The organism is Arthrobacter alpinus, from assembly GCF_900105965.1.
In the GTDB taxonomy this organism is placed as follows: domain Bacteria; phylum Actinomycetota; class Actinomycetes; order Actinomycetales; family Micrococcaceae; genus Specibacter; species Specibacter alpinus.
The window spans coordinates 230,687-346,029 of record NZ_FNTV01000001.1; the positions used below are offsets into that span (position 1 = coordinate 230,687).

Below are 115,343 nucleotides of genomic sequence, written 5' to 3' on the forward strand. Positions count from 1 at the left end.
ACAACCTCACCAAGATCAGAATTAGCTACATGAGCGAGTTCCTCGAATCCTACGGTGGTGCTGTCCCGCTAATCGCTCTCATCGAAGGGCAGCTCCAGCGGTACGACCCAGAACAGGGGTCCCTCGACTTGGCCATTGATGTAGGAATGATGGTGCGGTCTTGGCGGCAGGATGCAAGATTTAGAGCCGACTCAGTGGAATTGTTCTACGCTCGGTCCAAGATCAACCCCTACTCAGGAGATAATGCCATTTTGACGCCTGACGAAATCACCAAGGCAGAAGGCTTCGTTCTGCTAGACGAGAGAATTCACCCGTGGCTTCAGGGGACACGGATGTCTGTCTGGCAGATTCGCAAGCGTAAGGCTGTTCGCTGGATCAGAAAGAGGCTCCGCCGCGAACCAGTGTGGAATACCAACAACATGATGACCTTGGGCAATGAGCTGGCTTTCCCCAAGCAAAAGGACACCCCTTATCCGCTCTAGCGATAGGAGAATCGCTGCCCGTTGTAGTCTGCGTCCACACCGCACAACATTTTCGCCACTGATCCCCCACCAAGGTCTACATCCACAGCGACGATATAGCCGCGATGCTCGCCATTTTTGGATGGAGGAGCTACTTTGACATCGCCGACGAAGGACATCGCCCAATTTGAAGTCTTGAACGAGTTGCGCGCATAAATCTGCATATGGTCGCCGCAGGCTTTAGCAACTTTCTTCGCCTCTTCGGAAGTGGCAATCCGTGAAAGTGGAGGAGTCGGTCCCTTGTCACTCTTCCCGATGCCGGTCAGGGCGCAGCCACCGAGTAGGGCCACGGTGATGCCTACCACCACCCACGTTTGCGTCGTAGGCAATTTGTCACTCTTCTTTCCATGCGCACCCATGCCTTCAATTTATCCACCACCACCAAATTCGTCCCAATCCCAATCGCCACGGTCACACTATTGACTTCTTGCGCACCGCTTTGATTCGCCGCACGCCCCCTTCACCCCTCAAAAACGATGGGTTCTGAGTGATAGGTGCCCAGTGGGAAGCATGGCTCTCACAATCGCCAAAAATCGCTTTAGATAGATGAATGCTACCAATAGCCAATTGACAACCTTATTGATAGAGTTTTGCCATGTCACTCATCGGATACGCTCGCGTAAGCACCGCAGACCAGTCTCTCGACCTCCAGATCGATGCCCTCGAAGCTGCTGGCTGCACCAAAATCTTTCGCGAGAAGAAAGCGGGGTCCGGCGTTGATCGCCCCGAGCTGAAAGCCTGCATGGAATACCTTCGTGAGGGCGACACCTTGGCCGTGTACAAACTTGATCGCTTGGGTCGGTCGCTCTCGCACCTGCTGGGCGTCATCGAGGCTCTAAATGCTGGTGGCATCCAGTTCAAGTCAATCTCTGACGCGCTGGACACCACTTCCCCGAGCGGCAAGCTTATGTTCTCTGTGGTTGGATCGTTTGCACAGTTTGAGAAAGAGCTGAATCGCGAGAGGACCATGGCAGGACTCGTGTCTGCTCGCGAGCGTGGCCGTATGGGGGGACGCCCCAAGGCTGTTGATGCTGAGATCGGTGCTCAGATCGTTTCCATGCGTGAAGCGAAGCGCACGGTCGTTTCAATCGCAAAGGAGCTGGGGGTAGGGGAAGCCACCGTGTACCGGCACATGAAGACCCATCGTGAAGCTCAGGCTCTCGCAACTGCATAGCTGGCATCGGTACTAACGACTCAATCCACAAAGGGTACTCACTATCTGAGTATCCTTTCCTTTTGCCCAGTCCCATCAGGGAGATTAGGGATCGCGCAGCCATTTCGATGACGCAGGGCACATGGAAATGTTGGGGCATACGGAAAGGTTGCTTGAGCGCCGGATGCATGAGTAGACACCGGTAGAATCGCCCCATGACATCTATGGGGGATTCCAAGCCAGCGCCAGCCAAGAAGAAATCGCTGTTCCGCTTTCGGAACGTCATGTTGTTCTTTGTCGTTTTCATCGTCGCGATGACCGTTTACTCGATGGTGCGAGGGGACGACACTGAGTCAAAGGCCACAGCCGCTAAGACTTCAGCCGCCGCAGAGATTGACAGTGTGGATGCGTCCACCATCGCGATGGTGAAGGATGCTTGTACTGCCCAATTGGCTGCCGTTGCTGGCAATTCAGGCCGGGAGATCGCCAACGTCAAGCCCAAGCCCTATACCGTTACTTCCGTGGATTTCACAGGAGCTGTCAAGAAAGTTGACCTCGGATACGACAGGATGGGCTACGAGGTGAGCGTGACTTGGGTTGCAACCACCCCTGCGGGGGATGACCTCTCTCACTCTCAGGTTTGCCAATACAGGGAATTGCAAAAAGACGCGACCATGCTCAACCGCTAGAATTGCCCGATGATATCTATGGGGGACACCAAGCCGGAGCCCAAAAAGAAGGGCATCTTCCGCTACCGCAACATCATGTTGGTGCTGATCGCATTCATCGTCGTGGGGAGTATCGCCACCCCGATTCTGGAAGGCCAGCGAGAAGAGAAGGCTGAGGCAGCATCCTCCGCCGCACCCATTGAATACGGCAAGGTGGATGACATCACCGCTGCCAAAGTCAGGCAGGCGTGCGAGGACCGGATCAATGAGTTGCATACCCAAGGCCAACTCCAAGTTGACCGTATGTTCTGGTCCGGCAGCGTCAATAAAGTTGACGCATTGAAGGGCAAGATTAGTTACAATATCGACTTCACTATTGAGAATGCTGACGGCACGACGATCGACAAGACTTGCTACGTGATCAATGACTTTTCAAGCGTAGAAGTCAAGCGCAAGACCTCTTAATCCACAAAGAACTCCCACCGGCCAACGAAGGTTAGTGGGGAGTTCTTTGTGTGTAGTGGGTTGGATACCTAGTTCTTAGGCTCGCTTGCTAGCCACGGCACAAAGCGCTTCAGGATTTCATCTGCCTGCGGCAGCGCCATGAGCCGCGTGATGCCAGCAAATACCGCTAGGGCGGTACTGGCAGCACCTGTTGCGCTTTCAGCGGGGACATCGAAGAGTGCGCTATGCATGAGACAGCAGCTCTCGCAGCCTGAACGAACTGGATCAGCTCTAGCAACGTCATGCCGGCCTTGGGGTCCTGAACGAGGTGAGTGACCGTTGTCTTGGTCGTCTTCACAGGACTCCTTCAGCTAGTTTTAGCGTCACTTCGTCAATTCGATGGTCATAACGTTTGTATTGTCATACGCAACCGATAGCCTTGCCGAATCGCACGCAGAACTATTGGGGGTCACCGTGAAATCACCGACCAAAGTCGTATCCGCACTATCTCTAGTCGCGGCAATTGCGCTCGCGGGCTGTTCAAGCGGTGGTGGAGCTACTGATCATGCAGCGGGTGCGGGTGCGGGTGCAGGTGCAGGCGCTCCCACTGCGACTAAGGCTCACTGGCTTGAACAGACCTTCTCCTGCAAGATCGATGCGATCCGTAACTGGGGGCTAGCAATCGGCAATGAGAAAGGTGTCGTCCTTGGCGTGCAGCCTGTCACCCTGACTATTGGCGGAGGGCGGTACAAAACTCAGCAGGTATCCAAGACCGGCGCACTAAGAATCACCGAGGGCGCTTACAAGATTCAGAATGGTGAGCTATCAATCGCCAATGAAACTTGGACCGAGGACGGTCAAGACCAACTGCCGTCGATTGACGGTTACAAGCTCCAAGCAACTTGGGCGGGAATCCCTGCTGACCTTCCGGCATTCTCCAACGTCAACGCGGTAAATGCGGACGGTAGCTTCAGCAGCATACAGTTCGGGCTAGAAGCTACGGAGAGTGGATTCGTGCTCACGGTGGGCGAAGCTGAGAAGATTACCTGCTTGGCGCAGGGATAGGGAGCAACCGTGCAGCCATCGCTGAGCCATCGCCTTGCATCGATCACACTCGCAGCCGCAATCCTTGGAGCTGGGGGTATTGCGCTCGCAGACCCGGCATCAGCGGCCATCGCTTGCCCTCCCGGCTTCATCGCATCAGTGGCTGGTAACGGCGCCGAGTTCTGCGTCGTCTACAACGGTGCTGGAGTTGGTGGCGGCGGTGGCGGCACTGTCGGTGGCGGTTCGGATAACACTGTCGCTCAGCCCGGAGTTGTTCAGCCACCCGCTCCTCAGCAGCCAGCAGTCCAGCCGCCCGCATATGTACCACCAGCGCCAGTGGCTCTCTATGTACCTCCCGCAGTTCCAGTAGCCCCTCAGGCCCCCGCGTATGTGCCGCCTGCACCCGTAGCGCAGCACATCGCTCCCGACCAGCAGTATGTAGCGCCTGAGCCTGTCGCAGAAGCTCCTGTTGTCGAAGCTCCCGAACCCGTCACCGATGCAGCACCCGCAGCTCCTAAGCCCGAGACCAAGCCATCACTCACACCCTCAACAACCAAGGCATCTCCCACGCAAACCCCTACACCCGCCGCAGGCGCTCAGCATGAGATCAACATGATCCACGATGACGAAGTTGAGGAAGTGGCCGTAGTCGAAGGCGAGAGCTGGGGGATTGGCTGGAGCTTGGTGTGGAGTGCAGTAGGACTGCTGGTGGTGGCTGTGGCTGGTGGTGTCTTCTACTGGATCAAGAAGCGGAAGGCTGCCCTACAAGCGATGTGACACGGTAGCCGCGTCGTGGTCGCACGGTGACCGGGGCGGTTCAAGAGCTATTTTTCAGAGCGCACCCTCAGCGAGGAACGGCGTAATGCCAGCATCAACTGCGTCAGCGATCACACGGAGCCGCGCAACAGCTTGGCGATGAAAGTCCATGGCTTCGGACTGATGAGCGAAGTCATGAAAGGTGGAAAGTTTGTGGCCTCGAACGTCACGGCCATCGACGTACACGCCAAAGATTTCATCACCTGCGTACTTTCCCTCGCCATCCCAGACGGTAAGGACAGACAGTCCGCCGACGTGATCATGAGCGATGGTCGTGCCTTCGGGGTCAACTATGTCCCGCCACGTCTTAGTATCGATGGGGAGTCCCTGCTTATCTACGTAGACCGTCAAAGCCATCCTCCAGCCAATGCCGGTGCACATCCAGCAGTCGCTGCTTCGCGCTCTAAAGCTGCAACAGGGATCGCAATCTCATGGATGCACGCTGGGCAGTCAACGACCTTGTGGTTGCTGCTGGACAGATGCTGCGGGGCGTAAGCGACGACGACCTCAGCCAGTGTCGAACTGATCTGATGAATGGCCGAAGTGAAGTCTGTGTTGCTAGCTCCGGGGTGCATGCGGTTCGCTGACTCCACTTCACGAAGCACCGCTTGGGCAATCGCCCGACCTATGTTCTTCGGAACTTCACCGCCGAGAGCAGGGCGGTAACCACCCAATTTAACTACTGCCGAACGCCTTTGCTTCCCCAATTTCGTCATGATGGCACAGTACCAGAGTGAATTATTATTCGCCCGTGATGAATACTATTCGTCGCTGCCCCGGCGCCCCTTCGGACCAAGGGCTGAGCAACATTCTGAGTTCTGGATGAATCTGAACTCAGAATGTTGCGATACTGCTGGGCGTGGATACTCATTCAAATGGATGCCCATTCATGGAGGAAAGGGGAGGTAGGCAGTGCGCTTACCCGCCATATAGGGGGTAAGAGGCGTTGCGCAGAACCCGGGGGACCGCTTTGCTCTGGCATGATTGCAATTGAACAAGAAGTTCACAAAATTGGGGGCATAGTGAGGGTTTGTCGGTTTTCAATTTGGAACCATAATCGGATACAGGACGCGACTATCGAGGTGGGGCGTCATCTGGTGATTGTCGGCCCTAACGACGTTGGAAAGTCATCCATCCTTCGTTGTCTAGATCTGGCACTGGGCAGTTCTACGGGTGCTTTGTATCAGAAGCTGACCATCGCGGACTTCCGAGATACACGTCAGCCCCTGACGATTGAAGTAGTCCTTACGGGCATTTCAATGGTGGACCGAGAGCTGTTTCCGGACGAGATAAACGTTGACCCTCAAACAAGCGCGGAGACGCTGCGAGTCCGGCTTGACGTGGAAGCTGACGACCTTGGAACGCTGAGCATCCGACGCACCGCCCCTGACGGTGCAACCGGACGTCAGATTTCACGCGATCAACTGCTTGGGTTGGGATGGACAACATTGAGTGCGACACAGACTTCGTTCCGGGACTTTCGCGATGAAAAGAACCCGTCTGTAGCGTCGATACTCGCTTCAGTGGATCTCGGTGAAGAAGCAGTCATATTCAAGGACATCTCAGAATCGATGCAGTCTCAGTTGGACGACTCCATTATTCTCAGAGATCTTAGAACGAGAATTTCCGGGCAACTGTCGAAAGCCTTGCCTGCGAAGCTTGAACACGGTGACTTGAGTTTTGTCTCGAATGCCTCATCCGATCCGTTCGCTGAAGTACGTCTCCAGTTCAAGTCGGCAGATGGCGTCCGAACTTTCTCCGAGATGTCGGACGGGTCCAGAGCCCTGTACGCCATGGCGCTATTTGACTTGGTTGCATCGTCTGCGTCGATCGTTGCAATTGATGAGCCAGAAGTTCACCTTCACCCCGCCAGCCAGCGGAGCCTTGCCCGACTATTAGAGTCAGGGCAAACCCAGAAGATCATCGCAACGCATTCGCCGGACGTAGTCGCTATGTTCGCGGTTGACGAGATACTTGTCGTCAAGCCGGGGGGCAAGATGGTACAGGCTAAACGCGGAGTATTTAGCAACGACGAAAGTATGAAACTTCGTTGGTGGGTCCCCAATAAGCTTAAGCCGTTGACGGCACGGAAAGTCGTCATTGTTGAGGGCATCTCAGATGACGTAATTCTTAGAAAAGTAGGAGAGTTAACCGCAAGATCCATTGAACAGCTCGGGGTGACATCCTTGCCGCTGGGCGGAGGCGGTGAAGTCAAACCAGTGTTCAAGTTGTTCGGCCCCAACGGATTCGACATCGACATGGCCATTCTGATCGACCGAGACGCGGTGGGGGCTACAGAGTTGCACACCAGCACCACAGAGGCTGATTTCGGAACTCAGTCAATCTTCGTTTCAGAACCAGATCTGGAAGGAGAATATGTGCGTGCAATCGGCAGTGAAGTGTTGTACAAGGCGCTTTGTGATTCCGCTCTCTTCAGTAAAGGACGTCTGAGTTCGCTTGCCATGGTCGCAGGAACGGCCTTCCCTTCAGACTATGACCTGTCGGCATTCTGTCGTCTGAGGGGCAACAAAGTGGACTCCGCTCTAGTTGCTTCGCAAGTCTTGACGCCAGAGACAGCTGCGAAAGTCCACAGTGTCCACCGACTGCTTGATGATCTTGTCTCGGTGGGCGATGCTTAGCCCCACACCGGATCAGCAAGCAATACGTGATGCTGAAAATCTCAACATGCTGATCATCGCGCCTGCTGGCTGCGGAAAAACTGAAGCTTTGGCCTTGAGAATTGCGGGGCTCATTCAGCGTGATCAGATTAAGCGACCCAAGCGAATCTTGGTAACCACTTTCTCAAAGAAAGCACGAGACAACATCGGCGATCGACTCGCTGAATATGTTTCAGGTCCGGTGCTCCGTGATCGGATCACAACTACCAACTTTCATGGACTGGCGGCGAGACTCATCCGTTCCCACGGCAACGTAGTAGGACTCTCTCCTGAGGTCGTCTTACCAGATGGTGATTGGGTAGGTGAGCAATGCAGGCTGCAGAATCTGTCCCGGCAGCGGTCGGGGTTCATTGCTTCGACTTTGCGAGACCTAAAACTGCATGCACTGAACGACAGCGAGATCAAGTCTGGTCTTGAGTTGGTAGGGGACGAAACTCTCATTGCTATCGAGGCGCTCCGGATTCGCGAAAATCGGCTAACCTACGATGATCTTCTCAGATACGCAGAGCTTATCTTGATGAATCCCATGGTCGCGCAGATCTACAGTCAGCACTTCGGCGCCGTGATAGTGGACGAATTTCAAGATCTCACTCCACAGCAGCTTCGCGTTATTTCGGCGATCGGCAAACGAAGAACTACTTTTGCCGGGGATCTGGCCCAAGGCATCTACTCTTTCACAGGGGCAAGACCTCTAGAAGTTCTTTCGGCTATTCGCGCTGAGGAACCCGAAGAAAGGGTCTTTACAACGTCACATCGATCTTCGCCAGCCGTACTCGCCATGGTCAACTCACTTTCGCCTGTCACCGGCGGCGAGCAGCTACACGCCGCCGACGCTGAAAAGTGGTTCCTTGGAGGACTAGGCGGCTTGGTTGATTGTGAAACAAATGATGCGGAAGCAAATTGGGTGGTCGGGTTCTGCAAGTTCGTTCTTGGACAGTCGGGCACGCAAAGAATAGGCGTCCTAAGCAGAAGCGCACCTCGACGATCCGCAGTTGACGACGCCATTTCTTCCAGCGGGCTACCGTGGTTCCGGTGGGATGACCCAATTCTGGAAAAAGACGTGGCGAGGGAGCTTCGTGGTGCGCTCGCGGCCTTCGACGTTGCCCTCTGGGAGTCGGCTGTTGACCAGCGAACTTACCTCCGATCTTTGTTGAGCACAGAGGTGACTGATGACCCCGACACTGCCGCGAGCTTGTTGGGAGGCATCGACTGGATACAAGACCAACTAAGTCAAGACACAGACATGTCGAAGATCAGAGAGCGTGTGCGAGCAACGGACAAAAATTCACTACTTGGTGCGCCCGGAGTCCATCTTCTCAGCGGTCACGCTGGAAAGGGTCAACAGTTTGATTGGGTGTGTGTCGTAGGTTTCGAACAAGGCTCCATTCCATCTAGCAAAGCAGAGAGTCTTGAGTCGTGGCATGAGGAAGCTAGGGTATTCTCCGTAATGATTTCACGGGCACGTCACGGTGCAGTCGTTCTCGGGGCATCAAAAGTCCGGATGCCGTGGGGTACTGTACACAAGTCCGAGCCCTCTTCCTTCCGTTCGTATCTTCAAGAATCCAAATCACTTCGATACAACGATGACGTCGTCCAGTGGTTGAGGGAGGCCGACTGGTCAGTGATTTCATCCACATGATGCGAACCAACTATCCTACGGTCGTCCCTGCGCACGGATTCACATCCAGCCATTCAGTTTGATGATGCGGTCCATGACCTCAGCGGTCGAAGTTCCCAGAACTTCGGTGTTTCCGTTGGGCGATTCTTGCTGATGGCGAGGCATCGAGTTCCGCATCCTTTCTCCCGTCACTTGGTCCACCGCAAAGAGTGGCCGCGACGAAAAAGACTCTAAAAGAGCTTTAGTCCGGTCTGAATCCTGTGCGCGGATCTCGTACTCGGCGTCGGGATATGGAGTGAAACCACGGACGCTCCACATGCTCCCGACGTTGAGTGATTGATCAGCCCATAACGGGGCGACAATTTCCTGCCTGCCCTTGTCGCCGCAAAGATATCGTGATGCGCGGCGGAAACTCTCGACGGGGTTTTCGGGATCGCTGTATTTTCGCGAGACGTGAACAACCTCGTCGTCCGGAAGCCAGTTCGGAAGGCCTAGACGTTCCCGCCATAGGCGTCGCACGGTGTCGTCGGCACCGGTAGGAAGCATCATCACATCGTGGAAGTGAGGTGCGTTGTGCCCCGTCACCTTGAACTCGAGAGCGGATAGGGTATATGCCTCTTTGTTGAAGTTCGGGACAGCGTAACGCCTGCGCGAGCCCAATTGCCTGAGCAAGGCCTTGTGTTGGGCATGAAATGAAGCTGGCGTCGGTGCGAAATTGAGCCAGTTGACCGAAGGAAGTTTCAACGTCACCAGACAAGACTCATATCCCATCAGAGCTGCAGAAGTCACATAGTCGTCGATATTTGAATTCTCAAATGCATGCCACTTTCTCAGTCGCGACTCCCTAGATAGACGAAGCGGACCCTTGGCTGCCATGCGAACTTTGGGGTACTCCACAGGGTTCAATCGTCGGTACACGGTCCTAAGCCTGCGACGGTTCCCCAGTATTCTTCCAACGATCTCATTCGGATCTGTAATAGCAAGACTGGAAATGGTTTGTTTGGTAGTGCGGGTACGAGGTTGGGGCTCAAATTCGAGGCTGGAACTTTCCCTGTCCGGCAGAGAGCTCAGTTTTCTGTGGTCACCGAACTCGTTCCAACTCAATACAATATGATCGCGATCGCTGGTACTGCTGAGATGACTCGGCATCTCGGTTTGCCGTGATTCTGCATTTTGAAGGTCCATGGGACTCCGCTTCCTTCGAAGCAGCGCCCGGACGCTACAGGGTACGACTATCCATGTCATGGGTAGCGGTTCGCCGGTTAGCGCCTTGAAATTGTATGAGTTCGCACTGATTCACCTTACGGTCACTCCGGGAAGTAATCCGGCACTCTTGGTTTTCCCTGTCTGTTGGGCCATCACCCCTGCTGGAGGTAGCGTTCCACATTGCAGGTCTTGTAAAAATAGCCGAATTGCCCAGATGCTGGGGTTCAGTTTTTTGGTCTTTCGCGGCAAGCGAACTGTGGTTGACCTCAACAGACAATCTCCGTAACTCGGTTCATTGAACTATTCGTCATAAATTCACGATCCAACGGCTTCGTTGAAGTGGCGAATCCGTAATCACTTGGGAGCCCAGCGATGGCCGATCGCCACTTAGGTTCCCTCATGCCGATCAATCGCCTGATTTTCTGATCGTTCCACGACCACACAATAGGTCGAGTGACTCACGCTTCTGGGTCTGGGTTACAAAATCGCTACCCATCTATAAAGTCTCCTTTGCGGATGCGGCACTTCCTGACGGGAGCCGCCTCCACGTGGTCATACCGGACATCACAAAAACGCACTGGGCCGTCAATATTCGCAAATTTACTGCCCGTGCGAGCCGCCTTGACCACCTAGTGGAGTTGGGCTCACTGACTCCGCAGGCTGCCCGCTTCCTGGGAGCGGCCGTGAGCAGCGGGCTGAACATTCTGGTTTCAGGGGCCACGCAGGCCGGTAAGACCACCATGCTCAACTGCCTGGCTGCTGGCATTGGCTCTCGTGAGCGGGTAGTGACAGTAGAAGAAATATTTGAACTCAAACTTCCCTTGCGTGACGTGGTTGGTCTGCAGTGCCGCCAACCAAATCTCGAGGGTATGGGCGAAATTCCGCTAAGACGCCTCGTCAAGGAAGCACTCCGCATGCGTCCCGACAGGCTGATTGTGGGGGAGGTCCGTGAGGCTGAGAGCCTGGATATGCTGATTGCCTTAAATAGTGGCTTACCAGGCATGGCAAGCGTCCACGCCAACTCGGCCCACGACGCCGTCGTCAAGATTTGCACGCTGCCATTGCTCGCCGGGGAGAACATCACCGCGGCTTTCGTAGTACCCACTGTCGCCGCGTGCATCGACCTCGTGGTCCATTGTGTCAGGGCGCCGAATGGTCGTCGCAGCGTGGGCGAAATCCTCGCATTGGGGCGCCGTGTTGAAAACGGCATCATTGAATCCGGGCTCATATTCAGTACAGTCAACGGAAGGCTCACCGCCTCAGAAACAGCCATGCCAACTCCTGACAAGTTCGCGGCGGCAGGCTACAACGTTGCGACGCTCATGGGTGAACGCTGATGTCGGCCGTCGTGGGGCTCCTTGCCGGGATGGGCTTGTTCCTTGTCTGGAATGCCTGCTGGAGTGAACCGGGGCGTCAGACGCGTACGGGTCGGCGCAGCGCCCTCGAGCGGCTGCTGCAGAGGGCTGGAGTACCTCAAATCTCGCCCACGTCATTGATGCTCAGCTCTGCAGGGTTGGCGTTGCTCATGGCCTTGTTGGTTTTAGTCGTCACGGCAGCACCGGCCATTGCAGTCTGTTTTGGCATGTTCAGCGGCTACCTGCCCATCGCGCTGCTCAACATGAGAGCACGGCGCCGCTCCGCAGCTATGCGTGAGATCTGGCCTGATGTTGTGGACCACTTGCGCTCAGCAATTCGAGCCGGTTTATCCCTCCCGGAAGCCTTGGCCCAACTGGGCACTAAGGGACCTGTGCAACTTCGGGAGGAGTTTGAGGCATTCGGAGCTGATTACAGGGCAACGGGCCACTTTGAGGGAGCCTTGCAAAAGCTCAAGGGAGCCCTTTCCGACCCTGTAGCTGATCGGATCATCGAGGCCCTGCGCCTCACCCGCGATGTTGGCGGAACTGATTTGGGCAGGCTCCTTGGCACGCTTTCGGAATTCCTACGTGACCATGCCCGCACTCGAAGCGAATTGGAGGCACGACAATCATGGACGGTCAGCGCCGCCAGGCTGGCAGTGGCCGCGCCGTGGATAGTGCTCATGCTTATGGCCACGCGCCCCGAAGCCATCGGTGCCTACAACTCGCCGGCGGGTTGGGCCGTTCTTGGCGGGGGACTGGTGATTTCCCTGGTGTGCTATCGGTTGATGCTACGCATCGGGGCACTTCCCGAGGAACAGCGGGTGCTGCAATGAATACTCATGCCGCCGTGGTCATGGGGCTTGGAATCCTGCTGGGTTCGGGCTTGTGGCTGACGTTTGTCAGGCTTCCGGCAATGCGCAAGACCAGCTTTGTTCAGCGGGTAGAACCTCAACTGCGATCTGTCGGCAGCAGGTCCAAACTATTAGACGCCGATGATTCGAGCACGCTCTTTGGCCCGTTGGAGAAGATCTTCCGGCTTTTCGTCTCGGACGCCGTCCATAAACTGGGCCGGTTCAACATCAGCGTCCACGGACTCAATGCCCGGCTCGAGCAGGCAGGCAGAACCGAGACGGCCCTGGAGTTCCGTGCAATTCAGTTGCTGTGGGCAGGAGCAGGCCTCGCGGTGGGTGCCTTGATTTCGCTCCTCCTGCTGTGGCGGGGCAACATCAACATCATGGGTGGGGTGGCTCTAACCCTTGGCCCCATGGTGTTCGGCTACCTCTTTTACGATTATGCTCTCGGCGCCCGCATCAAGAAGCGCCAGTCTCGTATGATTGCCGAGTTTCCAGCGCTTGCCGAACTCATGGCTTTGGCCGTCGGAGCCGGTGAAAGTGCTGCAAGCGCTCTAGACCGTGTGGCGCGGTCATCCAATGGTGTGCTCTCTGCCGAGTTCGGGAAGGTTCTGGCGCAGACCAGAGCCGGCACGCCCCTGATCGAAGCATTGAACCAGTTCTCCGCGCGAGTCAATGTTGCTGCGCTGTCCCGCTTTGTGGACGGCATCAGTGTGGCCGTGAATCGCGGGACTCCGCTTGCCGAGGTGCTCAGGGCACAAGCCCAGGACGTCCGCGATGTTGCCAAACGCGAACTCATGGAGGCGGCAGGTCGCAAGGAAATCACCATGATGATTCCCTTGATCTTCGGAGTTCTTCCACTCACAGTTGTCTTCGCAGTCTTTCCCGGCTTGGCCATGCTGCAGATGGGCTTCTAGATGGCTACTGCCTCGGGCTTGAATCGTAAGTCGTCAGACAAATTCATGCAGCACCACACGAAGGAAGTGTCTCATGCAGATCATGGACAAAATGGTTGGACTTGCAATTGCCCTACTCATCACCTCACGGCAACGGCTGGCCCGCATAAGAAAGGGCTTGGCCACACGATTTCCGGCACTGTTTCCTGCAACGGAGAACTCTCGAGGGGACGTTCCTGGCTGGGTTCTCATCACACTCATGAGCGCCGTCCTGGTGGCCGGCTTGCTCGCCATCGCCGGTCCCGCTCTGGAGAGACTGTTCAATCAGGCCATGGAGCAGGTTCAACCCTAAATAATGCATCACGCGCCTCCCGGCCTTTGCGCCAAGGTGAGGACGGGGCAGCGGTGGTGGACTTCGTCTTGGTGGGTGCACTCGTCACGCTCATCTTCGTGGCCCTGATTCAACTGACCCTGGCCCTGCACGTGCGCAACACCGTGGCGGACGCCGCATCATCGGCAGCCAGATACGGGGCTCTGGGGGACCGGAGCGCGGACGACGCCAGAGAACGGGCAGCGATGCTGGTCGGCGCGGCGTTGGGACAGGACTACGTCGAAGAGATTTCAGTCAACGTGGAGACTCGCGACGGATTGAACGTACTAAGCGTTTCCATCACGGCTCCCATTCCACTACTTGGCCTATTTGGACCGCCACACACCCTTGAAATGACCGGGCATGCAGTTATTACCAACTGAGCCGTCCCAAACTGCCTACGGGCCACGTGGTGAGAGCCCTGGCCTGGAAGCGCAGGAAGGTAGCGCAATTGTTGAATTCATCTTCCTGGCCGTCCTGCTCATGGTGCCCGTCGTCTACCTCATCCTGACCGTAGGCCAGATGCAGGGCGGCGCATATGCGGTTGTGGGAGCCTCGGATCAAGCGGCCAAGGTATTCGTGCTGCACAGCGACCTTGGCCTGGCCCAACAAGCTGCCGAAGAAGCCGTCCACATGGCTATGGAGGACATGGGGTTTGACCCAGAGAATGCACAATTGACCATTAGCTGCGACGGCGGATGCTTCACGGCCGGCAGCACAGTCCGCGCTTCAGTGACATTGCGGGTCGAACTACCAGTAGTTGGTGCAGTGCCCGGCGTCAACGCCACCGCGGCCACGGTGGATTCAACCTCCACACAAAAAGTAGGACGATTCAAGTGACCCGCCGCAGGATGTCATTCCCCACTGCGCCGAAAAGAGTTCCCCAGGGGAGCCGGAACCCTGGCGAACAGGGGCACGTCATGGTGCTGTTGATCGGCTACGTACTCATTGTCCTTCTCATCATCACAGTGGTTGCCGCCGCCGGCAGCACTTACCTGGGCCACAAAAAACTACTGTCCATGGCCGACGGCGCCGCGCTCGCAGCCGCTGATACCTTCGAACTCAGTGGTGGCAGCACCAGCACCGACCCGGGTACCCTGCTGACCAGCCAAGGAGTGCTCGCGGCAACGCAGACCTATCTGAACGGCACGGAAACTCCTACAGGATTGAGCGGCATCGTCATTGATTCGGGAACTGGCGCCAGCGATGGACATACGGCGCAGGTGAGTCTATCCGCCGTCGTTCATCCGCTGTTTATCAACTTCCTCGTTCCCGCAGGCATCAACATCGGTGTCAGCAGCACAGCCCGGGCGAACCTGCTCCTATGACGGCATAACCCAGCAGCGACGCCACGACGGCCGTGCATGCCGTAGGCTTGAATATCATGGCAGAGACAGACTTTCCCGCAGAAATCCGGGCCCTACGCGCAACCTACACCTCGATCGAGCAAGTCTCCGAGGTGGAGAAACTCATCGAAAACATCGAAGATTTGTCAGACCAGGCCGGCTCGCCGAATCTTTGGGATGACCCGGCTGCCGCCCAGAAGGTAACGTCAAAGCTCAGCCACGCCCAGTCAAAGCTGGAAAAGCTGCGCAAGCTCGAGGCTCGGATCGACGACCTCGAGGTGCTGGTGGAAATGGCTCAGGAAGAGGGCGACTCCGAATCCCTCGCCGAAGCTGCCAAAGAACTCACTGCACTGCAGAAGTCTTTGCAGGATCTGGAAATCGTCACTCTGCTGGCGGGCGAATACGACGAACGTGAAGCCGTCATCACCATTCGTTCAGGAGCCGGTGGCGTGGATGCCGCGGACTTCGCGCAGATGCTGCTGCGTATGTACCTCCGCTGGGCCGAACGCCACGGCTACCCGACCGCCGTGTTGGATACTTCGTACGCTGAAGAAGCCGGCTTGAAGTCCGCAACCTTCGAAGTCAAAGCACCCTATGCATTTGGCACGCTCAGCGTTGAGGCAGGCACGCACCGTCTGGTTCGCATCAGCCCCTTCGACAATCAGGGACGTCGCCAAACTTCCTTCGCCGCCGTTGAAGTCATTCCACTGATTGAATCAACTGACAGCATTGAGATCCCCGACAACGAGATCCGCGTGGACGTGTTCAGGTCTTCGGGCCCCGGTGGCCAATCGGTGAACACCACGGACTCGGCAGTGCGTCTAACCCACCTTCCAACAGGCACCGTGGTGTCCATGCAGAATGAAAAATCGCAGATCCAAAACCGCGCCGCCGCCATGCGTGTGCTGCAATCGCGCCTCTTGCTGCTGAAGAAGGCCGAGGAGGACGCCCAAAAGAAGGCCATGGCCGGAGACGTCAAGGCTTCGTGGGGAGATCAAATGCGGTCGTACGTCCTGAACCCGTATCAAATGGTCAAGGACCTGCGCACGGAGCATGAAGTAGGCAACGCGGGCGCCGTGCTTGATGGTGAGATCGATGACTTCATCGACGCCGGAATTCGGTGGCGTGCAGACAACAGGAACGCCGAGAAGGCATAGCCGCACTCCGGACCCGACGCCCTTCCCACTCAGGGATAGAGACGGCGGCCCCGGCCATTGTGCGGATTCACAGTAATCATCCAGTATCGACACACCGCCCGGGAATCGGCAATCGCCCGACTCGACGCCTATAGTCAATATGCTGGCGGTTTCTTCCCCCGAGCCTCTGCCCGGCCGCCAGCATGCCAGCACTCTTCGCTGGCCGGGCAATGAAAAAGTCATGATTCGTTTTGAAAATGTGAGCATTGCTTACGATCGCAAATCCAAGCCTGCGCTGGACAATGTTTCCTTGGATGTGCAGCGCGGCGAGTTCGTGTTCCTGGTGGGCTCTTCGGGGTCCGGTAAGTCCACCTTGCTGCGACTTGTGTTGCGTGAGTACAAGACCCCGCACGGGCAGGTCTACGTTGCGGGGCAGAATGTGGCCAACGTGCCCAGCTGGCGCGTGCCCAAGTTCCGCCGCGGCATTGGGGTGGTCTTCCAGGACTTCCGGCTCATCCAAACCAAGACGGTCTTCGCAAACGTCGCCTACGCCATGCAGGTATTGGGGAAATCCCGTGCAGCTATTCGCGCCGAGGTTCCCCGCGTACTTGAACTCGTTGGCCTTGAGGACAAGGGCCACCGCAAGCCCACCGAACTTTCCGGCGGTGAGCAACAGCGTGTGGCAATTGCCCGCGCCATTGTGAACCAGCCCGGCATCCTGCTGGCCGATGAGCCCACAGGCAACCTGGATCCCACCACCAGTGCCGGCATCATGGAGATCTTGGACAAGATCAACCAAAACGGCACCACCGTTGTCATGGCCACGCACGACGACGACATCGTCAACTCCATGCGCAAGCGCGTCATTGAGCTCCGCCACGGCAAGGTGGTCCGCGATGAGGTCAAGGCTCAATACACCTCGATGATGCCGATCATTCCGGCGGCAGGCGAGGCGGCCGCCGTCGAGCCTTCCGAGAAGAACGACGCCGAGCCCCAGACCCGCCGTCAGCGCATCGTCAGTGCCACCCAGGCAAGCGACGCCGCTGAAGAGGAGTCCATGCCCCCACGGCTTGAACGCAGGCGTGGGCAGCTGCCGGCCGATGATGCGGCGCCAGCTCAGAAGATTGACGGCTTGAAGAACATGAATGAGGACCAAAAGTGAGACTTGCTTTCATTATGAGCGAGTTGGGCAGCGGCCTTCGCCGCAACCTGACAATGGTCATTTCGGTGATCCTGGTGACCTTTGTGTCGCTGACCTTCGTTGGCACGGCTGGGCTGTTGCAAATGCAGATCGGCCAGCTGAAGGGTTTTTGGTACGACAAAGTTCAGGTCACCATTTACCTGTGCAACGATGTGCCAGCCAACACCAACTGCATCTCCGGCCCTGTCACCGAGGATCAAAAGAAGGACATCGAGGGCATGCTGGAATCTGCAGCCGTCAAGCCCTACATCGAGACCTGGTCCTTTGAGAGCCAGGAAGAGGCCCTGGGCCACTTCCAGGAGCAGTTCGCAAACTCGCCCATGGTCGATTCCGTGGAGGCAGCCAATCTGCCGTCGTCGTTCCGCATTAAGCTGACCGATCCGGAAAAATACCAGATCATCAACGAGACGTTCTCTGCCACGCCGGGTGTTGACTCGGTGGTCGATCAACGCAAGGTGCTTGAGAAATTGTTCTCATGGATGAACATCGCCACCTACGTCGCGATTGCCGTGGCCGGGTTGATGACAGTCTGTGCTGCCCTGCTGATTGCCACCACCATCAGACTTTCGGCACAATCACGCACCCGGGAGATTGAGATCATGCGCCTGGTGGGTGCGTCTCGGACGGTGATCCAGCTGCCCTTTGTGCTCGAGGGTGTCATTGCGGCAACTATCGGCGCCCTGCTGGCCTCGGGCGCGGTGTGGTCCATTGTGCAATTCTTCATGGGTGGGTACCTGGCCGAGGCCAACTCGGGGACACCATTTATCTCCACGACAGACGCGTTCAAGATTTACCCTGTGTTGATACTCCTCGGAGTGGTTCTGGCAGGAGTATCATCAGCCGTATCCTTGCGGAAAAACCTTAAAGTGTAAGGTTAAGGTTGACGCTATTGCGTGAAGGTCTCAAGTAACCACTGCCACCAAGCTAATGTGCGTGTATTTTGGCGGCAATTTTCAAGGAGCTATTAGGCATGAATTCGAAATCAAGCGGGGGAATTAGAGTTGTGAATTCTCCCCCACTTGGGCGCAGCATGCCCAGCACCGTGGCCTTTCAGCGATCGTTGACAAAGGCTCGGCGACCCGTTGCCCGCCGGTTGACGGCTGCCGTAACGGTGCTCGTGGCTCTCGGATTGCTCGGACTGGTACCTCCGGCTCAGGCTGACGACCTCAATGACAAGGCTGCCGCGCTGGCGCAGCAAGCCCAGGATGTTCAGACGTCACTTGAATTCGTCGACTCCGGCATTGCCAAGTCAGCCGCTGACCTGGTCACGTACCAGGGGCAGCTGCCGGGTGCACAAGCAGCCCTGAGCGATGCGCAGAATCGCGTCAGCGCGGCAACCGGAGTGGTCACCTCGCTTGCTGCCCGGATTGACTTGGCTCAGCAAAGCAAGGACAAGATCACGGCACAGATCGCCGCGGATGCCGAAAAGGCAACGGCGACCAAGGCCATGATTGGGCAGATCGCTGCACAGTCGTACAAAGCCGGTGGCCTGCCCGTAAACCTCACCCTGATTCTGGGTGCTGGCTCCACGAGCGATCTTGCGAACTCGATTGATCTTGCCGAACAGGCACTGCGCAGCCAAACCGCTGCACTTGAGGCACTGACGGCTCAAAAAGCCACGAATCAAAACGCACAGGCTCGTTTGGTTGCCGTTGAAGCGGAAATCAAGGACCTAAAGCAGCAGGCCGACGCCGCGTTGGTCGCTGAGCAGGTGGCTCGCGATGAGGCTGCCTCAAAGAAAGCCACCGTCGATAAGCTCATTAGCGACTCCGCAGCATTGAACGCCAAACTTGAGGCGGAGAAGCCGCGTATTCAGGCGCAGTTGAAGCAGGTTCAGGTGCAGCAGGCATCAGTGAGCGCCCAGATTGCAGAAATTCAGCGCAAGGAAAGAGAAGCTGCGGAGGCCGCGGCCAAAGCTGAGGCCGAACGTATTGCCCGCGAACAAGCCGCTGCCAATAACAACGGTGGGGGCGGCGGCGGATACGTCCCACCGCCGTACGTGCCGCCGGCTGTTGGTGACGTCTCGGCTTTTGGTCTTCAGCATCCCTTCGCGGCAAACGTTCCCATCACTTCTCCATTCGTGCGGAACCGCCCGGTTCCCCCGGGCACGGCCGATTTCAATGGCACCGGCTACTATGACCACACCGGCATCGACTTCGGGGCGGCCTGTGGCACGCCAGTCTATGCACCGGCCGACGGCACAGTCCGGTTGGCCGGTCAAACCACCGTTGTGTGGGGTGGCGGCAATGTGTTGTGGATTAGTCATGGCGTTGTCCAGGGAAATGCGCTAATGACCGTTTTCTATCACAACTCATCTGTTTTGGTCCGTGAAGGCCAGAGCGTCAAACGCGGCCAGTTGGTTGCCTACTCGGGCAACACCGGCAACTCGACCGGCTGCCACGCTCACTTTGAGACATGGCTCAATGGAACGCCCGTTGACCCGATGTTGCTGCTCTAATCAATTGCTAAACTTGGGGCTTGCACCGTGGATTATCCGCGGTGCAAGCCCGTAGTTATTTTTACAACCGCGGCCGTCAACGGTGCTGCGGCCATTTCAAACATGAGGGAGCCAGCTGTGCCCAAGGAAAGTGGCCTGAAGGTAGTGGCCACCAATCGCAAGGCCCGGCATGATTATCACATCATGGATACTTTCGAGGCCGGGTTGGTTTTGATGGGTACCGAGGTGAAGTCCCTCCGTGAGGGCAGGGCATCCCTCGTCGACGGCTTTGCCACCTTCTACAACGATGAGCTGTGGTTGGAATCGGTTTATATCCCCGAGTATTTGAACGGCAGCTGGACGAATCACACGGCAAGACGCCGTCGTAAGCTTTTGCTGCACCGCGAGGAGCTCGAGAAGATCGATCGCAAGACTCGCGAGTCCGGCTTCACGATTGTGCCCCTGCAGCTGTATTTCAAGGACAGCCGCGCCAAGGTCGAAATCGCCATTGCCCGCGGTAAGAAGGATTACGACAAGCGCCAGTCACTGCGTGAAAAACAGGACAACCGTGAAGCCCTGCGTGACATGCGGGCCAAGAATCGCGGCGGCGGAGAATAAGGACTCCTCCCGCGGTGCAACGTGAGCCTGTTGTTGTGGGCGCATGAGGAGAGGTAGGAAGTGGTTCCGATGAACGGTAAGCGCTGGTGGATGGTTGGCGCCGTTGTTGCTGCCCTTGCCCTCGTGGCGGCCATGGTTGCCTTGTTCCTTACCGGCCGTGCTTCTGCACCCATGGCTACCGTGGGGCCTTCCTCGGCACCATCTCCAGGGCAGAGCACCACGGCGCTACCGCCTTCGAGCGCAAGCCCGGCTCCGGCGTCGTCCGCTCCTGCGCCGTCCGCCACCAGCACCAAGGGCGTGGCAGAGGCGAAGCTGGCCGAGCTTTCGTTGGAGCAAAAGGTTGGCCAGGTTCTCATGGTTTCCTCGCCCGTGACAGGAGCCGACGCCAATTCCTTGTATGCGCTGGACACCTTGATTGTCGGCAATGTGTTTGTCAAGGGTCGCAGCACCGCGGGCCAGAGCGCTATCGCCGGCCAAGTTTCCGCTCTGACAAGCCACATTTCAGGATCCAGGACCGCCGGCATTCTGCCTTTTGTGGCGACGGACCAGGAGGGCGGGCTGGTTCAGATCATGCAGGGCCCCGGCTTTGATGACATGCCACAAGCCATTGAACAGGGCCAACTCAGTGCCGCAGCTTTGCAGTCCCAAGCCACCGAATGGGGCAAACAACTCTCCGCAGTAGGCGTCAACGTCAACCTGGCGCCTGTCATGGATACGGTCCCCGGGGCTGGCTTTGCGCCGCAGAACGCTCCGATTGGCGCCTTTGGCAGGGAATATGGTTACACGCCGGCGGAGGTTTCAAGCCACGGAATCGCTTTTGCCAAGGGAATGCAGGCAGGCGGCATTGACCCAACGATCAAGCACTTTCCCGGGTTGGGGCGGGTCACTCAAAATACAGACGTCGAGGCCAGCGTGGTGGACGCGGTCACGGTTCGAAACGACGCTTATGTTGGGCCGTTCCGTGATGCCGTGAAGGCCGGAGCCCCGTGGCTGATGATCTCGAACGCGTCGTACCCCCAGATCGACCCCAAGAAGTTGGCGCCCTTCTCCCCAATAATTGTTCACGACATGGTGCGAGGCGACCTTGAGTTCAAGGGCATTATTGTCAGTGACGATATCTGCGACGCTGTTCAGGTAGCCGCCGTGCCGGTATCGGAGCGTGGAGTGCTCTTCCTCAAAGCAGGCGGAACGATGGCATTGTGCACCAATCAGGCGTTGCTTCCCCAGATGTATGCCGGGATGCTGAAAACCGCGCAGAACGATCCGGGATTTGCGGCCACACTTGACGCCGCTGCACTAGTGGTCCTGAAGATGAAAGTGGACCGAGGACTGGTCAACTAGCCGCTCGCCGTGGAATATTTCATGCGCCGGATGCGCTAGCATGGATAGACCACGTACGGTTTCGATTGGATGTGGGTTTGAAAAAACAATAGGGGATGATCGGTTTCGACGGTGTTAGTCGAGACAGGTGAAGCGGGTCGAGGATACAGGGTTAACTCGTAAACGATCTCTGTAAAACATAAGTGCTGAATCAAATCGCACTGACTTCGCTCTTGCTGCCTAAGCAGTAAGACAGTCCGTCAGCCCGGGAATGCTCTCGTCCCGGATCCTGGCGTCATTTAGAGGGCCACTGCTCTAAGTTCTTGTTGTAGGCGCTTAGGGGACTCTTATACAACTGGGCCTGGCAGCTACTTGTTTGCGAGATAGCTGGGGCCGAGAAAAACCGCTGCAAACTGCACCCGGAGAAGCCCTGACAACACAACATCGGACGGGAGTTCAATTCTCCCCATCTCCACATCCCTATTGGGACCTGTTCCCGGCCATTGCGGCGGGGAACAGGTCCTTTTTCTTTGCCCAAGGTACGGGTGCTTCGAAGACTGGAGGCGACACACCGCCTACGGCGCCGCAGGAGGCCCATGGGGGAGTTGCGATGGGGAAACGGCAGGGAGGCGCTGGAGGATTTCCTGGCACTCTCACAAGCCATTCGCCGGTGGGTGCCGTGCGGCAACGACTGGGTCATGAACCAGCTCAACGACCTTAAATAATTGAGTGGTGGGTCGGTAAAAACCGAGCCACCACTCACCCCCAAAGTTTTGTGTGCCACGGCGGGCAAACTTTGTTCACACATTCATAATTATGACAGAAACTAATGGAAAAGTGTATATGCCCATCTCCCTCGACCTGAAATATGCACGTTAGGTGCGTATATGTCCAAGGGCCGGGCGTCGCATAAAGGAAATCCACACCATCGCAAGTCCCGCGGCCACGCAGATGATGGAGCTGAAAGAGATGATCTTCATGAGGCTCGAACCATGAAGCGGCGAAAATTGCACAGGGATGGTCAAACAAACCAAGAGGAAGCCAAGGCTCATGAACGACGCCGCTGCCCGGTCCAACACCTGCCGCTGTGACATGGCTGCCTTAGCCGTAGGCACAACAAGGCACGCAGACACATACGCCATGTAGACGAACCCGAAACGCATGTAGTAGGTGACTGACGGCTGATCAAAAAAGCCCACTAATCCAGTGCTGGAACCGTGTAAATCCGAGAGGAAGTACGTGATCCAAATTCCAGCGGAACAGATTGCCAAGACAACTATCCCGACAGGGCCTCGAACGAGCCTCACAGCAGTGGCTGAATTGTAGGCCGCGGCGATCTTGCCCGAGATGAGGAAGAAGACCGAAAAGAGGCTGAGTCGAAGAATGACATTGGCAAAATTGTTGCCACCCAATAGGGCATCAACCGGCAAGTAGATGCCAGGGATGCTCAGGGCAACACACATGGATGCGGCCACAAATGACCAGAACAAGCCGCGGTTACGTCCCTTGAGCATGGCGGGAAAACGCCAAACCGAGCAAGCAACACAGACCAACAATGCCGTCCACTGCAAAATCATGCTCATCCCAGGTTCTCCCAAACACTTTGTGCGGCATCTGAATCATCTTCGGATCGTCGCAGGATGCGGCTCAAGGATTCAAGACGTTGGGCGGCCAAAGAAGCCAGGACGCTATTGGCTGTAGCTCGCAATGCGGCCGCCCTTGCCTCGGGTGCCCAGCCAGCCTCTGTCGGTGTGAGAAACCCTGTGGAAACCAGTCCGTTGGTCAGTCCGACGCCGGCAATCCGAGCGCTTTCTATGGCCAGTTCGGGAGTCAATCGGTTGGCGGAGATCTGTGCTGAAAGGTTTTGAGGAGCGATAGATGCTTGCCGGGCCACCTTCTGACGAAGGTCCGCGGTATCAACGGCATCCAGCCATGCCCGGACCGAGGAACGGTGCGGGGCAGGTGCCAGTTCAATTGGATCGGGTTTCACGCCGTGTTCGGCGGCAAGGTTGCGGTTGAGGATTTCCGTCAGAAGATTTGCATCGGAAATCTGACTCAACAATTCCGCGTCGCTGGGAGCCTTGACCCCTGCGGGAAGATCTTCAAAAGCCGGGAAATCCGCGAGTGACTGCACCACAGGCAAGTCCAGTGACCGGCTCACAGCGGCGACCGTGGCAAGTGAGACTCTTCCACGCACCAACTGCTGAGCCAGGGTTGAACGCTTTATTCCGGCAGCGCGGCACACTGCGGCATGGCTGGTATCGCCAGCCACTGCGTTGAGCCACTGTTGAAATAGTTTCGCCGGCACTGTCACGGCTAGAATCCTACTCGTTGGTGAACCGCCAACAAAAAAGTCGGGCGTTCGCTCGACTGCAGGCCTACATTGACCACTCTTAGGGATCGAGGGAATCAACTATCCCTCGGAAACGGCCACCAACGCCGTCGTACTCGCTTCGGCGCCAACCGGCGGGAGGGGTGGGAAGTTCGTCATTGTCGTGGAAATCGCAGATCACGTAAGTGAATTCAGGCCACCACTTCTTGGGCCGGGCCACCTCAAGGAAATCGCACAGGTAGCAGCGCAACTCGACCCAGACAGGTCGCTTGCCCGTGGCGTTTGCACGAGACTGCGCCAGCCATGACGGAGGGTTGGCATCGATGGCGGCCACCTCGGCGGCGCTCATGCGTGAAGGGATGCCGTTACGGACTGCCATCTCGGGCGGAATGTTAAGGGCCTGAGCCACTTGCCGACGATTGAGCGAAGCGTTTGAGGAAGAGTTGTTTGCCATGTTCTCTCAAGGATAAGGCGAAGGGATCGCGGTGGCGATTCGCGGCGTCGAAAATTCTCCAGAAGAGGGGCTCCCTTGCGGCAATAACCAGCCCGATCGGCCGTGAGAATGGCCACTTCTACGCGCCGCATCAAAGAAATCTTCAAAAAAAATCGCGAGAACTCAACAAATTTCAAAGTCATCCCCTATGCTGTGGGAAAACAACGGGGTAGTAAGGGTACGAATCAAGCCTGCAGGGGCTATGATAAGGCGCTGAAAGACCCAGCCAATACCACGAGCACTTCAGGAGTATGAAAACCGCATGGCAACGGATTACGACGCACCCCGCAACAAGGACGAAGACCACGAGACAGAGTCGCTTCAGGCGCTTCAGGTTCAGCGTGGCGGTGCTCAGACGGCGCACATTGACGTCGAAGATTCAGATACGGCCGAAGGCACTGACCTGCCGGGTGCTGACCTCTCTAACGAAGAGCTCATCATTCAGGTCATCCCGGCCCAGGACGATGAATTCACCTGTTCATCATGTTTCCTCGTCCGCCACCGCAGCCAGGTGGCACGCGAAAAGAACGGCCTGTTCTACTGCAAGGACTGTGAAGGCTAAATTACGGCTAGCGCTGTAGTAGCAATGCTGTAGTTCCAATGCTGCATTTCCAATGCGAGGGAGCAGATCATGACGGCTAGTGTGCAGGAGCTTCTTGACACTTTCGCTGTGCCCGGCGCAAATGCTGCCGAGCTCTTGTGCGACCGGCATCCGGCTGGAGACATTGCCTTGAGCGTTGTCTCCGCCGATCTAAGCAGCGAAGACATTAGTTACGGCGAGCTGCGGGAGAAATCCACGCAGTTCGCCGCTTCCTTGGCCTCCCTGGGTGTTCGTCGCGGTGATCACGTGGCCACGCTGATGGCCAAATCTGCCGAGCTGGTGATCGCCCTTCTGGGCATCTGGCGGTTGGGTGCGGTAGATGTGCCCCTCTTCACGGCGTTTGCGCACGACGCCATCGAATTCCGCTTGCAGTCCAGCGGCGCGCGTCTGGTGATCTGCGACGCCGACCAGCGACGCAAGCTCCTGCCTCCTGGTGAAGTCCCGACGGACGCCTCGCGTCCTGTGATTGTTGCCCGTGGCGACGCCTTTGGCTACGATCTCTCGCTAGCCGAGATGACGGCCGGGACGGGCGCCTTTGCCGACACCGAGGCGTACGACGCCGGACCTGTCGCCGTTGGCGGTGGCGGCACCCTTGCGCAACTCTTCACGTCTGGAACCACCGGGACACCCAAGGGAGTCCCCATTACCTTGGGCGCGGTGGCCTCCTTTGTTGGCTACCAAAGCTTTGGCCTGGACGTTCGAGATGACGATGTTTTCTGGAATGCGGCCGATCCCGGGTGGGCCTACGGGCTGTACTATGCGCTCTTGGCCCCTCTCGCCGCCGGCAACCGCTCGCTGCTCCTGGCGGCCAGTTTTAGTCCGGACTTGACGTGGGCCGTCTTGGATAAATTCCACGTCACCAACTTCGCGGCCGCCCCCACCGTGTACAGGTCGCTACGGGCAGGATCCACACCCGAGAAGTCCCACAGGCTGCGCCGTGCATCGAGTGCTGGCGAGCCCTTGACACCTGATGTCATCGCGTGGAGTCGTGACGCCTTCGGGTTGGAGGTCCATGACCACTACGGGCAGACAGAACATGGCATGGTGGCGGGCAATGCATGGGCCGAAGGTTTGCAATCGCCCCTGCGCCCCGGCTCCATGGGGGTGCAGCTGCCGGGATGGAGCGTAGATGTCCTCGCAGACAACGAAGACGTGCCGGCCGCTGATGGAGAGTCCGGACGCGTTGCCATCAACGTGGCAGGAAGCCCCTTCATGTGGTTTACGGCTTACGTGGATGCACCCGAGAAGACCGCTGAGCGGTACAGCAGCGACGGCCAGTGGTACGTCACTGGGGACACGGGCCGCCGGGACAAGGACGGTTTCATCTATTTCTCCTCCCGTGATGACGATGTCATCATCATGGCGGGTTACCGCATTGGACCCTTCGACGTGGAATCGGTCCTTGTCACGCACCCGAGTGTGGTTGAAGCCGCAGTGATTGGGACACCCGATGAGATTCGTGGTGAAGTCCTCGAAGCGTTCGTGGTGCTTCGTGACCCCACGCTAGCCTCGGATGAGCTGGTTCTTGAGCTGCAGACGCTCGTGAAGACCCGATTTGCAGCCCACGCCTATCCGCGCCGGGTCCATTTCGTGCCGGAGCTGCCAAAGACGCCCAGCGGAAAAGTTCAGCGCTATGTCCTGCGCCGTGAACGTGCCGCCATGGGGCGCCCATGACTCGGACCGCAGGAGGATCCTTGAAGAATCGCATCGCCACGAAGGCCAAGGCCGCCGGAATGGATCCGGCAAGCATCAGGCCAGTGGCGGACGGCACCAACAAAGTTTTGGGGTTTGCCCTTGAAGTGGGCATGGTTGCCGCACTTTTGTTTTGGGGCTTCAAACAAGAAAGCCCCTGGCATTTAATTCTGGGCCTAGGCGTACCGGCTGTGGTGGTGGTGTTCTGGGGTGCATTCATGGCCCCCCGCAGCGAAAGGCGCCTTAGCCCGGACCTTGTCCGCTGGCTGGCCTTGGGGCTTTTCCTCGCGGCGGCCCTTGCCCTGCTCACCGTTGGCTCAACAGCTCTGGGCATCGTGATGTTGGTTTTGGCCGCGGCTAATTTCGCCGCATCACTCATCCTTCGAAGCTAGTACCCGCCCCAAATGAACGGGACGGCAAACGCCACCGGTCAGAACTAGCGTGCCGCGGTATAAGGATTCATCAAGGAGCCTCCGGTAACTTCCTGGACGGAACAATCCGGGTGCGATCCCTCCGAAGCCAGCCACAGCGAGGCCGCAACTTCATCGCTCAAAGTCAAGGGTCCGGCGTCGTTCTTGGCCTGGGGCAGGGCGATTTGCAGGCCGGCGCCAAAGCGCGGTTGACCCAGGACGGTAACAAGCGTGTCGACACCAATGCCAATCGATTCGAGATGGCGCAGGAGCTCGGGGTCGTGATCGCTGATGCGGCTAATGCGACCGGTGTGGCCAGGGTCCAGCTCATCGAGGCGGTGCGACGGGACCATGGTGATGCCACCCTGAGCGTCCGGGATGGGGTCGCCGTGAGGATCGCGGCTTGGATGCCCCAGCTTGGCGCTCATGCGCTCAATAAAGTTTTCTGAAACAGCGTGTTCAAGCTGTTCGGCCTCGTCGTGAACCTCGTCCCAGCTGTATCCGAGCTCGCGCACCAAATAAGTTTCCAGCAGCCTGTGCCGGCGCACCATGGACAATGCCAAGGTCAAGCCCTTGGCGGTGAGGTGAATGGGGCTGTAAGGCTCGTGATCAACCAAGCCCTGGTCCTTGAGCTTGCGCACCATCTCCGAGACCGAGGAGTTTGCCACTCCCAGCCGGGTGGCAAGCGCGCTGGAGGTAATTGGCTTGTCCTGCCACTCCGTGTAGGCATAAATGACCTTGACGTAGTCTTCGATGCTGGAGGAATTTGCAGAATGTTTCACGTTCTCAACCCTACCCGCTAGCCCTGCCCCGTAAAGGTCAACCACAGCAGGAGTGCATTCAGTGCCACAATCAGCACCACACTGATCAGGGCCGCGAGCCGCAGCACCAGCCCGTCCCGGTGTTCGCCCATGATCTCCTTGCTCGAGGTCAGGCGCAGGAGTGGGATCAAAGCAAAGGGGATGCCGAAACTCAAGACAATCTGACTCACGATCAACGCCCAGGTGGGATCCACGCCCACCGAAAGCAACACAATGGCAGGCACCAGACTGACAAGACGCCGGGCCTGCAACGGGATCCGGACCTTGAGCAACCCGTGCATAATGGTGGCTCCCGCATAGGCGCCCACTGAAGTAGACGCCAGCCCGGAAGCCAGCAGCCCGATCGCAAATACGACGCCGATCACCGGGCCCAAGCTGTTCACGATCGCCGCGTGGGCGCCTTCGATGGAGTCCGTACCGGCGATACCTCCCAAGGTCGACGCGGCCAGCAAGAGCATGCCAATGTTGACAGCTCCCGCAAGCAGGAGGGCAAGGACGACGTCGGCCCGCGTCGCCTTAACGATCTGCCGCAGGCGGGCGGGGGTGCTGCGAGCGTCAGGATGCCTGTCCTTGGCCAGCTGGGAGTGGAGATAAATGGCGTGTGGCATGACAGTTGCCCCGAGCATGCCCGCGGCCAGCATGATGCTCTCGGAGCCCTGGAATCGGGGCACCAGGCCGCCAACCATGCCGGCTGGATCCGGTGGGCTTAGAACGAGTCCGGCCAGGAAGCCGATGGTGACAATGATCAGGAGGAAGATGATGGCTGACTCGAAATACCGCTGGCCGTGGCGGTTCTGTACCGTCAGCAGTGCCATGGAGCAGACGCCAACAATGAGCCCGCCGACAGGGAGGGGGACGTGAAACAGCAGGTTCAGGGCAATGGCCCCGCCCACCACTTCGGCAAGATCGGTGGCCATCGCAACAAGCTCCGCCTGAACCCAATACAGGCGCCGGCTTTTGGTCTTGAACCGCCGGCCCAGGTGTTCGGGCAGTGACCTGCCCGTCACCACGCCCAACTTGGCCGACTGGTACTGCACCAGCATGGCCATGAGGTTGGCGGCAACCAGCACCCACACCAGAAGATAGCCGTAGCTTGCCCCGGACGTCAGGTTGGCGGCAACATTCCCGGGATCGACGTAGGCAATGGCAGCCACGAAGGCCGGTCCAAGAAGCAGGACCAAGCCGCCTCGGGATTTGCGCAGGGGCTTTACCTTGGTTTCGAGCACTATCAGACCCTTCGAGTTACCTCAACCCATAGTTTAGGCATACCGAAATAGTAGATCAAGGGGTCTTCCTTGTCGAGAGGTGGCCGTGCGGGTTCCCTCGGCTAGGCCTTGTAGGCGCGCCACGTCTGTGCCACGTAGGGCAAATCGAGGACCTCGCCCGGTGCGTAACCCAGATGGTCAAACAAGTACCAGCGCATATTGCCCATAACTTTTTCGCGGACCGTCTCGCATGCCTTGAGGTAATAGCTGCGGGATTTCGCCAGTTCCATGATCTCCTCGGCCGTCACGGCCTGGACCCAGGGTGTGTCCAACGGTTCGGCCAGGGAAAACTCCGGGCCCACCTCCGGACTAAAATCAGGCTTGTGGACGTCCCCGGCGTGCATGATCCGTGCCAGTCGGTGAACCCAGGGGATTCCGACGTCGAGCTGGTTCCAGATTAGGCCCAGGGTTCCGTTGCTTCGGAGCACCCGCGCGATCTCCGTGCTGGCAGCCAGCGGGTCGCACCAATGCCAGGCCTGTGCCACAACCACAAGGTCAGCGCTGGCATCGGGGAGGGCCAGGTGCTCCGCGGTCCCCACCAAAGTGGTGACCTGGGGGAGGTCGGCGGCCAGCTGGGCCAGCATGTCCACCGACGGGTCTACGGCCGTAATGGCCCACCCGTGGCGGGCCAGCAACTGCGTGTACTTGCCCGTGCCGGCCCCTACGTCCAGGGCCTTCTCAATGTGCTGGCCAGTCTTCTCGACAAGCCAACCCAGGGACTCTTCCGGATAGCCCGGGCGGACTCTATGGTAGTGATCGCCGCCAGCAAGGAAAGCCGTTGCCATGTGCTTGCGCCGTTCCGCGTCAAAGACCGGTCCGCCGGTGCCTGCCATGTACGCTCCTGAAAAAGTTGTGCCGGTAGTGCCGTTCAACTTTACCGCGGAGCAGGGCGCGCACCCCTCCCGCGAGGCGAGGCGATGCGGCGTCTGGAGGGGTCAGTCGGTGGTGCAGGGGGCGGCGCCTGCTGTGCCTGGTGTGTTGGGCGCCCATTCAGGGTATTCCCGCTCGTCGTTGGCCGGGACCCAGCGGCCGGCGTCGACCACGTAGTCCCAGCCCAAGCCGTCGCGCAGGAGGGCGGCAACGCCGTCGACCAAGCGCTGAGCATCGTCCAGGCGTGAGCCCACTCCGAAGCTGGCCCGCAGGGAACCAGCCGGCAGGCCGAGGCGGTTCAAGAGTGGGTGTGCGCAGAACTTGCCGTCGCGCACGCCCACTCCGTGTTCGGCCGAGAGGTAGGCAGCCACCAGCCCTGCGTCGTAGCCCGTGACAGAGAAATTCACGACGCCGATGCTTCCGCACTCCGGATGCGTGTCCGCATCGGAGAAGAGCGAGTGAACAGTGACGCCCTCGAGTGTTTCAAAAGCGGTGACCAGGTGTTCGCGCAGCAGCTGTTCATGAGTGTGCCACTGATCGGCATCGAGTTCGGCCAGTATGGAGGCCGCCTTGGCGAGCGTTGCCGCCCCCAGCACGTTGGGGGAGCCGCCTTCATGGCGGGCCGGGCCAATCGTCCAGCTGGTAGATTCAAGCCGGACTTCCTTCACAGCTCCGCCGCCCGCCAGATGAGGCGCGCCGGAATCGAGCCAGTCCGAACGGCCCACCAGCACGCCTGCTCCAAAGGGTGCATAGAGCTTGTGTCCGGAGAACGCAACATAATCAACCCCGGTGGCGCTCAGATCGATCCTCCGGTGTGGGGCCAGCTGTGCGGCGTCCACCACGATCCGGGCGCCGTAGCGGTGCGCAAGGTCGGCCAGTTCCGCCACGGGCAGCACCTCACCGGTGACGTTCGAGGCGCCGGTGACTGCCAACAGCAACACATTCCCTGCACGCAGCTGAGTTTCAACCCGGGCCAGCGTGGACGCAATGGACGCAGCCGCAACAACTGAACGGTGCGGCAGTCCCTGCCAGGGAAGCAGGTTTGCGTGGTGCTCGATGTCCAAATACAGCACCTCGCCGTGGACATTGGACCGGCCCTCCGCGTAACCTCGCGCCTTCAGGATGCTCTCCACGCAGCCAGCCAACAGGTTCAAGGAGTCAGTGGTGTTGCGAGTGAAAATGACGGTGTCATCCGCGCGTGCCCCCACAAAATCAGCAACGATTCGCCGCGCATTCTCATAGACCGAGGTGCTTACCTGCGAAGCGAATCCGGCCCCGCGGTGCACACTGGCGTAGAACGGCAAAACCTCGTTCAGGTGTGCAGCCACTTCCTCCACGGCGGGTGCAGAAGCGGCATAGTCGAGGTTGGCATACCGCACATGTCCGCCCTGAATCAGCGGTGCCGCAAGATCGTGACCCACAACGGGCAGCAGCGGCGACTTCGCCAAAGAGGTCTTTTCCAACAGGGCATGGCTCATGAGTAAATCCTTTGACACCTTGGACCTGGGGGTGTGCCCAAAAGTCCGCGCTTGCCATGACCGCTCCGGTCTGGCCAGGTCGTCACCCGGGGCACCCCGCCGCGAAAGGAGGGTTGCCGGCCAGCAAACCGGGGTTTAGCGCTGGCACTCGTGACCTATGCCCAAAAGATTAGCCCACCGAGAGCCGAAGGCGTGTTTGTTACGCTGCTTGACGCCGGGGGCGCTGCGCAGTGGGAAACCGCGGGAAGGGGGCAAAAAAGAACGACGGCGGAATGCCGCCGTCGTTCTTAACTCACTTGTGTTTCAACCTATGAATTAGCCCAGCAGGTCATCCCACTTGGGATTCAGACGGGCAAGAACCTCGGTATGGAGGATGGAGTTTGTGGCCAGCGCGTTGCCGCCGAAGGGGCCGTCGGCTCCCTCGAGGGAGGTGAATCGCCCGCCTGCCTCCGTGACGATCGGGACTAGAGCGGCCATGTCATAGAGGTTGAGTTCGGGCTCGCAGGCAATGTCCACTGCACCCTCGGCCACCATGCAGTAGGACCAGAAGTCCCCGTACGCGCGCGTGCGCCACACGTCGTCGGTGAGTGAGATGAACTCGTCACGGTTGCCGCGCTCGGCCCATCCGGACAAGGAGGAGTAGGACAGTGAGGCGTCCTTGAGCTCGGCGACGTTGGAGACCCGGATACGGGTAGCAGCCGCCAGGGACTTGCCCATGTAAGCGCCCGTTCCCTGTGCGGCCCACCAGCGCTTGCCCAATGCCGGTGCGCTCACCAGGCCAACCACGGGAACACCGTCGTCGACGAGGGCAATCAGCGTTGCCCAGACCGGAACGCCGCGCACAAAGTTCTTGGTGCCATCAATCGGATCGATAATCCAGCGCCGTGACCCGTGCCCGCTGCTGCCAAACTCCTCGCCCAAAACAGCATCGCGCGGGCGAACCCGGGCCAGCTGGCTGCGAATGGACTCCTCGGCAGCCTTGTCGGCATCCGTCACGGGGGTCAGGTCGGGCTTGGTCTCAATTTCCAGGTCAAGGGCCTTGAAACGGGCCATGGTCAGCGAATCCACGCTGTCCGCCAAAACATGGGCCAGGCGGAGGTCGTCGTTGTACGTCTGGGGTTCAATCGTCATGTACATCACGCTATCGCGGTTTGGGCCAAACACGCGTTCCGACGCCCATTCCGGTGCCTGAACGCCAGCTGAACCTGCGGCAGCCGGAGTTGGCTCCAATTTTGATGGACTTATGCGCTGAACTGGGTCCAGGCAATGCGCATAACTAAAATCTTGAGATGTTATGCGCACAACCGACCGCGAGTCCTGCGCAAAAGTGTTTATGCGCAGGACTGATGGCGGGTTCAGCGCATAATTTTACGGCGGCGGCGCCGAGCCCGGTGTTGCGAACTAATCGATGATGCCCAGTTCCTTTTCTGCGGCACGCCCCTCGGTACGATCGCTGGTGCCAAAGAGGCGGCGCAGAGATGTCAGGCGTGCCGGGCCTGAGGGGCCCGCGTGACCGTTCGCCACGTAGGGATCCAGACCGCAGTTGACCGCCGCCGTGTCATGTTTGCAGCCGCGTTCACAATTGTCGGTGCCGGGCTGCAGATCGGGGAAGGCGTGCAGGATCCTGTCCGGGTTGACGTGGGCCAGCCCGAAGGAACGGATACCGGGAGTATCGATGATCCAGGAGCCCGGCGCTGCATCCTGCAATCGCAGCGCGAGTGCCGAGGACGAGGTGTGGCGGCCACGGCCCGTCACGGCGTTGACGCCACCGGTAGCTCTCTGCGAACCTGTCAGGGCATTGACCATGGTGGACTTTCCAACGCCCGAGTGCCCCACCATCACGCTGACCTTGCCGTCAAGGTAGCCGTGAAGTTGTTCGACGGCGCCGCCTGCGAGCAGTGCGGAGTCGCCGTCGTCGCTGCGGGCGTCGATGCCTGAGGCGCCGTCCGCAGCCGTGCGGCTGATGATGACAGTCATGTCCAGGTGTTCGTAATTGGCCAGCAGCTCCGCCGGATCCTTGATGTCAGTCTTGGTGATCAACAGCAGCGGAGCGATGCCGGAATCGTAGGCAGCCACGAGCGCCCGGTCGATGAAGCCCGTGCGTGGTTCGGGGTTTGCCGCGGCGACCACAATGACCAGCTGATCGGCGTTGGCCACGACAGCGCGCTCAACGGGGTCGGTGTCGTCGGCGCTGCGGCGCAGCAGCGTGCGGCGTTCCTCAATCCGAACCAGCCGGGCAAGGCTGTCCGGCTTGCCGGAAACATCGCCCACGAGTGCCACGAAATCGCCGGCCACCACTGGATTGCGGCGTAGTTCGCGGGCACGTGCGGCGATCAGGGTGCGTTCGGTGGGCAGGTTCTCATCCACGATGGCCGTATACCGGCCCCGGTCAACCGTGACGATCCGGCCAATGACTGCATCCTCATGGGCCGGGCGGTCCTTGGTGCGCGGACGGCTGCCTTTCTTGTTGGCCCTGACCCGGACGTTTGATTCGTCCCAGTTGCTGTAATCCCTTGCCATGGTCCTACGCCTCTGCCCCGGCCGACGCGGTGTTGGCTACTGCTGTCTGTGACACCATGGCCTCCCACATGGAGGGAAAGTTGGGCATGGTCTTGGACGTGGTGGCGATGTTCTCAACCTCGACGCCGGGCACGGCCAGCCCGATGATGGCACCCGCCGTAGCCATGCGGTGATCGTGGTAGCTGTGGAAGATGCCGCCGCGCAGGGGAGCGGGGTTGATGATGAGCCCGTCCTCAGTTTCCGCAGCGTCACCTCCCAGGGCATTGATCTCGGCAACCAGGGCTGCCAAGCGGTCCGTTTCATGACCGCGCAGGTGGGCAATTCCCCTCAGGCGCGACGGCGTTGACGCTAGGGCACAGAGGGCTGCCACGGACGGGGCCAGCTCGGAAGTGTCGGAGAGATCAACGCCGCGGATTTCCTCACCGCCTGTGACTGTCAGGGTGCCGTCTTTGAGCGTGACGGTTGCACCAAATTGCGGCAAAATTTCACGCCATTTGTCGCCCACCTGGGTGGTGTCGGCGGGCCAGTTGGGGATGCTCACGGTTCCGCGGGTTGCCAGCGCGGCGGCGAGGAAAGGACCGGCGTTGGAGAGGTCCTGCTCCAGGAGAACATCAAACGCCGCAACGGGGCCGGGCTGGACAATCCAGTGCTTGGGGGTGGAATTATCCACCACCACTCCCATGGAGCGCAGGATTTCCACCGTCATGGAAATGTGGTCCACGCTGGGGACGGAATCGCCTGTGTGTTCCAGATGCAGGCCATCTGCGAAGCGGCAAGCCACCAGAAGCAGCGCCGAGATGAATTGGGAGGAACTGCCCGCATCGATTTTCACGTGCCCGCCTGCAACAGCCCCGGTGCCGTGCACGGTGAACGGCAAGAAGCCGTCCTCTCCGCCTTCGATCATCACGCCGAGCCCTTCCAACCCGGCCACAATGGGAGCCATGGGGCGCACCAACGCGGCAGGATCGCCGTCGAACTTGACGGCACCGGTGACCAGCGCCGCCAGCGGCGGGACAAAACGCATGACAGTTCCAGCCAGTCCGCAATCAACGGCAATGCCGCCCTCGGGTGCGGCGAAACCGGACGGAATGGGGGTGACCACCAAATCTGGAACCTCGCCGCTGCCGGGGACCTCGGTGATGGTGGCGCCCAAAGCCTGCAGGGCCCCGATCATCAGATCTGAATCGCGGGATTGGAGAGGTGCCCGCAGTCGGGATTCACCGTCGGCAATCGCCGCGAGTACCAGATACCTGTTGGTCAGCGATTTGGAGGCCGGGATGGTGACGGTGGCTTCCAAGGGTGTAGCTGAAAATGGGGCGGGCCAAAGGTCGTAGGTCATGGGTAATTAGTGTCCTGTCACGTCGTGTGCAAGCGAGCGGACCGACTTGTCCGCGTTTTTCAGCTGGGTGGCGGCCGTCTTTTTGCCGCTCGCGATCAGTTTTTCGGTTCGCCAAGCCAGGCCGGGGCGACCGGCGGTGTCCACACTGGCTAGCAGCGCGCCACCAATCAATCCAATGTTCTTGGTCAGCTGGTTGCGGCGGTGCGACCGGTTTTCCTTGGTTGTGGTGTCCGAACTGCGGTATTCCACCGCCGTGGTCAGCCCTGCCGTCAGGGCCAGTACGACGGCGGCAGGCCGGGTGAACTTGCCCGTGGCCAACAACACCCCGGCGCCAACCTGGGTGCCGGCAAGTACCCGGGCCAGGGTTTTTTCACTGGCGTTCACCGGCAGTGCTGCGCTCAGCGGACGCAGGACCGGCGCCAATTGCGCTGCGGTCGAATCGGCGTGGCGCAGGCGGTCAAGGCCGGCGAAAATGAACGAGGACGCCAACATGGGGCGGGCGAGTACGCGAACAATGGACAAGGAAGCCTCCTTAGTGGTGCGGTCAGCCTCCACAACACGGCCGGGGCCGCCTCGCGGGAGGCTCATGCTGTGTATAAGTCTCCCACGTCTGCCGAGCACAGGAGGAGTTTGTGGAATATCCCGGGGCGCTGAAGTGTTGAGAACGTTAATGGTGGCCCGTGGAAGGGCCAAGCATCCCCGAAGTAAAGCCAACATCACCCCAGCGAAGGAAAGGCGGCAATGCAGACACTCAGTCACGCGGCACCCTCAGCAGCACCACTGAAGCTGAGTCTGAGCATAGACTCGACTGTGATGAACATTTCCGAGCCTGAGCAAACCGCCACCTCAGCAGAGGCCGCACCTGTCGTGGCAGCTGTCACCGATGTGGCAGATGTTGACGTTGCCAACGAGACCCCTGAGGCTAGGCGTGCGCGCTTTGAGCGCGATGCCATGGTCTATGTGGACCAGCTGTATTCGGCCGCCATGCGCATGGCCCGCAATCCCAGCGATGCCGAAGACCTGGTGCAGGAGGCCTACACCAAGGCTTTTTCAGCGTTCCACCAATACAAGCCGGGGACAAACCTCAAGGCGTGGCTGTACCGGATCCTGACCAACACCTACATCAACCTGTACCGCAAACGTCAGCGCGAGCCTCTGCAGTCCAATGCCGATTCCATTGAGGATTGGCAGTTGGCTAGAGCCGAATCGCACACCTCAAGCGGACTTCGATCGGCCGAGGCAGATGCCCTGGACCACTTGCCCGACTCGGATGTGAAGAGCGCTTTGCAGTCCATTCCGGAGGAATTCCGGCTGGCGGTCTACTTCGCCGACGTTGAAGGTTTTGCGTACAAAGAGATATCAGAAATTATGAACACCCCCATCGGCACCGTGATGTCACGGTTGCACCGGGGACGGAAACTATTGCGTGACATGTTGGCTGATTATGCCGTGGATCGCGGATACATCAAAGAAACCAACCACATGACGGAAACGGAGAAATAACCATGGGCGACTGCCAAAGCCTGGGCGATTGCGATGATCAACGCATCGGACGCATTTATGAATACCTTGATGGGGCCCTGTCTCGCGAGGACCTGGGCGAGATCAAGGAACACCTCGACGGCTGCACCGATTGCGCCAGTGAGTATGATCTCGAATGCGTGATCCGCTCCGTCGTCAAACGCTCCTGCAAGGAAGCGGCCCCTGAAACGCTTAAGGCCGCCATCCTCTCCCGGCTGCACGAAGGCCGTCCTGCCGCTGTTTAGCGCATGCGTGATTCTGGGCGCAGCGAAATAGTTGCGTAGTTGCTGGCCGACTTGCCCGTGAGACGACGGTGCATGGACCCGCCTATTTGGTGGGCCTGCACCTTGGCGAGTTCCGCCTTTTCCCCCATGAAAAGGCTGTCAACTGTCAGCGTCCACAGCTGCAGCCACCGGTTGAAGTGTTCCAGCGTCAGCGCCGCCTTGGCATTGATGTTGACATGGGTGGCAAGCGCATTGCGATTGTAGAGGCCGGCCTTGAACAGCACCGTCTGCCAGAAGTCGGCCATGATGGGCATGTGCGCGGCCAGGTCCATGTGCACCACCTCGGTGAAGATTGGCCCAATCAGATCATCGGTGAACGCACTGGTGTAGAACGTTTCCACGAGCAGCACGACATCCTCGCGATTTTCGATGTCCCGACGCTGGGAACCAACCAATGGCTGATCGGCCCAAGCCTGCGGAGGACCTGCTGCCGGCGCATAGGGGTTGATATCCGACGCCGTTCGCCCAGAGTTCAGTGGGTTTCGGCGCTGCGCAGCTGGTCTCTTTCCGGGTGTCTCCATGGTAACTCCCAGCTTAGCCCGGCGGCCGGGGGCTTGCTCTTTGGCACACAAAAGCCCGTCTCACCAGGTGGTGGGACGGGCTTTTGTTTAATACGTCAAGATTTAGGAGTTGGGACGCTTACCGTGGTTAGCGCCGCCCTTCTTACGATCCCGACGCTTACGTGAACGCTTCGACATAGCTGCCTCCAATCATCAAAAAAAGATCTCCAAAAACGATCCTCATCTAGTTTCGCATAGGTGGCACATTCGTACCTAACTGAGGTGCGGCGTTTTAGTGCTTTAGCGTTGACTTGATGGCAGTTGCCGTCTGGTCCAGCACGGTACGCAGCGTTGTCACTGTCAGTTCATCCAAGCCTGCACGGGCATTGTGCAATCGAAGCTCGATCAACAGATCGTCACGGAAATGTTGAAGTGTGAACTCGGCCTCCTTGAGCAGCTTGGAGGATCCTGCCGGCTCGTTGCGCGGTGCCCTTGGTGCTTGGCGAGACTGGCTTCTGGCAGATTCGGCACTGGCGGCAAGATCAGCGCGCAGGCTGCGCATATTTTCCTGAACCTCTATACGGATGTCGTCCGCGAGCCGGCGCACAGAGGCGGCGATGTTGGCCTGAACCTCGGTGAGCTCATGCCGACGCCGGTCAAGCTCCTCGCGGCCGGCTGCCGTCAAGGCATATACGGTGCGGCGCCCGTCCATGGTGGTGTCCAGCAGCCCCTCTTCCTGCAATTTGGACAGTCGAGGATAGACCGTACCCGCGCTAGGGGAGTAGGTGCCGCCAAAACGGTCGCTGAGGGCGCGGATAATCTCATACCCGTGGCGGGGGCCTTCCTCCAAGACGGCAAGCAGGTACAGGCGCAGGGCGCCATGGGCAAAGACGGGAGGCATTAGAACCCCTCCTTGGTCAGCGACGGATTGGTTGACTCCTCTGCGGCGTACACAATGGTGACGGCACCGGAGACAGTTGTTGTGTGTGCCTTCAAGCGCGGTGTGTCCGGGCCGGTTGCGGCCGACGTGCTTTGGCCAAGATTGGAAAAGCGCTCCTGATCCAGCAAGAGGGTTCCGGAAGCGCTCGTGGCGTTCACCGAGACGCCCACATTGCGTGGAATTCGGACCGTGATGTCACCTGAGACGGATTTTGCATTGAGCGAAACCGGGACTCCGTGAAGATCAAAGCTGACATTTCCGGAGACCGTGTTGGCCCGGATGTCGCTCATGTCTCCCGAGGCCATGACATCGCCCGATACACTCTTTGCCACGAGTGTTCCGCGATGGTCACGGGCAATGATCTCGCCACTGACGGTGTCAAGGGTGAGCAAGCCCTCGGTGGCGTCAGCCATGAGGGATCCTGTCACCGTGCGAAGGGTGGTCCGGGCGCTTCCGCTGACCATTCCGTCGGCATTAACAGTGCTTGCAGTGACAAGGGTGCCAGCCGGAACGGCGATGCTGATGACAGCCGTGGCGTTCTGCTGAAAGTTAATGAGTCGCTGCAACCAATTCGAGGAATTGAAGTGTTCCACCTTCAGGGTTCCATTGGTGAAGCTGACCTCAAGGGGTTGCCCATCCACCTCGGAGATTTCCAGTGTGGTTGTTTTTCCCTCGGTGACAACAATGTCGAATCTGCCCTTGATGAGGGCAACCTTGACCTCGGCTACTCCAGCAAGTTCAAGCGTTTGTGGTTCACTGATGGACCACATTTCCTGGCTCATGACCTCTCCTCTGTTCGCGTTATATCGCGTCTGTATCTAATACGATATAACGCGTTTCGCACTGGATCAAGATATATCGTGAAAATAGTCCGCAAACCCAATGGATTCCACGTCGGGCATCCTTAAACGCACAACGCCCCCAGAGCATCCTCTGGGGGCGTTGATTGCTTGGCTTATGAGGCCTCGGGGATTTCCAGCCACTGGTACCAGCCGCGGTGCAGAACCAGCCAGGCCATGAGGCCGTAACCAGCTTGTCCGGGCGACCCGCCATTGGATGCCACATCGTTGCGCCACTGCTCGTGGTTCTGCAGCGGTGTAAAGGTGTCAACATAGTGGTGCTTGCGGCGCGTGGTCACGTCGGCAAAAGCCGTGTTGAGCTCGGCCAACTTGCGGTTTAACGCGGGATCCAGCGACGGCGGAGGACCCACCACAAACACCGGAATGTTCAGTTGGGTGGCACCGTCCAAAATGTTGGCCAGGTTCAGCCGGCTCCGGGCCGTGGACAAACCATATTCAATGTCTCGCCCGGACAGGCCAATGACCAGACGGTTCTCGTGGAAGTCATCGAAGCGGCGGCCGGCCTCATTCAGCCAGCGGCCAGCCAGCGCCTCGGTTCCCTCCTTGGGGGACGCCAAAACGAAGGATTCCACGCTCACCTGATCGGCAGGAGTCCGCGCTAGTACGCGGCCCAGCCAGCCGAGTGCACGGGGATCGCCCACGCCGGCCACCAATTCATCGCCTACAGCTACTATTCGCAGTTCCCGCTTCTCCACGGCACCCCTCTTCTTTGTGCAAAATTGAATGCAAACAAAAGATGCCCGGCCTGACGGTGCAGACCGGGCATCAGTAGTGCATTAGTTACGTTCGAAAGCCTGCTTGACCAGCATGGTCAGTTCGACTGCGTGGTTCTTTGCCGAACCCGTTGCCGTTGCGGCAGAGGCGGGGCGGGAAACGCGGCCCAACTTCTTATCCAGCTCAGGTGCCAAGTTCAAGCCCATGAACGGCCACGGACCCTGGTTGGCGGGCTCGTCCTGTGCCCAAACAACGTCAGCGTTCGGGTACTTGGCCAGCTCAGCCTTGATTTCCTCCAGCGGCAGCGGGTACAGCTGCTCAACACGGACGATCACGGCCTTCGTGTCGCCGGCCTTGTCACGAGCTGCGAGCAGATCGTAGTACAGGCGGCCGGAGACTAGCAGAACACGGTCGACGGCGTTGTTATCGACCGCTGCATGGTCACCGATCACGGGGCGGAAGCCGCCCTGGGTGAAGTCCTCAACCGGTGATGCCGCAGCCTTCAGGCGCAACAGCTGCTTCGGGGTGAAGATGATCAGCGGCTTGCGCGGACGGCTGTAGGCCTGGCGGCGGAGCAGGTGGAAGTGCGAGGCCGGTGTTGTCGGGTTGGCGACAATCATGTTCTCTTCGGCGCACATTTGCATGAAGCGCTCGATCCTGGCCGATGAGTGGTCAGGGCCCTGACCCTCGTAGCCGTGCGGCAGCATCAGAACCAGCGAAGAGTGCTGGCCCCACTTCTGCTCGGCCGAGGAGACAAACTCGTCGATGACGGTCTGGGCGCCGTTGACGAAGTCACCGAACTGGGCTTCCCAAACAACCAATGCATCCGGGCGCTCAACGGAGTAGCCATATTCGAACGCCATGGCAGCGTATTCGCTCAAGAGGGAATCGTAGATCCACAGCTTGGCTTGATCGTCACTGAGTTCCGTCAGTGGCGTCCAGACGTTGCCATTGGTGCGGTCGTGGAAGACTGCGTGGCGCTGCACGAAGGTGCCGCGACGTGAGTCCTGCCCGGCCATGCGGACAGGAACACCTTCCATGAGGAGCGAACCAAAAGCGCTCAGCTCACCAAAGCCCCAGTCAATGCCGCCTTCGCGAGACATTGCCTCACGCTTTTCCAACAGCGGCAGAAGCTTGTGGTGAACTGTGAACCCTTCGGGAACGGCAAGGTGGGCTGCGCCGATCTTGGCCAGGGTGGCCGCACTGATGGCGGTGACCTGAGGATCGTTGACGCCGGAATCGGCCTGCTGCGCGATGGGGCGCTCAAGACCGGCGACTGCCTGCGAATCCTTCGTGATGATCGGGATCGGGGAGGTCTGGGCTGCGTGCGTTTCGGCGAAGACCCGCTCCAGGCGTTCCTGGTAGTCACGCAGCAACTGCGTGGCTTCTTCTTCGGTGATGTCACCACGGCCGATGAGGGCCTCGGTGTAGAGGCGGCGCACCGAACGCTTGGCTTCGATCAGGTTGTACATCAAGGGCTGCGTCATTGAGGGATCGTCACCCTCGTTGTGACCACGGCGGCGGTAGCAAACCATGTCAATGACAACGTCCTTGCGGAAGCGCTGCTGGAACTGGTAGGCCAACTGTGCCGTGCGGACAACAGCCTCGGGATCGTCACCATTGACGTGGAAGACGGGAGCCTGAATCATCTTTGCAACGTCGGTGGAGTACACCGAGGAGCGTGAGGACGACGGCGCCGTGGTGAAGCCGACCTGGTTGTTGACAACAATGTGGATGGTTCCACCCGTGCGGTAACCGCGCAGCTGGGACAGGTTCAGGGTTTCTGCAACAACACCCTGACCGGCGAAGGCGGCGTCGCCGTGAACCATGATGGGCAGAACGGGGAAGTTCTCGCCCTGGTCCAGACGGTCCTGCTTGGCACGAACAATGCCCTCAAGGACGCCGTCAACGGCTTCCAGGTGGGACGGGTTGGCCGCCAAGTAAACCTTGGTTTCGTTGCCGGCGTCGGAGGTGAAAGTCCCCTCGGTACCGAGGTGGTACTTCACGTCACCGGAACCCTGGACACTGCGAGAATCCTGGGTGCCCTCAAATTCGCGGAAGACCTGAGCATAGGTTTTGCCAGCAATGTTTGTGAGAACGTTCAGGCGGCCACGGTGGGCCATGCCGATGGCAACTTCGTCCAAGCCGTCGTCGGCAGCATCAGAAATGATGGAGTCCAGCAGCGGAATCAGGGATTCGCCGCCTTCCAGGGAGAAGCGCTTCTGGCCAACAAACTTGGTCTGCAGGAACGTCTCAAACGCTTCTGCGGAGTTCAGCTTGGAGACAATCCGCAGCTGCTCTTCGCGGCTCGGCTTGGAGTAGGGGTGCTCCAGCTCGTTCTGGAACCATTCACGCTGTTCCGGTTCCTGAATGTGCATGTACTCCACACCCGTGGTGCGGCAGTAAGCATCGCGCAGCACGCCGAGGATATCGCGCAGCAGGAGCTTGGACTTGCCTCCGAAGCCGCCCGTGGGCCATTCGCGGTCCAGATCCCACAGGGTCAGGCCGTAGGTGAGCACGTCCAGGTCGGGGTGCTTGCGCTGGACGAACTCCAAGGGATCGGTGTCTGCCATGAGGTGGCCGCGCACGCGGTAGGAGTGGATCAGCTGCTGGATACGGGCAACCTTGTTGATCTCGTCGGCCGGGTCAACCTGAAGATCCAGGCTCCAGCGAACAGGCTCATACGGGATGCGAAGGGACTCAAAGATCTCATCGTAGAAGTTCTCGGCACCGAGCAGGAGCTGGTGGACCTTCTTCAGGAATTCGCCGGAGCCGGCACCCTGGATGACGCGGTGGTCATAGGTGCTGGTCAGCGTCAAAATCTTGGAGACGGCGTTGTGGGCGATGATCTTGGGGCTTGAACCCTGGTACTCGGCCGGGTAATCCAATGAGCCGACGCCGATGATGGCTGCCTGGCCCTTGGACAAACGGGGAACGGAGTGCACCGTGCCAATACCACCGGGGTTGGTCAGTGAGACCGTGGTGCCGGAGTGGTCATCCGCAGTCAGCTTGCCGGCACGGGCGCGCTTGATGAGGTCTTCATAGGTGTGCCAGAACTCGGCGAAGTTCATGGTCTCCGAGCGCTTGATGTTCGGCACCATGAGCAGGCGCGTGCCATCAGGCTTGGGCATGTCAATGGCAATACCGAAGTTCACGTGCGGCGGCTGGACAGCAACAGGCTTGCCGTCGATCTCGTCGTAGTAGACGTTCATCGATGGGAAGGCGGCCAGGGCCTTGATGACCGCGTAGCCAATGAGGTGCGTGAAGGAAACCTTGCCACCGCGGGCACGGGCCAGATTGGAGTTGATGACAACACGGTTGTCAATGAGCAGCTTCGCAGGGATGGCACGAACGCTGGTGGCCGTCGGTACTTCCAGGCTGGAAACCATGTTGGCGGCGATTGCCTTGGCAGGTCCTCGCAGAACAGTCTTCACTGACTCTTCCGGAACGGACTTGTCTTTGGCGGTCTTGGGCAACTGGGCCGGGATGGGCGTCGCGCCGGTGCGAGCCGCGTCCTTTGCGGGTGCTGGGGGACGGGGAGCTGCCGGGGCCTTGGGGGCCGCGGCGGGGGCTGCCGGAGAAGCGGCGGCGGGTGTCGCCGTCGTGCTGGGGGCAGCTGCGGCAGGAACCGGTGCAACTACAACCGGGATCTGTGCCGTAACGGGAGCTACATTGTTTGCGGTGTGGCGGCCATTGCCTGCTGCGTCATCTGCAGCGAAACCTTCAAAGAGGGGCCACCATTTTGCGTCCACTGCATTCTTGTCGCTTTGGTAGCGCTCGTACAGTTCATCGACGAGCCACTCGTTGCCGCCAAATTCTTCTGGTAGACGGTGGATGGATTGCTCTGGCACGTGTGTTACGCCTCTTCCATGAGTTCTTATTGCCCGCTCTGCAAAGTTGCATAGACCGGCCGCACCCAGTTACTTCGCGGATGCTGTCGGCGCAAACTTGCGTAGCCTGTTTGAAAGTGATTGGGGTCCAACAAACCCCTTCCGCGTCAAGTCTAGTAACCATGGCGGCCTGTAAGCCAATCTAAGTCACGGCGCGCCCCATGCAATGGGCAAAAACGGATCATTTTTTGCGGGGAATGGTTCCTGCAGGTGGTTAGACTCATACCCGTGCGGGCTCGTGACAGCCTGCCACAGCCAGCGCCGGCCCTCTGGAGCCTTCCTCTTGATCGCCACCAGCGCGGCGGCAAAGCTCAACGAGGGAGTGCCATGCGTTTTCTAAACCAGCCAACCACCGATCTGACGTATTCGGACGTTTTCCTGATTCCATCGCATTCCACCGTGACCTCACGCTTGGACGTTGACTTGTCCAGCGGCGATTCAACGGGCACCACCATTCCCTTGGTGGTGGCGAACATGACGGCTGTTTCCGGCAAACGGATGGCAGAGACTGTGGCCCGGCGCGGCGGCATGGCTATTCTTCCGCAGGACATTCCCCTTGACGTGCTGCGCTCGGTGAGTGAGTGGGTCAAGCAGCGCGATTCCCTCTTTGAAACTCCGCTGTTGATGAGCGCCTCAGACATTGTTATCGATGCAGTCCACCTCATGAGCAAGCGCCCGCACAACGCCGTTGTAGTGGTGGACGGGACGCGGTTTGTGGGTCTGGTCCGTGGATCTGACTGTGAAAGCGTAGATCGCTTCTCCTCACTGGCCTCGGTGATGCGCGCCAATGTCCTTACGCTCGATGCCGCTGTCTTTGATGCCATTCGCACCGAGGCCGACGCCGGATCCTTGGACTTCGCCACGGCCAAGATACGCAATGACGAGGCCTTGCGTGAGGCTTTCTCCGTCCTGGATTCCGCCGGGACGGACATCGCTCCGGTGCTGCGCAACGGCGAGGTGGTAGGTGTCTTGACCCGCACCGGTGCCTTGCGCTCCACGATTTACCAGCCTGCAGTTGACTCTGCTGGACGCCTGCGACTTGGTGTGGCCGTTGGCATCAATGGTGATGTGGCGGCGAAGACGCAGGCCCTGCTTGAGATGGGGGTCGATGCCTTGGTGGTGGACACCGCTCACGGGCATCAGGAAAAAATGTTGGACGCGCTGCGGGCCGTCCGATCCCTTTCTCCCGAAGTACCGGTGGCTGCCGGAAACGTGGTCAGCGCCGCTGGGGTTCGGGACCTGGTGAACGCCGGTGCCGACATTATCAAGGTGGGAGTTGGCCCGGGTGCCATGTGCACCACTCGCATGATGACAGCGGTTGGCCGGCCCCAATTTTCCGCGGTCTTGGAATGTTCGACGGCGGCTGCCGAGTTGGGCGCCCACGTCTGGGCCGACGGTGGTGTGCGCTATCCCCGGGACGTGGCCCTTGCCCTGGCCGCAGGCGCCAGCCAAGTCATGATTGGTTCCTGGTTTGCAGGAACCTACGAAAGTCCCGGCGATCTGTTGAGCGACGCCGGCGGGCGGCTGTACAAGGAGAGTTTCGGCATGGCGTCGGCGCGTGCCGTGCAGAACCGGACATCTCGCGAGGGCGCTTTTGAGCGTGCGCGCAAGGGCCTGTTCGAGGAGGGAATTTCCACCTCCAAAATGTACCTGGATCCCGCCCGCCCCGGGGTGGAGGACCTGCTGGACATGATTACCGCAGGACTGCGCAGCTCCTTTAGCTATGCGGGTGCGTCTTCCTTGGCGGAATTTCGGGAACGCGCCATCGTGGGCGTACAGTCCGCAGCCGGATATGAGGAAGGCCGGCCGCTGCCGCAGAGCTGGTAGCGGCCAAGGGCGCGCATAGCCAAGGTCGGCTTGGCCATGCGCTGCCTAGGCATCTCGAACAGGCGCCGAGCCCGTGGACCCACGGATGGTGAGGTGGGTGGGGAGCACCGACTGACTGCGGGGGAGTGTGCCAAGGCCGGGGTTGATCTGACTGAGCAACATGGTGACGGCAACACGACCTGCCTGCTCCACGGGAGCCGTAACTGTTGTAAGCGGCGGGCTGCAGAAATCGGCACCGAAAATATCGTCACAGCCAACAATGCTGATGTCCTCGGGCACACGAACACCGCGTGCCTGTAGACGCTGGAGCATGCCGATCGCGATGAGGTCGTTGAAAGCGATGCCGGCCGTTGCCCCTGAATGGACCAGCGCATCGGCAGCGGCGGCACCGGAATAAGTGCGCGGGGCAAAGGGGCCCAGCCTGACAACCTCCACGCCACGTTCCAGTGCCGCGGCGCTTAGTGCTTCCCAGCGGCGAGTGTTGGAGCTCGAAGACGCCGGCCCGGCCAGATAAGCAATGTGTGAATGACCCAGCGAGATGAGGTGGTCCAGGGCTTGGTTCGTGGCAGTTGGGGTATCCAGCAACACCGAGGGAACGCCGGGGATCTCGCGGTTGATGGTGACCAGGGGCATCTTGGCTGCTGAGAGCGCCAGCGCGTCGTCGGTGAGACGGGAAGCCGTCAGGATGACGCCGTCGGCCGTTTGCATCAATTGCTCGATGGTGTTGACCTCCACCTCTTCGGATTCCTCCGTGTCCACGAGCAGCTGGGTATAGCCGGCGGCCTTGAGCTGGAGCTGGGTCCCACGGATGATGTCGAAGTAGAACGGGTTGGTGATGTCCGCGACGAGTACGGCAACGGCCTTGGTGCGACCAGAGCTCAGCGCTTTCGCCTGGGCGTTGGGAATGTACTTCAGCTGCGCTGCGGCTGCCTCGATGCGAGCCCGCGTGCGAAAGTTGACCCGGCCCGGGGTTGAAAGCGCACGGGAAACCGTAGATGCAGCCACTCCGGAGAGCGCGGCGACATCATGAATTGTGGCAGGCTTCCCATGGGCGGCGCTCAAGCCGCCGTCAGAAGTGGTGCTGGGGGGAGCACTCATTGGGCACGTCCTTGTGGTGTGGGTTGCGGTGCAGCTGCACTGCCAAGATGTAAATGTGACGGACAGCACTGTCCTGATCGCAAGAATACGGTTCTTGGCCAGAAATGGCAATCGGTTGTCATGTTGTTGCTTCGGCGATAGGCTAGGCCTCAAGCAAAAATTTGTGAAATCAATCACCGCATCCTGAACTGCCTGACGGCAGCGCGGCCTGCGGCCATCAACTTGGAGGCCCCATGAGTACTGACCAAAACCCCACGTGGACCCTTTCCGGCTTCGGCGACGAGATTGACCCCGATCCCAAGGTGCAGGCGGCGGTGCTGTTGGCGCTGGGTGCATCGCACATCGAGGTGCGCAGCGCCTGGGGCGTCAACGTTGTTGAGCTGACGGATGAACAAGTTACGGAATTGAAGAGCGTCCTCGATGGTGCGGGCATGAAGGTTTCCGCCGTGGCAAGCCCCATCGGCAAGGTCGATGCCAGCCTGCCAGCCGCCCATGAGGTAGAGCGCCTGCGCCGCATCATAGAGGTTGCCAGGGCCCTGGACACCAAGTACATCCGCATGTTCTCCTTCTTCCGCGCCGAGGACAAGAGCCCAGAAGACATTCGCGACGCCGTCATGGAGCGGCTGACTCTGCTCGCAGCGGAAGCCGAGAAGGCCGGCGTTGTCCTGATCCACGAGAACGAAAAGGACATCTACGGCGATACCCCCGAACGCGTCTTGGACCTTCTGGAAACAGTGAACTCACCGGCCCTCCGCGCGGCCTGGGACAACGCCAACTTCGTTCAGGTTGGCGTGAAGCCTTACACGGACGCCTATGCCAAGCTGCGCCCGTACTTCGAATACCTGCAGGTCAAGGACGCCATTGCCGGCAGTGGCGAGGTTGTTCCCACGGGCCGCGGCGACGGCCAGCTGGTCGAAACCCTGACCGCCTTGAGCCAGGACGGCTACACCGGCTTTGCATCCCTCGAGCCGCACCTGGCCGCACAGCACGAACTGGGTGGCTTCTCCGGTCCGGAGGCGTTCGGCGAGGCTGCCCGAGCATTCCGCTCAGCCACCGACGCCATCGGTGTAACGCTCGCCTGAGCCGTGCCAGCACCGTCTGACAGCAGTACCGCCTGACAAAACTTCCCCTGCGAAACAGCACTGCCTGACAAAGGAGTCATCATGCCCAGAGTTGCCATCATCGGTTGCGGCGACGTAGCCACAGTCCACTTCGAAGCCATTGCGGCCATCGAAGGGGCCGAACTTGTCGCCGTTTGTGACACGGACGCTGGACGGCTGGCCGCGGCGTCGGCAGCCCACGGAGTGCCGGGATACAGCGATGTGGCGGCTCTGCTGGATGAGGTGCGTCCCGACGTCATTCATGTCTGCACGCCGCATAACCAGCATGCTGACCCGGCCATCGCGGCGCTGGAGCGTGGCATCAATGTCATCAGCGAGAAGCCGTTGGCCAGTACCCTGGCCGACGGCGAACGGCTGGCGGCTGCTGCGGCGGCAAGTTCGGCCCGGATTGGTGTGTGCTTCCAAAACCGCTACAACCAGGCGGTCGTGGCCATGGCGGCGCGCCTCGCCTCGGGTGAGTTTGGTGTGGTCCAGGGTGGTTCGGGCACTGTCATGTGGAGCCGGACTGCTGACTACTACCGGAACCGGCCGTGGCGCGGGACGTGGGCCGGTGGTGGTGGCGGGCTGCTTATGAATCAGGCCATCCACACCCTGGATCTGCTGCAGTGGATGATGGGCGAGGTGACAGCGGTGTCCGGTCATGCGGCAACCCACGCACTCGGGGACGCAATCGACGTGGAGGACACGGCGGAGCTGGTGCTCACCCATGCCAACGGCGTCCGCAGCGTCTTCTACGCCACGCTTGCCAACTCCGTCAACGCACCCATTACGGTGGATATCGTGGCGGAAAAGGCAACTCTGCAACTGCGCGGCGATTTGACGATTACGCACCACGACGGCCGTGTTGAGGTCGTTGAAGAACGCCGGGCCGTGTCCGGTGGGCGGGACTACTGGGGTGTCTCACACCAGCTGTACATTGCCGACTTTTACGCACAGCTGGGCCAAGAAGGCCCGTTCTGGATCAATCCTGATGAGGCGCTCAAGACCCTGCGCATCATCAAGGACGTGTACGCCCAGAGCTACCCTGAGCGGTTGCTGGACGTCTCCTAGAGGGCGGGTAATGCGGCAGGTTGCAACAACCGGTTGCCCAATTCCTTTAGGAAAAATCAGCTGGAATGGCAGCGTCCATCTCACTGGCGTAACAATTTTACGCACTTCATGACAATCGGTTGCCAAAACGTTGCATCGGCAGTAGCGTGTTCCATACAACGTCAAATGTGGCGCAAGACACATTGAGTTAAGCAAGACCCCCAACCCTTATGAGCACGTCTTTAGATAACAAGGAGCCAACAATGAAGTTTGGTCCAAAATCCACAGTCATGGCAGTTCTTACTGCCGCGGCGCTGGCACTGACCGCTTGTGGCGGCGGAGGCGGCGGCAACGACGGCGCGGCCGCCACCACCACGCTGACCATCGGACAGTTGCAGGACCTGGTGTCCTTCGAGCCCGCTGACGCGCACATCGGCCACACGATGCCTTACTACCAGGCCGTGTACGACACCCTGATCCTCCGCGCACCGGACGGCGAGCTCAAACCGATGATCGCCGAATCATGGGAGTACAACGCGGACAACACCGTGCTGACACTCAAGCTGCGCACTGATGTCACCTTCAGTGACGGCACCAAGCTCGACGCCGAGGCCGTCAAGGCCAACCTCGACCACTTCAAGGAAGCCAAGGGCCGCGATGCCTACCAGGTTGCTTCCCTAGGCAGCGTGGCCGTGGTTGACCCCTCCACCGTTGCCGTGACGCTGACTGAACCCGACCCTGCCTTCACCTACTACCTGAGCCTGGCCGCCGGCATCATGGGCAGCCCGAAGGCGCTTGGCACCGATGCGATCAAGACGGTTCCGCAAGGATCCGGCCCCTACCAGCTGGATGCGACCGCCACGGTAAAGGGCTCCCAGTACGTTTTCACCAAGCGTGCCGACTACTGGAACAAGGATCTGCAGAAGTTTGACAAGATCACCATGAAGTTCCTTGCGGACGTGACGGCACGCACCAATGCCATCGTTTCCGGCCAGGTGGACGCAACCCTGCTCGATCCCAAGACGGGCAAGCAAGCTGAGGCTGCAGGCCTTACCCTCAACGACAGCCAGGTTGACTGGCAGGGACTGCTGCTCATGGACCGTGACGGCAAGGTCACCCCGGAATTGGCCAATCCCAAGGTTCGCCAGGCCATGAACTTCGCCTTCGATCGCAAGACCATCCTCGACCAGCAGTATCTGGGCCGGGGCACTGTGACCAACCAGGTGTTTGGGCCGGAATCCGGTGCCTACGTCGACGAGTTGGATGGCAGCTACCCTTATGACCCGGCCAAGGCAAAGGCACTCCTCGCCGAAGCGGGATACCCCAACGGCTTTAGCCTGAAGATTCCGTCCATGAACGGCTTCGAAGCCATTGTGGCTACAATCCAGCAGCAGTTGGGTGACGTTGGTATCAAGGTCACGATCGAAACCATTCCTCAGGCCAACTACGTGCCGGACCTTGCAGCAGCCAAGTATTCGGCAGCTGTCTTCAACCTGTACCAGGCAGAGCCGTGGGTTGCCATCAACCAGATGATCTCCACCTCCGCACTGTACAACCCCTTCAAGTCAACAACTCCGGAACTGGCAACCATGATCGATGCCGTGCAGAACGGTGGAGACGAGAGCTCCGAAAAGGCTAAGGAGGTCAACAAGTACGTGACCGACAATGCCTGGTTCGTTCCGCTTTACCGTTTGGATCAGATGTTCTACACGAACAAAAAGATCACTGTTGAGTCGCAGCTTCAGCAGGCCATCCCCTCGATCTACAACTACGCACCCACCAAGTAGTAGTCAATGCTGCCGGGGAAGGGCATTCCTTCCCCGGCAGCACCCCTTATCCTTCTGACCAGCGCACTGGAGCGACTGATGGTTTCTTTTATATTGCGAAAGCTTGCCGCCGGCGTTGTCGTCCTGGCCGCAATCTCCTTCCTCACCTATTTCCTGCTGTACTTCTCCTCCGCTAATATTGCCCGCAACATTCTCGGCGAGTTCGCCAGCCAGGAACAAGTTGCCGCCAAGGAGCTAGAACTCGGCCTCGATCAGGCCCTGCTTCCCCGATTCTTCGCCTGGGCCGGCAACGCCCTCTCCGGCGACCTTGGCACCTCCTGGTTCACCTCCGAACCCGTGGCCCGTGCCCTGATGACCCGTCTGCCCGTCACCCTGGCCGTGGTTGTCACCTCCATTATTTTCATTGCCATCTTGGCCACGGCCCTCGGCATGGCAGCTGCAGTCAAACGCGGATGGATCGATAAAGCCGTGCAGTCGGCAGCCGTCGTCGGTGACGCAATTCCCAGCTTCGTCATGGCCATCATCTTGGTGACGGTGTTCGCAATTCAGCTCAAGCTTTTCCCCGCAACGAGCAGCATCTCACCAGATTCGGGCTCTGCGGCCTGGGTCGCGTCCCTGTCACTGCCGGTCATCGCCATCGTCATCAACGGCGTGACCAGCGCTGCGCAACAAATCCGCAGTGCCGTCATCAAACAGCTGGAAAAGGACTATGTGCGCACCCTGCGCAGCCGTGGCATCAGCGAACGTGAAATCTTGTTCAAGCATGTTCTGCGCAGTGCCGCACCCGCAGGTCTGACGGTTCTGAGCCTGCAGTTCATCGGCATGCTCGGCGGCGTGGTCATCATTGAGCAGATCTTTGCACTGCCCGGCATGGGCGCATTGGCCGTGTTGTCCACCACCATGGGCGACATTCCGCTCGTCATGGGCGTGGTCATCTATACCGTCATCATCGTCATTATTGTCAACCTGCTGGTGGACCTCATCAACGGCTGGCTCAATCCCAAGGTGCGTGTCGCATGAGTGAAATAGAAGCACTCGTTGCGCCGGCGAACGTCGGCCAAAAAGGGGCAGTTGTCCGGTCCCACGTCATTAAGAAAATCCTCAAAAACCCCATGGGACTCATCGCCGTTGTGGTGCTGGCCGTGATGGTCCTGATGGCCGTCCTGGCCAACGTGCTGGCACCGTTTGACCCCAACTTCGCCAATATCGGCAAGACCCTTGCCAACCCGGACGCAGCTAACCTCCTGGGAACCGACAGTGTGGGCCGCGACGTCTGGTCACGCCTCGTCTTTGGCGCCCGGACCACGTTGCTTTCCGCGATTCTGTGTGCCGTGGTTGCTGTTGGAATCGGCCTCCCTTCCGGTCTCATTGCCGGTTACTACGCCGGTAAGTTCGACGGCATTGCAAACTGGGTGGTCAACCTGTTGATGGCCTTGCCCGGCATCATCGTGCTGTTGACCGTCCGCGCGGCTTTTGGGCCCTCGGTCTGGATTTCCATGATCGCCTTCGGCGTGCTGCTCAGCCCTGGTTACTTCCGTTTGACCAGGACAGCCGTCCAGTCGGTTCGGAACGAACTTTATGTTGATGCCGCCCGCGTGGCCGGACTCAGCGACTGGGCCATCATTGTTCGCCATATTTTCTCCGTGGTCCGCGCCCCCATCATCATTCAAACTGCCATCGTGTGCGGTGTAGCCATCAGCATCCAGTCCGGACTTGAATTCCTGGGCCTGGGCGATCCTACCGTGGCAACGTGGGGTGTCATGCTCAGTGAGGGGTTCAAGAACGTTTATCTGAACCCGACTCTGCTTCTCTGGCCGGCCCTTGCCATCGGTGCAACCATCGGTGCGCTGGTTCTGCTTGGTAACGCCGTACGTGATGCACTTGAGGATGCCGAAAAGATCAAGCCCGCCAAGCGCGGATCCGTTGAAGCATTGAGTGGTCGCACCGTCCCGGGCCGTGCGCAGCGTGAGGCAGTTGAAGCCGGAACTGAACACCACCTGGTCAAGGTTTCCCACCTCGGTGTGGGCTATCCGCAGGCCGACGGCTCCGTCAAGAAGGTCGTCGACGACGTTTCCTTCCATGTGGACCGCGGTGAAGTCCTCGGGATTGTGGGGGAGTCAGGATCGGGCAAGTCGCAGACCGCATTCTCCATCCTGGGGCTGCTTCCGGACGCTGCACGGATTGTTGCCGGCAGCATCCAGTTTGACGGCAAGTACACGGTCGCACCCACTGACGATCGCGTCAGCCAGGGCCGGCTGAGCGAGTTCCGCGGCAAAAGGATCTCCTACATTCCACAGGAACCCATGAGCAACCTGGATCCCGCGTTCACGATCGGCCACCAGTTGGTCACCCCCATGGTCAGGGTCCTGGGCATCTCCAAGGCCGAGGCCAAGGCGCGGGCGTTGAAGCTGCTCGACGACGTCGGTATCCGTTTCCCGGAGAAAACCTTCAAGGCCTACCCGCACGAAGTCTCCGGCGGCATGGCCCAACGCGTCCTGATCGCTGGCGCCATCAGCTGTGAACCGGACCTCATCATCGCCGATGAGCCCACCACAGCCCTGGACGTCACTGTCCAGGCAGATGTGCTGGATTTGATCCGCGACCTGCAGAAACGCCTCAACGTCGGTGTCATCCTCGTCACGCACAACTTCGGCGTCGTCGCAGACCTCTGCGACCGAGTGGCCGTCATGCAGGACGGTCGCCTGGTTGAGGATGGGAATGTTCGTGACATCCTGCGCAACCCGAAAGATCCCTACACGAAAAAGCTGCTCGGCTCCATGCTCGAGGGCAAGGAACCCATGACCATGTTGGTTAGCGCCGGTTCGGTAGCCGGCGGTCCGGAAGACGAGAAGGAGGCAGTCCTGTGACAAACACCCAAGGCAACCCGTCCGGCGTCGGAGGTCAGGGAGAAAGCATCCTGACCGTGTCGAACCTCGACGTGGAATACCCGCTCAAAGGATTCCGCCGCAAACCCTTCCGTGCCCTGACGGACATCAACATCCACATCAAGCAGGGGGAAACCCTGGGGCTGGTGGGGGAGTCAGGCTCCGGCAAGACCACGTTGGGCCGGGCCATTCTGGGGCTCGCGCCGATCAGCAAGGGCAAGGTGGTCTTCGAAGGCAACGACATCACCGTGGCCGGTCGCAAGCAGCGCCGTTCATTGGGCCGGGATCTGCAGGTGGTCTTCCAAGATCCCTACACGTCCTTGAATCCTTCCTTGGAGATCGGCAACATCCTCGCCGAGCCGCTCGGAGTTCAAGGGAAGTCTCCTGCGGAAGCTCGGAAACGAGTTAAGGAACTGCTGGATCAGGTTGGCTTGCCCTCGGACGCCATCAGCCGGCTGCCGCGCGAATTCAGTGGCGGACAGCGTCAGCGTATCGCCATTGCACGAGCCCTGGCGCTCTCGCCCAAGCTCATTGTTTGCGATGAACCGGTCAGTGCCCTGGACCTCTCAACCCAGGCCGTGGTGCTGGATCTGTTCCTGCAGATTCAGCGCGACACCGGCGTGTCATATCTGTTCGTCTCCCACGATCTTGATGTGGTGCGCCACATCAGCCACCGGGTCGCTGTCATGTATCACGGCGAGATCGTGGAACAAGGCACCTCCGAGCAAATCACGCGGGCTCCGGAGCACCCGTACACGCAGCGGCTCCTGCTCGCCTCACCCGTGCCGGACCCCGACCGCCAAGCAAAGCGCCGCAATGACCGGCACGAGCTGCTGGCAGCACAGCGGCTCGAAGCCGCAGCATCCGTGCCGGCCTAGCGGCCACCCAAGTTTTCAAACGTCAAATAAGTGCCGGACGGGGCCCGAAAGCCCCGTCCAACGAAAGGAAAATCGTGGCAAAAATCGGTGTACAGGCAATGATGCTCAAGGACAGCTTTGCGGAAGTAGGCGCCTTTGAAACGCTCCGCAAGGTTAGCGACCTGGGCTACAACGCCGTCGAGATTTCCCAGGTTCCGATGGACGAAAAAAACGTCTCCGAGCTGGAAAAGGCGCAGACCGAGCTGGGCATGGACGTGGCGTCGCTGTCGGTCATGATGGAAAAGCCCGTGGGCCGCCCAGGGGAATCCCTCAAGGAAGACTTCGACAAGATCGTCAACGACGCCAAGCGTCTTGACACAAACCTCGTGCGAATTGGCATGCTGCCATTCGGAGCAATGACCTCGATCGACGCCGTCGTTGACTTTGCGAAGGAAACCAACGGCTACGCCGAACGCCTCGCAGAGCACGGCATCAGCCTGTACTACCACAATCACCACATTGAGTTCGCGAAGTTTGATGGCAAGTACATGCTGGACATCATCAACGAAAACTCACCGGCCATGGGCCTGGAAATCGATGTCCACTGGGTACAGCGCGGCGGACTTGACCCCGTGCGAACCCTCGAGAAGTATGCCGGTCGCACCGCCATGGTTCACCTGAAGGACTACCGGATCGGCATGATGCCGGAGTCGGCCCTTGGCTACCTGGAATCCGGTGACTTCGTCAATTTCATGACCGAGTTCAAGAACGTTGTTCAGTTTGCGGAGGTAGGGGAGGGCAACCTCGATTTCCCCTCCATCATTCCTGCCGCAGAAGCCGCAGGCGCCCAGTACATGTTGGTGGAGCAGGACGAACTGTACGGCCGCACCGTGTGGGAGGTTCTGGAAACCTCTCACCGCAACCTGACCACGATGGGCTTCGGCGATCGATTCTGACGCTAGATCTCGACGCGCCACACACCGATTTAATACAACGAAATGGAGCAACACCAGTGAGCAACAAAGTACGCCTGGGCATTATCGGCCTCGGCCAGCAGGGCGGCGCCTACGCCAAGTTCATCACCGACGGCATGGTCCCGAACATGGTGATCGGCGCCATCACTGACACAGACCCGGCCAAGCGTGAACTCGCATCAGAAACTTACCCGGACGTCAAGGTCTATGACGACTACCTGACCATGCTGGACAGCGGCGACGTTGACGCCGTCGTCACCTGTGTGCCGCACTACCTGCACCCCGAGATGGGCATTGCCACGCTCAAGCGTGGCATCCACGCCCTCGTGGAAAAGCCGGCCGGCGTTTACACCAAGCAGGTCAAGGAACTCAACGAGTTTGCCGCAAGCAAGCCGGAGCTCTCCTTTGCCATCATGTTCAACCAGCGCAACAACCCGCTGTACCAGCGCCTGAAGGAAATCGTCGACAACGGCGAGATCGGCAACATCTTGCGCACCAACTGGATCATCACCAACTGGTGGCGTCCCCAGGGCTACTACAACTCCAGCGAATGGCGCGCAACCTGGGGCGGCGAGGGCGGTGGCGTCCTGGTCAACCAGGCTCCGCACCAGTTGGATTTGTGGCAGTGGATCTGCGGCGTGCCGAAGTCCGTCTTCGCCAAGGTCTCCTACGGGTTCCGCCGCGACATTGCGGTTGAAGATGAGGTCACCGCGTTGGTTGACTACGGCAATGGCGCAACGGGAACTTTCGTCACAGCCACGCATGACATGATCGGCACCGACCGCTTCGAAATCCTGGGAGATCAGGGAAAGATCGTTGTGGAAGGCAGCAAGACCGCCACAGTGACGCGCCTGAAGAAGAAGGAACGCGAGATCAGCGAAAGCATGGGCATGGAGGATGTCCGCAGGCTGTTCATGGGCCAGCTGGACATGGATGAGTTCCGGTCCACCGAGATTGTCGAGTTTGAGTCGGTCTGGGGTGCCCAACACGCAGGGGTTTTGGAAAACTTCGCCGCCAACATCCTCGATGGCACACCGCTGCTGGCGCCCGGATCCGATGGCATCAACGGCGTCCGCTTGGCCAACGCCATCCACCTCTCCAGCTGGAAGGGCGAAGAAGTGGGCCTGGACTTTGACGAAGACGAGTTCCTGGGCCTGCTCAATGACCGCATTCGTGAAGAGGGCAAGTACTCAGAACGTGCCTAAGGTGCCTCACGGTTCATAGCATTCAAACCGGCCAGTTCCGTCCTTCCGACGGTGCTGGCCGGTTGTGCGTTAAGCTGGCAAATGGCAACCAATTGCGGAGGATTCACTTGACTGACATAGACCAGACCGGAGACACGCCTCGGAGCGCTGTGCCCACCCCAAAAACGGGCAAATCCTCGCCCACCATCTATGACATTGCCGAGCTGGCCGGGGTCAACCCGTCCACCGTGTCCCGCGCACTGAGCAAACCCGGACGGGTCAGTCCCAAGACGGCCCAAAAGATCATGGTTGCCGCCGAGCAGCTGAACTATCAAGTCAACGTTTTCGCCCGGGCGCTGCCCACCGGCCGCACCCAGACCATCGGTCTGATCGTCTCTGACATCACCAACCCTGCCTTCTTCGACGTCATCCGTGGAGCTGAAGCTGCCGCTTCAGCAAGGGACTACACCCTGATGCTGGCCGAATCCACGGAGTCCGCTGATCTGGAACTGACCGCTGCGCGCCGCATGCTCGCCACTGTGGACGGTCTGATCCTCGCGAGCCCGCGTCTTTCCGATGAGGAAATTGCTTCATTGGCGGCAAAAAAGCCGGTGGTGGTCATCAACCGCACTGTTGACGGCGTACCCAGCGTCATTGCAGATTCGGATTCCGGGGTGAGCGACGCTGTTCGGCACTTGGCCGACATGGGGCATACGGAAATCTCCTACGTGGCTGGACCGGAACGGTCCTGGATGTCTGCTCGACGGTGGGAGAGCATCAAGGCGCGATGTGACTGGCATGGCATCACGGCCGCAGTGGTGGCTTCCAGCCAGCCAACGGTCGACGGCGGACGGCGTACCGCTGCGACGGTGCGGGCTGGCACGGCCACGGCCGTGATTTGCTACAACGATCTCATGGCCATTGGTCTCATGCGGGAGCTTCAGGCGGCCGGCCTTGCGATTCCCCAGGACCTGAGCATCATGGGCTTCGACAATATTTTCGGCTCCGATTTCACGACCCCGCCACTGTCCACCATCAAGTCGCCGCTCAGTGAGCTGGGCGCGGCGGCCCTCCAACGCGTCTTGGATGCGGTGGATCACGCAGACGCGGCGCCAACGCTTCCGGCCCTTCCAACGGAGCTGGTTTTGCGGGGTTCCACTGGACGTGTCAAGGGCTCCTGAACGCCGCGGAAACCGTTACGGCAATATTTGGCAACCGGTTGACAAAATGGGTGAATTGCAGCGACGATTGACCTATGTCACATTTCCCTTCATCAACAGAGCCCATTTCCGAGGCGCCTGCCGCGACATCGTTGTCGCCGGCCGCTGATCCCAACCGGCTGCTGCCCGCGGACCCTCGCACCCGATCCATTGCTCGGGACTTGCTGGCCCAGGTGGAAAACCTGCCGATCATTTCTCCGCACGGACACGTTGAGGCGTCCATGCTCCAGCTGGACACCCCGTTCCCTGACCCGGCAACGCTGCTGGTCAGCCCGGATCACTATGTCACCCGGCTGATCCACGCCAGCGGTGTGCCCCTGGAGCGCCTGCGCATGGGCGGCACCACGGCCGTTGAGCCGCGTGAGACATGGCGCGAATTCGCGAAGGCCTGGCCGCTCTTTGACGGCACGGCCTCCGGTTATTGGATGCGAGATTCCTTCCAGCATGTCTTCGGCCTGTCCAGGGAAGTCAACGAGGAGAACGCGGATGCACTCTTTGATGAGCTTGACGCAAAGCTGAGGAGCCCCGAGTTCCTTCCGCGTCAGCTGTTCAAGGACTTCAATATTGAGGTTCTCGCAACGACTGACGACCCGCTCGATGATTTGGCCGCTCACGCAGCAATCGCCAAGGACCCCACGTTCACTGGCCGCGTGTTGCCCACCTTCCGACCCGACGCGTACATCAAGTTCGCTGCCGTCGGTTGGGCCGAGCGGGTGGAGAAGCTCATTGCTGTTGCCGGCGACGGGCTCACGGGCTACGCCGGATACATCCGCGCACTGGAAAACCGACGCCAGTACTTTGTGGAACACGGAGCCGTCTCAGCCGATCACGGCGTCCGCACGGCGCTGACTTTGCGGCTGGATGGCAGCGCTGCCGAGGCCTTGTTTGAGAAGGCCCGCCGCGGCGAGGCAACGGCGCAGGACGCCGATGTGTTCGAGGCGCACATGACCTACCAGATGGCCCGCATGTCGGTGGCCGACGGTTTGGTCATGACCATCCACCCTGGTGTATTCCGCAACCACCACACGGCCTCGTTCAACAAGTTTGGCGCCGACACGGGCCACGACATCCCGTTTGGCGTCAGCTACACCGAAGCATTGCGTCCCATGCTGGAGGACTTCGGCACGGCACCAGGCTTCCACTTCATTCCTTTCACGATTGACGAGACCGCCTTCTCTCGCGAAATTGCGCCCCTGGCCGGGTTCTACCCTTCAGTCTTCATCGGCGCCCCGTGGTGGTTCCTCGACGCGCCCGACGCCATGCTGCGCTTCCGCAGCGCCGTCACCGAGACCGCAGGTTTCTCGCGTTCATCGGGGTTCATCGATGACACCCGGGCCTTCTGCTCCATTCCAGCCCGCCACAACACCTCGCGCCGCATCGAGGCTGCGTTCCTGGCCCGCCTCGTGGCCGAAAGCCGCGTCAGCGAGGCCCGCGCGCACGAGATCATCGTTGACATTGTTGACGCGGCACCCCGTCGCGCCTTCAAGTTGTGAGCGCCATCGTGACCACCCTCCCCGAAACTGAAATGACGACCACCATGAGTGCAACGAAGCACCTGAGCCGAACCAGCGACACCCCGCCCGCACCGGTGCGCATTGTCCACTTGGGACTCGGCGCTTTCCACCGCGCCCACCAGGCGTGGTACACCCAGCACGCCAGTGATGGTGCGCAGTGGGGGATCGCGGCATTTACCGGACGCCGCCCGGACGCCGCCACCGCCCTGTCCGCCCAGGATGGCCTGTTCACGCTCATTGAACGCGGCGGCAACGGCGACAAGTTTGAACTCATGACTTCCATCGTGGAAGCTCATGACGGCGCCGACGTTGACGCGCTGTCCAAGCTTGTGGCGGCGCCCACCACGGCCCTTGTCACCTTGACCATCACCGAGGCCGCCTACAACCTGGCAGCCGACGGCACCTTGGATCTGGCCAATCCTGCCGTTCAAAGCGACATTGACATCTTGCGGGCCCTCACTGCCGCTGACGCCACAGCTGCCGCGGACGACGCCGGGCACGCGCCTGCCGCTGTCACGGCGGCGGGCCGTTTGGTGCAGGCCTTGGCGGCCCGGCGCAGCTCCGGTGCGGGGCTCATCGCTGTGGTGTCGTGCGACAACTTGGCCCACAATGCCACGGCGGCGCGTGCAGCCATTGGTGGACTGGCCGACGTCGTCGATCCCGGCCTGGGTGCCTGGATTGCCGAGAATGTCAGTTTTGTTGGCACCTCGATCGACCGCATCACCCCGCGCACGACCGACGCCGAAATCGCGTTGGTTGAGACGGAGTGCGGCTACGCCGATTCCTCACCTGTTGTGACCGAGCCCTTTAGTGACTGGGTTCTCAGCGGTGAGTTCCCCGCCGGGCGTCCGGACTGGGCCAGCGCAGGAGCTGTGTTTGTGGACGAGATTGAGCACTTTGAGAACCGCAAACTGTGGTTGCTCAACGGCTCCCACTCGCTCATGGCCTACGCCGGCCAGCTCCGCGGGCACAAAACTGTGGCGGAGGCCCTGGCTGACCCCGTGTGCGCCGTCTGGATTACAGAATTTTGGGACGAGGCGCAAGCCAATCTGCCCGCCGAAGGCCTGAATATCCCCGCGTACCGCGTCGCGCTCTTGGAACGGTTCGGCAATGCCCGGATAGCCCACCACCTGGCCCAGATCGCCATGGACGGATCCAGCAAGCTGCGCATGCGGGCCGTGCCGGTGTTGAAGGCAGAGCTGGCTGCCGGACATTCCGGCGCCGGTGCCGCAAGGATGATCGCGGCCTGGGTTGCATTCCTGCGACGGGCTCATCACACCGGGGCGCCAATTGCTGATTCTGCTTCGGCTGAGCTTGAGGCGGCGTTGAATCTTGATTCCGGGGCGGACCTTGTTGCCTTGATGGCCATTCTCGATGTGCAGCTGGCACAGGATGCTGCGGCTGTTGCTGCCGTGGCCGCACTGGCTGAGGGGTTTGCTGCCCAGGCGTAACTCCGGCCGGAGTGCCCAAACCACATCGAACGGGCAGTGGTTGTTGATGTTGCCCAACATCAACAACTGCTGCCCGTTCATTTAAGGGGTTGCAGCAGCGACTGTGAAGAAAAGTTAAAGAAAATGTTGGCAAGCGGTTGCCATTTGTTGTCTTAGCTGGTTAACTAGTGGGTAATACAGCTCACACGTCGGCTGAAAGTCTACGGAGAAACTCCAATGGTGGAGTCGCCCCGCAGAGGTTCACCGAAGGACCCATGGGGGACCGGCGCTGTGAGAACTGCCAGCCGCAGCACACCGGCAGCTGGCCTTGGGTAAAGGAGCCCGCATTGACCATGACACAAAAGCAATCCAGCCAGGGCACGGAAGCGCCGGCCACGGGCGTTCTGTCCAAGATCAGCGTTTTGGGCTACGGCGCCGGTGACGCCGCCAATAACCTGGCCTTCACAACAGCCACCATGTTCCTTTTGGTCTACTACACGGACGTAGCAGGCATCAGCGCCGCAGCAGCGGGCACACTGTTGCTCGTGGTTCGAATCTTCGACGCCTTCGCAGACGTCCTCGCCGGCCGCATGGTGGACCGGACGTATCACAAGAAACTTGGCAAGTTCCGCCCGTACATCATGTTCGGCTCCGTGCCGCTGCTTCTGCTCAGCGTTGCCACCTTCTCCATTCCCCAGATCGGGGAATCGGGCATGTTGCTGTGGGCCTACCTCAGCTACGCATTGCTTGGCCTGGCCTACAGCTTCGTGAACATCCCCTACGGATCCCTCGCCGGGGCCATGACTCAGAACTCCGGTGAGCGCGCCAAATTGGCCAGCGCCCGCACCATCGGCGCCGTCGCCGTGGGCTCCTTCCTGGGCATCTTCATCGCTCCCTTGATGAAGGGCGGGGAAAACCTCCAGCCGCTGTTCACCACACTGACAGTCATTTTCGCCGTCGTGGGAACCGGACTGTACATGTTCACCGTCTTCTCCACCAAGGAGCGCGTGGTCCGCGAAGTCTCCAAGGTTTCCATGAAGCAGAGCATCGAAACACTCAAGGGCAACAAGCCCCTGCTGCTGCTGTGCATTAGCTCGTTCCTGTTCCTGACCGGCCAGCTGGCACTGGGAACTGTTCAGATCTACTACTTCCGCGACGTTCTGCACTCCCTGGGCCTCTACGCGCTCATGTCCATCATCAACATCGTCCTCACCTTCGGCATGGCCGCCATCCTGCCGCGCCTGGTGCGGGCCGCGGGCAAGAAGAACATTTACATGGGTGGCGCGCTGCTCATGGCCATCGGTGGCCTCACCGTGTTCCTCGCACCCAGCTCCATGGTGTGGCTCGCTTTCACCGGCGTCGTCATCACCCAGGTGGGCCTGCTGCTGGTCAGCATGCTGGTTTGGGCCCTTGAGGCTGACACCGTTGAATACGGCGAGTGGAAGACTGGCATCCGCACCGAAGGAATCACCTACGCGTTGTTCTCCTTCACCCGCAAGACCGGCCAGGCCGTTGGTGGTGCATTGGCCGCCTTTGCTCTCGCCTGGGGCGGATACACCGCCGGTGCCGCCCAGCAAACGGAACATGCAATCCTCGGCATCCGTGCCGGCGCCGGCCTGCTGCCGATGGTCTTCGCGCTCCTTGCCCTGCTGGTCATGATCGTTTACCCCTTGACGGACGCCAAGCACAAGGAAATTGTTGCCCACATTAGCGAGCGCCGCGCAGCCCGTCTTGAGGAAGCTCTTGACCGCCGTGACTCGGACGACAACGCTTAGCCCCACGGCAACACCTATCTATTCGCTTCATCTCTTATCACTGAAACTCTTGGAAGGAACTCCTCGTGAAAATCGTTTCCGCGGAAGTATTTGTCACCAGTCCCAGCCGTAACTTCGTGACCTTGAAGGTCACTACCGATGAGGGTGTTGTGGGTATCGGGGACGCTACCTTGAACGGGCGTGAGCTCGCCGTGGCCGCGTACCTGAAGGAGCATGTTGCCCAGCTGCTGATCGGCAAGGATCCGCACCGGATCGAGGATACCTGGCAGTTCCTGTACCGCAGCTCGTACTGGCGCCGTGGCCCGGTCACGATGGCCGCGATTGCCGCCGTGGACATGGCCCTGTGGGACATCAAGGGCAAGATTGCCGGCCTGCCGGTGTACCAGCTCCTTGGTGGTGCCTCCCGCAATGGTTTGCGCGCCTACGGTCACGCGTCCGGTTCGGACCTGCCGCAGCTTTTCGATTCGGTCCGTGAGCACCTGGAGTTGGGTTACAAGTCCATCCGTATCCAGACCGCTGTCCCGGGTATCAAGGCCGTCTATGGTGTTGCTGCCCAGGCGCAGGCCTCGGGGGAGCGTTACGATTACGAGCCCGCAGGCCGTGGCGCCCACCCGCAGGAGGAAGACTGGGACACCCGGGCTTACCTGCGTCACCTGCCCACCGTGTTCGAGGCTGTCCGCAACGAGTTCGGTCCCGAGATCCCGCTGCTGCATGACGGCCACCACCGCATGACCCCGATTCAGGCCGCGAAGCTGGGCAAGTCCCTGGAACCGTATGATCTGTTCTGGTTGGAGGACTGCACCCCGGCGGAAAACCAGGAGGCGCTGCGTCTGGTCCGTTCACACACCACCACCCCGCTGGCCATCGGTGAAATTTTCAACACGGTCTATGACTTCCAGACGTTGATCAAGGAACAGCTCATCGATTACGTCCGTGCCGCCTCGACTCACTTCGGTGGCATCTCGCCGTTGAAGAAGGTCATGGACTATGCCGCGCAGTACCAGATCAAGTCCGGTTTCCACGGGCCCACGGATATTTCCCCGATCGGGTTCGCCGCCCAGTTGCATGTGGGCCTGGCCATCCATAACTACGGCATCCAGGAATACATGCAGCACTCTGATGCCACCAATGAGGTCTTCCAGCAGTCCATGACGTTCAAGGACGGCTACCTGCACCCCGGGGATGCTCCCGGCATCGGTGTGGAATTCAACGAGGAAGCCGCCAAAGCGTTCCCGTACCAGCAGGCCTACCTGCCCTACAACCGCCTCGTCGACGGAACGGTCCACGACTGGTGATCGACGCTTCACACGCTGCACCCTCAGCGGTGCAACACATTGTGGTGATGGGAGTCTCCGGCTGCGGCAAGACGACGATCGGTGCCCTTGTGGCGCACGAGCTCGGCCTGCCGTTCACGGACGGAGACTCCCTCCACCCAGTGGAGAATATTGCCAAGATGGCTGCCGGAACCCCCTTGAACGACGACGACCGCGCACCTTGGCTGGACATCGTTGGCCAGGAGCTGGCAGCCTCGGCCAACGGACTTGTGGTTGCCTGCTCCGCGTTGAAGCGCAGCTACCGGGATGCCATCCGGGCTCAGGCGCCCGGTGCGGTGTTCCTGCATCTGGATGGCACCAGGGAGGTCTTGAGCTCACGGCTCGAAGGACGCTCGGGGCACTTCATGCCGAGCACCTTGCTTGACTCGCAGTTGGCCACGCTGGAGCCGCTGGAGGCCGAGGAAGCTGCCGTGGTGATTGACATTTCGGCACCGGTCCCCGCTTTGGTCAGTGATGCCGTCGTACGTCTGCAACAAACAACCTAGAGACAAAGAATTCAGAGCGAGACTTCAGGAGAAGCAATGGCATATGCCGTGGATTTGCGCGCCGCACCCTTCAATTTGGATGACGCCGCTGTGGCATGGGTGGAATCGACCATGGGGTCGATGACCCTGGAAGAGAAAATCGGCCAGCTGTTCATCAACCACAACAACAGCTACGCTCCCGAGTACCTCGATGACGTGCTGGAGAACTTCCACGTGGGTGGGATGCGTTACCGCCCGGGCCCGTCCGCGGCCGTGCAGGAGCACATTCGCCATGCACAGTCGAAGACCAAGATCCCGCTGCTGATTGCCTCCAACCCGGAAATGGGCGGCGCCGGCAGCTGCGACGATGGCACCTTCGTCTCCACACACCTGCAGGCCGGCTCTCACCCGGATGCATCCATTGCCCGCCAGATGGGCCAGGTGGCAGGCATTGAAACCGCCGCACTGGGTTGCAACTGGGCATTCGCGCCAATTGTGGACATCCACTACAACTGGCGCAACACCGTCATCTCCACCCGCGCCTTCGGCAACACGCCAGAGGTTGTGGTGGAGCGGGCCAAGGAATACTTCAACGGCATTAGCGAATCACCCACGGCGTGCGCCATGAAGCATTTCCCCGGCGACGGGATCGACGAGCGCGACCAGCATGTGGTGACCTCTTACAACACCCTCGGCTATGAGGAGTGGAACAAGACATACGGGCACGTGTACCGCGAGATGATCGGCCACGGCGTGCAGTCGATCATGGCCGGCCACATCGGTGCACCCGAGCTGTCCAGGCGCTTTCTGCCCGGCCTGGCGGACGGCGAGATTCTGCCAGCCACGTTGGCTCCGGAACTGCTCGGAGACTTGTTGCGTGGCGAGTTGGGCTTCAACGGGCTCATCCTGACCGATGCGTCGCAGATGATCGGCATGACCCAGGCCATGAAGCGCCGCGATCTGGTGCCGGCGGCCATCGCGGCAGGCTGCGACATGTTCTTGTTCTTCCGCAACCCTGCCGAGGACTTTGGCTTCATGCTGGATGGGTACCGCAACGGCGTCATCAGCGATGAGCGCCTAACGGACGCCCTGCGCCGCATCCTGGCATTGAAGGCATCTCTGGGGCTGCACGTGAAGGACCGCTCCGAACTGGTTCCGCCCGTGGAGGCGCTGGCCGTGATCGGTTCAGCCGAACACCGCGCCATTGCCGCCGAGATCGCGGACAAGACCGTGACACTTGTCAAGGACACTCAGGGCAACCTGCCGCTGACCCCGGCCACGCACAAGAAGATCCGCTTGTACGGGATTTCCGGGGGTTCGGATTTCACCATGGCTGATCCGCTGGGTTATCTGGACGTGGTGGCGGAAGAGCTTGAACGCGTGGGCTTCGAGGTGCACATCTTCAAAACCGCCGATCAGCGCAAGGCTGCGGGGGAGGAGGGCGTGAACTTCATGTCAGTCATCTCCGACGAGGCCACGGTGGACTACCCCGAAAAGTACGACGCCGCCCTTGTGGTTGCCAACGTGAAGGGCTTTGCCCAAGAAGCAGCTATCCGCGTCAAATGGTCCTCGCCCATGGCCGCGGAGATCCCGTGGTACGTCACCGAGGTGCCCACCGTGTTTGTCTCGCTCAACCAGCCAAACCATCTGATCGACGTGCCGATGGTCAAGACGGCCATCCACACCCACGCCGATACCCGCGAAGCCATCAGGGTCACCGTGGACAAGATTCAAGGCCTCTCCGAATTCCAGGGCACGTTCAACGAGAACGTGTTCTGCGATTCCTTCGACACCCGGCTCTAAGGGTGTGAGGACCGTACACCGCAGGCACCTTGCCGGCAGCGTACGGTCCATTGGCGTGCTTTTGGCAATACACCCTGGAATGCACGGCAACAACGCCCGGTTTGTTCATGCAGCAAGCTCGTTGCTGTGATCCGCGTCAACATTTGATATACAAGAGGCTATGACTACCCCTAACGCCACCCCTGAATCTGCTGCGCCACATTCCGAATCACCCAAGTCACCTGCAACGCGTGTTGTGGTCATGGGTGTCTCCGGAGCTGGCAAGAGCACCATTGGCACGCTCGTGGCCGATGCCATGAACTTCCCGTTTGTCGATGCCGATTCGCTTCACCCGTTGGAAAACATCCGCAAGATGGCCGCTGGCACACCCCTGAATGATGAAGACCGTTGGCCGTGGCTGGACCTGGTGGGCCACGAGCTGGCCACAACGCGGGGCAAGGGCATTGTGGTTGCCTGTTCGGCGCTCAAGCGGCGCTACCGCGATGCGATCCGCGCCCAGGCCCCGGACACGATCTTCTTGCACCTCGAAGGATCCCTTGAGGTGCTCAGCTCCCGGCTCGAGGGCCGCTCCGGCCACTTCATGCCGCCCAACCTCCTGGCGTCGCAGCTTGATGCTCTTGAGCCGATGGAAGCAGACGAGGCAGCTGTTGTCATCGACATTGCCGCCAGCATGAATGAAATTCTCGACGCCGCAGTTGCCGGAATCCGCCAAGTCTCCGGTGACTGACACGCCCGACGCCGGGCCCGGGCACCGCGCACAGGAACTGTTGAGCGTGGGCCAGGTTGCGCAGCGGGGAGGCGTCAGTGTCTCGGCGCTGCACTTTTACGAACGCCAGGGCCTGATTTTTAGCACCCGGACCTCAGGCAACCAGAGGCGCTATGCCCGCTCAGAGCTGCGTCGCGTCGCCGTCATCAGGGCCGCCCAAAGGGCAGGCATTCCGCTCTCGCTGGTTGCCTCTGTCTTTGAGGAGCTGCCAGATCATGGCGTGCCAAGTCAATCCGACTGGCAACGCTTGTCCCAACATTGGCAAGCCGAGCTTACTGCTCGAATCGATGCCTTGGAGAAGCTTCGTGGAAGTTTGGGTGGCTGCATTGGATGCGGTTGTCTCTCGCTGGCCGAATGTGGCTTTGTGAATCCCGAAGACCAGGTGGCCGGAGAGGGGCCGGGTGCGCGGGCCTTCGATGGTACGAACCTCCAATTGCCGTGAAACAGTCCAAGCCTCGAGCCGCCCCAAGTTCAAACAGCAATTCAGGCGATTTGACCTCAACTATGGTTGAGGTTCTAGAGTCATTTGAAGACCCGGCCGTTTGGGCTGGTGGTTCGAGAGGATTTTTAGGTTATGACTGTGCAGGTTCAGGCGCCCCGGCTGACGAGTGATTTCAAGGCAGCTTTTGGCGGGCATCCGGCCGGTGTGGCCATCATTGCCGCAGAATCGGACACTGGACCTGTCGGCATCACAGCCTCATCGGTGGCATCAGTGTCTGCCGAACCGCCGTTGTTGGCATTCTCCCTTGCGGCCAACAGCGGATCTGCGGCCGCCCTTGCTGCGGCCGACTCCGTGGTGGTGCACCTGCTGACTGCTGCAGACCGTGACTTGGCGCGGATCTTTGCAGACTCACGATCAGAACGCTTTACCGATGCCATGGCGTGGTCGCGCATGGAAACGGGAGAACCGTTGCTCGTTCACGGTGGATATTCCTTGCGGTGCACGGTTCTTAGCCGCACACCGGCCGGTGGATCTTTGCTGCTGGCAGCTGAAGTCATTGAGATTATTTCTCCGGATGCCGTCGGTGCGCCCATGGTTTATCACAGCCGGTCCTTCCACTGGCTCGGGGAACACAGCGTTCTCGGGGCATGATTCGCGGCACAGGGCAACCGGCCCGAGCACTATGGGGCGATTGTTCATGACGCCGTAACCGATGCTCTCGCGTCGGGGCGTATGCGCTCATGTAGACTAAAAATCCTATGGAAAGTAAATCTAGGGGCCGGCGCAACAGCTTGCGGAGTTCACAATTGACCTCCCGCAATCGTGTTGACAATGCCGGCAAACCCCGCACTCGTGACCACAGTTCCACACCTTCCACCGCGGCCGGCCCTAGCGCCGACCACCCTCCGCCGGCGGCCAACCCCCACTTTCGCGCAGCATTCCAGCGCGCTGTGGTTTCGGGGGTGCAGTAGGACATGGAATGGATACTCCTAGCAGCAGGCTTGCTGCTCATCCTCGGTACAGGATTCTTTGTAGCCGTTGAATTTTCCCTGGTCGCCCTTGACCAGGCCTCGGTTCAGCGCGCCGTGAACGACGGCGACAAGGCTGCCGCGCCGCTCTTGCGTTGTTTGAAATCGCTCTCCACACAGCTTTCCAGCTGCCAATTGGGGATCACCTTGACCACATTGCTGACGGGTTTCCTTATGGAGCCGTCCCTGGGTGTCTTGCTGGCAGCCCCTCTAGAGGCGGTGGGCGTACCTGAGCTCGCAGTCTCAGGTGTCGCGCTGATCCTGGCCATGTTGATTGCAACCTTGCTCTCCATGCTGATTGGTGAGCTGGTTCCCAAGAATATGGCGATCGCCAAGTCCTTTGAAATTGGCAAGGCTGTAGCCCGTCCCCAGCTCGTCTTTACGGCCATATTCAAGCCCTTCATTGTGGTGTTGAACGGCTTCTCCAACAAGGTCCTGAACCTCTTCGGGATGGAAGCAAAGGAAGAAATTTCCGGAGCGAGGTCCCCATCGGAGCTGGCGTCACTGGTGCGCCGATCCGCGGAAATGGGAACCCTTGATGAGGGGACCGCTACCTTCTTGTCGCGGACCCTGCGCTTTTCCGAGCGCACGGCAGCCGATGTCATGACCCCGCGCATGCGTGTTGAAACCATCGAAAGCACCAAATCTGTGGCCGAAATTATTGACGTTGCCCGGCGGACCGGATACTCCAGATTCCCGGTTATTGGTGATTCGGCCGATCAGATTTTGGGCGTTGTGCACCTGAAAAGTGCTGTCTCCATCCCGTTCCACAAGCGCACGGGAATCGAGGTGGGTGCCATCATGACAGACGTTCTGCGCGTGCCCGAGACCGTCCATCTGGATGCCTTGATCCTTGAACTGCGTGGAGGAAATCTGCAAATGGCCGTGGTCCAGGACGAATACGGTGGAACGGCCGGCGTCACCACGCTGGAAGACCTCGTTGAGGAGATCGTCGGCGAGGTCTCCGATGAGCACGATCGCATCAAACCCGGAATTCTGTTGGCCGCCGATGGCACCTGGTTCTTCCCTGGCCTGATGCGCCCCGACGAGGTCTCCGAACGCATCGGCCCGCTCACCGTCCCCGATGAGGCCGGCTATGAAACCGTGGGTGGCTTCATGATGGCCGAGTTGGGTCGCATTGCGGCCGTGGGTGACACCGTCCCCGTTCAGGGTGGATCCCTTGTGGTGGAAAGAATTGAACGACGCCGAATTGACCGGATTCAGTTCATTCCGGCTCCTGCTGCGACGGAATCGAAGGCAACGGACAAAGCAGGTGATTCCCAGTGAACGCCTGGGCCGGAATTGCGTGGCTGGTGGTGTTGTTGTTCGGAAACGCCTTCTTCGTGGCGGCAGAATTTGCTGTTATGACGGCCCGACGCAGCCAAATTGAACCCCTGGCCGAGGCCGGTTCCAAGCGAGCCAAGGTCACCTTGGGCGCCATGGAAAACGTCTCGCTCATGCTTGCCTGCTCGCAATTGGGAATCACGGTGTGTTCACTGTTGATCTTGAATGTGGCAGAGCCGGCGATTCACCACCTATTGGCAGAGCCTCTGCATGCCGTTGGGCTGGAAGAGAACATTGCGGCTCCCGTGGCGTTCGTCGTCACACTGGCCCTCGTGACGTTCCTGCACGTGACGTTCGGTGAAATGGTGCCGAAAAACATGAGCGTTTCAGCTGCCGACAAGGCGGCGCTGTTGTTGGCGCCACCCCTGGTGCTGGTCAGCAAGGTGGTTCGCCCCGTCATTGTGGTGCTGAACTGGTGTGCCAACCACATTGTGCGCTGGTTTGGCATTGAGCCCCAGGACGAAGTCTCTTCATCGTTCACCTTGCAAGAGGTTCAGTCGATCGTTGAAGAATCAACTCGGAGCGGACTCGTGGATGACCAAACAGGTCTCATCACGGGCGCCTTGGAGTTCTCATCCCAGACCGCCGGCGGGATCATGGTTCCGCTGGATGCCCTGGTCACCTTGCCCACCGAGGCCACACCCGTGGACTTTGAGCACAAGGTGGGCAAGACCGGATTTTCCCGGTTCGTGTTTGCTGATGCCGAAGGCAATCTCATGGGCTACCTCCACCTGAAGGACGTGCTGCGGATCCCCACCGAGCGCTACCAGCTGCCTATTGGTGAGGGCCGCGTGCGATCCATGGTCAATATTGCCTCCACGGAGGAAATTGAAGACGTGTTGGCTGCCATGCAGCGCTCGGGTTCCCACATGGCTCGCGTGATTGACGCCAATGAACAGACCGTGGGCGTGCTTTTCCTGGAAGATGTGATTGAGCAGTTGGTGGGCGAAATTCGGGACGCCACACAGACTCATATTCAGGAGCGCAAACGCGCTTGATGCGAACGGTTCCCAATATGAGCTATGCTTGCTCTTATTGGTAATTGTTCTCATTAGCACGTCGAAAAGGAAATACATGTTTCAGTCCCGCCGCTCAGTCCTTCTTGTCGGTGCAACCCTGGCTGCGTCGCTGACCCTGGCGGCGTGCGGTGGGGCTGAAACAACAACCCCTGGTTCCGAGGGAACCGTCTCTGTGGTGGCAACAACCAATGTCTACGCGGACATCGCCAAGGCTGTTGGCGGAGACTACGTAAGCGTCCATGCGATCATCTCCGATCCCGCCGCCGATCCGCATGGCTACGAGGCCAATGCACAAGACAAACTCGCCGTCTCCAAAGCCCAAGTGGGCATCGAGAATGGTGGCGGGTACGACGACTTCTTCACCCAGCTCGCCAAGGGCCAGCTGGACTCTGCAGAGATCGTCAACGTCAGTGACATGTCCGGCCTCGATACCGGCGAGGGCTTCAACGAACACGTGTGGTATTCGCTACCCACCATGTCCAAGCTCGCAGATGATCTGGCGGCTCGCTTCAGCACAGCCCTGCCGGCCCAGAGTGGCGCTTTCACGGCCCAGGCCACCGCGTTCAAGACCAAATTGACGCTCATGATGACGCGGCTCCATGAACTGAAGGCCGGCCACGAAGGCGCCGGTGCCGCGGTCACCGAGCCGGTCCCGCTGTACCTGCTCGCCGAGGCTGGCCTCGTCAACAAGACCCCGGAAAAGTTCACCTCGGCCATTGAGAACGGGGCCGATGTGCCTGCCACAACGGTGGCGGAGGTGCTTGCCATTATGGCCTCCAAGGACGTGTCCCTGTTGGCCTACAACACCCAAACTGAGAGCCCGCAAACGCAGCAGGTCAAGGCGGCGGCCGAGGCCGCAGGCGTTCCCGTGGTGGATTTCTCCGAGACCCTTCCGGCCAACACGAGCTACCTCGACTGGATGCTTGGTAATGTTGCTAACTTGGAACAAGGACTAAATACAGTGGCCGGAAAATGACCTCATCGGCACCCTCGGTCATCACGCTCAAGCGTGCCACCTTGAAGTACGGCTCGCGCACCCTGTGGCAAGATCTCAACTTGGATGTTCGCCCCGGTGAATTCCTAGCCGTCTTAGGCGCCAATGGCAGCGGTAAAACGAGTTTTCTGAAGATTCTTTTGGGCTTGGCTCCCTTGAGCTCCGGCCAGATCATGCTCGACGGCGTGCCCGCCAAACGCGGCAGCCGTGCCATTGGCTATGTTCCCCAGCAAAAGCACTTTGCCCCGGACACAGCCCTGCGCGCGCGCGACTTGGTGGGCTTGGGCGTGGATGGCGACAAATGGGGCTTTCGGCTCCGTGGCCGCGCCTACCGTCAACGTGTGGACGAACTTCTTGAAATGGTTGGCGCCGCCAGTTACGGGAAAATTCCCGTCGGCATGCTCTCCGGTGGCGAGCAGCAGCGGTTGCGGATTGCCCAGGCACTGGCATCTAATCCGAAGGTCCTGCTGTGTGACGAGCCGCTGTTGTCCCTGGACATGCACCACCAAAAAGCCGTGAGCGCGCTGGTAGCCGAACAAGCCAAGGCGAACGGCACCGCCGTCGTCTTTGTCACGCATGAAATCAACCCGATCTTGGAACACGTGGACAGGGTCCTGTACCTGGCCGGAGGCCGTTTTACGCTCGGCACCCCGGAGCAAGTTATGCGAACCGAGGTGCTTTCCAAGCTCTACGGAACCAACGTCCAGGTGCTCAACGTCGAGGGGCGCCTGGTTGTAGTGGGGCGCCCGGACTCCGTCATTGACGGACACGTTGATCCGGAACTGCAGGTCACCGATGCACCCGCCACAGATGCTGCGCGCGGACGGGGGATCGCATGAACTGGGCAGATTTCACCAACGCGGTCTTTAATTTCTCCAACTACGGCGAATTGCTTCCACTATTTCGAGACACACTCCTAGCCGGAGCCATTCTTGGTTTGGTGGGTGGCTTGGTGGGCACCTTTGTCATGATGCGCGATCTTGCCTTCGCCGTTCATGGCATCGCGGAGTTGTCCTTTGCCGGTGCCGCGTTCGCGCTGCTGATTGGCGCGGATGTGATTTTTGGATCGCTCGTGGGCTCCATTGCAGCCGCACTGCTACTGGGGGCCATGGGTGTTAGGGCCAGGGAGAAGAACTCCGTCATCGGCGTGATCATGCCGTTTGGCTTGGGTCTGGGAATCTTGTTCCTCTCGCTGTATGAGGGCAGGTCCGCGAATAAGTTTGGCCTGCTGACGGGCCAGATCGTTTCGGTCGATTCCACGCAGCTCTCGGTGCTGGGCGGCACTGCCCTGATTGTGATTGTTGGCCTCGCCTTGATTTGGCGCCCACTCACCTTTGCCAGCGTGGATGCCGATATTGCCGCAGCTCGGGGGATTCCGGTGCGCACACTGTCGCTGGCGTTCATGTTCTTGCTGGGCATCGCCGTGGCGTTGTCCATTCAGGTGGTTGGCTCGCTGCTGGTTTTGGCCCTGCTCATCACGCCGGCCGCGGCAGCGTTGCAGGTTACGGCAGCCCCGCGCATGGTGGTGCTGCTCAGCGTGGCCTTCGCCATGATCTCCACCGTGGGCGGCATCATGCTGGCCTTGGGTGGCAGCATCCCGATCAGCCCCTATGTGACAACATTGTCCTTTGTGATTTACCTGTTGTGCAGGGTGGCAGGATCCGTGCGCCGTCGCCGAGGCTGGTCCACGCGGCCCGCGCTGTAGTTGACGAACTTATCCGCAGACCTCACCGTGGGTTCGGCGTAGAGGCATTTATCCGCTGAACTCACCATGAGTTTCGCGTATGCGTTCAGGCCCAACTGGGTCTAGCGTTAATTCATGGAGTGGTTGGGCGCTGCTTGGTTCGGATCTGCGGACTATCAGGTTGCACGATTCGTCCTCCAGCGCGGCATCGCGGCGATCTACATGATTGCATTCATCTCCAGCGCCCTGCAATTTCCGGCATTGCTGGGGGAGCGGGGTCTGCTTCCCGTGCCACGCTATGTCGCAGGCGTACGCCGAACGCCCGGCCCCACACTCTTTAGCCGGCACTATTCGGACGCATTGTTGCGCACGGTCGCGTGGACAGGGGTGGTCCTGGGTGCATCAGTGGTGCTTGGCCTGCCCCAGCAGGGCCCGCCCTGGATGCCCATGGTGGTGTTCCTTTCACTGTGGCTGTTGTACATGTCAATCGTGAATGTTGGGCAAGTCTTCTACGGGTTTGGGTGGGAAATCCTCCTGCTTGAAGCCGGCTTCCTTGCCGCTTTCCTTGGCTCGAATCAAACCACGACGCCGGTCATCACCATCTGGCTGCTGCGCTGGCTCGTGTTCCGGCTCGAGTTTGGTGCCGGCATGATCAAGCTGCGCGGCGATGGGGCGTGGCGCGACCTGACAGCCCTGTACTACCACCATGAAACCCAGCCAATGCCCAATCCGCTCAGCTGGTGGTTTCATCATCTGCCCAAGCCACTGCACAAGGTGGAGGTGGTGGGAAACCACTTTGCCCAGCTGATAGTGCCGTTCCTATTGTTTGCACCTGCGCCCATCGCCACCTGGGCCGCGGCAGTGGTGATCGTGACCCAGTGCTGGCTTCTGCTCTCAGGGAACTTTGCCTGGCTCAATGCAGTGACGGTGGTGCTGGCGTTTTCCGCCGTCTCTCTTCCGGATGCCACCTGGCCTGCCGTCCCTGGGTCGAGCGGCACCGAGGTTCCGGGGATGCCGTTCTGGTTTGCCGGCGTCGTGCTTGCCGTGGGGGCTCTCATGCTGGTGCTGAGTTGGTGGCCGCTGAAGAACTTGTTCTCCCGAAACCAGATCATGAACGGCAGTTTCAACCGCTGGCGACTGGGCAACGCCTACGGGGCGTTCGGGAGCATCACGCGCGATCGCCACGAGGTGGTGGTTGAGGGTTGGGATGGGCGCACCTGGCGCGAATACGGTTTTCATGGCAAGCCTGGGGATCCCGCGCGTCTGCCCCGGCAGTTTGCGCCTTACCACCTGCGGCTGGATTGGATGATGTGGTTCCTGGCCCTGGGACAACCGGGCATGGGCTGGTTTCTGCCATTTCTGGGGAAATTGCTGGCGGCGGATCAGGCCACACTTAAGTTGCTCCGGCATGACCCCTTTGGTGGGCAGGCGCCCCTGCAGCTGCGTGCCCGGGTCTTCGCCTACCGCTACACCAGCTGGCGTGAGTGGCGGGCGACTGGTGCCTGGTGGGTTCGGGAGCCGTTGGGAATGCTGGTGCCACCCATCGGCGCGGGCCCGCCAACGCCTGAAAGCTAGTCGGCCTCGTTGTACCGCGCAAGCGCAGCGGCGAAGGTGGCAATTTCCGAATCAGTCCACCCTGACAAGCGGTCCTTGACCACGTCTTGATGCGCTGCCGTGGACGAGGCCAGCTGGATCCGGCCAAGCTCAGTCAATGCCAGAATCCGGCCCCGGCCAGATGTCTCCGCCCCGGTGGAATTGTCCTTGCCGCCCGTTTCATGATCCTGGTAGTGGACCAGTCCAAGGCCAATCAACGTGTTGATCTGCCGTGACACAGTGGATCGGTTCAGGGCGAAAGCAGTGGCAATGTCCGTAGCCCGGGTGCCCGCCGTGGTGGCGATGAAGCGCAGCAGCGAATGCTCAACAAATGTCAGCGGATGGTCGATGATGCGCGAGCGCGCGTTGGAACGGCGGGAAATTTCACGCAGCTGGCCAAAGACGGCTTCAACATCGCTGTCGCGCGGGGTGGTGTCCATGTCCTCAGCCTAGTACCTGTTGCATGAAACAACACTCAATGTTGCATTATGCAACATTAGGCGTAGGGTTAACGGAATAATGACGACTCACAACACGCACCTTGCCACCATCGATCCCGATCCCCTTGTGGATTCCTCGGAGCCTGCACAGATCTTGCATAGTCCGAAAACCCGTCCGAAGAACCTTCCGGAGCGCGTGCCGGCGGCGGCCTGGCGAAAGCTTGGCCTGACGATGCTGATCCCCTTTTTCCTTGCCGCCGTCATGGGGCTGGCCTATTTGGGAGCCTTCCACGAGCCTCACCCCCACAATGTGCAGGTGGCTGTGGTGGGAGATACGGCCGCCACAAAGGTGTTTGCACAAACACTCAAGGACAAGGCAGGGCAGGCCTTGGATGTGCGAACGGTTCCCGATGTTGCCAGCGCTCGAACCTTGATTGCCCAACGCGAATTGGCTGCCGCCTACGAGCCCGGGACTGCGAACGCCACTTTGTTCCTCTCGAGCGCAGCCTCGGAAACCACTGCCAACATCACTCAAAAGATCTTCATGCCCGTGGCCTTCTCGCAAAATCTGCCCTTCCAAGTCGTTGACGTGGTGCCCGTGGGTAGCCATGACAGCACTGGGCAAGGCTTGTTCTTCATGCTCGTGGCCTTGAGCATTGGCGGCTACGCCAGCTCAGTGCCGTTGTCAGGCTTCATGGGCAGGGTTCGCTTGCGAACGCGCTTTGCCCTGGCACTGGCGGCCGGCGCCGTGGTCTCCGCGATTGGCGTGGTGATAGCGGGCCCGGTCTACAACGTGTTGCAGGGAGCTGTGTGGGGGACCTGGCTGTTGTCGTGGCTGTACGTCAGCGCCATCGTGATGCTCGGGATGGGGCTGCATCCCCTGTTACGTCACTGGACGACGCCGATCCTGACGCTGCTCTTTGTGGCTCTGAACTTTACAAGTTCCGGTGGCATCTTTGCCCCTGCCATGCAGCCTGGCCTCTTCGGCGGGCTCAACGCCTTCTGGAACGGAGCTGCTTGGTATCAGGCAGCCCAAAATCTTGCCTATTTCCCCGGCCAGGACATTGCATTTGATGTTCTGAAACTGGCCTTGTGGCTGGTACCCGGCGCCCTCCTCATGGTCCTCACACACGTGTGGAGTGAACGAAAAATTCGCCTTGCCAATGAGAACGCCCGCATCCGCGAGGTTGAGGGCGCAATAGCGGCTTAGGCTGCCGAGCACTCCGGGCACAGGCCGTAGATTTCCACGGTGTGCTGGACCTGGGTGAAACCGTTGTCCGCTGCAATGCGTGCGGCCCAGCTCTCTACAGCTGGCGCCTCCACCTCCACGGTCTTCCCGCAGTTGCGGCACAGGAGGTGGTGATGATGGCTCGTGGCATTGCAACGCCGGTACACGGCCTCGCCCTCGCCATTGCGCAGGCTGTCCAGAAGTCCTTCATCGGCCATGGAGGCCAGGATGCGGTAGGTGGTGGCCAGCGAGACGGGTGTGCCTTGTTCGTGGAGCAGTCGGTGCAGTTCCTGGGTGCTGACAAAGTCATCCAGCGTGTCCATGGCCGCGCTGATGGCCACGCGCTGCTTCGTGACGCGCTGTTCCTTCATCGGGACATCATTCAATGCGCCAACTCACTTTCTCATTGCTGGATCCAGTCATCCAGACTATCGCACCTGCCCGGGATCACCCCTGTTGGTGTCACCATGGCACGGCCGGGGAGAGAGGCATATGCTGGCAGCATGTTGCTGACTAAATTCACTCACGCCTGTGTCCGGATCGAGCAGGATGGGCGCGTACTGGTTCTTGACCCAGGAGTTTTTTCGGAATCCGAGGCGGCCCTCGCCGGAGCTGATGCCGTCCTGATCACGCACGAACATGCGGATCACTTCGATGCGCAGGCCCTCACAGCAGCCTTGGCCGCAACGCCCAGGCTAGCCATTCATGCGCCGGCCGGTGTTGCCAGTGCCCTGCGATTGAAGGTTCCGGAGCATGCTGCCAGCATTTTCGATGCCGCTGCCGGTGAACGCTTCACCGTGGCCGGATTTGCCGTGCAGTGCTTTGGCGGTCAGCACGCTCTCATCCACCCATCCGTCCCCGTGGTCGCCAATCTTGGCTATTTGATCGACGACGATCTCTACCACCCAGGAGATTCGCTCATTGTTCCCGACGGCGTCAGTGTGGGCACCTTGCTGGTGCCCGTACATGCACCCTGGTCCAAGGTTTCCGAGGTGGTGGACTTTGTGGTGTCTGTGCGAGCTCCGCATGCCTACCAAATCCACGAGGCGCTGCTGAACGAAAACGGCCTGGCATTCACCGAAGCCCATATTGCCCGAATTGGGGCCCTGCACGGCGTGAAATTCCAGCACTTGAACACCGGTCAGTCGGTGGATCTCTAGCCCTGCCACACCCCGGTGGCGAAGAAATCGTCAAGGGATGCGAGGTGCGGGGAGGGGTCCAGGCCCTTGGCATCCAGCCACGCGGGGTTGTTGTAGCTGCCCACATAGCGTTCACCGCCGTCGCACATGAGCGTGACGATGCTGCCCTTTTCACCGGCGGCCACCATCTGTGCAATCAACTGCCACACGCCCCACAGGTTGGTTCCGGTGGAGGGTCCGGCGTGCAGGCCCGTCAGCTTCTTGAAGTGCATCATGGCCGCCACGGAGGCGGCGTCCGGGATTTCCAGCATGGAGTCAATGACGCCGGGGACGAAGCTGGGCTCAACCCGTGGGCGGCCAATCCCCTCAATGCGGGAGGAATTGCCGGTGACTACGGATAAGTCCTGGTTCTTCCATGCCGGGTAGAACGCCGAGCCTTCCGGGTCCACAACCATCAAGCGCGAGGAATGGCCGTGATACCGGATGTAGCGTCCGATCGTGGCGGAAGTGCCGCCGGTGCCGGAGCCCACCACCACCCAGGACGGTTCCGGGAATCTCTCGTGCGCCAGCTGGTTGAAGATGGATTCGGCGATGTTGTTGTTCCCGCGCCAATCCGTGGCCCGTTCGGCATAAGTGAATTGGTCCATGTAATGCCCGTTGGTCTCGGCGGCAATACTCGCAGCGGCCGCATAAACCTCATCGGCGTGGTCCACAAAGTGACAGCGGCCGCCAAATTGCTCGATCAGGGCGATCTTTTCCGGGCTGGTCCCGGCCGTCATGACGGCCACGAAATCCAGCCCCAACAGCTGCGCAAAATACGCCTCGGACACCGCCGTGCTTCCCGAACTGGCCTCCACAATGGTGGTTCCCTCATTGATCCACCCGTTGACAAGGCCAAAGAGGAACAGCGAGCGGGCCAGTCGATGCTTGAGGCTGCCGGTGCGGTGGCAGGATTCGTCCTTCACAAACAGGTCAACACCCCAGTGCTCAGGAAGCTCAATCTTATAAAGGTGGGTGTCGGCAGAGCGGTTGTTCTCCGCTTGCAGCGTTGCAATGGCGGCGTGGGTCCAGGACCGGGAAACGGGTACGGCAGTCATACTCATCAGGGTATCGTGAGGTGGCCGCAACGCCATTGTCGTTCGAAGGCCATCGTGGGGAAGTACATTTGTTGGTGGACCACAAGAAATTCTCCCAAGGAGCCGCCATGTCAATCCTGATGAACGTTGCCCAACTGCAGGAGCGCATATCCGCCGGAAAGCGGACAGTGCTGCTGGATGTGCGCTGGGTGCTGGGCGATCCCCACGGCCATGACCACTATCTGTCCGGACACATTCCCGGGGCCGTCTTTGTGGACATGGACGCGCAGCTGGCCTCCCATGGGCGTCCCGAAGATGGCCGCCACCCGCTGCCCACCGAGGCCGATTTTGCCCAAACCGTGCGGACCTGGGGCATTAACGGCGGTGACACTGTTGTGATTTACGACGACGCCGGGTCTGCCGCCGCTGCCCGCGCTTGGTGGCTGCTGGGCTACTCAGGCATAGCCAACGTTTACCTGCTCGACGGCGGTTTGGCGCCCTGGCGGGCCGCCGGCCTTCCCCTGGAGCAAGGCGAGGAAACAGCGGAACCAGGTGACGCCGTCGTCCGCTATGGGGCGAAGGAAACTATTGACAGCGACGGTGCCGCCGCGTGGGCAGGTATCCTGCTCGATGCGCGGGCGGGGGAGCGGTACCGGGGGGAGGTGGAGCCCATGGATCCGCGGGCCGGGCACATTCCGGGAGCCGTGAGCGCGCCAACTACGGAGAATCTGGCCCCGGACAAGACGTTTTTGCCGGCAGCGTGGCTTGGGGCACGGTTTGCCGCGTTGGGTGTTGCGCCGGGAAGTTCCGTGGCCGTGTATTGCGGATCGGGTGTGACGGCGGCACATCAAATTGCCGCGCTGGAGATCGCCGGATTTAGGGCTGCACTCTATCCGGGATCGTGGTCGGCGTGGTCCAATCAGCCTGGGCGGCCGGTTGCCACGGGTGCTGACGGCGATAGGGTTGAGGGATGACCCAAGTTAAAGTTTATTCAGCAGTATCGGCCACCTCAGGGCTTCGCCCCGGCAAAGTGGAGCGCCGCGAACCCGGACCCCACGATGTTGCCATCGACATTGAATTTTGCGGGCTGTGCCACTCGGATGTGCACACCATCCGGTCCGAATGGGGACCGGCAAAGTACCCGCTGGTGCCCGGCCACGAGATCGTCGGCGTCGTGAGCCGGGTGGGTGATTCCGTTGAAGGCTTTACGGTTGGCCAGCGCGTAGGCGTGGGCTGCATGGTGGACTCCTGCCGCGAATGCGATTCCTGCCTCGAGGGCTTTGAGCAGTACTGCGAAGCCGGAAACGTCGGCACCTACGGCTCAGTTGACCGGCGCAATGGGGACGTCATTACCCAGGGCGGTTACTCACAGGGCATCGTGGTGGATGAAAACTACGTCGTGCACATCCCCGAAGGCATGGATCCGGCAGCCGCCGCACCGCTGTTGTGTGCCGGAGTCACCACATACTCGCCGCTGCGCTACCTTGACGTTCAGGAGGGTGACGCGGTGGGCGTGATTGGCTTGGGCGGATTGGGCCACATGGGAGTCAAGATTGCCAAAGCCCTGGGTGCAACGGTGACGGTCTTCACCACCTCACCGGCCAAGGCCCCTGACGCGCTGGCGCTCGGTGCCGACAACGTTGTGGTGTCTTCAGATCCCGAGGCAATGGCTTCCGCCAAGGGAACGCTAAACGTCATCCTGGACACGGTTGCCGCAGTTCACGACCTCAACCCCTACATGCGTACCTTGGCCCGGGATGGTGCCCTGATCCAACTGGGGTTGCCCTCCGAGAAGATGCCGCCGGTCGATCCGGGGCTGCTGATCCGCAAGCGCCTCGCCTACGGTGGGTCCTTGATTGGCGGTATCGCCGAGACGCAGGAAATGCTTGATTTCTGTGCCGAGCACGGCATCGCCTCAGACATTGAAATGGTCAAGGCCACCGAGCTGGACGAGGCCTACGACCGCATGGTGGTTGGCGACGTCAAATACCGCTTTGTGCTCGACGTGGCCACCATCTAACTCTTTAGGAGCATTTCTTGAGCACTTTATTCAGCAAGATTATTAGCGGTGAGATCCCCGGGCGTTTCATTTGGAAGGACGAGGATTGTGTTTCCTTCCTGACCATTGGGCCCATCACCGATGGCCACGTCCTGGTGGTTCCGCGCCAGGAAGTGGACAAGTGGACCGACGCCTCACCGGATCTCATGGCAAAACTCATGAGTGTTTCGCAGAGCATCGGACAAGCCCAGCTGGCTGCCTTTGGGGCTCCCCGCTCCGGTGTGATCGTGGCGGGTTTTGAGGTTGAGCACCTGCATATTCATGTGTTCCCGGCCTATGGGCTGGAAAACTTCAGCTTTGCCGCCGTGGATAACAACCCTGATCCGGCTGTCCTGGACGCCAACGCTGAAAAGTTGCGGCTCGCCCTGCGCGAGGCCGGACACGGAGAGTTCGTCCCCGAGGCTTAACACCGCGATTCATGCACACCGTTAGTGCCGAATGTGGCGCCACTTCCAATGTGGCGCCACATTCGGCGTTAACCACGCGCAGAAGCAAACGACGGCGCCTGGTTGCGTGGGTGGCTACGTCCGGGACGGGATGAATGCCGCCCGAAAAATGGCACGCGCCCTTGCCGCTGCGTCGGCGCGCTCGCCAACAGGGGTTCGTGCCAAGAGCATGGCCAGCATCGAGATGGCCAGCATGACATCGGCGGCCTCCACATGATGCGCTATTCGCCCCTGTTCTTGATCGCGAGCTAAAAGTGCCGCCACAACCGCCGTCATCCGCGTGGCCAGGTGTTCGGTGCGTTCATCGCGCTCTGATGTGATCATGTCTATCAGGGCCGTCGATGTGATTACCTGCTCCGCCACGCTGTTAAAAAGATCAACGAGCGTCGAATCGGTGCGGGCGCCCAGCTCTTCCAGCGCGGTGATGTTGTCATCAAAAACAGCAACCGCCAGGGAAATCCTGTCCGGGAAATGGCGGTACAGGCTGCCCTGCCCCACCCCGGCAAGCTTGGCTACGGAACTCAGCGGCGCCATGAAGCCGGACTCGGCAAATACCTCTCGCGCTGCTGCTATCAGGGCAGCCCTATTGGCAGGTCCGGCACTGGGTCCAAGGTTTACTTTCGCTTTCGTTGACACGGGGCCAGTCTATAACCGGACAGTGCTGTCCGGTAGTCTTGTGGAAGGCAAGGACCCATTTTGAACAGTGGGACCGCGAAGTTGAACTGGCGATGATGGGCGCTTCCCTCTAGGCAGGCCTACGAATGCCACACCAGTCAGCGCCACACCTACCCATGAAACGGAGAACATTCTCTTATGAGCAACAACCCCAACAACCTCAGCGGCGAGTCAACTATCAGCACCTGGCTGGCGGATCCTGCCGGTGGCCCCGTGTTCCGCGCAATGTTGGCCCAGGGTGGTCAGGACGGCGAGTCGCTGCGCCCCGTGTCCAAGATGGCGCTGAACCGCCTCGTGCAGGTCAGTCAGGGTGCGTTCACCCAGGAGATGGTGGATGCTCTGGTCCTGCGTGTGGAGGCCGGGGACATCCCTGTCGAAACCGCGGCCCAGGCTCCCGTCGAGGCAAGTGGCCCGGAGACTCCGCCCTGGGTTGAGAAGGTCACCACGGGCCGCTTTTCGGGTAAGACGATCATCATCACGGGTGCCGGTTCAGGCATTGGCCGGGCTACGGCGTCTCGTGTTGCCCGTGAGGGTGGCCGGGTTGTCGCCGTCGACATTTCCGCCGAGCGCCTGGCCGATTTTGCCGCTTCCCTGCCCGAGGGCAATATCGTCTCGGTTTCCGGTGATATTACCGACGACGCCGCCGTGGCAGCCATCGTTGAGGCCGCCGGTGAGCGCATTGACGGTTTGGCCAACATCGCCGGGATTATGGACAACATGACGCCCGTTCACGAGGTAGCCGACGATGTTTGGAACCGTGTGTTCAACATCAACGTCAATGGCACCATGAAGCTCATGCGCGCCGTGGTCCCTGCCATGCTTGCCCAGGCGCAGGGTTCCATTGTCAACGTGGCCTCCGAGGCTGCGCTGCGCGGTTCGGCCGCGGGAGCTGCATACACGGCGTCCAAGCACGCCGTCGCCGGCCTGACCAAGAGCAGCGCGTTCATGTACGGTCCCAGCGGAATCCGCGTCAACGCCGTCGCACCGGGCCCGGTCATCACCAACATCGAAGCCAGGTTCGACTCCGAGCTCGGTGCAAGTCGTGTCCGCCGTGCCATGGCGGTTCTGCCCGATCCTGTTGAAGGTGATGCGCTCGCAGCCTCCATTACGTTCCTCCTCAGCGACGACGGCGTCAATGTCAACGGCGTCATCCTGCCCTCCGACGGCGGCTGGTCGGCAGCCTAAATCCTCCGGTTTCTGCGCACGGCTGCGAACGAATAGTGCGCCACTTTCGAAGTGGCGCACTATTCGCCATTGACGGGACGCAGAATTTACACACCACCCGTGGGTTAGCATTCTCGTAATGGGTACCTGTGGATACAAATTTGATGCTGGTTGGGGTGGTTGTTCCATGAGAAGTGCCATGACGGGACGGATTCAGTGAGCGGGCGCGATCCCGGCTCACCCTCTGGACGCACACCCCAGTGGGTGCATGACGAAGAGGTCCAGCGGCTGGTCGGCGCCATGCAGGGCGACAGCTCCGTGGCGAAGCCGCGTCACCGGTTCGGCCGCGGCCGTTCGACCAAGGCAACCGTGAAGCGGCGATCCCCGGCAAGAGTGCTGCTGACAGTGTGCACGGCTCTGGCGATTGTCGGGGCAGGTGTCTGGTACGTGAGTCCCGATCTGGGTGAGAAGATCTCAACGGCCATTGTTGGCGAGCAGTTCCACGAGCCAGGCTCAGGCAGCATTCTCAATGCGGGGAGCCAATGGTCCGCGGGCTATCCGCCCCGGGGCATCGAAGCGGACAAGAACCCTCTGGGGCAACCCGCCATGCCTGCCCAGAGCAGTGACAGCTACACCTTCATTGATGACGCGGGAGCTTTTGTTGCTTACGACCCCTGCCGCCCCATCCACTATGTGACGCGCCCAGACAACGCGCCGCCGGGTGGCCAGCAGCTGATTGCCGATGCCGTGGCTGCCGCGTCAAAGGCAGCGGGATTGGTGTTCATCGACGACGGCGAAACCACCGAGGGCTTCAGCGAAGACCGCTCGGTGTACCAGCCTGACAGGTATGGGGAACAGTGGGCGCCGGTGCTTTTCGTGTGGGAAACGCCGAAGGATGAACCCCAATTCGCCATCGACGAGACGCCCGGCGTGGAGAATGTGGCAGGTCTGGGCGGCAGCCAGCCAATCGTGGGTGAGGCGGGCAGCCGAGTGTATGTCACCGGCACGGTTCAGCTCAACGAGCTCGTCTTTGACAATCTCCTGACGGCGCCCAACGGCACTGCGCTCGCCGGTGGGATTGTCCAACATGAACTGGGGCATGTTCTTGGGCTGGGCCACGTACAGGACCCAACCCAATTGATGTATGAACACGGGCAGCAGGACATCACCAGCTATGCGGACGGCGACCTCACCGGGCTCGCGAAACTTGGCCAGGGGAAGTGCTACGCCAACCATTGATGGAGCGCTTGGGCTAGGACATCGCCTTTGCCAATGCCACCCGAATACGTTTCTCAGAGACCGAATACGCCGTCCCCAGCTCCACGGCAAACAAGCTGACGCGCAGTTCCTCGATCATCCAGCGCACATGCTCGAGCCCGGCAGTTGACCGTTGGGCGGGCAGCAAAGCCGCCACGGCGTCGTCGTACTCGTCCTCCAAGCGCTGCACCGCAGCCATCGACTGCCCGTCGCGATTCACATTTGACGGCAGCTTCTCCAGCCGCTTCTCAATCGCTGTGAGGTAGCGCGGCAGTTGGCTGAGCTGGGCAAAGCCGGTCTTGGCCACGAACCCTGGATAGACCAGCAGTTCCAGTTGTTGCTTGATGTCGTTGAGCGCACTGATGAGCGGCAGGCTGGTGGTTGCCCGCAGCGCTTTTTGGATGCGCATAGTGGAGGCCAAGACCCGTTCGACGACGGCCGTCACCGAGAACACCGTGTCGATCAGTTCCGCGCGCACCACTTCATACAGCGCGTCGAATTCTTCTTTGCTCCACGGCAACGCGGCGGGGGTGAGCTTGTCGATCGTGGCCAAGGTGCAATCGGCAATCAGCTCCGTGACGCTGCCGTGCGGGTTCTGGCTGAACGTGAGCTTTTCGGTGTTGCTCAGGTGATCCAGAACGTATCGATCCGGCGACGGAACACGCAGGGCCAAAAGACGGATGACGCCGCCGCGCATGGCAGCTTCTTGCACGTCCTGGCGCTGGAACACACGAATTCCGGCCAGGGAACCCTCATCGATCAGTGCCGGATAACCCGTCACGGTGTGCCCGCCCACCAGACGCTTGACCTCGCGGGGCAGGGTGCCCACGTTCCATTCGGTCAGGCCGGAACGTTCCTGGATGCCATCAGCTACAGGGCCCACGGCCGCGAGGGACCCGCCACGAGCTTGCGAGTGGGGGGAGCGGCTGGGGATCGGACCCGGCGCTCCCGCTGCCTGTGCACCTTTCGCTGGGGCGCCCTTGCCGTTCATTCCGGCAGGCACACCGAGCGTGGTCCGGCTGGCCTGGGTGGTCTTGGGTGTAGCCCCCAACGATTCCGCGATGGCGCGGCGGGTGGCGCCTGCCAGTTGAGCCTGCAGGGCCGCCAGGTCCTGTCCTTCTTCCAGGACGCCGCCATTTTTTTCCACCACGGAGAACGCCATGCGCAAATGCGAGGGCACGGCGTCCCAATTCCATGAGCCCGGCGGGATCACATGCCCCTTGATGCGTCGCAGGGCAAGCTCCAGCGACGCCTCCAGTCCATCAATTGACGGGTCAAAATCCTCGGCCAGCGACGCCGCAGCCTGCTTGGCAACATCCGGCGCCGGAATGAAGTTCTTCCGGATCGCCTTGGGCAGCGACTTGATCAGCGCCGTCACCAGCTCGGCCCGCAGCCCGGGGATCTGCCACCTGAACGGGGCTTCGGAGAGCTGGTTCAGGAACAACAACGGAACCTGCACCGTCACGCCGTCGGACGGGTTGGGCGCAGCACCGGGGGCGGTGGGGTGGAACTCGTAGGACAGGGGCAGCTCAAACTCGCCCTGGGTCCAGGTCTTGGGGAAGGCCGCCTCATCGAGGGCGGGTTCCTCGGCCATGACCACCTGGGTGTCGAAGTCCAGCAATGCGGCGTTCGTGTGGCGGGCGTCCTTCCACCACTTGTCGAAGTGCCGCTCGGACACCACGTCGGCACCCACGCGCTCGTCATAGAACTCAAAGAGCGTCTCGTCGTCCACGCGCAGGTCGCGCCGACGCATGCGGGTTTCCAGTTCCTCCACCTCGGCCAACAGGGCCTGGTTTCGGTGGAAGAACTTGTGGTTCGTGTGCCAGTCTCCTTCCACGAGGGCATGGCGGATGAACATTTCCCGGCTGAGTTCCGGATCGATCTTGCCGTAGTGGATGCGGCGGTCCGGCACAATCGGAACCCCGTACAGGGTGACCTTCTCGTGCGCCATGACGGAGCCCATTTTCTTGGACCAGTGTGGCTCGCTGTACGTGCGCTTGACCAGGTCCGGCGCCACCTGTTCGGCCCACAACGGGTCAAACTTGGCGGCCACGCGCGCCCAGAGACGCGAGGTCTCCACGAGTTCGGCGGCCATGACCCAATCGGGCGACTTCTTGAACAGGGCAGAGCCCGGGAACACCATGAACTTGGTGCCGCGCGCGCCGGCGTACTCACGCTTGCGCTGATCGTAGAGACCAATATGGCTCAACAGACCGGTCAGCAGCGACATGTGGATGGCGTCGTGGTTGGCCACCGGGTCAATGTCATTGCCGGAGATTTTGATATCCACGGACTTTGCCATCTGCTTGAGCTGGGTGAACAAATCCTGCCACTCACGCACGCGCAGGTAGTTGATGAATTCGGCCTTGCACAGGCGCCGGAACGCGCTGGAGGACAGCTCGTTCTGCTTCTCCTTGATGTACCGCCACAGATTCAGGAACCCGGTGAAGTCGGAGTTCTCGTCCTGGAAACGCTTGTGCTTTTCGGTGGCGAGTTGCTGCTTGTCGGTGGGGCGTTCGCGTGGATCCTGAATGGTGAGCGCCGCGGCGAGCACCATGACCTCGGCCGCAACGCCGCGCTTGGCGGCCTCCACGATCATCCGGCCCAGCCGTGGGTCAACCGGCAGCTGAGACAACTGACGTCCGACGCCGGTAATCCCGCCTTGGGCGCTCACGGCGCCCAGCTCGCGCAGGAGGGTGACGCCGTCGGTAATGGCGCGCGAGTCCGGCGGCTGCACGAACGGGAACTTCTCCACGTCCTTGGGGCCCTTGGCCACACCCATGGCGGTCATCTGCAGGATGACGGCGGCCAGGTTGGTGCGCAGGATTTCCGGATCCGTGAACTCACTGCGGGCGTTGTAGTCCTCTTCGGAGTAGAGGCGGATGCAGATGCCGTCCGAGACACGGCCGCAACGGCCCGAGCGCTGGTTGGCCGAGGCCTGGGAGACCCGCTCAATGGGCAGGCGCTGGACCTTGGTCCGGTGCGAATACCGGGAAATACGCGCGGTGCCGGTATCGATGACGTACTTGATGCCGGGCACCGTCAGCGAGGTCTCTGCAACGTTCGTGGCCAGCACAATGCGCTTGCGACTGCCGGGAGTGAACACGGCGTGCTGCTCGGCCAGTGAGAGCCGGGCAAAGAGCGGGAGGATTTGGACGTCTCGGAGCCGAGGATTGGTCTTGACCCGCCCGGCCAAGGCGTCGGCGGCATCACGGATTTCCCGTTCGCCGGAGAAGAAGATCAGGATGTCCCCGGGAGCTTCCTTGGACAACTCGTCCACGGCGTCGCACACGGCATCCAGCGGATCCCGGTCCTCTTCACTGTTGCCCCCGTCAAGCTGGCGGTCCGTGCGTGAGTCGAGGTCGTCGTCGTCCTCCCCATTGGCAGGGCCGCTGAGGGGGCGGTATCGGATGTCCACGGGGAAGGTGCGGCCGGAGACCTCGATGATGGGGGCCGGGCCTTCAGGGGAGGCGAAGTGGGTGGCGAAGCGCTCGGGATCGATCGTGGCCGAGGTGATGACGATCTTCAAATCTGGGCGCTTGGGCAGGATCTGGCGCAGATACCCCAAGATGAAGTCGATGTTCAGGGAGCGTTCGTGGGCTTCGTCGATGATGATGACGGAGTATTTGCGCAGCAGGCGGTCGCGCTGAATTTCCGCCAGCAAGATGCCGTCGGTCATGAGCTTGATTTTTGTTTGGGGGCCCACATGGCCGGTGAAACGGACCTGGAAGCCCACCTCTTCACCGATTTCCACGCCCATTTCGCTGGCGATGCGCTCGGCAACTGTGCGCGCTGCGAGGCGGCGTGGCTGCGTGTGGCCGATCAGCCCTTTCTCGGCGAGTCCCAGTTCCACGCACATTTTCGGGATCTGGGTGGTCTTTCCGGAGCCAGTTTCACCGGCGATGATGGTGACCTGGTTGGCGGCGATGGCAGCCATGATGTCCTCGCGGCGCTCCGAGACGGGCAGCGCGGCGGGGTAGGAGATAGTGAAAGTCATGGTGCCACCCAGTTTATGCGGTTATTGGTGCCGGAGTGCCTTTGAGTGCTGTGGCGCGGATGGTGAATGCACCCTTCGCCGCCATCACCAAAAGTACGACGCCGGCCAAGGCAAGTGCTGATCCCAGCGCCACGCAGGTGATTCCCAAGGCTGGTGACGCTGGTTCAGTGCCCAGCAAGCTCTGTCCGGTGGCCATGGCCGTGCCGCCCAAATAAGCCAACAGCGCACCGCTCGTGAACGTCAGGACAAGGCGGGCGGAGAGCTCTCGCCAGCTGCGGTCCAGGACTGTCATCCGCGGATCCGGCAGTGACGCTGTTTTTGCCATGCGCCGCAGTGCAAGCAGCGAGGAGCCTGTCAGGGCCAAGGCTGCAAGCGCCAAGGGAAGTGCGCCTTCCCAGCCTGGGTAGCTGGCATCCGCCTGAGCGCTCACCACGAGGAAAGCCAGGAAGGCGATCAAGGTGGCGAACGGCATGACGAAGTGTTTCTTTGCAGCGAGTCGCTGCCGGGCTGGCGTCGGACCCGCAGGCAAGGCCGTCGCAGGCAAGGCCGAGAACAGCAGCAATCCACCGCTGGCCGACAACCCTGCCGTGAGGGCCGTAGGCAGTCCAGCCTGGCCTGCTATGCCAATGGAAACCCTGAACAGAGCCGCGAACATGACCAGGGCGAAAACCATGCCAGCCGCCGGACGCAGTTGTGCTCGGAGCATGGCCTTGTTCTGCTCGGCTGCTGTCACGTGAGTTGGTGCCCGACCGGAGGCAATGGCCAGCGGTGCCTTTTTCTTGGTGATCCACGATGCCGTTGCCGTAACCGCCCATGCCAGGGCAGCGAGAATGGCAAGCACGGCAATCAATTTGGTCATGGAGGAAGTCTGTCACGGATGGGCGCAGCCCCCACTCTTACAACGCTGCGTCACTTTCCGGCGGTCCGGCCGCCAGCGGAGTCCGCGAGTTTTTGCAGCAGGGCCGCCAGCTGGGTCTGTTCTGCCTTGGTCAGCACTCCCGTGATGGCGTGCTCGGTGGCCAGATGATCGGGCAATGCCGCCTCGATCAGCTTTCGCCCGGCAGGGGTCAGGGCAACCAAGGTGCCACGTCCGTCGTCGGGGTTTACCTTTCGGGTCACCAGAGCCCGGCTCTCGAGCTTGTTCAGGCGTTGTGCCACGGCGCTGGTGGAGATCATGGAGTCGCGCGCCAGGGTGGCCGGGATGAGGCAATAGGGTGCTCCGCTGCGCAGGAGGGTGGCGAGGACGTCGAAGCTGGATGAATCCAGGTCATGCTTGGTGAACGTGGCTGCGAGCCGCGCATTGATAGCGGCCGAGGCCCTGCCCAGCCTCCCGATGACGGCCATGGGGGAAACGTCGAGGTGTGGCTTTTCAGCCTTCCACTGTTCGAGGATGCGGTCTAAATGATCGGTCATGGCACCAGTCTAGCAATTTGCTAAGCACTTAGTTATATTAGCTAAGTGCTTAGTAAAAAATTACCTTTGATCTTCATAACCGCTCTGGCTCCTGCACTGTGGGGGACCACCTACTTGACCGCGACCTTGTTTCTTCCTGAGGGTAGGCCGCTCCTTGCCGCGACCCTGCGGGCGCTTCCGGCAGGGCTGCTCCTGCTGGCGCTGTCCAGGCGATTGCCGCAAGGGTCATGGTGGTGGAAGTCCTGGGTATTGGGAATCCTGAATATCGGCGTATTTTTCGCGTTGCTGTTCGTGGCGGCCTACCGACTGCCAGGGGGAGTGGCAGCCATTGTTGGTGGCATTCAGCCGTTGCTGGTGGCGCTCTTGGCTAGCCGCGTACTTCACGAGAAATTGACGTTGACCCGGCTGCTCGCGGGCACCACGGGAGTGTTTGGCGTGGCTTTGATTGTGCTTCAATCCCAGGCGAGGCTGGATGGGCTGGGACTCGCCGCGGCAGCTGGCGGCACGCTTTCCATGGCGGCTGGAATGGTCCTTGCAAAGAAATGGGGCCAGCCCGTATCAAGGGGTGGTCGGCCGGTGTCCCCCCTGGCCACCACGGCCTGGCAGCTGGCGGCCGGCGGTGCCACCTTGTCCATCCTGTTGTTGATATTCGAGGGCCTGCCCACGGCTCCGCTGACCGTGCCAAACATCCTTGGCTACCTCTACCTGTCCCTCATAGGTACGGCCGTGGCCTATTTCTGCTGGTTCCGCGGACTGGCCCAGCTGCCGGCCGGCGCGGCGGCATTCCTGGGGCTGCTCAGCCCCGTCGTTGCCATTGTGCTTGGGTGGCTGGTGGCCGGCCAAGCGCTGAGTCCCTGGCAGTTGGTGGGTATTCTCGTGGTGTTGGCTTCCATTACGGCCGGCATCACCTTGAAGGGAACCACCCATGATCCTGGCAACGTTCGCGCTCGCCGACAAGAGCTTCCAGCTGCGCAGAGCCGTTGAGTCCGACGTCGGCCCCATCATCGAGCTGATTGCCCGTGACCAACTCCGTGCTGCCGTTGAATCTGCGGCGCCGGAGCGGAGAGAGCCCTATGTTGCCGCGTTCCACGCCATAGATGCCGACCCGGCCCATTTGTTGTGTGTCGTCGAGGGCCTTGTGGGCGACGGGGCGGCAGGCGAGGTGGTGGCTACGATGCAGCTGACGTTCTTGCCCGGTATGGCGCGAAGTGGGGCAACGCGTCTGCAGATCGAGGCAGTCCGGGTCGATGAACAACTGCGTGGCTTGGGCCTTGGCGGGGCCATGATCACCTGGGCTGTTGATGAAGCCCGACGGCGCGGTGCGGCCTTGGTGCAGCTGACAAGTGATGCTTCCCGCCTTGATGCCCACCGCTTCTACGAACGGCTGGGATTCACGCAGTCCCACGCGGGCTTCAAGCTGCAATTGCCCTGAGTGGCCTCCTGATTGGCTCGATAGGGGCCACTTTTAGGCCGTTCATTCCTCCATAGCTGCGGCTCGCGTGGTTGCCATCCACAGATTTGCCCGAATGGTTGAGATTGCCTTTTAGAAGCCAGTGGCCACACTTAGAATAGATGTAGCAGGGAATTTCAGAGTATTCAAATAAATATCCTCATGTTTTGAATATTCTCATGGTTCCGCAGAGTTGGCTTTGGCTCGGACAGCCGAAGCCGGATGTGCAGGCAGGTGGACGGCATGGCGGCACCGGAATGGCACGGCAGTGATCCCGGTCCCACGTCTGTGCCGTTTCCTGCCGGACTTGATGGGAAGGTGTCGCAAACTGCGGCCAACCCGTTTGCGCCCGGATCTGGAGATTCAGTGGCTGCTTCTGGCGGCGTGGACGGTTTGTCCGCCGTGGAGGCTGCCCCTGGATTACTGAACTTGAGCGCGGATCTTTTGGACCGCTGTGGCTCATTCTTCGACCCGGTCGTTTTGGCGCAGCTGGATGCAGCCCTTGCCCACGAATTGGCCCACCAGGCGCAGGAACAGTCCGCCAGGGCCAGCGAAGAAGTGGACCTCGCCATCAGGGAAGGGCGGCCTTCGGAAGCGTTGGTGCATCTTGTCCATCGATCCGCCACAGCCACATCTGTCGCCGCCAAGTCCGCGTCACAAGCAGCCTTGGCCAGCACTGTGGTTGAGTCCCTGGGCGGCTGTGTGGTGGGTGGCTCCGCGGTGAATGCGGTGGGGGCTTCGGGTGACGTGGATGCGGTGGGGGTCGCGGCGATGGGGCCCGGTTTCGATCCCAGTGTTGTTGATCGGGTGTGCGGCGCAGATCTGATTGATCTGATCGCAGGCCTTGAGGAAGCCAAGAATGGAATCGCCGCCGTTCAGGCGCAGGCCCAAACATTGTTTGTGGCGCAGCAGCGGCTTGATCAAGCACGGGCCGGTGTTCCCCGGGAGAGAATCGGGAAGGGAATTGCCCAACAAGTTAGCTTGGCCAGGCATGAGTCGCCCTACCGAGGACGGCAGCTCTGTCAGATGTCCGAGGTCTTGGTGCGGGAAATGCCGTACAGCATGAACGCCTTTGCCTTGGGTCAGATCAGCGAGTACAGGGTGGGGCAAGTTGTCGCAGAAACAGCATTCCTCTCACTGGAGGACCGTGCCACGGTGGATCAAAGGATCTGTGGAAACCCGGCCGCCGTTGCACTTCTGGGCACAAGGGAGCTATGCGCTGAAACCAGGAAAGCCGCTTACGCACTGCACCCTGAAGCCTTCGTCAAGCGTCGGAATAAGGCTCTTGCGGATCGCTACGTGTCCCTGCGGCCAGCCGCAGATGGCATGACGTTGTTAACGGCGCTGATTCCGTTGAAACAGGGAGTTCGCATTCTGGCCACGCTCACCAGAGTCGCCGAGCATGCCAAGGCGTCGGGGGACGATCGCGGCAAGGGGCAAGTCATGGCCGATGCCCTGATGCACCGTCTTGTCCACCATCCACCCTGCGATGACGGTGCCGGTGACGTTGGAGATCACCGCGGCGTGGAGGCGGAGCGTGGGGGAGACGTGGGCCGGACAAATCTCGGTCTGCCATTGTGCACAGGCGTGGACCAGCCGGAGATCACCCTGGAACTGGTCATGACAGACCGGTCCCTGTTTGGCGGTGCCAACGATCCCGCAATTCTGGTGGGACATGAGCCCATTCCCGCACCTACGGCCCGTGCCATGATCCTCGAGGGTGAAAACACCTATGGATTTGCACCACGGGTATGGCTCAAACGACTTTTCACTCATCCAGAGAGCAGGACACTGCTCGCCATGGACTCCCGGGCAAGACTGTTCCCTGAAGGGATTAAGGAGTTCCTGCGGTTACACGACCAACGCTGCCAAACGCCCTATTGCGACGCTCCGATCCGCGAGTACGACCATCTCAAAGCCTATGCGGCAGGTGGCGCCACGAATGTTCAGAATGGTCAGGGGCTCTGCAGCGCGTGCAATCAGGCCAAGGAAGCGCTGGGATGGACTTCCGAACGGTCCGACACGCCTGGTGCCGGGCCTCCGGGCGTCATCGTCCGAACGCCCACGGGACATCGCTACGTATCCACGGCGCCTGCGCTACCGGGATGAATGGCCGTCGCAATATGACCAAATCCCTGACAACAGGCTCATCGTTACCTAGGCTGATAGGCACACCTCGAGAACAGCCGTTCTCATGTTTGCGTGGAAAGGGATGTCATCATGGGACACATCACCGTCGGAACCGAAAATAGCACCTCAATCGAGCTGTACTACGAGGACCAGGGTGCAGGTCAGCCAGTCGTCCTGATTCATGGGTACCCCCTTGATGGGCACAGCTGGGAACGCCAAACACGTGAACTCCTCGACGCCGGCTACCGGGTTATCACCTACGATCGCCGGGGATTCGGCCAGTCAAGCAAAGTTGGCACAGGCTATGACTATGACACCTTCGCCGCTGACCTGAACACGATCCTTGAAACGCTCGATCTTTCCGATGTCACTTTGGTTGGGTTCTCCATGGGCACCGGCGAACTGGCCCGCTACGTCGCAAAGTACGGTCACGACCGCGTGGCCAGGCTTGCCTTCCTCGCCTCTCTCGAGCCTTTCCTTGTTGCAGGGGAAGACAACGCCGAGGGCGTTCCGCAGGAGGTGTTCGACGGCATTCTCGAAGCGGCAAAGGGTGACCGCTTCGCCTGGTTCACGAGCTTTTTCTCGAATTTCTACAACCTCGACGAAAACCTGGGCTCGAGGATCAGCCAGGAAACGGTCACTGCCAACTGGAACACCGCCGTCTCGAGCGCGCCCGTGGCCGCCTACGCCGTCGTCCCTGCATGGCTTGAGGACTTCCGCAAGGATGTTGAGGCGGTCCGGGCCAGCGGCAAACCTGCACTGATCCTGCACGGCACCAAGGACAACATCCTTCCCATCGACGCTACTGCCCGACGATTCCGCAAGGCCCTGCCCGAGGCGGACTACGTGGAAGTGGAAGGTGCTCCCCACGGTTTGTTGTGGACGCACGCCAAAGAGGTGAACGCCGCGCTGCTCGCGTTCGTTGGCAAGTAGCCGGCCGCTAGGGACAGGTTCCGATGCCTCGCCTAGGCGCCCGCACCCTTGGATGACCGAATGAGCTGTTGGTACCAGTAATAGGAGTCCTTGGGCGTGCGCTTCTGCGTTTCGTAGTCGATGTGGACCAAGCCAAAGCGTTGGGAGTAGCCTGCCGCCCACTCAAAGTTGTCCATGAGCGACCAATGAAAGTAGCCGCGAACATCCACCCCGGCTCCCATGGCGGCCGCCAAAGCCTGCAGATGGGCGTTTGTGTAGTCGATCCTGCGCACATCCGGAACCCGTCCGTCATCGTCCGGGCCAACGTTGTAAGCGGCGCCGTTTTCCGTGATGACAATGGGTGGGAGCTTGCTGCCGTAACGATCCTTGAAACCCAGCAGCAAGTCCGTGAGCGCATCGGGCACCACCGGCCAGTCAAAGTCGGTGCGCGGGTAGCCTTCCAACTCCCGCAGTTCGAAGGGCAGTGAGGCATCCAGTGCGTGTCCGTCGACCAGCGCCGCCCCGCCGGCCGTGGGCGCACCCACCAGAACAGGGTTGTAGCTGTTGACGCCGTACCAGTCGATGGGGACGGAAATGGTGGCTAAATCGCCGTCGGGCAGGGGTGGCAGGAATGGCGTCAACGCCCCGGGGTAGGCGCCGGTGAGGATGGGATCGGCAAACATCCGGTTGGTCAAGGCGTCATAGAGTCCGGCGGCCTGCTGATCTGCTTGATTCTCGCTGGCAGGCCACGTTGCCGCGTGGTTGTTCGCGATGCCAATGTTGCCTGCCCCGGCCGAGCGCAGCGCCTGGACGCCCAGCCCGTGTGCCAGAAGAAGATGCTGGGCCGCCGGCAGGGCATCAAAACCAAGCGCAAGCCCCGGGGCATGGATGCCGGCGCCGTAACCAAGGAGGGTCAGGGCAGCCGGTTCGTTGATGGTGATCCAGCGCGGGATTCTGTCGGCAAAATGCCCGCCAAGAACGGCGGCGTACTCGGCAAAGCGTTCGGCCGTATCGCGATTGAGCCAACCACCGGCCTGTTCAAGTTCCAGGGGAGTGTCCCAGTGGAAAAGAGTGGGGCTGGGCTGTATTCCGGCCTCGAGCAAGCCGTCAACCAATTTATCGTAAAAGCCAAGCCCGGCCCCGTTCACCGCTCCGCGGCCGCCGGGCTGAATGCGCGACCAGGAGAAACTGAAACGGTACGCATCGACGCCCAGCTCCTTCATGAGCGCAATGTCTTCTGGGTACCGATGGTAGTGGTCGCACGCGGTGTCTCCAGTGTCACCGTTGGTGATGCGGCCGGGTTCGGCCACGAACGCATCCCAACTGGAGCGCCCACGGCCGCCCGCCGTAGTGGCACCTTCAATTTGGTATGCGGCGGTGGACACACCCCACACAAAATCACGTGGGAACAAATCACTGGTGTTCTGGTTCATGCCAAACCCCTCGATGGCCGCAGTTGGAGATGAGCTTCACGGATCTGGCCGTCGAAGTCAAGGAATCAGCGATGCCGAAGGTTGAACTACAGATTAAAACTGGCGCGAATGGCGAGGTGGTCGCTGTCACCAGCGGGCATCAGTGAATTTGATGTGGCTGACATGCCACGTTGCAGGATGTGGTCCAGTCGGGTGACCGGCAGGGGCGAGACTGGCCACGAGAACCCTGCCAGGGGGTTGTCCTGCAGCGGCTCGTTGAGGTGTTGGGTGAGGAGGGAAAAGTGCCTATCCGTAGAGGCCGCATTGAAGTCACCCACGGCAATGACCTTTCCGCTCGGGTCCTCGGAAATAGTCTGGGCGAGGTTCGCCAGCATTGTGTCCCTGTCGGAGTGCTGGAATGGCCGGGCCGATGCCGCATGAACCACGTAGATGCGCACCAGCCCCGCAGGGGTCTGAAGATCGGCCGACAGGGCCCGATTCCAGCCCAGTCCCAGGCCTTCCGGCCGGGCGTTGAGAATTGGGTAGTTGCTCCACAGCCCAACCGTGCCGATCCGATAGGAGAACTCATAGTGGGGGTTGAGCTCGGCGTCGACAGCGCTCCGGGATGCGCCGTCGATCTCTTGCAGGGCAACCACCTCGGCGGCCGTGGCCGCAAGGACTCTCGCCGAGTCGGCCGCCGTGCCTGACCCGGCCTGCACGTTTTGACTGGCAACCGTCAGGGACGTTGCTGACGTCGCGGGGGCCGACCAGGCCAGTGGAACCATGCCCGGAAGGAACATGAATGACCAAATAACTGCCGGAACCATCACGGCGATCGCCAAGCGCTTGCGGCGGGCCATGATGGCCAGCAGGCCCAGTACGGGAATCAGGGTGCCAAACCAGATGAGTCCTGAATCCACAATGAGACCCAGACCGGCGATGTCGGGAAGCCGTGAATGAAAGGCCATGACGAATGCAAGGGCAAGGGAGCCGCTTGCAACAAGTATGCCAAGGTGCGGGAGGGGCCGGGACTGCTGAGCAGCGTGGTGTTGTTTGCGGAGCAATGCCATCGCCATAACGTTGCCACTGTTTTGTGGGTGAAAGCTGGGAGGGGTTGACCGGCGTCAGATGAAAAACAAAAATGGTGTCCGGCCAAGCGAACTTGTTCGCAAAGCCGGACACCATTAAAATGTGCCCTCGGAGGGATTCGAACCCCCGACCTACGGTACCGGAAACCGACGCTCTATCCCCTGAGCTACGAAGGCGTGGCAACCGTGGCTGCCAAAGGGAACGAGAAAGAGCTTAGCAGGTGCAGGGCGCTGGATGTAAAACCGGGGCCACGGCGGTGCTCAACACGTGGCATACATCATCCATAAGCCCGCCGCGAAACAGTGCCTGGTCCTTCAATCGCGGAGTAACGTTGGGGCAATGGTGAACACATGGTAGGAAAGTTGCGGCCCTCCGTCTGGATTTTCGCAGCGGCCATTATTCTGACGGCGTCGACACTCAGATCCGCCGTAACAGTGGTCCCGCCACTGATTTCCAGTATCAATGACGACCTCCCGCTCAGTGCCACCTCCATCGGCATCCTGGGCATGCTTCCCACGGCGGCGTTCGGACTATTCGGCTTCCTGACACCCTATGTGATCCGCTGGGCCTCGTTGGAGAAGCTCATCATTTTGTCCATTCTGGTGGGAATCGTGGGCCAGATTGCCCGGGTCTTGGCGCCCAACACCCCACTCTTTTTGGTCTTTTCGGTGATTGCCTTCGGCGGTCTGGGTGCCGGCAACGTGCTCCTGCCGCCGCTGGTCAAGAAGTATTTCCCCACCAAGGTGGGCCTGATGACGGCCCTCTACGTGACAGCACTATCGCTCGGCACAGCCATTCCGGCCCAGCTCGCCGTCCCCATCGCCGACGCCGCCAACTGGCAGGTGTCCCTTGCTGCGTGGGCCGGGATCAGCACCCTTGCCTTGATACCGTGGCTGGTTGCCATGTTTTCCCCGCGCACGACGGCGAACCCGGCTTCCCCGGCAACCTCGCCCGCTGCTGTGCCAGCCCAGGTGGATTTGGTGATTCATTCGGCCTCCGGGGAAACCTTCCCGGCCAAGGCTCCGAAAATGAACCTGTGGCGTTCACCCACCGCGTGGGGACTGACCCTCATGTTCGGCTGCACCTCGCTGAACACCTATGCGATGTTCGCCTGGTTGCCGGCCGTCCTGACGGAGGCCGGACTGGATAGGGGACAGGCTGGCTCCATGCTGGCCCTTTTTGCGGCCTTGGGTTTGCCGTTGAGCCTTGCCATCCCCCTTATCGCGGCCAAGATGCGCAATCCGTTCCCGGCCGTGCTGGTCATGCTGGGCTGCTTCATTGTCGGGTACCTGGGACTGCTGCTGTCACCGGCGTCGGGCACCTGGATTTGGGTCTCACTGGCCGGCCTGGGCCCCGGAACGTTCCCGCTGTCACTGCTGCTGATCAACCACCGCACGCGGACCCAGCTCGGGGCCGGCGCGCTCTCCGGGTTCAGCCAAGGGATGGGGTACACCTTCGCCTGCACGGGGCCGCTGTTCTTTGGGCTGTTGCACCAGTGGACTGGCTCGTGGACGGCACCGTTCATCTTCCTGTTCGCCACCTTGGTGCTCCTGGGCGCCGGCGCGTGGATCATTTGCCGCCCCAAGATGCTCGAGGACGACTTTGCCCCTGCGGTGCCCTAAGCGGTTCCGCAAGGCATATTCCGGGTGGAACGGCTGCGGATTGGGGGAGGGAACGGCTAGAACCGTACACTTGGATGTGTGACTCCTGAAGAACTTTCTGCCGCCATTACCACCTCCCTCAATGAAGCCGTCAGCGCAGGTGAACTTTCTGTTCCCGCCGAGGCCCTGCCCACGGAAGTCAAGGTGGACCGGCCCAAGAGCCGCGAGCACGGCGACTGGGCCACCAACATAGCGCTTCAGCTGGCCAAGCCGGCTGGCGTTGCACCGCGCAAGATCGCCGAGATCCTGCAAACGCGCCTGAGTGAAATTCCCGGCGTTTCCAAGGTTGACATTGCCGGCCCCGGCTTTCTGAACATCACCGTTGACGCGGCCGCAGCGGGCGAGCTGGCCAAGGCGATCGTTGAAAACGGTGAAGCCTTCGGTACCAACACCGCCATGGCTGGCACCAAGATCAACCTGGAATTCGTCTCCGCCAACCCCACTGGCCCCATCCACTTGGGGGGCACCCGCTGGGCAGCCGTTGGTGATTCCCTGGCCCGCATCTTCCAGTCACAGGGCGCAGACGTCACCCGTGAGTACTACTTCAACGATCACGGCAACCAGATCGATAAGTTTGCCCGTTCACTTCTTGCCAGCGCCAAGGGCGAGCCCGCACCGGAAGACGGCTACGGCGGAGCGTACATCGAGGACATCGCCAAGGAAGTCATGGCGAACAACCCCGCCATCCTTGAGTCAGAGGACCCGCAGGAAGAGTTCCGCGCCCAGGGCGTGGAGCTCATGTTCGCCGCCATTCGCGCCTCGCTGCACGAGTTCGGCGTGGACTTTGACGTCTACTTCCACGAGAACTCCCTCTTTGAGGACGGCGCCGTGGAAAAGCTCCTTGACCAGCTCAAGGGCTCAGGCAACATGTACTTGAAGGACGGCGCCTGGTGGCTGAACTCCACCGATTACGGCGACGACAAGGACCGCGTGGTCATCAAGTCCGACGGCAACGCCGCCTACATTGCCGGCGACATTGCGTACTTCAAGAACAAGCGTGACCGTGGTTTTGACCTGTGCATCTACATGCTCGGTGCCGATCACCACGGTTATGTGGCCCGCCTGAAGGCCGCTGCTGCCGCCATGGGTGACGACGCAAACCGTGTTGAGGTCCTGATCGGCCAGATGGTGAACCTGGTTCAGGACGGCAAGCCGGTCCGCATGTCCAAGCGCGCCGGTACCGTTGTCACGATGGAAGACCTCGTTGAGGTTGTCGGAACCGATGCCGCCCGCTACTCATTGGCCCGCTTCTCCAGCGATTCCAACATCGATGTTGACTTGGACGTGCTGACCAAGAAGTCCAACGAGAACCCCGTGTTCTACGTACAGTACGCCCACGCCCGGACCCGTGCGGTAGGCCGCAACGCCGCTGCCGCTGGGGTTGAACGCACCGCTTTCGATGCCGCAGCCTTGAGCCACGCCACCGAATCTGAACTGCTGGCCGTTCTGGGCCAGTACCCAGGCGTGCTCACCCAGGCCGCCGCGTTCCGCGAACCGCACCGCGTGGCCCGTCACCTGGAAGTTATTGCCGGTGCCTACCATCGTTGGTACGACGCCTGCCGCGTGACCCCCATGGGTGAGGAAGCCATTACCGATGTGAACCGCACCCGCCTCTGGCTCAACGACGCCGTGGCCCAGGTCCTGGCCAACGGCCTCTCCCTGCTGGGCGTTTCCGCCCCGGATCGGATGTAAGCATGAATAAAGTACACGCTGCCGGCTCCGAGCTGGCCCCTGAATGGCTGCCCGACGCCGGAGACCTCAACGAGTTGGTGCCCGCCATGTGGGCGCACGACGTCGAACGCGGCCACAGCGGTGAGGTCACCATCGGTGGGATTCCCGTCAGCGAGCTGAAGGCACAGTTCGGCACCCCGCTGTTCGTCATGAGCGAGGACGATTTCCGGGCCCGCGCCAGGACGTTCAAGGACGCCTTTGACGCAGCGTTTGCGGACATCTGCGGCGGCGTTGACGTGTACTACGCTGGCAAGGCATTCTTGTCCATTGAGGTGGCGCGTTGGGTGAATTCCGAGGGTTTGCGCCTTGACACCTGCTCCGGCGGCGAGCTGGCCATTGCCAAGCGCGCCGGCCTGTTGGGTGAAAACCTGGGGCTGCACGGCAATAACAAGTCCAACGCTGAAATCAACCGTGCCTTGGACATGGAACTCGGGCGCATCGTGGTGGACAGTCTCCACGAGCTGCAGCGCGTGGCGGACATTGCCGCCGAACGCAACACGAAGGCCAACGTCATGTTGCGCCTGACTCCCGGCGTGCACGCCCACACCCACGAATCCATTGCCACGGCGCACGAGGACCAGAAGTTCGGTCTGAGCTTTATTGCCGAGGACCCGGAAGCACCCGGCATGAGCGCCGCAGAGGCAGCCTCCAAGCTGGCCGTGGAATCGGAGAGCATTAACTTCCTAGGCTTCCACGCCCACATCGGTTCACAGATCTTTGAGGCCGAAGGCTTTGAAATCGCCGCCCGGAAGCTGCTGGCGTTCACCCACAAGATTCAAGAAAACTATGGCATTACGCTGCCCGAGTTGGACCTGGGCGGCGGCTACGGCATCGCATACACCGCGGTGGACACCCCCGCCCGGCTGCGGAGGTCGCGCAGGCGATGGCCGCCGTCGTTCGCGAAAGCTGTGCGGAATTGAACATGGTTGCGCCGCGGATTTCCATTGAGCCGGGCCGTGCCATTGTTGGCAGCACCACCTTCACGCTGTACGAGACCGGAACGCTGAAAACAGTGCAGGTGGAAGTTGACGGCCAAGAAGATGTGACGGCTCCTCGTCGCTATGTTTCGGTGGATGGCGGGATGAGCGACAACGCCCGTCCGGTGCTCTATGACGCTGATTACTCGGCAATCGTGGCCAATCGGGCCTCCGATGCTGTTCCCGCTTTGTCCCGAGTGGTGGGCAAACATTGCGAGAGTGGGGACATTGTTGTTAGAGATGTATATCTGCCCAATGACGTGGCGGCCGGGGATTTGCTTGCAGTTCCCGGAACGGGCGCATACTGCTGGGCTTTGGCCAGCAACTATAACTACGTTCCCCGGCCGCCCGTCATCGCCGTCACAAACGGCGCCGCACGCTTGATTGTGCGGGGCGAAACAGAAGACGATTTGCTGGCACGCGATTTAGGGGCCTAGAGACCTTTGACAGAGCGCAATACCGTGGACACCGATGTGTCCGCCAACATCAAGACCTTGAAAGTGGCGCTCCTTGGCGCCGGAAATGTGGGCTCGCAAGTTGCCCGCATTTTGCTTGAAGACACCGAGGTCCTCGCGGCCCGCACGGGTGCTCGGCTGGAACTGGTGGGCATTGCGGTGCGCAACGTTGACGCTCCGCGCGAATATGCAGCTCCCCGTGAGCTGTACACCACCGACGCCTCGGCGTTGGTTCGTGGTGCGGACATTGTCATCGAGCTCATGGGCGGCCTTGAGCCTGCCCGCACGCTGATCCTGGAATCCATTGAGCACGGGGCAACCGTGGTCACGGGCAACAAGGCGCTGCTGGCTGTTGACGGCCCCGCGTTGTATGAGAAGGCTGATCAGGCCGGTGTGCAGCTCTCCTACGAGGCAGCCGTGGCCGGGGCCATTCCGATCCTGCGCCCCATCACTGACTCCCTGGCCGGGGACAAGATCACCCGCGTCATGGGCATTGTCAACGGCACCACGAACTTCATCCTGGATGCCATGGACTCCACGGGCGCGGAATTTTCCGACGCCCTGGCCGAGGCTACCCGCCTGGGTTACGCCGAGGCGGATCCAACAGCGGACATTGAAGGTCACGACGCGGCAGCCAAGGGTGCCATCCTGGCGTCGCTGGCTTTCCACACCCGCTACGCGCTTGAAGATGTGTACTGCGAGGGCATCACCGGTGTCACGGCTACGGATATTGCCGCAGCCAAGGATGCCGGCTACGTCATCAAGCTTTTGGCCATTGCCGAAAAGCTCGACGGCGGCGTCAGCGTGCGCGTGCACCCCACACTGCTGCCTCGCGAGCACCCCCTGGGTGCCGTGCGCGGCGCCTTCAACGCCGTGTTTGTTGAAGCAGAGTCCGCCGGAGAGCTCATGTTCTATGGCCGTGGTGCTGGCGGTTCGCCGACGGCATCGGCTGTCATGGGAGACGTTGTTTCAGCGGCACGCCGCCTGGTCTTGGGCGGCCCGGGTCGCACGGATTCCACCATTGAGGTGCTGCCCGTTCTGCCCATCGACGCTGTGTCAACGCGCTACTACATCCATTTGGATGCAGCCGACCAGCCCGGTGTCCTGTCCAAGATTTCAGCGCTTTTTGCCGAGAACGGCGTTTCGATCGAGTCGATGCGCCAGACCGTGCACCGTGAGCATGGCGAGAATGAGGGGCCCGGTTCCGCCGAGCTGCGCATTGTCACCCACCGTGCAGGTGAGGCTGCCTTGGCAGCAACCGTCAAGGCCATCAATGGCCTGGACGTCATAAATTCAGTTACGAGTGTCTTGAGGGTGGAGGGAGTCTAATGGCTCACCAGTGGCGCGGAGTTGTCCGCGAATATGCAGAGCGTTTGCCGGTAACGGCAGAAACCAAGGTCATCACGCTGGGCGAAGGCGGCACACCCCTGGTGTACGCGCAGCACCTGTCGGCGTTGACCGGTTCCAATGTGTACCTGAAGGTCGAGGGGATGAACCCCACCGGCTCCTTCAAGGACCGCGGCATGACCATGGCCATGACAGCCGCTGTTGCAGCTGGTGCCAAGGCCGTCGTGTGCGCTTCAACCGGCAACACCTCGGCGTCGGCTGCTGCCTACGCCAAGGCAGCGGGCCTGACCTGTGCAGTGCTGGTTCCGGAGGGCAAGATCTCCATGGGCAAGCTCAGCCAGGCCGTGGCCCACGGCGCCACCATCTTGCAGGTTGACGGCAACTTTGACAACTGCCTCGATGTAGCCCGCAAGCTGGCCGATTCCTACCCGGTATTCCTGGTGAACTCGGTCAACCCGGCCCGTATTGAAGGCCAGAAGACCGGTGCCTTCGAGGTTGTCGACGCCCTGGGCGACGCACCCGATTACCATGTGCTGCCCGTGGGCAACGCCGGTAACATCAGCGCGTACTGGCGGGGCTACCGCGAATACGCAGCGCCCTACGAGTCCGCAACCGCCGGCACCCTGCCGGCAGTTTCCACGCACACGCCCGTCATGTGGGGTTTCCAGGCAGCCGGCGCGGCGCCTTTCGTTGCAGGGCACCCCATTACGGAACCGGACACGATTGCCACCGCAATTCGCATCGGCAACCCGGCATCTTGGGACATGGCCATTGCCGCACGCGATGAGTCCGGCGGACTCATCGAAGCTGTCACGGATGAGGAAATCCTGGCTGCCCACCGCTGGCTCTCCGCCAAGGAAGGCGTCTTTGTTGAGCCTGGTTCGGCAGCGGGCGTTGCCGGTGTCATCAAGAAGCACGCCGCGGGCCAGGTTCCTTCCGGCAAGACCTTTGTCATCACCGTCACCGGCCACGGCCTGAAGGACCCCGACTGGGCTCTGAAGAACGCCGACGGCAGTGCGGCACAGCCCAAGTCTGTGCCCTTTGACGTGGTTACAGTTGCCGAAGCTCTTGGTCTGACGGACTAGCAGCACATCTTCATGACAGGGTCCACCATGACTTCCCCGCTTTTGAAAACTCCTGCATCAGGGGCAACCGCCACGGTGCGCGTGCCAGGCACAAGCGCCAACCTCGGCCCAGGCTTTGACTCGCTGGGTTTGGCGGTTTCACTGTATGACACCTTGAGCATCACGATTTTGGATGCTCCCGGGTTGGAGTTTGATTTGAGCGGGGAAGGCGTGGCGGATCTTCCTCGCGATGCTACCCACCTGGTCGTGAAGACCATGGACGTTGCCTGGGCCCGCCTCGGCTACAGCCGCGGCGGCTTGCGTGTCACGGCACAAAATGTTTTGCCGCATGGCCGCGGGTTGGGATCCTCGGCCTCGGCGATCGTGGCGGCCATCATGGCAGCCAACGCGCTGGTGGCCGTTGAAGACCAGCAAGACAAGGCCTGGGTTCTCCAGCTCGCATCTGAGCTGGAAGGACACCCGGACAACGTGGCCCCGGCCATTTTTGGTGCGGTTGCCGTCTCCTGGCAGGAAGGCGCCTCTTTCGCCACTGCCAAGGTCACTCCGTCGGACGCGGTTGTCCCCGTAGTGGCCATCCCCAACGTTGAGCTTAAGACTGAGCGCGCCCGCGGCATGCTGCCCGATTCCGTGTCCCATGCCGACGCCGCCGCCAACTCGGGCCGGGCCGCACTGCTCATGCACGCGCTTTCCGCCCAGCCGGAACTGCTGCTGGCCGGCACCCGCGACTACCTGCACCAGGACTACCGTGCCGAGGCCATGCCAACCAGCGCAGCCCTCGTGTCTGCACTGCGGGAGCAAGGCTTTGCGGCCTTCATTTCTGGCGCCGGCCCCACCGTCATGGTCCTTGCCAACGGCGGCGAGCAGGCACAGGAGGTCCTCGCGGTCATCGAGCAACTGGGCAAGAAGGCGACGCAGCAAGGTCAACTCGGCGTGTCTTGGCGGGTTTTGCGGCTCCAGGTGGACCTTGAAGGTGCTAAAGTGGAAGTGCAAACTGGTTCATAAACACTTTCCCTCTTGCTGGCTGAATGTTGCTCGCTAAGGAAATGAACAATGTTTATTTGAGCCTCGATGCCGCTCTTACGGCCCGTACTATCTTGTGCGGTGACCGCTGGACCAACGCATGGCAGCCGCCGAATTGGTCCTAAGATCACTCCCATTTGAGATCTGATTTCAAGAGCGAAACACACCATTTCCTGCACCCGCCTTTTTTGGCAAAAGAAAATGGAACCTCAGAATTCTCCATGTCAAGCCAGTGCGGCAGCACATGGAACTCTGACACTAATCATCGCGGCCCCAAGAATTGGGCCCGCCATCGAGGGGGAAGGATCCTTCGTGACCGACACCGTAACTTCAGCTGCTCCCCAGGCCGCTGATTTGGACAACACTGCTAAGAGCGCACCTGCAAAGTCCGCAGGACTGGCTGGCCTGAAATTGGCTCAGCTGCAGATTCTGGCAGGCCAGCTGGGCATCACCGGCGGCTCGCGCATGCGCAAGGGGGATCTTGTTGACGCAATTTCAGCCCACCAGCGTGGCTCCTCGGTAGCTGACCGCCCGGCTCGCACCGCCAAGACCACCGGTGCCAAGGCATCCGAGGCCGCCGTTGACGCCAAGACGGCCGATACCAAGACCACAGCCAGGCGTGGCACCGCTGCCAAGAAGGATGCTGAGCCGGTCGTTGAAGCCGCCAGCACCGAGGCCGCGAACACCGAATCAAGCTCCGCCAATGAGCGCCCGGCCCGAGGCCGTGGCCGTAGCCGCCGTGCTGCCAGCAGCGATGGCATCATCACCACCGGTTCCGCACCCGTAGCCCAGGAATCGCAGGCAGCCGCACCGGCCGCCGTTGAGCCTGCCGCAGCTGACGCAAGTAGCCAGCAGCCAGGCGAGAACGACGGCGAGAACCGCCGTTCGCGGACCCGCAACAACCGTCGTGCCCAGGGTGGCGGACGCCAGCAGGAATCCGCTCCCGAGGCTGCAGTGTCCACCGAGGCAGCGCCGGTTGAGGCCACCGAAGCGGCCCAGACAGTTCAGGCGACTGAGGGTGAGAACACCGCCGAGGGCGAGAATGCTGAGCGCGGGAACCGCAACCAGCGCAACAACCGCAACCAGCGAAACGCTGGCGAGCGTTCGGGCAACGACCGCAATGACCGTGGTCAGGGCAACGCCAACGCCAATGCCTCCACCGGCGGCAACAATGCCAGCAACAACAACGCCAACAACAACGACGACGAAGACGGCTCTCGCAACAACCGCAACCGCCGCAACCGCCGTGACCGCAATGTCAACGAAACTTCCGATCGCAATGACCGTAACGATCGCAGTGGCAATAACAACAGCCGCAACGATCGCAACGACCGTTTCCGCGACCGCAACGAGCGCCGCCGCGGACGCACCCAGGGTCCGGACTTTGATGACACCGAGGTAACCGAGGACGACGTCCTGCTGCCCGTAGCTGGTATCTTGGACATCCTTGAGAACTACGCATTTGTGCGTACCTCCGGATACCTGCCCGGTTCGAACGACGTTTACGTCTCCCTGTCGCAGGTCAAGAAGTACAACCTGCGCAAGGGCGACGCCGTGGTTGGTGCCATTCGTGCACCGCGCGAAGGCGAAGACCGCAGCAACGCTCAGAGCGCCCGCCAGAAGTTCAACGCACTGGTGCGCGTCACGAGCGTCAATGGCAAGAACCCTGACGAGCTCAAGGACCGTGTTGAGTTCGCCAAGCTGGTTCCGCTGTACCCGTCCGAACGCCTGCGCCTGGAAACCGACCCCAAGAAGGTCGGACCCCGTGTAATTGACCTGGTTGCCCCGATCGGCAAGGGCCAGCGTGGCCTGATCGTGTCCCCTCCCAAGGCCGGCAAGACACTGATTCTGCAGGCAATCGCCAACGCCATCACGATCAACAACCCTGAGGTTCACCTCATGATGGTCCTGGTTGACGAACGCCCTGAAGAAGTCACAGACATGCAGCGCACCGTCAAGGGTGAGGTTATTGCCTCAACCTTCGACCGCCCCGCCGATGATCACACACAGGTTGCCGAACTCTCCATCGAGCGCGCCAAGCGACTCGTGGAAATGGGCATGGATGTTGTTGTCCTGTTGGACTCCATGACCCGTCTGGGCCGTGCCTACAACAACTCGGCTCCGTCCTCGGGCCGTATCCTCTCCGGTGGTGTGGACTCCGCAGCCCTGTACCCGCCCAAGCGTTTCTTCGGTGCAGCCCGCAACATTGAAAACGGCGGCTCGCTGACCATCCTGGCCACGGCACTGGTGGAAACCGGTTCCAAGGCTGACGAGGTCATCTTCGAGGAGTTCAAGGGAACCGGCAACATGGAGCTCCGCCTGTCACGCCAGCTGGCCGACAAGCGCATCTTCCCGGCCGTGGATGTCAACGCTTCGGGTACCCGGCGCGAAGAAAACCTGCTTTCTCCTGAAGAAGTAAAGATCATGTGGCGCCTGCGCCGCGTGCTCTCCGGTCTGGAAATGCAGCAGTCACTTGAACTGCTGACCTCCAAGATCCGTGAAACAGGCTCCAACGTCGAGTTCCTCATGCAGATCCAGAAGACCACCCTGGGTTCCAAGGCCGAACAAGACAAGTAGCTACCCACACGAAACCGCCTCTGTTGTGAAGGGGCCCGCCCGCTTGGCGGACGCCTTCACAACGACGGCGGTTTTGTGCGTTAACTACCCTCGTGTTCCCGCCCTTGTTGAAGTAAATAGACTTGACTTACGTCGAGAGAGGTTTTTGAAATGTTTGAATCCATCCACGGGCTCCTTGATGAGCATGCTGAGCTGCAGATGCGCCTCAGCGAGCCGGAAGTGCATGCCGATCAGTCGCTGGCCCGCAAGCTCGGCCGACGCTATGCGGAGTTGAGCAACGTTGTCGAGGGCTACCACCAGGTTGAGAGTATCGGCGATGACCTCGAAGCTGCCCGCGAAATGGCGGCCGAAGATGCTGAATTCGCTGCCGAGGTTCCCGTTCTGGAGGAGCAGCTTGCTGCCGCACAGGAGAAGCTGCGCCGCCTGTTGATCCCGCGCGATCCTGACGATGCCCGCGATGTCATATTGGAGGTCAAGGCTGGTGAAGGTGGAGATGAGGCCGCCTTGTTCGCCGCCGACCTGGTGCGCATGTACACCCGTTACGCGGACAACCGCGGCTGGAAGACGGAAATCATCTCCGCCACGGAATCCGATCTTGGTGGCTACAAGGATATTTCCATCGCCGTCAAGGGTCGCTCCAACGATCCGGCCGAGGGTGTCTTTGCGCGCCTGAAGTTTGAAGGTGGCGTGCACCGCGTGCAGCGTGTACCGGCGACGGAATCCCAGGGACGCATCCACACCTCTGCCGCTGGTGTTCTGGTGCTGCCGGAAGTTGATGAGCCAGAAGAAGTGGACATCAACCAGAACGATCTCAAGATCGATGTTTACCGCTCCTCGGGCCCCGGTGGCCAGTCGGTTAACACCACTGACTCCGCCGTCCGTATTACCCACCTTCCTACAGGGATCGTGGTGGCCATGCAGAATGAGAAGTCGCAGCTGCAGAACCGCGAAGCCGGTATGCGTGTTTTGCGTGCCCGCATCTTGGCTCACCAGCAGGCCATTGTTGACGCCGAAAACTCGGCTGTGCGTAAGTCTCAGATTCGTACCATGGACCGCTCCGAGCGCATCCGTACGTACAACTACCCGGAAAACCGGATCGCCGATCACCGCACGGGCTACAAGGCCTACAACCTTGACACCGTCATGAACGGTGACCTCGAGCCGGTCGTACAGTCGGCCATCCAAATGGATGAACAGGCACGCTTGGACGCTTTGGGTGACTGAGATTCTGCTGGCTGATGCGGTTAAAAGTGCGACGGCGGCCCTCGCGGCCGCCGGCGTGCCCTCACCGGCGGTGGATGCCCAGCTGCTGGCGGCACACCTCCTTGGCGTGAGCCGTGGAGAATTGGCCGCCATGTTATTTGGCACAAGTGTGGCACCTTTTGGTTATGACGAGCTGATTGCACGCCGCGCTGCACGCGAGCCGCTCCAGCACATCACGGGTGTTGCGTATTTCAGGCACCTGGAACTCGCCGTTGGCAAGGGTGTTTTTGTGCCCAGGCCGGAGACCGAATCGGTGGTGCAGCTGGGCATTGATGTATTAACACGGTTGCGCCAAGAACGTGGCGCCGATGGTGAGCTCATCGCTGTCGACCTTGGAACGGGCTCCGGAGCGATCGCCGCGGCAATGGCCACAGAGGTTCCCGGAAGCAGCGTTTATGCCGTGGAACTCAGTGATGACGCATTTGTGTGGGCACAGCGAAACTTGGGGCCGACAGGGGCCGTCCTGGTTCACGGCGATATGAGGGACGCGTTTGCCGAGCTCAACGGCACGGTTGACGTGGTGGTCTCAAACCCGCCGTACATCCCCTCAGCCGCCATTCCCCGAGACATCGAGGTCAGGCTCCACGATCCCCATATGGCGCTCTATGGTGGGGGAGCGGACGGCATGGAGATGCCAGGGGCCGCCGCGGCAACTGCCGCCCGCCTCCTGCGCCCCGGCGGATTCTTTGTCATGGAGCATGCCGAAGTGCAGGCCGAACAAATGGCTGAACTCCTCAATCACAGTGGAAACTGGGACAGCGTTTGCACCCACGTTGACCTGACGGGACGGGATCGGGCCACGAGCGGCATTAGACGCTAGAAAAGTTTCGCGAAGAATTTCGTAATTGATGGCCGCGTTCAACGCTTTGGGCGCCGTGATGAAAGAATGGATTTGTGAGTACCACTTCTTATAACTGCACCAATGACGCCCAACGTGCCGAGGGCCTTGCCCATGCGCAAAAGGCCATTGCAGCCAAGCAGGTCATCGTCATGCCCACGGATACTGTTTACGGCATTGCCGCAGACGCGTTCTCCCCACAGGCCGTGGCCACATTGCTGGCGGCCAAGGGCCGCGGGCGGAACATGCCGCCACCGGTACTGATCCCGCGGATCGGCACCATGGAAGGGCTCGCCGTCGACATCCCGGACGATGCCCGCAAGCTGGCCGAAAAGTACTGGCCCGGCCCACTCACCTTGATTTTCCACGCCCAGCCAACTTTGACCTGGGACCTTGGAGAGACTCACGGCACCGTGGCCCTGCGTGTCCCGGACGACCAACTTGCCCTGGATCTTTTGACCATCACCGGTCCTTTGGCTGTATCCAGCGCCAACCGGACGGGCCAGGAGGCGGCGCAAACCGCCTCCGAGGCACGCACCCAGCTGGCCGAATCGGTTGAGGTGTACTTGGAAAGTGGTTTCAGGCCGCTCGAGGGCACCGATCCCACGCCCTCCACGATTGTTGACGCAACCGGTCTGCGCCTGCGAGTGGTCCGTGAAGGTGCCATCTCGCTTGAAGAGATCAAGCGCATGATCCCCAGCGTGCTCGGTGCAGACGTCGAACCTGACGTCTGGGAGCCGGCAAATCTGAGCAAGGAACCCCTTTCGGAAGAGAATGCCCAAGGCGCTCCGGTGCTGAACCTGGAGAAGCCGGCCGAGGCGCAGGACGCTGTTCCCGCCGAAAACGCAGATCCCGTTGAAGAAGCGGAAGCTTCCAAAGATGCCGCTGGGTCCTAGTCGATCCAGACCATAATTAGCGATGGCCCCCAACAAAAGTTGGGGGCCATCGCTGTGTGACAAGGCTGGTTTTTAGCCGCCTGCGGGATATTCACCGTCACCCACGTGATCGCCCCATTCGGTTTCGGGGCCATCCTGGCCTGCCTCCAGCGATTCCCACATGGCCAGGTGGGCCATGAAATCGGTGGGGCTGGCGCCGTGCCAGTGCCATACGCCCGGGGGCGTGTAGACGGTATCGCCCTCATGCATTTCAATGATTTCGCCACCGCGCGACTGCACCAGGCCCACCCCGTCGGTGACATGCAGGGTTTGGCCGTTGGCGTGCCGGTGCCAGGCTGTGTGTGCTCCAGGAGCAAAGCGCACGAGATTCACCCGAAGTCGTGACGGGGCAACGCCGGCGGCAATGACGTCGAAGTGAACGTCTCCCGTGAAGAGCTCGGCGGGGCCTTTTGTGGTCGGAGTTTTGGGTACTAGGTGCATGCGAGGCACTCCTGTCGCTGTGGGGTGGTTGGTGGTCAAGTTCTTGCCCTTGACCTTGTCCTCACAGTACGCCTGGCCTGGCCGCCGAGGGAGACCCTGCCAATACACCCCTTATTGGCCCTGGCGTGCTTTCTTCAGAAGGGAAGCAACAGCGGGGACGGGAGCAAGCCCGACGGCGTCGGCCCAGCCGGGTGCCTGCTCCTGGCCAAACCACATCAGCTCCACTCTGCGAAGAGGGCCATGGAACCGTTCACCCAAAAGTCCCGAGGTGAAATATCCGGTGGCGAGAATTGTGCGGCAGAATCCATGAGGTAGAAGGTGAGGTGCGCGGCCACCGGCGGCGTTGAGGACGTCGCTGACCGAAAGTCCTTCCCACGGCTGCAGAACCAAGGCCGGAACATTACCGGCAAAAAGAGCTGTTTCAACTACAAACCAGGCCAGGGCGTCGATGGAGCTGACAGGTGTGGGAGCACTGCCTGGCTTGGCCACGGAAGCAAGCGGGGAGCCGGCAACCTTGATCAGGGAACGGGTTGTGGGCCGGCCCATCCCCTGGACCGAGGTGGCCCGTACCGTCACCACGGATGACGGGGCGCCACCGGAAGCCACAAGTTCAAGGACTTCTTCACCGAGCGCCTTGGACCGTGAATAGGGGGAAAAGGGGGCCCGCTCGGCGCTCTCATCGATGACCCGGCGGTGGCCCTGGACCGAAGCGCTGCTCAGATGCACAAGGCGCCGGACAGCAGCTTCTTGTGCAATCAAGGCTGTCACCGCTGGCAGGAGCGCGTTGGCGCCTGTGAGTGCTTGCGATTCACCGTCACCGGGAGTGGCCATTCCCGCCGCATTGATGACAATGTCAGCGTCAGCACACTCCTGGCGAAGCTCCGCCAGGACTGACGTCGCCATGCCTGAAGTGCCCATGCGTGTGGAGTCCAGGGTGGCACGGGCTTCGGCGGCGAGGGCCTCCGGGGTCGTTGCCGAGCTGCTGAGCCTCGGCGCTGCCATGGTGACCACGCGTGCACCGCGTGAGCGGAGTTCGGCGACAATGGCGCTGCCAACAAAACCCGAGGCCCCCAGCACGAGCCAGCGCAGCTTGGGAGAATCCATGGTCATCTGATGTTCTGGCCTTTCAAGGGAGGCATGGGTTCAAAATCGGTGGCGGCAAGAATCCTCCGGGATTCACGCCAACCGGCAAACAGCCGCCCGCTGCCGCGGAGTGTCTTCTCCACGCCCACCAGACGCAGCAACTCCTTGGCGGCTGTCAGCGCCGTTCCCAAAGCGAAGCCGACGCGATTGAACCGTCCATGGACACGCAGGTACTGGCCCACCAGGCCACGGTTGCGCATGACGTAAAAACGGCTCAGGTCTGAGGAATCGTTGAGGTGTCTGATGCCCAGATCAATGCTGCGTTGGGATCGGGCCTTGTGCAGGACAAATTCATTGACGTACATGACCGGACGCTGCAGGGAAATCTGCCAGCCGTAGATTGTGTCATCCCAATTCAGGAAGAAGCGCGGGTCAGGCAAGCCAACGGAACTGGCCGCATCGGCGTGCAGCAGCATGCCCTCGAAGCAGCCAACATTTGTGGCAAATTCATTGGCGGAAGCAAAGACATTGCCACGCACAGGCAGTGGGAAGCCCAAGAAAGCGCTGAAATTATTCTGCCAAAAGAAGGGATTGCCATCAGCATCAAAACGGCGGCCCACAATGGCGTCGTACTTCTCCATCCACGGCCCGAAGGCGCCGATGGCTCCTGGAACGCAAGTGACGTCGTCGTCCATGAGCCACATCCACTGGGCGCCCGCAGCCAGGGCGCGCTCCACGCCGGCGCTGAAACCTCCGGCGCCACCAGAGTTTTCGGCCAACAGGTGTTCAAGGACGGGAATCGGGGAGGGCAGGGCAGCGAGCTTCGCCCCGGCGGCGGCAATCACTGAAGCCGTGTTGTCCGTGCTTGCGTTGTTGACCACAATGACCCCGTCCGGGGCCGGATTCAGCTCCGCCACGGAATCCAAAAGATTGGCTAAGTAGTCGGCGCGGTTGAAGGTGGTGATGACAACAAAAAATTGTTCGAGCCGGCCCGTGCTCAAAATTTCTGGTCCTTCATGGGACCAAACTTGGCACCGCGCAGCCCTGCTGAATAGGTGCTGGCCCACTTGGCCAGGCCCTTGAGGTCACCCTTTTTCAAGAAGAACAGCGGGTAACCCACGGCATCGGCCACGAAAGAGCGCACCCGACGGTGCTTGCGGGTCAGGAAACCGCGGTTGCGGTAGTAGTAGAAACGCTTGAACGGGGTTTCCGGAACCAGTACGTGGAGGCGGTCGCCCAGAACCTCCTGGACCTCTCCCCAACCCGCCGGATGGCTCAGGGCCACCGAAGTTACGGTACCGAATTTCACCTTGGCCTCACGCAACCGCAACATGAAATCGGTTTCGTCGCCGCGGATGAACAGGCGCAGGTCCGGCAACCCAACTTTGAAGAACACATCGGTGCGAATCAGGGCCCCGTTGAAGAACTGGCCCACGTTGTCAATGAAGCCCAAGGGCTCCACCACGGAGCGATCATGCGTTAGATGGCCATCGATCCGGAACGGGAAGGACAGCTTGGTGGGCTCGCCGGGCGCCACAATCAAGGGAACCACAACATCAAGATTGCGGGCCTTGGCTGCCTCCAGCAACGTGGCTAGGCAGGCAGGGTCTTCCGGGTGGGCGTCGTCGTCCATAATCCAAACCCACTGCGCACCGGAAGCGATGGCGTTGAGGATGGCCAGCGAAAAGCCGCCGGCACCGCCCAAATTGGCCAACGATCGAACGTAAGTGACCTCGGCTGGTGCCTCGGCCGCGATGTTGCGCACCTCTTGGGTGCCGGAATCAACCAGCGCAATGGCATGCGGCGTGTGAGTTTGCTGTGCCAGGGCCCCCAGCAGGGTTCGCACGTCCTCGGGCCGGTCAAAGGTGACGGCAGCGACGGCTACTGTGTCTGTCAAGGGGAGTCCTCTCGGGTGGTGCCCGCGGCGTTGCACGGCATCCGGCACGGCTAAACAGTGAGTAATCATCGGAAGGGATTACTATTCTTGTGTACCTTCCACATTAGTACAGCCACCTCCTAGTGGTTTGATGCGCCGTGGACAACAGCGCCCCGCCGCAGACAACTTGGCAGAAAACGGAAATACGAATCACGTTGAATACCACCAGTACACAGGCAGGCGGACACCCCGCAGCTACTTCCATAGACAGTGATCGCAAGCCGCTCATATGGCTTTGGTCACAGGCCATCTTGGATTCAATAGCGTGGATTGTAGCCCTATTCCTGGCTGTCTTGCTGCGCTACGAACTGGATATTGGCCTGATCAACTTCGCCGGTCTCGGCATCTTGATCGCCGTGGCAGTTGCCACCCAGTTGATCGCCGGCTGGTACATGGCCCTCTACCGTGGCCGCTACACCTTTGGCAGCATTCATGAGGCCCGGGTACTCGTTGCGGTGACCCTGATCGTGTGTGTTGTCACCAGCATTGTTTTGTCGATCTTTATCAGTGAGCTCCACGTGGCACGATCCGTGGCTGTCATTGCTTTCCCCTTTGCTGCGTTGTCCATGGCCGCCATCCGCTACGCCAAGCGGCTCTACGTTGAGGGCAAACCGATCTTTGGTGAAGAAGCCCAAAAGACCTTGATTTACGGTGCGGGCTTCTTGGGCAACTCACTTGTAACCCGCATGGTTCAGGACCCGGAGTCGCCGTACGTGCCCGTTGG

At 60.5% G+C, this 115,343-nt stretch carries 104 protein-coding genes, 1 tRNA gene, 1 other RNA gene, 4 pseudogenes and 1 riboswitch (2 of these 111 running past the window's edge); of the genes and pseudogenes, 74 read left to right on the forward strand and 36 right to left on the reverse strand.

From position 1 onward, the window contains the following. On the forward strand, positions 1-482 hold the 3' portion of the coding sequence (locus tag BLV41_RS01010; protein ID WP_139244166.1) for a hypothetical protein. The gene continues 109 nt to the left of window position 1, outside the view; only the last 482 of its 591 coding nucleotides appear in the window; the start codon falls outside the window, past its left edge; the stop codon is at positions 480-482. Here BLV41_RS01010 and BLV41_RS01015 read toward each other — a convergent pair. Further along, a complete protein-coding gene (locus tag BLV41_RS01015; protein ID WP_074709745.1) occupies positions 479-880 on the reverse strand; it encodes a hypothetical protein in 402 nt (133 codons plus the stop codon). The genes BLV41_RS01010 and BLV41_RS01015 overlap by 4 nt on opposite strands. A gap of 236 nt (positions 881-1,116) precedes the next feature. Between BLV41_RS01015 and BLV41_RS01020 the strand changes: the two genes are divergently transcribed. The 3 genes from BLV41_RS01020 to BLV41_RS01030 all read left to right on the forward strand — a co-directional run bounded on the left by BLV41_RS01020 (position 1,117) and on the right by BLV41_RS01030 (position 2,807). Beyond that, positions 1,117-1,695, forward strand: coding sequence for a recombinase family protein (locus BLV41_RS01020; protein ID WP_074709747.1), 579 nt, complete (start codon positions 1,117-1,119; stop codon positions 1,693-1,695). A 194-nt stretch (positions 1,696-1,889) separates the two neighbouring features. Further along, positions 1,890-2,363 carry a hypothetical protein gene (locus BLV41_RS01025; protein ID WP_139244167.1) on the forward strand — a complete coding sequence of 158 codons (474 nt, stop codon included), beginning with the start codon at positions 1,890-1,892 and terminating at the stop codon, positions 2,361-2,363. 18 nt (positions 2,364-2,381) lie between these two features. Then, positions 2,382-2,807: a hypothetical protein gene (locus BLV41_RS01030; protein WP_074709752.1), complete on the forward strand. Its 426-nt coding sequence runs from the start codon at positions 2,382-2,384 to the stop codon at positions 2,805-2,807. Positions 2,808-2,875: 68 nt separating this feature from the next. Here BLV41_RS01030 and BLV41_RS21925 read toward each other — a convergent pair whose 3' ends face one another. Then, on the reverse strand, positions 2,876-3,037 hold the full coding sequence (locus BLV41_RS21925) for a hypothetical protein (RefSeq protein WP_170835397.1): 162 nt from the start codon (positions 3,035-3,037) through the stop codon (positions 2,876-2,878). A 223-nt stretch (positions 3,038-3,260) separates the two neighbouring features. Between BLV41_RS21925 and BLV41_RS21520 the strand changes: the two genes are divergently transcribed. Both BLV41_RS21520 and BLV41_RS21525 read left to right on the forward strand, forming a co-directional pair. Next, positions 3,261-3,851: a hypothetical protein gene (locus BLV41_RS21520; protein ID WP_139244168.1), complete on the forward strand. Its 591-nt coding sequence runs from the start codon at positions 3,261-3,263 to the stop codon at positions 3,849-3,851. Between the two features lie 9 nt (positions 3,852-3,860). Next, entirely contained in the window at positions 3,861-4,607 is a 747-nt protein-coding gene (locus tag BLV41_RS21525; protein ID WP_139244169.1) for a hypothetical protein, read from the forward strand. 54 nt (positions 4,608-4,661) lie between these two features. Here BLV41_RS21525 and BLV41_RS01040 read toward each other — a convergent pair whose 3' ends face one another. Continuing rightward, positions 4,662-4,997 (reverse strand): hypothetical protein, encoded by a 336-nt coding sequence (locus tag BLV41_RS01040; protein WP_139244170.1) that lies wholly within the window; start codon positions 4,995-4,997, stop codon positions 4,662-4,664. Positions 4,998-5,626: 629 nt separating this feature from the next. Between BLV41_RS01040 and BLV41_RS01045 the strand changes: the two genes are divergently transcribed. Both BLV41_RS01045 and BLV41_RS01050 read left to right on the forward strand, forming a co-directional pair. Then, positions 5,627-7,285, forward strand: a complete 1,659-nt coding sequence (locus tag BLV41_RS01045; protein WP_170835398.1) for an ATP-dependent nuclease — start codon at positions 5,627-5,629, stop codon at positions 7,283-7,285. After that, on the forward strand, positions 7,278-8,963 hold the full coding sequence (locus BLV41_RS01050; protein WP_074709760.1) for a UvrD-helicase domain-containing protein: 1,686 nt from the start codon (positions 7,278-7,280) through the stop codon (positions 8,961-8,963). The genes BLV41_RS01045 and BLV41_RS01050 overlap by 8 nt, the downstream gene beginning before the upstream one ends. Positions 8,964-9,002: 39 nt before the next feature. Here the strand turns inward: BLV41_RS01050 and BLV41_RS01055 are convergent, their stop codons facing one another. After that, complete coding sequence (locus BLV41_RS01055; protein ID WP_139244171.1) at positions 9,003-10,127, reverse strand: hypothetical protein; 1,125 nt, start codon at positions 10,125-10,127, stop codon at positions 9,003-9,005. Between the two features lie 530 nt (positions 10,128-10,657). Here BLV41_RS01055 and BLV41_RS01060 point away from each other — a divergent pair. From BLV41_RS01060 to BLV41_RS22735, 15 genes and pseudogenes are all read left to right on the forward strand, one after another. Further along, positions 10,658-11,485 (forward strand): annotated as a pseudogene (locus BLV41_RS01060) (TadA family conjugal transfer-associated ATPase); the annotation flags it as partial. After that, the gene (locus BLV41_RS01065) at positions 11,485-12,339 is read left to right on the forward strand and encodes a type II secretion system F family protein (protein WP_074709765.1); all 855 of its coding nucleotides are present in this window, start codon (positions 11,485-11,487) and stop codon (positions 12,337-12,339) included. The pseudogene BLV41_RS01060 and the gene BLV41_RS01065, both read left to right, overlap by 1 nt. Next, positions 12,336-13,274 (forward strand): type II secretion system F family protein, encoded by a 939-nt coding sequence (locus tag BLV41_RS01070; RefSeq protein ID WP_074709768.1) that lies wholly within the window; start codon positions 12,336-12,338, stop codon positions 13,272-13,274. Before BLV41_RS01065 ends, BLV41_RS01070 begins: the two co-directional genes overlap by 4 nt. Positions 13,275-13,347: 73 nt before the next feature. Beyond that, complete coding sequence (locus tag BLV41_RS21530) at positions 13,348-13,605, forward strand: hypothetical protein (RefSeq protein WP_244516679.1); 258 nt, start codon at positions 13,348-13,350, stop codon at positions 13,603-13,605. A 53-nt stretch (positions 13,606-13,658) separates the two neighbouring features. Continuing rightward, positions 13,659-14,006 carry a TadE family protein gene (locus tag BLV41_RS21535; protein WP_139244172.1) on the forward strand — a complete coding sequence of 116 codons (348 nt, stop codon included), beginning with the start codon at positions 13,659-13,661 and terminating at the stop codon, positions 14,004-14,006. After that, entirely contained in the window at positions 13,987-14,463 is a 477-nt protein-coding gene (locus tag BLV41_RS01085; protein ID WP_074709773.1) for a hypothetical protein, read from the forward strand. The genes BLV41_RS21535 and BLV41_RS01085 overlap by 20 nt, the downstream gene beginning before the upstream one ends. A gap of 80 nt (positions 14,464-14,543) precedes the next feature. Further along, positions 14,544-14,951 carry a pilus assembly protein TadG-related protein gene (locus BLV41_RS01090; RefSeq protein ID WP_074709776.1) on the forward strand — a complete coding sequence of 136 codons (408 nt, stop codon included), beginning with the start codon at positions 14,544-14,546 and terminating at the stop codon, positions 14,949-14,951. 56 nt (positions 14,952-15,007) lie between these two features. Then, positions 15,008-16,126, forward strand: coding sequence for a peptide chain release factor 2 (gene prfB, locus BLV41_RS01095; protein ID WP_074709778.1), 1,119 nt, complete (start codon positions 15,008-15,010; stop codon positions 16,124-16,126). A 220-nt stretch (positions 16,127-16,346) separates the two neighbouring features. Next, positions 16,347-17,042, forward strand: a pseudogene (gene ftsE / locus BLV41_RS01100) (cell division ATP-binding protein FtsE); the annotation flags it as partial. A 221-nt stretch (positions 17,043-17,263) separates the two neighbouring features. Further along, positions 17,264-18,178, forward strand: coding sequence for a permease-like cell division protein FtsX (gene ftsX, locus BLV41_RS01105; RefSeq protein ID WP_044575170.1), 915 nt, complete (start codon positions 17,264-17,266; stop codon positions 18,176-18,178). A gap of 158 nt (positions 18,179-18,336) precedes the next feature. Continuing rightward, positions 18,337-19,764 carry a peptidoglycan DD-metalloendopeptidase family protein gene (locus BLV41_RS01110; RefSeq protein ID WP_074709781.1) on the forward strand — a complete coding sequence of 476 codons (1,428 nt, stop codon included), beginning with the start codon at positions 18,337-18,339 and terminating at the stop codon, positions 19,762-19,764. 117 nt (positions 19,765-19,881) lie between these two features. Further along, entirely contained in the window at positions 19,882-20,361 is a 480-nt protein-coding gene (smpB, locus tag BLV41_RS01115) for an SsrA-binding protein SmpB (RefSeq protein ID WP_044575257.1), read from the forward strand. Positions 20,362-20,430: 69 nt separating this feature from the next. Further along, positions 20,431-21,702, forward strand: a complete 1,272-nt coding sequence (locus tag BLV41_RS01120) for a glycoside hydrolase family 3 N-terminal domain-containing protein (RefSeq protein ID WP_074709784.1) — start codon at positions 20,431-20,433, stop codon at positions 21,700-21,702. A 91-nt stretch (positions 21,703-21,793) separates the two neighbouring features. Further along, positions 21,794-22,159: a transfer-messenger RNA gene (ssrA, locus tag BLV41_RS01125) on the forward strand. Between the two features lie 118 nt (positions 22,160-22,277). Next, on the forward strand, positions 22,278-22,406 hold the full coding sequence (locus BLV41_RS22735) for a hypothetical protein (protein WP_280138569.1): 129 nt from the start codon (positions 22,278-22,280) through the stop codon (positions 22,404-22,406). 150 nt (positions 22,407-22,556) lie between these two features. Here the strand turns inward: BLV41_RS22735 and BLV41_RS01130 are convergent, their stop codons facing one another. The 3 genes from BLV41_RS01130 to BLV41_RS01140 form a co-directional block, all read right to left on the reverse strand. Beyond that, entirely contained in the window at positions 22,557-23,264 is a 708-nt protein-coding gene (locus tag BLV41_RS01130; protein WP_139244173.1) for a hypothetical protein, read from the reverse strand. After that, complete coding sequence (locus BLV41_RS01135; protein WP_074709790.1) at positions 23,261-23,995, reverse strand: hypothetical protein; 735 nt, start codon at positions 23,993-23,995, stop codon at positions 23,261-23,263. Before BLV41_RS01135 ends, BLV41_RS01130 begins: the two co-directional genes overlap by 4 nt. Positions 23,996-24,074: 79 nt before the next feature. Next, positions 24,075-24,467 (reverse strand): hypothetical protein, encoded by a 393-nt coding sequence (locus BLV41_RS01140; protein WP_044575158.1) that lies wholly within the window; start codon positions 24,465-24,467, stop codon positions 24,075-24,077. Positions 24,468-24,768: 301 nt separating this feature from the next. On the opposite strand from BLV41_RS01140, the gene BLV41_RS01145 reads away from it, so the two are divergent. From BLV41_RS01145 to BLV41_RS01155, 3 genes are all read left to right on the forward strand, one after another. Beyond that, positions 24,769-25,068, forward strand: a complete 300-nt coding sequence (locus tag BLV41_RS01145; protein WP_044575155.1) for a DUF4193 domain-containing protein — start codon at positions 24,769-24,771, stop codon at positions 25,066-25,068. Between the two features lie 69 nt (positions 25,069-25,137). After that, positions 25,138-26,781, forward strand: coding sequence for an AMP-binding protein (locus BLV41_RS01150; RefSeq protein ID WP_074709793.1), 1,644 nt, complete (start codon positions 25,138-25,140; stop codon positions 26,779-26,781). Further along, the gene (locus tag BLV41_RS01155; RefSeq protein WP_074709795.1) at positions 26,778-27,191 is read left to right on the forward strand and encodes a YrdB family protein; all 414 of its coding nucleotides are present in this window, start codon (positions 26,778-26,780) and stop codon (positions 27,189-27,191) included. Before BLV41_RS01150 ends, BLV41_RS01155 begins: the two co-directional genes overlap by 4 nt. A gap of 44 nt (positions 27,192-27,235) precedes the next feature. Here BLV41_RS01155 and BLV41_RS01160 read toward each other — a convergent pair whose 3' ends face one another. The 8 genes from BLV41_RS01160 to BLV41_RS01195 all read right to left on the reverse strand — a co-directional run bounded on the left by BLV41_RS01160 (position 27,236) and on the right by BLV41_RS01195 (position 36,024). Continuing rightward, positions 27,236-27,991, reverse strand: coding sequence for a metal-dependent transcriptional regulator (locus BLV41_RS01160; RefSeq protein WP_074709798.1), 756 nt, complete (start codon positions 27,989-27,991; stop codon positions 27,236-27,238). Between the two features lie 17 nt (positions 27,992-28,008). Further along, positions 28,009-29,259 carry an Nramp family divalent metal transporter gene (locus BLV41_RS01165; RefSeq protein ID WP_074709800.1) on the reverse strand — a complete coding sequence of 417 codons (1,251 nt, stop codon included), beginning with the start codon at positions 29,257-29,259 and terminating at the stop codon, positions 28,009-28,011. Positions 29,260-29,357: 98 nt separating this feature from the next. Then, positions 29,358-30,128, reverse strand: coding sequence for a class I SAM-dependent methyltransferase (locus BLV41_RS01170; protein WP_074709803.1), 771 nt, complete (start codon positions 30,126-30,128; stop codon positions 29,358-29,360). A gap of 102 nt (positions 30,129-30,230) precedes the next feature. After that, entirely contained in the window at positions 30,231-31,643 is a 1,413-nt protein-coding gene (locus BLV41_RS01175; RefSeq protein WP_074709806.1) for an aminotransferase class V-fold PLP-dependent enzyme, read from the reverse strand. A gap of 42 nt (positions 31,644-31,685) precedes the next feature. Next, positions 31,686-31,799, reverse strand: a riboswitch (SAM riboswitch). Between the two features lie 159 nt (positions 31,800-31,958). Then, complete coding sequence (hisN, locus tag BLV41_RS01180; protein ID WP_044575244.1) at positions 31,959-32,774, reverse strand: histidinol-phosphatase; 816 nt, start codon at positions 32,772-32,774, stop codon at positions 31,959-31,961. Positions 32,775-33,044: 270 nt separating this feature from the next. Then, positions 33,045-34,163: a ribosome small subunit-dependent GTPase A gene (rsgA, locus tag BLV41_RS01185; RefSeq protein WP_074709808.1), complete on the reverse strand. Its 1,119-nt coding sequence runs from the start codon at positions 34,161-34,163 to the stop codon at positions 33,045-33,047. Between the two features lie 4 nt (positions 34,164-34,167). Next, positions 34,168-35,502: a 3-phosphoshikimate 1-carboxyvinyltransferase gene (aroA, locus tag BLV41_RS01190; protein ID WP_074709811.1), complete on the reverse strand. Its 1,335-nt coding sequence runs from the start codon at positions 35,500-35,502 to the stop codon at positions 34,168-34,170. A 6-nt stretch (positions 35,503-35,508) separates the two neighbouring features. Continuing rightward, entirely contained in the window at positions 35,509-36,024 is a 516-nt protein-coding gene (locus BLV41_RS01195) for a DoxX family protein (RefSeq protein WP_074713018.1), read from the reverse strand. Between the two features lie 219 nt (positions 36,025-36,243). On the opposite strand from BLV41_RS01195, the gene BLV41_RS01200 reads away from it, so the two are divergent. Together BLV41_RS01200 and rsrA are read left to right on the forward strand one after the other, a co-directional pair. Beyond that, positions 36,244-37,005: a sigma-70 family RNA polymerase sigma factor gene (locus BLV41_RS01200; protein WP_074709814.1), complete on the forward strand. Its 762-nt coding sequence runs from the start codon at positions 36,244-36,246 to the stop codon at positions 37,003-37,005. Between the two features lie 2 nt (positions 37,006-37,007). After that, positions 37,008-37,268, forward strand: a complete 261-nt coding sequence (rsrA, locus tag BLV41_RS01205; RefSeq protein ID WP_044575128.1) for a mycothiol system anti-sigma-R factor — start codon at positions 37,008-37,010, stop codon at positions 37,266-37,268. Here rsrA and BLV41_RS01210 read toward each other — a convergent pair. The 6 genes from BLV41_RS01210 to BLV41_RS01230 all read right to left on the reverse strand — a co-directional run bounded on the left by BLV41_RS01210 (position 37,265) and on the right by BLV41_RS01230 (position 44,172). After that, positions 37,265-37,828 (reverse strand): group III truncated hemoglobin, encoded by a 564-nt coding sequence (locus tag BLV41_RS01210; protein WP_211481599.1) that lies wholly within the window; start codon positions 37,826-37,828, stop codon positions 37,265-37,267. The genes rsrA and BLV41_RS01210 overlap by 4 nt on opposite strands. 102 nt (positions 37,829-37,930) lie before the next feature. Then, entirely contained in the window at positions 37,931-38,005 is a 75-nt protein-coding gene (locus BLV41_RS22975; RefSeq protein ID WP_370800376.1) for a 50S ribosomal protein bL37, read from the reverse strand. A gap of 94 nt (positions 38,006-38,099) precedes the next feature. Beyond that, positions 38,100-38,708 carry a PadR family transcriptional regulator gene (locus BLV41_RS01215; protein ID WP_074709816.1) on the reverse strand — a complete coding sequence of 203 codons (609 nt, stop codon included), beginning with the start codon at positions 38,706-38,708 and terminating at the stop codon, positions 38,100-38,102. After that, positions 38,708-39,529: a DUF4097 family beta strand repeat-containing protein gene (locus BLV41_RS01220; RefSeq protein WP_074709819.1), complete on the reverse strand. Its 822-nt coding sequence runs from the start codon at positions 39,527-39,529 to the stop codon at positions 38,708-38,710. The genes BLV41_RS01215 and BLV41_RS01220 overlap by 1 nt, the downstream gene beginning before the upstream one ends. 173 nt (positions 39,530-39,702) lie before the next feature. Further along, a complete protein-coding gene (locus tag BLV41_RS01225) occupies positions 39,703-40,302 on the reverse strand; it encodes a GDSL-type esterase/lipase family protein (protein ID WP_074709822.1) in 600 nt (199 codons plus the stop codon). Between the two features lie 81 nt (positions 40,303-40,383). After that, positions 40,384-44,172, reverse strand: coding sequence for a multifunctional oxoglutarate decarboxylase/oxoglutarate dehydrogenase thiamine pyrophosphate-binding subunit/dihydrolipoyllysine-residue succinyltransferase subunit (locus tag BLV41_RS01230; protein WP_074709825.1), 3,789 nt, complete (start codon positions 44,170-44,172; stop codon positions 40,384-40,386). Between the two features lie 366 nt (positions 44,173-44,538). Here BLV41_RS01230 and guaB1 point away from each other — a divergent pair, with 366 nt between their 5' ends. Next, positions 44,539-46,038 carry a GMP reductase gene (gene guaB1, locus BLV41_RS01235; RefSeq protein WP_044570071.1) on the forward strand — a complete coding sequence of 500 codons (1,500 nt, stop codon included), beginning with the start codon at positions 44,539-44,541 and terminating at the stop codon, positions 46,036-46,038. 45 nt (positions 46,039-46,083) lie between these two features. On the opposite strand, the gene BLV41_RS01240 is transcribed toward guaB1, so the two are convergent. Next, the gene (locus BLV41_RS01240) at positions 46,084-47,136 is read right to left on the reverse strand and encodes a LacI family DNA-binding transcriptional regulator (RefSeq protein WP_074709828.1); all 1,053 of its coding nucleotides are present in this window, start codon (positions 47,134-47,136) and stop codon (positions 46,084-46,086) included. 233 nt (positions 47,137-47,369) lie between these two features. Here BLV41_RS01240 and BLV41_RS01245 point away from each other — a divergent pair, with 233 nt between their 5' ends. The 23 genes and pseudogenes from BLV41_RS01245 (at position 47,370) to BLV41_RS01360 (ending at position 75,365) form a co-directional block, all read left to right on the forward strand. Then, positions 47,370-48,218 (forward strand): sugar phosphate isomerase/epimerase family protein, encoded by an 849-nt coding sequence (locus BLV41_RS01245; protein WP_074709831.1) that lies wholly within the window; start codon positions 47,370-47,372, stop codon positions 48,216-48,218. Between the two features lie 81 nt (positions 48,219-48,299). Beyond that, entirely contained in the window at positions 48,300-49,307 is a 1,008-nt protein-coding gene (locus BLV41_RS01250; RefSeq protein WP_074709833.1) for a Gfo/Idh/MocA family protein, read from the forward strand. 242 nt (positions 49,308-49,549) lie between these two features. Further along, positions 49,550-51,073: an ABC transporter substrate-binding protein gene (locus tag BLV41_RS01255; RefSeq protein WP_044570082.1), complete on the forward strand. Its 1,524-nt coding sequence runs from the start codon at positions 49,550-49,552 to the stop codon at positions 51,071-51,073. A 78-nt stretch (positions 51,074-51,151) separates the two neighbouring features. After that, positions 51,152-52,093, forward strand: a complete 942-nt coding sequence (locus BLV41_RS01260) for an ABC transporter permease (RefSeq protein WP_074709836.1) — start codon at positions 51,152-51,154, stop codon at positions 52,091-52,093. After that, a complete protein-coding gene (locus BLV41_RS01265) occupies positions 52,090-53,940 on the forward strand; it encodes a dipeptide/oligopeptide/nickel ABC transporter permease/ATP-binding protein (protein WP_074709838.1) in 1,851 nt (616 codons plus the stop codon). The genes BLV41_RS01260 and BLV41_RS01265 overlap by 4 nt, the downstream gene beginning before the upstream one ends. Then, entirely contained in the window at positions 53,937-54,836 is a 900-nt protein-coding gene (locus BLV41_RS01270; protein WP_170835399.1) for an ATP-binding cassette domain-containing protein, read from the forward strand. The genes BLV41_RS01265 and BLV41_RS01270 overlap by 4 nt, the downstream gene beginning before the upstream one ends. Before the next feature lie 74 nt (positions 54,837-54,910). Further along, entirely contained in the window at positions 54,911-55,771 is an 861-nt protein-coding gene (locus BLV41_RS01275) for a sugar phosphate isomerase/epimerase family protein (protein ID WP_239437097.1), read from the forward strand. Positions 55,772-55,827: 56 nt separating this feature from the next. Next, a complete protein-coding gene (locus BLV41_RS01280; RefSeq protein ID WP_074709841.1) occupies positions 55,828-56,994 on the forward strand; it encodes a Gfo/Idh/MocA family protein in 1,167 nt (388 codons plus the stop codon). Between the two features lie 107 nt (positions 56,995-57,101). Then, the gene (locus BLV41_RS01285) at positions 57,102-58,154 is read left to right on the forward strand and encodes a LacI family DNA-binding transcriptional regulator (protein WP_244516685.1); all 1,053 of its coding nucleotides are present in this window, start codon (positions 57,102-57,104) and stop codon (positions 58,152-58,154) included. 74 nt (positions 58,155-58,228) lie between these two features. Continuing rightward, positions 58,229-59,686, forward strand: a complete 1,458-nt coding sequence (gene uxaC / locus BLV41_RS01290) for a glucuronate isomerase (RefSeq protein ID WP_074709845.1) — start codon at positions 58,229-58,231, stop codon at positions 59,684-59,686. Positions 59,687-59,730: 44 nt separating this feature from the next. Beyond that, complete coding sequence (locus BLV41_RS01295; protein ID WP_074713021.1) at positions 59,731-61,158, forward strand: mannitol dehydrogenase family protein; 1,428 nt, start codon at positions 59,731-59,733, stop codon at positions 61,156-61,158. Positions 61,159-61,490: 332 nt separating this feature from the next. Continuing rightward, entirely contained in the window at positions 61,491-62,912 is a 1,422-nt protein-coding gene (uidB, locus tag BLV41_RS01300) for a glucuronide transporter (RefSeq protein WP_074713022.1), read from the forward strand. A 65-nt stretch (positions 62,913-62,977) separates the two neighbouring features. Further along, positions 62,978-64,207 carry a D-mannonate dehydratase ManD gene (gene manD / locus BLV41_RS01305; protein WP_058945616.1) on the forward strand — a complete coding sequence of 410 codons (1,230 nt, stop codon included), beginning with the start codon at positions 62,978-62,980 and terminating at the stop codon, positions 64,205-64,207. A gap of 47 nt (positions 64,208-64,254) precedes the next feature. Next, positions 64,255-66,513, forward strand: a pseudogene (locus BLV41_RS01315) (gluconokinase, GntK/IdnK-type). 160 nt (positions 66,514-66,673) lie between these two features. Then, a complete protein-coding gene (locus BLV41_RS01320) occupies positions 66,674-67,240 on the forward strand; it encodes a gluconokinase (RefSeq protein WP_074709849.1) in 567 nt (188 codons plus the stop codon). Next, the gene (gene soxR, locus BLV41_RS01325) at positions 67,233-67,721 is read left to right on the forward strand and encodes a redox-sensitive transcriptional activator SoxR (RefSeq protein WP_074713024.1); all 489 of its coding nucleotides are present in this window, start codon (positions 67,233-67,235) and stop codon (positions 67,719-67,721) included. The genes BLV41_RS01320 and soxR overlap by 8 nt, the downstream gene beginning before the upstream one ends. 132 nt (positions 67,722-67,853) lie before the next feature. Next, positions 67,854-68,372: a flavin reductase family protein gene (locus BLV41_RS01330; protein WP_074709852.1), complete on the forward strand. Its 519-nt coding sequence runs from the start codon at positions 67,854-67,856 to the stop codon at positions 68,370-68,372. A 323-nt stretch (positions 68,373-68,695) separates the two neighbouring features. Further along, positions 68,696-70,036, forward strand: a complete 1,341-nt coding sequence (locus tag BLV41_RS01335; protein WP_074709854.1) for a hemolysin family protein — start codon at positions 68,696-68,698, stop codon at positions 70,034-70,036. After that, on the forward strand, positions 70,033-71,091 hold the full coding sequence (locus BLV41_RS01340; protein WP_074709856.1) for a hemolysin family protein: 1,059 nt from the start codon (positions 70,033-70,035) through the stop codon (positions 71,089-71,091). The genes BLV41_RS01335 and BLV41_RS01340 overlap by 4 nt, the downstream gene beginning before the upstream one ends. 76 nt (positions 71,092-71,167) lie before the next feature. Next, on the forward strand, positions 71,168-72,088 hold the full coding sequence (locus BLV41_RS01345) for a metal ABC transporter solute-binding protein, Zn/Mn family (RefSeq protein ID WP_074709859.1): 921 nt from the start codon (positions 71,168-71,170) through the stop codon (positions 72,086-72,088). Further along, positions 72,085-72,945, forward strand: a complete 861-nt coding sequence (locus BLV41_RS01350) for a metal ABC transporter ATP-binding protein (protein WP_074709862.1) — start codon at positions 72,085-72,087, stop codon at positions 72,943-72,945. The genes BLV41_RS01345 and BLV41_RS01350 overlap by 4 nt, the downstream gene beginning before the upstream one ends. After that, a complete protein-coding gene (locus BLV41_RS01355) occupies positions 72,942-73,811 on the forward strand; it encodes a metal ABC transporter permease (protein ID WP_044571685.1) in 870 nt (289 codons plus the stop codon). Before BLV41_RS01350 ends, BLV41_RS01355 begins: the two co-directional genes overlap by 4 nt. 114 nt (positions 73,812-73,925) lie before the next feature. After that, positions 73,926-75,365 (forward strand): lipase maturation factor family protein, encoded by a 1,440-nt coding sequence (locus tag BLV41_RS01360; RefSeq protein ID WP_074709865.1) that lies wholly within the window; start codon positions 73,926-73,928, stop codon positions 75,363-75,365. Here the strand turns inward: BLV41_RS01360 and BLV41_RS01365 are convergent. Then, on the reverse strand, positions 75,362-75,823 hold the full coding sequence (locus BLV41_RS01365) for a MarR family winged helix-turn-helix transcriptional regulator (protein WP_074709868.1): 462 nt from the start codon (positions 75,821-75,823) through the stop codon (positions 75,362-75,364). The two genes, BLV41_RS01360 and BLV41_RS01365, sit on opposite strands and share 4 nt — an antisense overlap. Positions 75,824-75,902: 79 nt before the next feature. On the opposite strand from BLV41_RS01365, the gene BLV41_RS01370 reads away from it, so the two are divergent. Beyond that, positions 75,903-77,033, forward strand: a complete 1,131-nt coding sequence (locus BLV41_RS01370) for a hypothetical protein (protein WP_083360535.1) — start codon at positions 75,903-75,905, stop codon at positions 77,031-77,033. Here BLV41_RS01370 and BLV41_RS01375 read toward each other — a convergent pair. Then, a complete protein-coding gene (locus BLV41_RS01375; protein WP_044571678.1) occupies positions 77,030-77,422 on the reverse strand; it encodes a Fur family transcriptional regulator in 393 nt (130 codons plus the stop codon). The two genes, BLV41_RS01370 and BLV41_RS01375, sit on opposite strands and share 4 nt — an antisense overlap. Before the next feature lie 132 nt (positions 77,423-77,554). Here BLV41_RS01375 and BLV41_RS01380 point away from each other — a divergent pair, with 132 nt between their 5' ends. Then, positions 77,555-78,211: an MBL fold metallo-hydrolase gene (locus BLV41_RS01380; protein WP_074709871.1), complete on the forward strand. Its 657-nt coding sequence runs from the start codon at positions 77,555-77,557 to the stop codon at positions 78,209-78,211. On the opposite strand, the gene BLV41_RS01385 is transcribed toward BLV41_RS01380, so the two are convergent. Then, entirely contained in the window at positions 78,208-79,287 is a 1,080-nt protein-coding gene (locus tag BLV41_RS01385; protein WP_244516687.1) for a PLP-dependent cysteine synthase family protein, read from the reverse strand. The two genes, BLV41_RS01380 and BLV41_RS01385, sit on opposite strands and share 4 nt — an antisense overlap. A gap of 107 nt (positions 79,288-79,394) precedes the next feature. Between BLV41_RS01385 and BLV41_RS01390 the strand changes: the two genes are divergently transcribed. The 3 genes from BLV41_RS01390 to BLV41_RS01400 are packed head-to-tail and all read left to right on the forward strand — an operon-like array spanning position 79,395 to position 81,732. After that, positions 79,395-80,240 (forward strand): sulfurtransferase, encoded by an 846-nt coding sequence (locus tag BLV41_RS01390; RefSeq protein WP_074709877.1) that lies wholly within the window; start codon positions 79,395-79,397, stop codon positions 80,238-80,240. Further along, a complete protein-coding gene (locus tag BLV41_RS01395) occupies positions 80,237-81,286 on the forward strand; it encodes an NAD(P)-dependent alcohol dehydrogenase (protein WP_074709879.1) in 1,050 nt (349 codons plus the stop codon). The genes BLV41_RS01390 and BLV41_RS01395 overlap by 4 nt, the downstream gene beginning before the upstream one ends. Positions 81,287-81,303: 17 nt before the next feature. Then, complete coding sequence (locus BLV41_RS01400; RefSeq protein WP_074709882.1) at positions 81,304-81,732, forward strand: HIT family protein; 429 nt, start codon at positions 81,304-81,306, stop codon at positions 81,730-81,732. A gap of 114 nt (positions 81,733-81,846) precedes the next feature. Here the strand turns inward: BLV41_RS01400 and BLV41_RS01405 are convergent, their stop codons facing one another. Beyond that, positions 81,847-82,407, reverse strand: coding sequence for a TetR family transcriptional regulator (locus BLV41_RS01405; protein WP_074709885.1), 561 nt, complete (start codon positions 82,405-82,407; stop codon positions 81,847-81,849). 177 nt (positions 82,408-82,584) lie between these two features. Here BLV41_RS01405 and BLV41_RS01410 point away from each other — a divergent pair, with 177 nt between their 5' ends. Together BLV41_RS01410 and BLV41_RS01415 are read left to right on the forward strand one after the other, a co-directional pair. Next, on the forward strand, positions 82,585-83,631 hold the full coding sequence (locus tag BLV41_RS01410) for an SDR family NAD(P)-dependent oxidoreductase (protein ID WP_074709887.1): 1,047 nt from the start codon (positions 82,585-82,587) through the stop codon (positions 83,629-83,631). 195 nt (positions 83,632-83,826) lie between these two features. Then, positions 83,827-84,849, forward strand: a complete 1,023-nt coding sequence (locus BLV41_RS01415; RefSeq protein WP_074709890.1) for a matrixin family metalloprotease — start codon at positions 83,827-83,829, stop codon at positions 84,847-84,849. Between the two features lie 13 nt (positions 84,850-84,862). Here the strand turns inward: BLV41_RS01415 and hrpA are convergent, their stop codons facing one another. From hrpA to BLV41_RS01430, 3 genes are read right to left on the reverse strand one after another with little or no spacing between them, the layout of a single operon-like run. Next, positions 84,863-88,864, reverse strand: a complete 4,002-nt coding sequence (hrpA, locus tag BLV41_RS01420; protein WP_074709893.1) for an ATP-dependent RNA helicase HrpA — start codon at positions 88,862-88,864, stop codon at positions 84,863-84,865. A gap of 13 nt (positions 88,865-88,877) precedes the next feature. Next, positions 88,878-89,723 (reverse strand): hypothetical protein, encoded by an 846-nt coding sequence (locus BLV41_RS01425; RefSeq protein ID WP_074709896.1) that lies wholly within the window; start codon positions 89,721-89,723, stop codon positions 88,878-88,880. Positions 89,724-89,773: 50 nt separating this feature from the next. Further along, positions 89,774-90,277 carry a MarR family winged helix-turn-helix transcriptional regulator gene (locus tag BLV41_RS01430; protein WP_074709898.1) on the reverse strand — a complete coding sequence of 168 codons (504 nt, stop codon included), beginning with the start codon at positions 90,275-90,277 and terminating at the stop codon, positions 89,774-89,776. Between the two features lie 66 nt (positions 90,278-90,343). Between BLV41_RS01430 and BLV41_RS01435 the strand changes: the two genes are divergently transcribed. The 4 genes from BLV41_RS01435 to BLV41_RS01450 all read left to right on the forward strand — a co-directional run bounded on the left by BLV41_RS01435 (position 90,344) and on the right by BLV41_RS01450 (position 94,790). Further along, positions 90,344-91,261, forward strand: coding sequence for an EamA family transporter (locus BLV41_RS01435; RefSeq protein ID WP_244516689.1), 918 nt, complete (start codon positions 90,344-90,346; stop codon positions 91,259-91,261). Further along, complete coding sequence (locus BLV41_RS01440; RefSeq protein ID WP_074709904.1) at positions 91,203-91,709, forward strand: GNAT family N-acetyltransferase; 507 nt, start codon at positions 91,203-91,205, stop codon at positions 91,707-91,709. Before BLV41_RS01435 ends, BLV41_RS01440 begins: the two co-directional genes overlap by 59 nt. Before the next feature lie 261 nt (positions 91,710-91,970). Further along, positions 91,971-93,836 carry an HNH endonuclease gene (locus BLV41_RS01445; protein ID WP_139244175.1) on the forward strand — a complete coding sequence of 622 codons (1,866 nt, stop codon included), beginning with the start codon at positions 91,971-91,973 and terminating at the stop codon, positions 93,834-93,836. A 111-nt stretch (positions 93,837-93,947) separates the two neighbouring features. Next, positions 93,948-94,790: an alpha/beta fold hydrolase gene (locus tag BLV41_RS01450; protein WP_074709906.1), complete on the forward strand. Its 843-nt coding sequence runs from the start codon at positions 93,948-93,950 to the stop codon at positions 94,788-94,790. 32 nt (positions 94,791-94,822) lie between these two features. Here the strand turns inward: BLV41_RS01450 and BLV41_RS01455 are convergent, their stop codons facing one another. The 3 genes from BLV41_RS01455 to BLV41_RS01465 all read right to left on the reverse strand — a co-directional run bounded on the left by BLV41_RS01455 (position 94,823) and on the right by BLV41_RS01465 (position 97,446). After that, a complete protein-coding gene (locus BLV41_RS01455) occupies positions 94,823-96,202 on the reverse strand; it encodes a GH1 family beta-glucosidase (protein WP_074709909.1) in 1,380 nt (459 codons plus the stop codon). Between the two features lie 86 nt (positions 96,203-96,288). After that, positions 96,289-97,251, reverse strand: coding sequence for an endonuclease/exonuclease/phosphatase family protein (locus tag BLV41_RS01460; protein WP_170835401.1), 963 nt, complete (start codon positions 97,249-97,251; stop codon positions 96,289-96,291). A 122-nt stretch (positions 97,252-97,373) separates the two neighbouring features. Then, positions 97,374-97,446, reverse strand: a tRNA-Arg gene (locus BLV41_RS01465). A gap of 174 nt (positions 97,447-97,620) precedes the next feature. On the opposite strand from BLV41_RS01465, the gene BLV41_RS01470 reads away from it, so the two are divergent. The 10 genes and pseudogenes from BLV41_RS01470 to BLV41_RS01515 all read left to right on the forward strand — a co-directional run bounded on the left by BLV41_RS01470 (position 97,621) and on the right by BLV41_RS01515 (position 111,120). Continuing rightward, the gene (locus BLV41_RS01470; RefSeq protein ID WP_074709914.1) at positions 97,621-98,892 is read left to right on the forward strand and encodes an MFS transporter; all 1,272 of its coding nucleotides are present in this window, start codon (positions 97,621-97,623) and stop codon (positions 98,890-98,892) included. A gap of 78 nt (positions 98,893-98,970) precedes the next feature. Further along, positions 98,971-100,623 carry an arginine--tRNA ligase gene (gene argS, locus BLV41_RS01475; RefSeq protein ID WP_074709917.1) on the forward strand — a complete coding sequence of 551 codons (1,653 nt, stop codon included), beginning with the start codon at positions 98,971-98,973 and terminating at the stop codon, positions 100,621-100,623. A 2-nt stretch (positions 100,624-100,625) separates the two neighbouring features. After that, positions 100,626-102,076 (forward strand): annotated as a pseudogene (gene lysA / locus BLV41_RS01480) (diaminopimelate decarboxylase). A gap of 48 nt (positions 102,077-102,124) precedes the next feature. Further along, positions 102,125-103,423 (forward strand): homoserine dehydrogenase, encoded by a 1,299-nt coding sequence (locus BLV41_RS01485; RefSeq protein ID WP_074713027.1) that lies wholly within the window; start codon positions 102,125-102,127, stop codon positions 103,421-103,423. Then, entirely contained in the window at positions 103,423-104,526 is a 1,104-nt protein-coding gene (gene thrC, locus BLV41_RS01490) for a threonine synthase (RefSeq protein WP_044571649.1), read from the forward strand. Before BLV41_RS01485 ends, thrC begins: the two co-directional genes overlap by 1 nt. A 27-nt stretch (positions 104,527-104,553) precedes the next feature. Beyond that, positions 104,554-105,528, forward strand: coding sequence for a homoserine kinase (gene thrB / locus BLV41_RS01495; RefSeq protein WP_083360538.1), 975 nt, complete (start codon positions 104,554-104,556; stop codon positions 105,526-105,528). 330 nt (positions 105,529-105,858) lie between these two features. Beyond that, the gene (rho, locus tag BLV41_RS01500) at positions 105,859-108,123 is read left to right on the forward strand and encodes a transcription termination factor Rho (protein WP_074709923.1); all 2,265 of its coding nucleotides are present in this window, start codon (positions 105,859-105,861) and stop codon (positions 108,121-108,123) included. Positions 108,124-108,273: 150 nt separating this feature from the next. Continuing rightward, positions 108,274-109,347 carry a peptide chain release factor 1 gene (gene prfA, locus BLV41_RS01505; RefSeq protein ID WP_074709926.1) on the forward strand — a complete coding sequence of 358 codons (1,074 nt, stop codon included), beginning with the start codon at positions 108,274-108,276 and terminating at the stop codon, positions 109,345-109,347. Continuing rightward, positions 109,313-110,206 carry a peptide chain release factor N(5)-glutamine methyltransferase gene (prmC, locus tag BLV41_RS01510; protein ID WP_074709928.1) on the forward strand — a complete coding sequence of 298 codons (894 nt, stop codon included), beginning with the start codon at positions 109,313-109,315 and terminating at the stop codon, positions 110,204-110,206. Before prfA ends, prmC begins: the two co-directional genes overlap by 35 nt. 74 nt (positions 110,207-110,280) lie before the next feature. Continuing rightward, positions 110,281-111,120 (forward strand): L-threonylcarbamoyladenylate synthase, encoded by an 840-nt coding sequence (locus BLV41_RS01515; protein WP_074709930.1) that lies wholly within the window; start codon positions 110,281-110,283, stop codon positions 111,118-111,120. Between the two features lie 72 nt (positions 111,121-111,192). On the opposite strand, the gene BLV41_RS01520 is transcribed toward BLV41_RS01515, so the two are convergent. The 4 genes from BLV41_RS01520 to BLV41_RS01535 all read right to left on the reverse strand — a co-directional run bounded on the left by BLV41_RS01520 (position 111,193) and on the right by BLV41_RS01535 (position 114,580). After that, positions 111,193-111,600 (reverse strand): (R)-mandelonitrile lyase, encoded by a 408-nt coding sequence (locus tag BLV41_RS01520; protein ID WP_074709932.1) that lies wholly within the window; start codon positions 111,598-111,600, stop codon positions 111,193-111,195. A 111-nt stretch (positions 111,601-111,711) separates the two neighbouring features. Beyond that, positions 111,712-112,710 (reverse strand): NAD-dependent epimerase/dehydratase family protein, encoded by a 999-nt coding sequence (locus BLV41_RS01525; RefSeq protein ID WP_074709935.1) that lies wholly within the window; start codon positions 112,708-112,710, stop codon positions 111,712-111,714. Next, complete coding sequence (locus BLV41_RS01530; protein ID WP_170835402.1) at positions 112,707-113,684, reverse strand: glycosyltransferase; 978 nt, start codon at positions 113,682-113,684, stop codon at positions 112,707-112,709. Before BLV41_RS01530 ends, BLV41_RS01525 begins: the two co-directional genes overlap by 4 nt. Further along, positions 113,681-114,580 carry a glycosyltransferase gene (locus BLV41_RS01535; protein WP_074709937.1) on the reverse strand — a complete coding sequence of 300 codons (900 nt, stop codon included), beginning with the start codon at positions 114,578-114,580 and terminating at the stop codon, positions 113,681-113,683. The genes BLV41_RS01530 and BLV41_RS01535 overlap by 4 nt, the downstream gene beginning before the upstream one ends. Positions 114,581-114,774: 194 nt before the next feature. On the opposite strand from BLV41_RS01535, the gene BLV41_RS01540 reads away from it, so the two are divergent. Next, positions 114,775-115,343, forward strand: the beginning of a protein-coding gene (locus BLV41_RS01540; RefSeq protein WP_074713029.1) for a polysaccharide biosynthesis protein. It continues 1,315 nt past the right edge of the window; only the first 569 of its 1,884 coding nucleotides appear in the window; the start codon lies at positions 114,775-114,777; its stop codon lies off the right edge, out of view.

Coding starts and splice junctions, on each gene's coding strand:
- BLV41_RS01015 (WP_074709745.1), bottom strand. CDS start 880: ATGGGTGCGCATGGAAAGAAGAGTGACAAATTGCCTACGACGCAAACG.
- BLV41_RS01020 (WP_074709747.1), top strand. CDS start 1,117: ATGTCACTCATCGGATACGCTCGCGTAAGCACCGCAGACCAGTCTCTC.
- BLV41_RS01025 (WP_139244167.1), top strand. CDS start 1,890: ATGACATCTATGGGGGATTCCAAGCCAGCGCCAGCCAAGAAGAAATCG.
- BLV41_RS01030 (WP_074709752.1), top strand. CDS start 2,382: ATGGGGGACACCAAGCCGGAGCCCAAAAAGAAGGGCATCTTCCGCTAC.
- BLV41_RS21925 (WP_170835397.1), bottom strand. CDS start 3,037: ATGCATAGCGCACTCTTCGATGTCCCCGCTGAAAGCGCAACAGGTGCT.
- BLV41_RS01045 (WP_170835398.1), top strand. CDS start 5,627: ATGATTGCAATTGAACAAGAAGTTCACAAAATTGGGGGCATAGTGAGG.
- BLV41_RS01050 (WP_074709760.1), top strand. CDS start 7,278: ATGCTTAGCCCCACACCGGATCAGCAAGCAATACGTGATGCTGAAAAT.
- BLV41_RS01055 (WP_139244171.1), bottom strand. CDS start 10,127: ATGGACCTTCAAAATGCAGAATCACGGCAAACCGAGATGCCGAGTCAT.
- BLV41_RS01065 (WP_074709765.1), top strand. CDS start 11,485: ATGTCGGCCGTCGTGGGGCTCCTTGCCGGGATGGGCTTGTTCCTTGTC.
- BLV41_RS01070 (WP_074709768.1), top strand. CDS start 12,336: ATGAATACTCATGCCGCCGTGGTCATGGGGCTTGGAATCCTGCTGGGT.
- BLV41_RS21530 (WP_244516679.1), top strand. CDS start 13,348: ATGCAGATCATGGACAAAATGGTTGGACTTGCAATTGCCCTACTCATC.
- BLV41_RS01085 (WP_074709773.1), top strand. CDS start 13,987: ATGCAGTTATTACCAACTGAGCCGTCCCAAACTGCCTACGGGCCACGT.
- BLV41_RS01090 (WP_074709776.1), top strand. CDS start 14,544: ATGGTGCTGTTGATCGGCTACGTACTCATTGTCCTTCTCATCATCACA.
- prfB (WP_074709778.1), top strand. CDS start 15,008: ATGGCAGAGACAGACTTTCCCGCAGAAATCCGGGCCCTACGCGCAACC.
- BLV41_RS01110 (WP_074709781.1), top strand. CDS start 18,337: ATGCCCAGCACCGTGGCCTTTCAGCGATCGTTGACAAAGGCTCGGCGA.
- BLV41_RS01120 (WP_074709784.1), top strand. CDS start 20,431: ATGAACGGTAAGCGCTGGTGGATGGTTGGCGCCGTTGTTGCTGCCCTT.
- BLV41_RS22735 (WP_280138569.1), top strand. CDS start 22,278: ATGGGGGAGTTGCGATGGGGAAACGGCAGGGAGGCGCTGGAGGATTTC.
- BLV41_RS01130 (WP_139244173.1), bottom strand. CDS start 23,264: ATGAGCATGATTTTGCAGTGGACGGCATTGTTGGTCTGTGTTGCTTGC.
- BLV41_RS01140 (WP_044575158.1), bottom strand. CDS start 24,467: ATGGCAAACAACTCTTCCTCAAACGCTTCGCTCAATCGTCGGCAAGTG.
- BLV41_RS01145 (WP_044575155.1), top strand. CDS start 24,769: ATGGCAACGGATTACGACGCACCCCGCAACAAGGACGAAGACCACGAG.
- BLV41_RS01150 (WP_074709793.1), top strand. CDS start 25,138: ATGACGGCTAGTGTGCAGGAGCTTCTTGACACTTTCGCTGTGCCCGGC.
- BLV41_RS01155 (WP_074709795.1), top strand. CDS start 26,778: ATGACTCGGACCGCAGGAGGATCCTTGAAGAATCGCATCGCCACGAAG.
- BLV41_RS01170 (WP_074709803.1), bottom strand. CDS start 30,128: ATGGCAGGCACCGGCGGACCGGTCTTTGACGCGGAACGGCGCAAGCAC.
- BLV41_RS01175 (WP_074709806.1), bottom strand. CDS start 31,643: ATGAGCCATGCCCTGTTGGAAAAGACCTCTTTGGCGAAGTCGCCGCTG.
- hisN (WP_044575244.1), bottom strand. CDS start 32,774: ATGACGATTGAACCCCAGACGTACAACGACGACCTCCGCCTGGCCCAT.
- rsgA (WP_074709808.1), bottom strand. CDS start 34,163: ATGGCAAGGGATTACAGCAACTGGGACGAATCAAACGTCCGGGTCAGG.
- aroA (WP_074709811.1), bottom strand. CDS start 35,502: ATGACCTACGACCTTTGGCCCGCCCCATTTTCAGCTACACCCTTGGAA.
- BLV41_RS01200 (WP_074709814.1), top strand. CDS start 36,244: ATGCAGACACTCAGTCACGCGGCACCCTCAGCAGCACCACTGAAGCTG.
- rsrA (WP_044575128.1), top strand. CDS start 37,008: ATGGGCGACTGCCAAAGCCTGGGCGATTGCGATGATCAACGCATCGGA.
- BLV41_RS01210 (WP_211481599.1), bottom strand. CDS start 37,828: ATGGAGACACCCGGAAAGAGACCAGCTGCGCAGCGCCGAAACCCACTG.
- BLV41_RS01215 (WP_074709816.1), bottom strand. CDS start 38,708: ATGCCTCCCGTCTTTGCCCATGGCGCCCTGCGCCTGTACCTGCTTGCC.
- BLV41_RS01220 (WP_074709819.1), bottom strand. CDS start 39,529: ATGAGCCAGGAAATGTGGTCCATCAGTGAACCACAAACGCTTGAACTT.
- guaB1 (WP_044570071.1), top strand. CDS start 44,539: ATGCGTTTTCTAAACCAGCCAACCACCGATCTGACGTATTCGGACGTT.
- BLV41_RS01240 (WP_074709828.1), bottom strand. CDS start 47,136: ATGAGTGCTCCCCCCAGCACCACTTCTGACGGCGGCTTGAGCGCCGCC.
- BLV41_RS01245 (WP_074709831.1), top strand. CDS start 47,370: ATGAGTACTGACCAAAACCCCACGTGGACCCTTTCCGGCTTCGGCGAC.
- BLV41_RS01250 (WP_074709833.1), top strand. CDS start 48,300: ATGCCCAGAGTTGCCATCATCGGTTGCGGCGACGTAGCCACAGTCCAC.
- BLV41_RS01255 (WP_044570082.1), top strand. CDS start 49,550: ATGAAGTTTGGTCCAAAATCCACAGTCATGGCAGTTCTTACTGCCGCG.
- BLV41_RS01260 (WP_074709836.1), top strand. CDS start 51,152: ATGGTTTCTTTTATATTGCGAAAGCTTGCCGCCGGCGTTGTCGTCCTG.
- BLV41_RS01265 (WP_074709838.1), top strand. CDS start 52,090: ATGAGTGAAATAGAAGCACTCGTTGCGCCGGCGAACGTCGGCCAAAAA.
- uxaC (WP_074709845.1), top strand. CDS start 58,229: ATGTCACATTTCCCTTCATCAACAGAGCCCATTTCCGAGGCGCCTGCC.
- BLV41_RS01295 (WP_074713021.1), top strand. CDS start 59,731: ATGAGTGCAACGAAGCACCTGAGCCGAACCAGCGACACCCCGCCCGCA.
- uidB (WP_074713022.1), top strand. CDS start 61,491: ATGACACAAAAGCAATCCAGCCAGGGCACGGAAGCGCCGGCCACGGGC.
- BLV41_RS01320 (WP_074709849.1), top strand. CDS start 66,674: ATGACTACCCCTAACGCCACCCCTGAATCTGCTGCGCCACATTCCGAA.
- BLV41_RS01330 (WP_074709852.1), top strand. CDS start 67,854: ATGACTGTGCAGGTTCAGGCGCCCCGGCTGACGAGTGATTTCAAGGCA.
- BLV41_RS01335 (WP_074709854.1), top strand. CDS start 68,696: ATGGAATGGATACTCCTAGCAGCAGGCTTGCTGCTCATCCTCGGTACA.
- BLV41_RS01345 (WP_074709859.1), top strand. CDS start 71,168: ATGTTTCAGTCCCGCCGCTCAGTCCTTCTTGTCGGTGCAACCCTGGCT.
- BLV41_RS01350 (WP_074709862.1), top strand. CDS start 72,085: ATGACCTCATCGGCACCCTCGGTCATCACGCTCAAGCGTGCCACCTTG.
- BLV41_RS01355 (WP_044571685.1), top strand. CDS start 72,942: ATGAACTGGGCAGATTTCACCAACGCGGTCTTTAATTTCTCCAACTAC.
- BLV41_RS01360 (WP_074709865.1), top strand. CDS start 73,926: ATGGAGTGGTTGGGCGCTGCTTGGTTCGGATCTGCGGACTATCAGGTT.
- BLV41_RS01365 (WP_074709868.1), bottom strand. CDS start 75,823: ATGGACACCACCCCGCGCGACAGCGATGTTGAAGCCGTCTTTGGCCAG.
- BLV41_RS01370 (WP_083360535.1), top strand. CDS start 75,903: ATGACGACTCACAACACGCACCTTGCCACCATCGATCCCGATCCCCTT.
- BLV41_RS01375 (WP_044571678.1), bottom strand. CDS start 77,422: ATGAAGGAACAGCGCGTCACGAAGCAGCGCGTGGCCATCAGCGCGGCC.
- BLV41_RS01380 (WP_074709871.1), top strand. CDS start 77,555: ATGTTGCTGACTAAATTCACTCACGCCTGTGTCCGGATCGAGCAGGAT.
- BLV41_RS01385 (WP_244516687.1), bottom strand. CDS start 79,287: ATGACTGCCGTACCCGTTTCCCGGTCCTGGACCCACGCCGCCATTGCA.
- BLV41_RS01390 (WP_074709877.1), top strand. CDS start 79,395: ATGTCAATCCTGATGAACGTTGCCCAACTGCAGGAGCGCATATCCGCC.
- BLV41_RS01395 (WP_074709879.1), top strand. CDS start 80,237: ATGACCCAAGTTAAAGTTTATTCAGCAGTATCGGCCACCTCAGGGCTT.
- BLV41_RS01410 (WP_074709887.1), top strand. CDS start 82,585: ATGAGCAACAACCCCAACAACCTCAGCGGCGAGTCAACTATCAGCACC.
- hrpA (WP_074709893.1), bottom strand. CDS start 88,864: ATGACTTTCACTATCTCCTACCCCGCCGCGCTGCCCGTCTCGGAGCGC.
- BLV41_RS01425 (WP_074709896.1), bottom strand. CDS start 89,723: ATGACCAAATTGATTGCCGTGCTTGCCATTCTCGCTGCCCTGGCATGG.
- BLV41_RS01430 (WP_074709898.1), bottom strand. CDS start 90,277: ATGACCGATCATTTAGACCGCATCCTCGAACAGTGGAAGGCTGAAAAG.
- BLV41_RS01440 (WP_074709904.1), top strand. CDS start 91,203: ATGATCCTGGCAACGTTCGCGCTCGCCGACAAGAGCTTCCAGCTGCGC.
- BLV41_RS01445 (WP_139244175.1), top strand. CDS start 91,971: ATGGCGGCACCGGAATGGCACGGCAGTGATCCCGGTCCCACGTCTGTG.
- BLV41_RS01450 (WP_074709906.1), top strand. CDS start 93,948: ATGGGACACATCACCGTCGGAACCGAAAATAGCACCTCAATCGAGCTG.
- BLV41_RS01455 (WP_074709909.1), bottom strand. CDS start 96,202: ATGAACCAGAACACCAGTGATTTGTTCCCACGTGATTTTGTGTGGGGT.
- BLV41_RS01460 (WP_170835401.1), bottom strand. CDS start 97,251: ATGGCATTGCTCCGCAAACAACACCACGCTGCTCAGCAGTCCCGGCCC.
- BLV41_RS01470 (WP_074709914.1), top strand. CDS start 97,621: ATGGTAGGAAAGTTGCGGCCCTCCGTCTGGATTTTCGCAGCGGCCATT.
- thrC (WP_044571649.1), top strand. CDS start 103,423: ATGGCTCACCAGTGGCGCGGAGTTGTCCGCGAATATGCAGAGCGTTTG.
- thrB (WP_083360538.1), top strand. CDS start 104,554: ATGACTTCCCCGCTTTTGAAAACTCCTGCATCAGGGGCAACCGCCACG.
- prfA (WP_074709926.1), top strand. CDS start 108,274: ATGTTTGAATCCATCCACGGGCTCCTTGATGAGCATGCTGAGCTGCAG.
- prmC (WP_074709928.1), top strand. CDS start 109,313: ATGAACAGGCACGCTTGGACGCTTTGGGTGACTGAGATTCTGCTGGCT.
- BLV41_RS01520 (WP_074709932.1), bottom strand. CDS start 111,600: ATGCACCTAGTACCCAAAACTCCGACCACAAAAGGCCCCGCCGAGCTC.
- BLV41_RS01525 (WP_074709935.1), bottom strand. CDS start 112,710: ATGACCATGGATTCTCCCAAGCTGCGCTGGCTCGTGCTGGGGGCCTCG.